The following is a 113,303-nucleotide window of genomic DNA, read 5'->3' as shown; positions in this document are numbered from 1 at the left end:
CATCGAGTAGGCCACCCGCTCGTGGACACCTGTCGCCGCGCCCAGGGCGGCAGGTTCAGGGCTTTCTCAGCACCGTGGGCTGCAACACCAGCCACAACGCCGCGCCAATCAGCGCCCCGCCATAGAGGTGGGCCATGGACAGCGGTTCATCCAGCAGCAACGCCCCCCACAACACCCCGAACAGCGGAATCATGAAGGTCACGGTCATCGACTTGACCGGCCCCACCGAACTCAGCAGGCGGAAGTAAAGAATGTAGGCCAGCGCCGTGCACACCAGGCCCAGGCCCAGCAGCGACAGCCACACGCTCCAGCCGCCCCAGCTGGCGGGCGGTTGGGTAAAGGTGCTGTAGGCGAACAACGGCAGCAGCAACAAGGTGGCGCCGAGCATGCTGCCCAGGGCGGCAAGGCGGCTGTCGAGGCCACCGGCCTGGTCCAGCCAGCGCCGTGCCAGAAAGCCGGCAAAACCGTAGCAGGTGGTGGCCAGCAGGCAGGACAGGGCGCCCAGCAACAGTTGCAGGTCAAAGGCCATGGGCCCGGCGCGGGTCAGGATGCCGACCCCGAACAGTCCCAGGCAGACCCCGGCGATCTTCGCCAGGCTGAGTTTCTCATGGAAGAACAGGCCACCGATCAACACGCCCATCAGCGGCGTGGTGGCGTTGAAAATGGCCGAGTAACCGGCCGGCAGCACCTGGGCGGCCACTGAATACATGGTGGCGGGGATGCCCGAGTTGATCATCCCGAGCAGTAGGACGATTTTGAACTTGCCGCGAAAATCCCAGCTGATGCGCATCAGCGTCAGGATTACCAGCAACCCGCCGGCGGCGATCGAGACCCGAAAAAACGCGGTGGGCACCGTGCCCAGCACGGGCGCGATGATTCGCATAAACAGGAAGCTCGCGCCCCAGATGGCAGCTAATGACAGCAGGCGCAGGATATCGACAGGGCTCACGGCAAACTTCTCACCTAATGGGGGCGAGAGTGTGCCGAGAGGCCCCTGGCCTTGCAAACCCTAATCGGTCTTTTACAGCACGAAACGCGTCACCAGGCCGTTGAGGTCGATGGCCAGGCGCGACAGCTCCTGGCTGGCGGCGGAGGTCTGGGTGGCGCCGGCGGCGGTCTGGGTCGAGAGGTCGCGGATGTTCACCAGGCTGCGGTCGACGTCGCGGGCCACCAGGGCCTGCTGCTCGGCGGCGCTGGCGATCACCAGGTTGCGCTGGCTGATCTGAGAGATCGCGCTGGTGATTTTCTCCAGGGCACTGCCCGCGCTATTGGCCCGTTGCAGGGTGTGCCCGGCCTGCTCTGCGCTGCTTTGCAGGGCGCCGACCGTGGCGTCGGTGCCTTGCTGGATGCGGGTGATCATCTGTTCGATTTCTTCGGTGGAGTCCTGGGTGCGCTGGGCCAGCGAGCGTACCTCGTCGGCCACGACCGCAAAGCCGCGCCCGGCTTCCCCGGCCCGCGCCGCTTCGATGGCGGCGTTGAGTGCCAGCAGGTTGGTCTGTCCGGCGATGCCGCGAATCACCTCCAGCACCTTGCTGATGTCCTGGGCTTGCAACGCCAGGCCCTGGGCCTGGGCCGAGGCACCGAGCACTTCGTCCACCAGTTGCTGGATCGAACTGATGGTTTCACTGACCTGGTAATGGCCGTGCTTGCTGTCCTCGTCCGAGGCTTGCGAGGCCTCGGCGCTGGACACCGCGTTGCCGGCCACTTCATCCACCGCCGCGCTCATTTCGGTGACGGCGGTGGCGGCCTGTTCGATTTCATCGTTCTGCAGTTGCAGGCCCCGGGTGCTCTGCTCCATCACCGAACTCATTTCTTCGGCGGCGGAAGCCAGTTGCTGCGACGATTCGCTGATGCCGTGCAGGGTCGAGCGCAGGTTGGCCTGCATTCCGGCCAGGGCGGTGAGCAATTGCGCGGGTTCATCGGTGCCGTCGCTGCCGATGGGTTGGCTCAAGTCGCCGGCGGCGATGGTCTGCGCCACCGCCAGGGCCTGGGCCAGCGGGGTGGTGATGCTGCGGGTCAGCATCCACGCCAGTAGCAGGGTGCCAACCAGGGCGATGCCAATGATCAGGCTGACAATCCACAGCGAACGGTCGTACATCGCGGCGGCGTTGTCGGCGGCCAGGTCGGCGCCCTCCTGGTTGAAGGTGATCAAGTCCTCCAGGCCTTGGTCGAGCACTGTGCCCTGGGGCGCCAGTTCGCTATTGAGGCGTTTATAAGCCTGCTCGGATTGGCCGGCGTCGATCTCGGCGATGATCTGGTCGAGGATCTGCAGGTAGCGACCGACCAGGGTCTTGAGTGCATTGAGCTTGGCCTGCTCCTGGTCGTTGCTGAGCAGGGCCTGGTGGTCGACGAGGCGTTTTTGCAGTTCCTGGCGCTCGCTGGCGATGATGCCTTTGCTTTTGTCGTGGCTGGCCGCCTGGGCGTTGGCGATCAGGCGCACCGCTTCAAGGCGGATAGCGGCGATGTTGGCCGCGCTGTCGTGGATGTTTTCGATGCTTGGCATCCACGACTCCTCGATGACTTTTGCGCTTTCGCGCAGGGCGGCCATCTGGCCCAGGCAAAACATCCCGACCACGATCAACAGGCTGGCCAGCACCCCGAAACTCAAACTGGCGCGCAGGCCGATGCGGATGTTCCTGATAGACATAACGTGCTCCTTGGTCATTGAAAAAACAGTGTTCCCTTGTCGGTTCGGATCTTGTTGTTAGAGGTTCAAGGCGCGCTGTATATTAAAGTGCCATCATTCTGGTAAGGCCGGCGCAGAGCGCTCCAGGCGGCAAAAAGGGCAAGGCTGGAAGTCGGTGAAAAGTGTGCTCGAATAATTTGACGTCACTTTTTTGCCGCGCAGGGCAGGTGGCAGGCGGGCTGTAGATGAATCGATTAATCACGAGAGGGGTGACTGATCGGTGCTTTTATTGACCGAACGGTCGATTAAAAAAACTTCGGCGCAGGTTGCCGATTACCGACCGATGCCGGCCTCGGCGCGCAAAAATTGCGCTTCTCTGCACCGGCTTCACTGGCTAAGCTCAGGCTTCGAAAATTCCCGCAGAGGTCTCCTTTATGCCGCAGTCATGGCCCGCCGCCGATATCGCTCGAATGATCCTTGAGGGCTTCGACGATTACCGCGAGCATTTTCGCCAGATCACCGACGGCGCCCGTGCCCGCTTCGAGCGTGCGCAATGGCAGGAGGCACAGACGGCCTCGGCGGCACGGATCAACCTGTACGAGGAAAAGGTCGCCGAAACCGTCGCCCGGCTGCACGCGGCCTTCGCGGACAAGGCCTTGCTCGACGTCAGCCAGTGGCCCCTGGTCAAAAGCGCCTACATCAGCCTGATTGACCTGCGCTTTGACGATGAGCTGTCCGAGACCTGGTACAACTCGACCTTCTGCGGGCTGTTCAGCCATGACCTGATCAGCGACGGCTGCATGTTCATCCACACCACCCGGCCCACCCTGCGCCGGGCCCGGGCCGCGCAAACCCGTATCTACAAGCCCGATGGCGAGCTGTCGGCGATGCTCGAGCAGATCTTCGTCGACTACAGCTTCAGCGAGCCCTACGCCGACCTGGCGGGGGACCTCAACCGCCTGCAAGCGCAACTGCGCGAAAACCTGCCGGACTGGGTGTGCAAGGACCCGCAGCTGGCGGTCGAGCTGTTTTCATCGGTGCTGTACCGCAATAAAGGCGCGTACCTGGTGGGCCGCATCTACACCCAGGATGAGCAGTGGCCGCTGGTGATTCCACTGCTGCACCGCGAAGGGCGGGGGATTCAGATCGACGCGCTGATCACCGACGAAGCCGATGTGTCGATCATCTTTTCCTTCACCCGTTCCTACTTCATGGTCGACGTGCCGGTGCCGGCAGAGTTCATCGGCTTTCTCAAGCGCATCCTGCCGGGCAAGCACATCGCCGAGCTCTACACTTCGATCGGCTTCTACAAGCACGGCAAGTCGGAGTTCTACCGGGCGCTGATCAACCACCTGGCCAACACCGACGACCAATTCATCATGGCCCCCGGCGTGCGCGGCATGGTCATGAGCGTGTTCACCCTGCCGGGTTTCAACACGGTGTTCAAAATCATCAAGGACCGTTTTTCGCCGTCGAAGAACGTCGACCGCGCTACGGTGATCGAGAAGTACCGGCTGGTGAAAAGCGTCGACCGCGTGGGGCGCATGGCCGACACCCAGGAGTTCGCCGATTTCCGCTTCCCCCTGAGCAAGTTCGACCCGGCGTGCCTCGCCGAACTGCTGGAAGTGGCAGCGTCGACGGTGGCGGTGGAGGGCGATACGGTGCTGATTCGCCACTGCTGGACCGAGCGGCGCATGACCCCGCTCAACCTCTACCTGGAAAACGCCAACGAAGCCCAGGTGCACGAGGCCCTGGAAGATTACGGGCTGGCGATCAAGCAACTGGCGGCGGCCAATATCTTCCCCGGCGACATGCTGCTGAAAAACTTTGGCGTGACCCGCCATGGCCGGGTGGTGTTCTACGACTACGACGAGATCTGCTTTCTCACCGAAGCCAACTTCCGCCACATCCCGGCCCCGCGCACCCCGGAAGACGAGATGGCCTCCGAGCCCTGGTACTCCATCGGCCCGCTGGACGTGTTCCCCGAGGAGTTCCCGCCGTTCCTGTTCGCCGACTTCGCGCAGCGCAAGCTGTTCGATCAGTTGCACGGCGAGCTGTACAACGCCGATTACTGGAAAGGCCTGCAAGAGGCGATTCGTGCCGGAAAAATCATCGATGTCTTTCCTTACCGGCGCAAAGGCGCGGAGGAATAGAGTCAGCGACACGCTGCAAGCGGCAAGCTAAAAGTGGGCCGTTGCGTTAATCTTGCAGCTTTTCGCTTGAAGCTAGCCGCTGCTCTATGACTATTGACCACCTGCTGAAAAACCTCGACCACGCCATGCTCGCCGACCGCCAACGGCTGCGGCGGCAATTGCTCGAGCTGCGCAAGAAGCCCGACGAGGCCAAGCTCGCGCAGTGGGTCGAGCGCATGCAGGCGTCTTGCGCCCAGGTCACGGCGCGGCGCGCCAGCCTGCCGGTGATTCGCTATGACGACAGCCTGCCGATTGCCGCCAAGCGCGATGAAATCAAGGCGGCGCTGCTCAAGCACCAGGTGTTGATCATCGCCGGCGAAACCGGCTCGGGCAAAACCACCCAGTTGCCGAAAATCTGCCTGGAAATCGGCCGCGGCCAGCACGGCATGATCGGCCACACCCAGCCGCGGCGGATCGCGGCGCGCAGTGTTGCCAGCCGGGTCGCCGAAGAACTGGCCACGCCCCTGGGGTCGCTGGTGGGTTATCAGGTGCGGTTCGAGGACCAGAGTGATTCCAACACCCTGATCAAGCTGATGACCGACGGCATCCTGCTCGCGGAAACCCAGAACGACCGCTACCTGGAACGCTACGACACGATCATCGTCGACGAAGCCCACGAACGCAGCCTGAACATCGACTTCCTGCTGGGCTACCTGAAGACCCTGCTGCCGCGTCGTCCCGACCTGAAAGTCATCATCACCTCGGCCACCATCGACCTGGAGCGCTTCTCCGAGCATTTCGACAAGGCGCCGATTGTCGAGGTGTCCGGGCGCACGTTCCCGGTGGACACCTGGTACCGCCCCCTGACCCTGGAGCAGGACGAAGAGGGCAACCGGGTCGAAGACGACCTGACGGTGGATCAGGCAATTCTCGCCACCCTTGATGAAATTGCCGCCTATGAGCGCAGCGAGCGCCGCAGCCCCGGGGATGTGCTGGTGTTCCTGCCCGGCGAACGGGAGATCCGCGACGCCGCCGAAATGCTGCGCAAGGCCCAGCTCAAGCACACTGAAATCCTGCCCTTGTATGCGCGGCTGTCACCGGCCGAGCAGCAGCGGATTTTCCAGTCGCACCCGGGGCGGCGTGTGGTGCTGGCGACCAACGTTGCCGAGACCTCGCTGACGGTGCCCGGCATCCGCTATGTGATCGACAGCGGCACCGCACGCATCAGCCGCTACAGCTATCGGGCCAAGGTCCAGCGCCTGCCGATCGAAGCTATTTCCCAGGCCAGCGCCAACCAGCGCAAAGGCCGTTGCGGTCGAGTCGAGCCGGGTATCTGCATCCGCTTGTACAGCGAAGAAGACTTTATCGGGCGTCCGGAATTTACCGACCCCGAGATCCTGCGCACCAACCTCGCGGCGGTGATCCTGCAGATGCTGCACCTGCGCCTGGGGGAAATCACCGACTTCCCGTTTATCGAGCCGCCGGATGGCAAGGCCATCAGCGATGGTTTCAACCTGCTGCAAGAACTCTCGGCCGTCGACCGCAACAGCCAGCTGACGCCGTTGGGCCGGCAACTGGCGCGCTTGCCGGTGGACCCGCGCATGGGCCGCATGCTGCTGGAAGCGGCCAAGCTCGGCAGCTTGCAGGAAGTGCTGATCGTTGCCAGCGCCATGTCGATCCAGGACCCGCGCGAGCGGCCGCCGGAGCGTCAGCAAGCGGCCGACCAGGCCCATGCGCAATGGAAGGACGTGGACTCGGACTTCGCCGGGCTGGTCAATCTGTGGCGCGGTTTCGAAGAGCAGCGCCAGGCCCTGACCGCCAGCCCGCTGCGCAACTGGTGCCGCAAGAACTTCCTCAACTACTTGCGCCTGCGCGAGTGGCGCGACTCCCATCGGCAACTGAGCCTGATCTGTCGCGACCTGCAACTGAGCCTCAATAAAGAGCCGGCCGATTACCCGAAACTGCACAAGGCAGTATTGGTCGGCCTGCTGAGCCAGATCGGCCAGAAGACCGAGGACGGCGATTACCTCGGCGCCCGTCAGCGCCGGTTCTGGATTCACCCTTCGTCGGGCCTGGGCAAGAAGCGTCCGCAATGGCTGATGACCGCCGAGCTGGTGGAAACCACCAAGTTGTACGCGCGCATGGTGGCCAAGATCGACCCCGACTGGATCGAGCCCCTGGCCGGGCACCTGATCAAGAAAAACCACTTCGAACCCCATTGGGAGAAGAAGCGCGGGCAGGTGGTGGCCTACGAGCAAATCACCCTGTTCGGGCTGATTGTGGTGGGCCGACGTCCGGTGCATTACGGCCCGGTGGACCCGGTGGTGTCGCGCGAGCTGTTTATCCGTGAAGGCCTGGTGCGGGGTGAAATCCAGTCCCGGGCCAAGTGCCTGGCGGCCAACACCCGCCTGCTGGAGCAGCTCGACGAACTGGAAGCCAAGGCCCGGCGCCGCGACATCCTGGCCGACGAAGAAACCCTGTTTGCCTTCTACGATGCGCGGCTGCCGGCGGAAATCCACCAGACCGCGACCTTCGACAGCTGGTACCGGGTCAACAGCCAGAAAGACCCGCAGTTGCTGATCATGCGCGAAGAGGACGTGCTGGCCCGCGAGGCCAGTGAAGTCACTGCCTTGCAGTACCCGGACACCTTGCACATCGGTGATCTGGAGCTGGCCCTGAGTTACCACTTTGAACCCAATCACCCGCGTGATGGGGTGACCCTGCGCGTGCCGGCGCCGCTGTTGCCGGCACTGCCGGTGGAGCGCCTGGAGTGGCTGGTGCCGGGGCTGATCGAGGCCAAGTGCATTGCCCTGGTGCGTAACCTGCCCAAGGCCTTGCGCAAGAACTTCGTGCCGGTGCCGGACTTTATCAAGGCCGCCCTGCAGCGCATCGACTTTGGCCAGGGCTCGCTGCCCCAGGCCCTGGGTCGTGAATTGCTGCGCATGACCGGCGCCCGGGTCAGCGACGAAGCCTGGGCCGAGGCCGCGCAACAGGTGGAAAACCACCTGAAGATGAACCTGGAAATCGTCGACGGCCAGGGCCAGTTCCTGGGTGAAGGGCGCGACCTGGCTGAGCTCACGGCGCGTTTTGCCCAGGCCAGCCAAGCGGCCCTGGCCGTACCGCAGACCGCGAAAAGCCAGCAGCCGGTAGAGGCCAAGGTCTTTGCCGCAGTGGCAGAAAAGACCCAGCAAAAGATCGCCGGGCTGTCGATGACGGTGTACCCGGCGCTGGTGGAGGAGGGCGGCACTGTCAAGGAAGGGCGCTTCTCCACGGCCGCCGAGGCCGAGTTCCAGCACCGGCGTGCCTTGCAGCGCCTGCTGTTGCAGCAACTGGCCGAACCGGCGAAGTTCCTGCGCGGCAAACTGCCCGGGCTTACCGAATTGGGCTTGCTGTACCGCGAACTGGGGCGTGTCGAGTCGTTGGTGGAAGACATTCTGCTGGCCAGCCTCGACAGCTGCGTGCTTGAAGGCGAGGCCAGCCTGCCGCGTGACGGCGCTGGCCTCGCGTCCCTGGCCGAGCGCAAGCGTGGCGGCTGGACCGAGCATGCCGAGCGTCTGGCCAGGCTGACCCTGGAGATTCTCAAGCTGTGGCACGGCCTGCAAAAACGCTTCAAGGGCAAGATCGACCTGGCCCAGGCGGTGGCGCTCAATGACATCAAGCAGCAGCTGGGCAATCTGGTGTACCCGGGGTTCGTCCGCGAAACCCCGAGCCAGTGGCTCAAGGAGTTGCCGCGCTACCTCAAGGCCATCGAGCTGCGCTTCGAGAAGCTCGGCAGCCAGGTGCAGAAGGATCGGGTGTGGAGTGGCGAGTTGAGCGGCCTGTGGGCGCAATACCAGGCCCGGGCTGGCAAGCACGCCCAGGAAGGCAAGCGTGACCCGCAATTGGAGCTCTACCGCTGGTGGCTGGAGGAGTATCGGGTATCGCTGTTTGCCCAGCAGTTGGGGACCAAGGTGCCGATCTCCGACAAGCGCCTGAGCAAGCAATGGAGCCAGGTCGAGGCCTGACTGGGGGAGGGCGCCTGCTTGCCGCAAGTGCCCCGTCGATCTCGCAGTTGCGGCGAAATGCCATTGGATATGGCAAACTCCGCCGTCATAAATGCCGGCCCCGGGTTCAGGCGTCACCGCCAGCCCGGGCGGATCGGAATAAAGCGATGCCAGGCTCTGCCCCGTCGATTGCGGGATGGACCATTTACGGTTTGGTACGTCGGTGCCAATACCTTCTGCCTGAACAGAATAGAGGAACGACCGTGCATAACGTCGTCATCAGCGGCACCGGCCTGTACACCCCGGCCAACAGCATCTCCAACGAAGAGCTGGTGCAGTCTTTCAACACCTACGTGCACCAATTCAATACCGACAACGCCGCCGCCATCGAGCGCGGCGAGGTCCAGGCGCTGACCGAGTCCAGCGCCGCCTTCATCGAAAAAGCCTCCGGCATCAAAAGCCGCTTTGTCATGGACAAGGACGGCATCCTCGACCCGCAACGCATGGCCCCGCGCCTGCCCGAGCGCAGCAATGACGAATGGTCGGTGCTGTGCCAGATGGCTATCGGCGCTGCCGAACAGGCCCTGCAGCGCGCCGGCAAGACCGCCGCCGACATCGACGGGGTGATCGTTGCCTGCTCCAACCTGCAACGGGCCTACCCGGCCATCGCCATCGAAGTCCAGGAAGCGCTGGGTATCCAGGGTTTCGGTTTTGACATGAACGTGGCGTGTTCGTCGGCGACCTTCGGCATTCAGGCCGCCAGCAACAGCGTACAGCTGGGCCAGGCGCGGGCGATTCTGATGGTCAACCCGGAAGTCTGCACCGGGCACCTGAACTTCCGTGACCGCGACAGCCACTTCATCTTCGGCGACGCCGCCACCGCGGTGATTATCGAACGTGCGGACCTTGCGACCTCGCCGTACCAGTTCGACATCGTCAGCACCAAGCTGCTGACCAAGTTCTCCAACAACATCCGCAACAACTTCGGCTTCCTCAACCGCGCGGCGGAAGAGGGCATCGGTGCCCCGGACAAACTGTTCGTGCAGGAAGGCCGCAAGGTGTTCCGCGATGTGTGCCCGATGGTCGCCGAGCTGATCGGTGTGCACTTGGAAGAGAACCAGCTCAACGTCAGCGACGTGAAGCGTTTCTGGCTGCACCAGGCCAACCTCAGCATGAACCACCTGATCGTGAAAAAACTCCTTGGCCGCGAAGCCTCGGTGGAAGAAGCCCCAGTGATTCTCGACACCTACGCCAACACCAGTTCGGCCGGTTCGGTGATTGCATTCCACACCTACCAGGACGACCTGCCGAGCGGCTCGCTGGCAGTGCTCAGCTCCTTTGGCGCCGGCTACTCGATCGGTAGCGTGCTGCTGCGCAAACGCTGATCCCACGCTAATGGGGGGGTGAGACATGGCGCTCGCCCCATCCGCGCAGCCATCCCCCTGTAGCCGCTGCCGATAGGCTTGGGCCGCGCTGGGACGCTGGCCCTAAGCCCCACCGCGATTTTCCCGAATGTACTCCGGCGCCCATGCCGGCCAGCGCAGCCTGGCGGCAGCGGCTACCGCTATTCCCTCTGTACGCCCCCCCCGAGCCTATCGGCACTGCTTACGTCCGAGCCCGCGCAAGGCGTCTGATACAGGCTTTTTGCCTTATTTCAATTCGAAGTAAAAAAGTTCCCCTGTCATAAAATCTTTATCTATCAGCAACTCCCCTGAAATAACCGGTCGCCAAGATTCCCTCCCAACACGAGCGGGCCTGAACCGCGTGTTTTCAACGCAACAGACCACCAATTAGGGGAACTCTTCGATGATCCGTAAGCACTTCGCCGGTTTTGCTGCCAGCGCCCTGGCCATGGCAGTAACCGCCCAGGCTTTCGCTGGCACCGTCACCACTGATGGCGCCGATATCGTAGTCAAAACCAAAGGCGGCCTTGAGGTCGCGACCACCGACAAAGAGTTCAGCTTCAAGCTGGGCGGTCGCTTGCAGGCCGACTACAGCCAGTTCGACGGTGTCTACACCAAGAACGGTGACACCGCGGACGCCGCTTACTTCCGTCGCGCGTTCCTCGAACTGTCCGGCGTGCTGTACACCGACTGGGCCTACACCATCAACTACGACTTCTCCCACAACACGGGTGACTCGGATAACGGCTACTTCGACGAAGCGTCGCTGGCCTACAACGGCTTCAAGCCGGTGTCGATCAAAGTCGGTCGTTTCGACCCCGACTTCGGCCTGGAAAAAGCCACCAGCTCGAAGTGGGTTACCGCTCCGGAACGTAACATCGCCTACGACATGGTCGACTGGGCCAACAGCCACCAGAACGGCCTGGGCTTGCAGGCTTCCGGTGTCTTCGCCGAGTCGTTCTACGCGTCTGCTGGCGTGTTCAGCAAAGACACCGACGACACCGACGGCAACAGCATCAAGCAGGTCAACGGCCGCTTCGTATTCGCCCCAATGCATGATGCGGGCAACGTGCTGCACTTCGGTGTGAACGTCGCGTCCCGTGACGTTTCCGACACCGCGTTCGACTCTCGCTACCGCACCCGCATGGGCATGCGTGGCGTTGAAACCCTGGGCGGCAACGATGCCGGCACCAACGGCAACCGTCCGGTACTGGGTGGCGCTTCGGCATCGCCTGCCGGTTCCTACGACCGTGATACTGCCCTGGGCCTGGAAGCCGCGTTCGCCATGGGCCCGGCCTCGATCCAGGGTGAGTACGTCACTCGCAAGACCAAGGCCGATGCCAGCAACGTTGAAGACCTCAAGGGTCACGGCTTCTATGTACAGGGTGCCTACACCCTGACCGGCGAATCCCGTGGCTATAAAGTCGGCAAGTTCGATGCGATCAAGCCGGCGAACAAGGCCTTCGGTGCCTGGGAACTGTTCTACCGCTACGACAGCCTGACCGTGGAAGACGACAACGTGACCACCGCCAGCCTGACCCGTGATGTCGGCGACGCTTCGGTCAAGGTCCACAACCTGGGTGTGAACTGGTACGCCAACGAAGCGGTGAAAATCTCCGCCACGTACCTCAAGGCCAAGACCGATAAGGTCACCAACGCTACCGCGGCTGCCGGCGCCATCCCTGCTGCCCGCACTGGCGACGACAGCGGTGACGGTTTCGTCCTGCGCGCGCAGTACGTGTTCTAAGGTGCTGTAAAACCGATACAGAGCTCTTTCTCATCCGTTAAAGCTCCTCTCGTTTTAACCCCGCCCCGGCGGGGTTTTTTTTGGCCTCAGAACGGCGTTTCAGGCAACGGCGGGCAAGAGGTTTCGTGCAGGTACAGCCATTGGGCCGAGCCTTGGTCCAGGCCGATGATGGCCAGGGACAGGCGCGAGGTGAGGCTGTTTCCCAGGCGATGGGTTTCGCGGTAGCGGATTGCCGCGACCTGGGGTTGCTGCCACACACACCGCCACTCGCTGAGGTGGATCTGCAGGCCGGCACGGGCACCCACGGCGCCACGGAACATCTGTTCGACCTGGGCCCGACCCACCGAGGCGCCCGTGGTGGTGACCATGCTGAAGTCTTCGGCAAATACCGGCATCAGTTGCTCGATGGCGGCCAGGCCCTGGCCGTGATGGTCGGTGAATACCTGGTGGATCAGGTCATGCACCTGACGAATGCTGTGGATGGCCTGTTCAGCGCTGGAGGTGTGCATAAGTGTCCTGTTTGGCGGGTTGGAGGCGATGCAGATAAAGAAGAGGCAGCAGGCCGAGCAGGGCGGCGATGGCCCAGCTCAGGTGGTAGGCCGAGTGGGTCGGCAGGGTGCGCAGCAGCAGGTTGCAGATCATCAGCAACAGCGCGGCGCCGAGGCTGAAGGACATCTGCCGGTTGATGTTCCAGATCACGCTGCCCTTGTGTGTCAGGGCGCCGTCGAAATCCAGCAACGCCGTGGTTTGTGCGGTGTTGGCGCCGATGCCGCCGCCCACCCCCATCAGCCCATAGGCCGCGATGATCAGCGGCAGGTCGGCCGCTGTATCGACCCCGCACAGCAGACCGATGCCGGCGCTGTGCAGCAGCAGGGCCAGGCCGAACAGGCGCCTGGCGCCCATGCGCTGGTAGACCCGGCCGCAGACCAGCATGGCGATGAAGGCGCCGCCGGCGTAGAGCACCATAAAGCTTCCGGTCAGGCCGGCGCTGAAATGCAGGGTGTCTTGCAGGAAGAACATGCTCAGCAGGTTGGCCCCGGTGAACAGGCCGGGGATCGCGTAATAAATGCCGATCGAGCCGCTGAGGCGGACGCTGCGCAGCAGCCTCAGGTCGACGATGGGGTGAGTACTGCGCCGGCAATGCCTTATGTACAGCAGGCTGAAACCGACCCCGGCCAACAGGCACGACGCCGCAGCCAGGGGCGGGTAATCGGTGCCGTACAGCGACAACCCCAGGAGCAGCGTGGCCAGCGCCGCGCTGACCAGCAGCAGGCCGCGCAGGTCCGGCCGGGGCCCGGGCGGAGCGCGGCGCTCGCGGATCCAGCACCAGGCCAGGCCGGCGGCCAGCAGGGAAAACGGCAGGTTGCTGGAGAACACCCAGCGCCACGAACTGTGGTCGACGATCAGCCCGCCAAGGGGCGGTGACAAGGCGGGGGCGATCAGCGCCACGGCCATGATCAGGGTCGAGACCTTTGCCCGTTGCTCGCCCTGGAACAGATTGAACGTCAGGGCCTGCCCGACCGGAATCAGCAGGCCGCCACCGATCCCCTGGAGCAGGCGCCAGAACAGCAGCTCGGGAAAACTGCCGGCCAGGGCACAGAGCCCGGCCGTGATGCTGAACAGCAGCATCGACAGGGTGAGGATCTCGCGGCTGCCATAGCGCCCGGCCAGCCAGGTACTGATGGGCATGATCAGGGTCAGGCCGAGGATGTAGGCGTTGGCGACCCAGGCCACGGCAGTACCGGACACCTGCAGGTCGGTGGCGATGCTGGGCAGCGCCACGGCCGACATGAAGATATTGACGCAGTCGATAAAGAACCCGAGCAGGAATACCAGCGCCACTTGGTAGCGATAAGTCATGTCATCTCCCTTTTGCCGGGGAGCTTAGGGGCGATAGGCCGACCGGGTCCATGCCCCTATACTTGAAACATTGTTTGATGAGGCTTGACAGTGAATAACCCTTTGCACGCCCACCTGAACCGGGTGCAGACCTTTCTCGCGGTGGTGGATTTCGCCTCCTATACCAAGGCCGCCCATTACCTGGGCATGAGCAAAGCCATGGCCAGCCTGCATGTGAAGGCCCTGGAGCAGGCACTGGGCAGCACCTTGCTGATCCGCAGCACGCGCCGTGTTTCCCTGACTGAAACCGGCCAGGACTTCTATCAGGAGTTCAAGGGCATCGTCGCCAGTATCGACAATGCATTTGACAATGTTCTGAACGGTCACGGCCGGGTCGCGGGCACGTTGCGCTTCAGTTCCACCGGCGAATACGCCGAGAAATTTGTCTTGCCGCTGTTACCCCTGTTTGCCGCGCGCCATCCCGAGGTGCGCCTGAGTTACCACTTCAACTCATCCTTGAATGACCTGGTGGCGGAAAAACTCGACCTGGTGATTCGCCTGGGCAACCTCGGCGACTCGGCGTTCAAGAGCCGCAAGCTCGACGAATACGAGATTGTGCTGGTGGCCAGTCCGGCATTCGCCCAGGGGGTTGCGGTGCACGTTCCCCAGGACTTGAGCCGGCTGCCGTGGATCACCCATAACACGCTGCAGGGGCCGCCCAGCTGGACCTTCAGCCACCCGGTGCGGGGCGATGTCGAGGTCACGCTCAACAGCCAGCATGAGTCCAACGCGTCGACGGCGATTCGCGCGCTGACCCTGGCCGGCCTCGGGGTGGCGGTGCTGCCGGCCTGGATGGTGGACGACGATCTGGCCCAGGGGCGCCTGGTGCGCTTGCTGCCCGAGTACGGCCTGCCGAGGCAGTCGGTGCAGGTGGTGTTTCCCAACAGCGCGCACCTGCCGGCGAAATCCCGGGCTTTTATCGATTTTCTGGCGCTGCACCTGGGCCGTTGAGCCTGCCCCGGCGGTTTTTATTTCGGCGCGCCGGACGATGGGGGATACTCGGCCGGTGCTTGGGCCATCAATACCGGGGAACGCAATGCCGCTTCAATCCTTGAACAGTCTCTCTGCCGTCGACCCGCAACAGTGGGATGCCCTGGTGGCCGATGCGCAGCCGTTTTTACGGCATGCCTTTCTCAGCGCCCTGGAAGACAGCGGCAGTCTCGGCCCGCGCTCCGGCTGGCAGCCCGAGCACCTGTTGCACGTGGAAGACGGGCGTTTGCTGGCGGCGCTGCCCAGTTATCGCAAATGGCATTCCTATGGCGAGTACGTGTTCGATCACGGCTGGGCCGAGGCTTGCGAGCGTGCCGGGATCGACTACTACCCCAAGCTCCTGACCGCCGTGCCCTTCAGCCCGGTCAGTGGCCCGCGGGTGCTGGCGGCCAGCCAGGAGGACGCCTTCGAACTGCTTAAAAGCCTGCCCGGCTACCTGGAGATCGAGCAGCTTTCCAGCGCCCATATCAATTTCACCGACCCCTTTGCCGACGCCGCCCTGGCCGGGCAGGCGGGTTGGCTGCAGCGCCTGGGGTGCCAGTTTCATTGGCAGAATCGCGGGTACCGGGACTTCCAGGATTTCCTCGACACCCTGGCTTCGCGCAAGCGCAAACAGATGCGCAAGGAGCGCGAGCAGGTGGCGGGGCAGGGCATCGAGTTCCAGTGGCTGGGCGGGCATGAGCTGGATGAGGCGCAGTGGGATTTTGTCTACGCCTGCTACGCCAACACTTACGCCGTGCGGCGCCAGACGCCCTACCTGACCCGGGCCTTCTTCAGCTTGCTCGCCGAGCGCATGCCCGAGGCCATTCGCGTGGTCCTGGCCAAGCAGGGCCCGCGGCCGGTGGCCATGGCTTTCAGTCTGGTGGGTGGCGACAGTTTCTATGGACGCTACTGGGGCTGCCTGGCGGAGTTCGATCGGCTGCATTTCGAAACCTGTTTCTACCAGGGCATGGATTACGCCATCGCCCACGGTCTGCAACGCTTCGACGCCGGGGCCCAGGGTGAGCACAAGCTGATTCGCGGTTTCGAGCCGGTGATTACCCATTCCTGGCACTACCTGCGCCATCCCGGGCTGAATGCGGCGGTGAAGGATTTCCTGCAGCAGGAACGGCTCGGCATCCTGGCCTATGCCGAGGAAGCGAGGGCCGCCTTGCCTTATCGGCAAGCCTGACCCTCGCGGTCAGCGCGCTAGCGGTCTTCCCGGCCCAGCCAGCGATAAAGCCCGCCACCGATCACCGCACCCAAGATCGGTGCGACCCAGAACATCCACAGCTGCTGGATCGCCCAGCCGCCGACGATCAGCGCCGGGCCGGTACTGCGCGCCGGGTTGACCGAGGTGTTGGTGACCGGGATCGAGATCAGGTGGATCAGGGTCAGCGCGAGGCCGATGGCGATCGGCGCAAAGCCCGCCGGGACCCGTTTATCGGTGGCGCCGAGGATGATCACCACAAACATCAGGGTCATCACCACCTCGCAGACAAAGCCCGCCGCCATCGAGTAACCGCCCGGCGAGTGCGCGCCGTAGCCGTTGGACGCCAGGCCGCTGGACAGCTCGAAGCCGGGTTTGCCGCTGGCGATGTAGTAGATCAGGGCCGCCGCGACAATCCCGCCTATCACTTGCGCCACCACATAGGCTGGCAACTCCCTGGCCGGAAACCTGCCACCCACCACCAGCCCCACCGACACGGCAGGGTTGAGGTGACAACCGGAGATATGGCCGATGGCGAACGCCATCGTCAGAACAGTGAGGCCAAACGCCAGGGCCACACCCAATACACCGATCCCCAGGGGGGAAGACGCGGCCAGCACTGCGCTGCCACACCCACCCAGAACCAGCCAGAACGTACCCAGCAACTCAGTGACTGAACGCTTGAACAGAGACATGAGGTGAATCCTTGATAGGACGACCTATCGATTCGATAACGCCATGATGCGTCCCTGCAGATGAACTACAGGTTCTGCGCCAGAACCTAGGCTGAGTACAGCAGGATTCTGGCCGAATTCCAGCGCCCATAAAAAAGCCAGAGCCCTCTACACACAAGGGCTCTGGCTGGTTTTGCAAGGCTGTTAGTCGATGCCGACAAAACCCCCGGTCTGGTGCTGCCACAGGCGTGCGTACAAGCCGCCATGGGCCAGCAATTGGGCATGGCTGCCGCTTTCGGCGATGCGGCCTTTTTCCAGGACCACCAGGCGGTCCATACGGGCGATGGTCGAGAGCCGGTGGGCGATGGCGATTACGGTCTTGCCCTGCATCAGGGTTTCCAGGCTCTCCTGGATCGCCGCTTCGACTTCCGAATCCAGGGCCGAGGTGGCCTCGTCCATGATCAGGATCGGCGCGTCCTTGAGCAGCACCCGGGCAATGGCGATGCGCTGGCGCTGGCCACCGGACAACTTGACCCCGCGCTCGCCGACATGGGCGTCAAAACCGCTGCGGCCTTCGGAATCCACCAGTTGCGGAATGAACTCGTCGGCCCGGGCCTTGCGCACGGCCTCCCACAGTTCCTCGTCGGTGGCGTCGGGCTTGCCGTACAGCAGGTTGTCGCGGATCGAGCGGTGCAGCAGCGAAGTGTCCTGGGTGATCATGCCGATGTGTTCGCGCAGGCTCTCCTGGGTGACTTCGGCGATATCCTGGCCATCGATCAGGATGCGCCCGCCCTGCAGGTCATAGAGCCGCAGCAGCAGGTTGACCAGGGTCGACTTGCCCGCCCCGGACGGGCCGATCAGGCCGATCTTCTCGCCAGGCCGGATCACCAGTTCGAGACCACCGATGACCCCCGATTGCTTGCCGTAGTGAAAGTCCACCTGCTCGAAGCGCACTTCGCCCTGGGTCACGGCCAGGCGTGGCGCCTGTTCGCGGTCGGTGACACTCAGGGGCTGGGCGATGGTCTGCAAGCCGTCCTGGACCATGCCGATGTTTTCGAAGATGCCGTTGACCACCCACATGATCCAGCCCGACATGTTGACGATGCGGATCACCAGGCCGGTGGCCAGGGCAATGGCGCCGACCGAAATCAGCGACTGGGTCCAGAGCCACAGGGCCAGGCCCGTGGTGCCGACGATCAGCAGGCCGTTCATGCTGGTGATGACCACGTCCATGCTGGTGATGACGCGGCTGGCCAGCTGGGTTTTTTCGGTCTGCTCGGCAATCGCTTCGCGGGCGTAGTTCTGTTCGAACTGGGTGTGGGCGAACAGCTTGAGGGTGGTGATGTTGGTGTAGCCGTCGACGATGCGCCCCATCAGTTTGGAGCGTGCATCGGAGGACACCACCGAACGGTCCTTGACCCGAGGCACGAAGTAGCGCAGCGCACCGATGTAGCAGGCGATCCACGCCAGGAGTGGGATCATCAGGCGCCAGTCGGCCTCGGCGAACAGCACCAGGGCGCTGACCGCATAGATCAGCACGTGCCACAGGGCGTCGACGGCTTGCACCGCCGAGTCGCGCAGGGAGTTGCCGGTCTGCATGATGCGCTGGGCGATGCGCCCGGCAAAATCGTTCTGGAAGAAATTCAGGCTCTGCTTGAGCACGTAACTGTGGTTCTGCCAGCGGATCATGCTGGTCATGCCGGGGCTGATGGTCTGGTGCACCAGCAGGTCATGCAGGCCGACGAACAGCGGCCGCAACAGGAGCGCGACCACGGCCATCCAGATCAGCTCGGTGCCGTGGATCTTGAAGAAGTCCACATTGGGCGTGCCCTGGGCCAGATCGATCAGGCGGCTCAGATAGCTGAACAGCGAAACCTCGATCAGGGCCACGAACAGGCCCACTACCAGCAGGGCGGCAAAGCTCGGCCAGACTTGCTTGATGTAGTACAGGTAGAACGCCAGGACCCGGTTTGGCGGTGCAGCCGTGGGGGCGTCGCGGAAGATGTCGATCAGTTGTTCGAAACGGCGATAGAACATTGGGTTTGGTGCCCGCAGGGCGGGCTCTCCTGGTCAAGATATGAGCGGCCGCACGGCACGGTACGACCGCTCCTGACGCCTTGCCTCTTTAGTCGATGCGCTTGGCCGACTTGATCAGCACAGGGTCGATCGGCACATTCTGCATGCCTTGTTTGGTGGTGGTCTGGGAGTTGACGATCTGGTCGACCACGTCCATGCCATTCACCACTTTGGCGAATACCGCGTAGCCGGCATCGCGGCCCGGGTCGAGGAAGGCGTTGTCGGCCACGTTGATAAAGAACTGGCTGGTGGCCGAGTTCGGGTTCGAGGTGCGGGCCATCGACAGGGTGCCACGCACGTTGTGCAGGCCGTTGCTGGCTTCGTTCTTGATCGGGTCGCGGGTGTCTTTCTGATTCATCTGTGCAGTGAATCCACCGCCCTGGACCATGAACCCCGGGATCACCCGGTGAAAGATGGTGTTGCTGTAGAAGCCGCTGTCGACGTATTCAAGAAAGTTCTTGCTGGAGATCGGTGCCTTGACCGGGTCCAGTTCGATTTCGATCTTGCCGAAGCTGGTGTCCAGCACGACGTGGGGAGCCTTGGCCGGTTGTGCGGCCATCAGGTTGGCGGCGAACAGAACGGAGCCGGCGACGAGGGCGATTTTTTTCAGCATGGGTCAGTGATCCTGGGTGGTGGTGTCGACTGTGGTTAAAAACTCGAGCAGGGTTTGATTGAAACGGTGTGGCTGGTCCAGCGGGGTGGCGTGGCGTGAATCGTCGATCACCACCAGTCGTGCGTGGGGCAGCAATTTCACGTAGGCCTCTTTCTGCGCCACCGGGGTGTAGTCGTGGTCGGCGCTGACGATCAGGGTTGGACAGGGAATGCGGGAAAGTCGTTCCTTTACCCCCCAGCCAACAATGGCGTCGAAGCTGGCGAGATAAGCACGTTTGTCGTTTTTTGCCCAGCGTTCGGCCATCTTTTGCCGCAGCTCGGCCTGCTCCGGCTTGGGGAACAGGTTGCGGCCCAGGGCCTGGCCGATGGTCGCCAGGCCCAGTACTCGGGCCAAGCTCCAGCGCTTGAACCATTGCCAGTAATCGGCGCGACTGCGCAGCTTGACCTCAGGCCCGCTGTTGACGATGCACAGGCTCCTGAGCAGTTGTGGGTGATCGACTGCCAGTTGGAAGCCGATCATGCCGCCCATGGAAAGCCCGACCAGGTGCGCGGGCGCAAGGTTCAGGTGCTCGATCAGGGCGACCAGGTCGGCACTGAACCCGGCAATGCTGTAGCGCTCGTGGGGTTTGTCGGAGCGGCCGTGGCCACGCACATCGGGCACGATCACCCGGTAACGGGCCGCGAGATCGGCGATCTGCATTTCCCAGTCCAGGGTGCTGGAGCCCAGGCCATGCATCAGGATCAGCGGTGTGCCCTGGCCGTATTCCTCAAAGTGCAGGGTGCATCCTTCATGTTCGAAATAGGCCACGGCACAACTCCTGTTCGGGCGGGTGGGGGTCAGGCTTGTTCGGGGGCAGCGAAGGGCGCATCCAGCGGCGCTGTGTCAAAGGTGCGCAGCAGCTCCACCAGAATCTGAGTGGCCGGGCCCAGGGGCTTGTCCTTGTTCGAGTACAGGTAAAAGGTCGGGTGCCGGCTGCCGCCTTGTTCCATCGGCAGCACCTTGAGCACGCCTTCGCGGATTTCCCGTTCGATCAGGTGCCGGGGCAGCCAGGCAAAACCCAGGCCGCTGCCGACGAAGGTGGCGGCGGTGGCCAGGCTGCCCACGGTCCAGCGCTGTTCGGCGCCGAGCCAGCCGACATCCCGGGGTTGCTGGCGGCCGGAGTCGCGGATCACCACTTGCAGCTGGCTTTCCAGGTCCTGGAAATTCAGCTCGCGTTGCAGGCGATGCAGGGGGTGTTCCGGGTGCGCCACGGCGACGAATTCCACTGAGCTCATTTCCGTGCCCAGGTAGCCGGGGATGCTGAAGCTGCTGATGGCCAGGTCGGCGACGCCTTCGAGCAGCACCTCCTCGACCCCGGACAACACTTCCTCGCGCAGTCGTACCCGGCAACCGCGGCTCTGGGGCATAAAGGCGGTCAGGGCCCGCACCAGGCGCGCATTGGGGTAGGCGGCGTCGACCACCAGCCGTACTTCGGCCTCCCAGCCTTGCTCCATGTGATGGGCCAGGTCTTCCAGCTGGCTGGCCTGCTTCACCAGTTGCCGGGAACGCCGCAGCAAGACGCCGCCGGCTTCGGTCAAGACCGCCTTGCGGCCGTCGATGCGCAACAGTGGCACGCCCAGTTGATCCTGCATGCGGGCCACGGTGTAACTGACGGAGGATTGCGAGCGATGCAGCGCCTCGGCAGCCTGGGCAAAGCCGCCATGGTCGACCACGGCCTGCAGGGTTCGCCATTGATCGAGGGTAACGCGGGGCGCTTTCATGAGGGGCTCCTCTTGTCCTAAGCTGGCGCTCCACATTGGAGACTGCCGAATGAAAAAATTCTGTTGTGCGCTGTTGGCCCTGCTGCCACTCAGCGCCTTTGCCTACCCGATCGATGTCGAGAAACAGCTCAACGGCCTGAGCGTCGACTACACCGCCTTCGACACCGACCAGGACATCGGCTCCATCCAGTTGAACAACTTCGGCAAGACCGATGTGCTGTGTTCGGTGGTGTTTCGCAACGGCCCCGAAGCACCGCGTACGCGCAAGGTGGAAGTCGCCGCGGGGCAGAGCAAAAACGTCACCGCCAAGTTCAACCGCAAAATTATCAAGCTGCGGCTGGACCTGAACTGTTCCGCCAAGTGATCCCGGTGTGCCCGGCCTGTAGGGCTTATGCCGGGTACGCTGCGCTTATAAACGAATTTGTTGATTGGTTATAGCAGTTATTTGCGCTTTTTCATCGATATCACTCTGTTTAGTCTCCCCTCCATCGACTTACGCACCCCCCGATGGAGGCTTCAGCCCATGTCCCGCGTCCTGATCATCGAAAGCAGCGCCCGCCAGCAAGATTCCGTGTCTCGCCAACTGACCCAGACCTTTATCAGCCAGTGGCAAGCCGCCCACCCAGGCGACGAAGTCACCGTGCGTGACCTGGCGCGCCAGCCGGTGCCGCACCTGGACGCCGACCTGCTGGGCGGCTGGATGAAGCCTGCGGAACAGCGCAACGCCGGCGAACACGCTTCCCTGGAGCGCTCCAACCAATTGACCGACGAACTGCTGGCTGCCGATGTACTGGTACTGGCAGCGCCGATGTACAACTTCGCCATCCCCAGCACCCTGAAGGCCTGGCTCGACCATGTGCTGCGTGCCGGCGTGACCTTCAAATACACTGCCACTGGCCCCCAGGGCCTGCTGACCGGCAAGCGTGCCTACGTGCTGACCGCCCGCGGCGGGATCTATGCCGGCAGCCCGGCCGACCATCAGGAACCCTACTTGCGCCAGGTGCTGGGGTTCATCGGCATCCACGATGTCGAGTTCATCCATGCCGAGGGCATGAACCTGGGCGGCGACTTCCAGGAGAAGGGCCTGAACCAGGCCAACGCCAAGCTGGCCCAGGTCGCCTGATCCGTTAATCGTCAGATAATCGCGCAGTGCTTAAGTAACGCCTGCGCTCCCCCTTCAAGCGGTTCGCGCATCGAACCTCCCTTTGCACTTGTTGCTCCTGAGTGCTCCTGCCCGATCGAACGCATGGCGAGATCGGGTTTTTTTTGCCTGCGAATCGGCAAACCGCTATCGTCGCCGCCATTCCAGACGAGGCGACCATGGGCTATCTACTTTTTGTCACGCTGATCCAGGCGTTTTCCTTCAGCTTGATTGGCGAGTACCTGGCCGGTCACGTCGACAGCTATTTCGCGGTGCTGGTGCGGGTGGTGCTGGCGGGGCTGGTGTTCATTCCCCTGACTCGCTGGCGCCAGGTCGAGCCCAAGTTTATGCGCGGCATGCTGGTGATCGGTGCCTTGCAGTTCGGCGTGACCTACGTCTGTCTGTACCTGAGCTTTCGTGTGCTGACGGTGCCGGAGGTGTTGCTGTTCACCATCCTTACGCCGCTGCACGTGACCCTGATCGAAGACGCCTTGAACCGACGTTTCAACCCCTGGGGCCTGCTGGCGGCACTGGTGGCGGTGGCGGGTGCGGCGGTGATCCGCTACGACCGCATCAGCCCGGATTTCTTCTTCGGCTTCCTGTTGCTGCAACTGGCCAACTTCACCTATGCCGCCGGGCAGGTGCTGTACAAGCACCTGGTGGCGCGTCACCCCACGGATCTGCCGCATTACCGGCGTTTTGGCTATTTCTACCTGGGGGCGCTGGCGGTAGCGTTGCCGGCGTTTCTGTTGTTCGGCAAATCCAACTTCCTGCCCGAAGCGCCGCTGCAATGGGCCGTGCTGCTGTTTCTCGGTCTGGTATCCACGGCGCTGGGCCTGTACTGGTGGAACAAGGGCGCATGCCTGGTGAACGGTGCGACCCTGGCAGTGATGAACAACCTGCACGTGCCGGTGGGGTTGCTGATCAACCTGTTGATCTGGAACCAGCATGAAGAACTGGGGCGGTTGTTTTTCGGGGCTTTGGTGATCCTGGCGGCGGTATGGATCAGCCGACGTGGCAACACCTCACAGCCTCGATCCACCTGAAACCCAGCGGCGCTCCCGCGGCCGGCTACGGACCTGTAGCCGCTGCCGAAGGCTTCGACACCATCAATCCACCTGACACCCCACGGCGGTCTCCCGGGCCAGCGCAGCCTGGCGGCAGCGGCTAAGGGGCACATCAGATTGCGCGTTTTTCCGCTTCGGGAATTGCGCTGGCTCCGAGCACCGCGGGCAGCAGGCCGGCGCGCAGGTCGTTGCCGCTGGGTTGCTGGTACAGGCTCAGGCCGAATTCCGGCATCACCGCCAGCAGGTAATCGAAGATATCGCCCTGGATCCGCTCGTAATCGGCCCAGGCCGTGGTGCGGGTGAAGCAGTAGATTTCCAAAGGGATGCCCTGGGCGGTGGTCTGCATCTGCCGGACCATGCAGGTCATGTTCGGCTGGATCTCGGCGTGGCTCTTCAGGTACGCCAGGGCGTAGGCGCGAAAGGTGCCGATGTTGGTCATGCGCCGACGATTGGCCGACATGGCGGCGACGTTGCCCTGGGCTTCATTCCAGCTTTTGAGCTCGGCCTGCTTGCGGCTGATGTAGTCGGTCAGCAGGCGGACCTTGCTCAGCCGCTGCTCTTCATCGTCATGCAGGAAGCGCACGCCGCTGGCGTCGATAAACAGGCTGCGCTTGATCCGCCGCCCACCTGATTGCTGCATGCCGCGCCAGTTCTTGAACGACTCGGACATCAGGCGCCAGGTCGGGATCGAGACAATGGTCTTGTCGAAGTTCTGCACCTTGACCGTGTGCAGGGTGATGTCCACCACGTCGCCATCGGCGCCGACCTGGGGCATTTCGATCCAGTCGCCGACCCGCAGCATGTCGTTGCTGGTCAACTGCACGCTGGCCACGAACGACAGCAGGGTGTCCTTGTAGACCAGCAGGATCACCGCCGACATCGCCCCCAGGCCAGACAGCAGCAACAGCGGCGATCGGTCGATCAGGGTGGCGACAATGATGATCGCGCCAAACACATACAGCACCATCTTCGCCAACTGCACATAGCCCTTGATCGAGCGGGTGCGGGCGTGTTCGGTGCGGGCGTAGATGTCCAGCAGGGCATTGAGCAGGGCGCTCAGGGCCAGGACCTGGAACAGAATGGTGAAGGCCATCGCCACGTTGCCCAGGAACACCAGGCTGGCCTTGCTCAGTTCCGGCACCAGGTGCAGGCCGAACTGCACCACCAGCGACGGAGTCATCTGTGCCAAACGGTGAAACACCTTGTTGTGGCGCAGGTCGTTGATCCAGTGCAGGGCCGGTTGGCGCCCCAGCAGTTTGGTGACGTGCAGCACCACATAGCGCGCCACTCGTCCGAGAACCAGGGCTACCGCCAGCAGCAGGGCCAGGGCCAGGCCGGAAAGCAGGAACGGGTGCTGATCAAGGGCGCCCCAGAGGTCTTGGGTGTTGAGCCAGAGCTGTTTGAAATCCATAAGCTAAAACGATTCTTCTGTAAGACAAGTTCGGTCGATTAGAGCATTTAAGCCGTAAAAAGTGACGGTTGCCGACAAACCCGCTGACAAAAAACCATCGGTTTAGCGCCGTTCGCGCAAAGAAACTCGGCCTCGGCGCTCGAAACCGGTAACCTATGCAGCTGTTTTTTTGCATATCTTCGAGGTAGCACCCGTGTTTTCCCAATTCGCCCTGCACGAACGCCTGCTCAAAGCCGTGGCCGAGCTTAAATTTGTCGAGCCTACGCCTGTGCAAGCAGCGGCTATCCCGCTCGCGCTCCAAGGGCGTGACCTGCGGGTGACAGCTCAAACCGGCAGCGGCAAGACTGCTGCTTTTGTCTTGCCGATCCTCAATCGCCTGATCGGCCCGGCCAAGGTCCGCGTCAGCATCAAGACCCTGATCCTGCTGCCGACCCGCGAACTGGCCCAGCAGACCCTGAAGGAAGTCGAGCGTTTCTCCCAGTTCACCTTCATCAAGTCCGGCCTGATCACCGGCGGTGAAGACTTCAAGGTCCAGGCCGCCATGCTGCGCAAGGTGCCGGACATCCTGATCGGCACCCCGGGCCGCATGATCGAGCAACTCAACGCCGGCAACCTCGATTTGAAAGAAGTCGAAGTACTGGTACTCGACGAAGCCGACCGCATGCTCGACATGGGGTTTGCCGAAGACGTGCAGCGCCTGGTGGACGAGTGCACCAACCGCCAGCAGACCATGCTGTTCTCGGCCACCACCGGCGGTTCGGGCCTGCGCGAAATGATCGCCAAGGTCCTGAACAACCCGGAGCACCTGCAGCTCAACGCCGTCAGCCAGCTGAACGCTACCACCCGTCAGCAAATCATTACCGCTGACCACAACCAGCACAAAGAACAGATCGTCAACTGGCTGTTGGCCAACGAGACCTACCAGAAGGCCATCGTGTTCACCAACACCCGGGCCATGGCCGACCGCATTTACGGCCGCCTGGTGGCGCAGGACTACAAAGCGTTCGTCCTGCACGGCGAGAAAGACCAGAAGGACCGCAAGCTGGCCATCGACCGCCTGAAGCAGGGCGGGGTCAAGATCCTGGTGGCCACCGACGTAGCCGCACGCGGCCTCGATGTGGACGGCCTGGACCTGGTGATCAACTTCGACATGCCACGCAGCGGCGACGAATACGTGCACCGTATCGGTCGTACCGGCCGCGCCGGCAATGATGGCCTGGCCATCTCGCTGATCTGCCACGGCGACTGGAACCTGATGTCGAGCGTCGAGCGCTACCTCAAGCAGAGCTTCGAGCGCCGCACCATCAAGGAAGTCAAAGGCACCTACGGCGGACCGAAAAAGGTCAAGGCTTCGGGCAAGGCCGTGGGCGTGAAGAAGAAAAAGGTCGACGCCAAGGGCGACAAGAAGAAGACCGGGGCCAAGGCTCCAACCAAGCGCAAGATCGCCAATCGGCCAAAAACCGACGCCCTGTCGCTGGTCAGCAAGGACGGCATGGCGCCGCTCAAGCGCCGCAAGCCGGAAGCTCCAGCCGCTGAATAAGCGCCTGGCGTGACCCTGAAAAAAGCCCGGACCTGTTCCGGGCTTTTTGCATCCGGGGTATCAGCTGTCGGCTTTCTTGCCGGCGGTGTCGAGTTCCTTGAGGCGCTGATCGATCAGCTGGCACTTGTCGGGCAGGTCCTTGCTCGCAGTTTCCAGGTTCATCTTTTGCAACTCATCATTGATCTCCTTGGCCTTGGTCGGGTTCTGCTGGGTGAGTTTCGTCACTTCCTGGGCCAGCTGTTCGCGCTTGGCGGTGGCCTCTTCGAGGGTGCAGGCCCAGGCGGGCAGGGCGCAGAGCAGGGTGCTGGCGATGACAAGGTTACGCAGGGTTTTCATGGCAGTGGCCTCGGGGTCCGATAAGGCAGTTACCCGGTTGAGGCCGAGGGGCGGATAAAAGTTCAGAGTTTCAGGCGCTGCGCAGCGCCAGGAAATGACTTTGTTTCCGCTGGCCGGCTGTTATCGTGAGCGCCCCGAAGCCCCGTGCGGCCGGGAAAGCAGTTATCAGCAATGAGATGAGCAATGGATGCCCAATTGAACCAGCAGTGCGCCACCCTGCGTGCCATGAGCTCCGCCGAGGCCGCGCAGTGGCTGCTGCGCGAATACCCCGCTGCCAGCCCTGCAAGCGCAGTCGCCCTGCAACTGATCCCCCATCGTTCCTGGCAGCGCAGCGAGCAACGTTTGCTGGCCGAGCACTACCTGACGTTGTCCTTCGCCAGCGCCCGGCCTTATCAGGCGTTTTGTTCGATCATGCCCACCCGAGTGCTGGCCGACTGGGTCGCCCAGCGCCTTCCCCAATCCCCACGCGACCGCAGCCTGTTGGCGTACCTGTTATTGCCGACCCTGAAGCAGCACATCCGTACCGAGCGCGACGCCGAGGCCATGGAACGCCTGGCCCAGGCTCTGCGCGACAAGGCAGAATCCGACCCGGAGCACACCGCAGATGAGTAACTACTTTGACCAGGAACTGCTGCAGGACCTGCGCCAGCCGCTCGCCAGCGGCCAACTGCGGATCGAACCGCAAGTCGATGCTTACTTTGACCTGATGAAGGGTTGGTTCGAGATCCGCAACCTGCGCCCACACTGGCCGAGCCTGCCGTTCGCGGTGACCGAGGTGGCGCTGGATCGCCAGCAGCAGACCCAGGCCTTCAGCGACTTCTTTGCCCGGATGGCCCAGCAATTTCGCCTCGCCGGAGACGCCGTGTACGTCGGTGACAGCGCCACCAGCCTCGCAGTAGTGGGCGATGTCTCGGCCTTGCTAGAGGTGCCGGAGTGTCTGTTTTCCATTCCCCAGCACCACTACCTGCTGGCCGCGGATCATGGGTGGTTCATGTGTTTCAGCTTCGAGGGGGATATGGGGTTTGGGTTTGTGCCGGCATAAAAGACAACGTATGGATTAAGAAATGCCGGGTGAGCTCGTCTACAACAGTGGCTTCTCTGTCGACGGTAGATACTCTCGCTCCACCGGCATCAACTCCCTTGCCTTAACCAAATCCCCCTCCTGAACCAGTTTGCAGATCGAATGGGCTAAGGGTGTGACGTCAGTAATACGTTGTATCCACTGATGCACATACAACTGCACCGCGTCTTTACTCAATCCAATTTGAATCGCGCGGTGTTTCTGTGGCTGCAAGTGCAGATCCCGCTCCGGGTCCCATTGAATACGCACCGGTGAGTTGTTTTTCAGTGTGAGCCATTGTTCTTGGCTGACGGACTCATCGGCATGGCTTAAACAACCATTGGCCAGTGCCCATTCGAAGCCTTCCCGGCTGATGTCGATGGCGAGGATGCGTTTTTGCCCGGCGTCTTTAAACCCCCAGCCGGCGCGGTACATCATCCACAGGAAGGACGGTTTTACCCAGGTCATGCGTTCCATTTTGAACGGTGGGGAGATGAATGTGCCGTGGGCCAGGGCGGAGTCGGCGATGGTGTCGCAATAGGCTTGGTAGACGCGAATGGTGTGGGCGTCGTAGACCGCTCTGATTTGGCGGTGAGGTATGTTCGATGGTGTTACGGGCATATTTTCCTTGATGGCATTAAGCGGGCGACTCTCAGGTCGCCCGTTTTGTTTTAGAGCGTGAGTTGTTCTTGCAGGCGTCGCGTCGTCACGTCCAGTAAATCACAGCCGTCGCGCAGCAGGATGGTACAGGCCAGGGTCAGTTCCTGAAGCACGACCGGCGCGTGGTCTGGTTTCTCGGGGCCGGCGAAATTTTCCAGCAGTTGGGTGGCGGCACGAATGCGGTAGGCGGCTGCGTCGTGCAGCACGTCGATGGGCGCATGGGTGTCGATCAGCAGGGAAGGCAGAGTGCTGTCGTGTCCGGTAATGGGCATGTATCGGTTCATGAGTAAATCTCTGGTAGTGGGCTTTTATGCTGTTCCCATCGTCGCCAAACAACGGGTGGCAGCTGTACGCAGGTTGGCGAGCCGGCACCAGATAAGCCGGCAGACCCGAAGGTCTCCCACGCACAGCCGCCATAGAGCGATTGTGCGGGTGCAAAAGTACCTGCAAGCAGCGGCTTTTGCATCAGTTCTGGTGTTAGGTCGCCAAACCCAGCCGTCGTTATCGACGGCTTGCCGACTATAGCCAATCCGTTGATTGCCTTTAAAGGGCTGGCCGGGTTGGGGTTTCTGATGTTGTTGTAAGGCCTTTCCTATTTTATCGAGGACCCCGCTCAGCCAACTTAACCGCTGACGACCTCGGGTTGCTTTCAAATCACTGCCTGTATTCGGCGTAGGTGAATTCTCAGCCAGCAGAAGGTGGTGTTATTCTCGCGCACGTTTGCCAGTTGCTCTTGAGCAACACTCTATGCGCTAAAAGGAACGCATTTCAGGCGGACGCAGAGCTTGAAAGCACCTCGAAGAACGCCTCGAAAAACGTCCTGTCGATGTTTTCCTGGCTTGATGTAAATACCATGCACTTTACGGCCTCCGACCCCCGCGTCGGAATCTGTTCCGGGGCCCAACCCCTTCGCCTATTCACCTATCAAAGGATGATGGAGCCGTTGCTCAATGGCTCCACAACGGGAATACGCCCATGCTCATTAATTACCTCGAACGCTCCATGTCGGCCTTGCGCTCCATCGGCATCACTTTCCCCCAGCAGGAGATGCCAGTGCTGGCGCTGTTGGACAAGGTGGCGGTGTATGACGTTGACCGCGTGACCAATATCGCCGCCACCTTGCAGCAGTCCACCGCGTTTAACGCTGCGGTGCGCGACAAGTTGCAGGGCATGGACATCAGCACCCGCTATGCGGATATCGCCACCAGTTTCGATTCGATTCGCAACGATGCGCAGCAGATGATGGAGTGGATGGCCGACGGCAAGTTGCAGTTCTCCGAGCGCATTCAGTTGGCGTGGTTGAACATGCGTCGCGGCTCGATCCCGGATCGTTTTGAGAGCATCCGCGAGAATTACCTCGCCGTGGCCAAGTCGGCGAATGAGCAGATCCAGCTGGAAACGCTGATCCTCGAGGCCTATCAGGACTATCGCTTGGCGATGAAGTCGGCCGAGGTGGATGCCTGTGAAGTCCAGAAAATCGCTCAGACGCAAATGGATGCCCGACGCCAGGCCTTGGCGGACGCCAGCGCTGCACTTGAGGTGGTGGGGGCGGCCGCGCCGGATCAGGCCAAGCTGGAGTTGGAGCGGGATGTGGCGCTGCGTGATTTGCAGGATGAAGACAAACGCTTCCAGATCATTACCGACATCGCCGATCAACTGAAGGCCGCCTATGGTGCGGCGGAGTTGGTATTCGCGCGACTCAATCAGTATCACGCGGTCAAGGAGCGGCTGTATCAGCGGGCAGTCAGTTTCTTCGCCACCAACGAGATTGTCCTGACAGGGTTGGCGGCGGGTTTCACTTCCTCCGGCGGCCTGGCAGAAACCACCCAGACTCTGAATGCCATGACCGACGGTATCAATACCAGTCTTGAAGTGCAGGCCCGTGTTGGAGGCGACCAGCTTAATGCGGCGCTCAAGGCCGGTTACGGTTCGAGCCTCAAGGCCAGTTCGGTCAAGGCGCTGGCGGATGCGGTGCTGGAGTTCCAGGCCAGTAGCCTGAGCCTGATTCAGGAGCTGCGTAAGGAGTCGGCGTCGGCCGCTGCGGAAATCGAGTCGGTCACTGAGGACAGCAAGCGCCGCTTCACCGCGCTCCTGCAGAAGGGGATGTGAGGTGAGCGAGGTTTCTCTTACCGAACAGATGGGCGCCATGGCGCTGATTGATGAGCTGCGCCACAGCCAGACGGAGATCCAGAAACACCTGAATCTGCCCCTGCATCGCAAGGCGGTGGCTGAGCGGATTCGTGAGTTCTACAAAGCCAAGGGTATTGACGTCGAGGATGGGCTAGTGGAGCAGGGGGTGCGTAACTACTTTGCTACACGTCTTGTTTATGAAGCACCGAAGCTGCGTTGGTGGGAGCAGCGTGTAGCGGATACTTACCTGCGTCGCCGCTTTTGGCAGAAATGGGTACTGATATGGACGCCCATTGTTTTGTATTCGCTGTATGCCTGGACCCACGTGTTTATCGACCTCAAGGAACAAGGCCGCTATACCCAGGCTGATTTGGTCAGCCTGCAGAATGAGGCGCACACCCGCACGCAGCAGGTGTTCTTGGTGCAAGAACAGTTGGGCAAGCTGGAGCCCGAAGTTCAGGCGGGGCAGGTCGCGGCGGCGACGCGTTTAATGTATACGGCCAAGAACGGGTTGGCGAAAGCCCGTGAGCAGGCGTCGATCAAGTTGCCGCAGTTTGCCCTGCCTCAAGAACAGCGCAGTTTCAGCGATGGGGTCATGGTCTCCAATGCCAGGGACAACTTGAAAGCAAGCGTCACATCGCTAAAGGACGTGCAGGCTCAACTGGACAAGATCAAGAACCTGTTGGTCGCGGCGCAAAAACTCAAGCGTTTGACTGCCAGTCGCGAGTTTCTTATTGCCAGCAAGGCTGTCCCCGAGGTTGCAGCGGCAGCCAAGGAGGCCCAATGGGCGTTGGATGATGCTGACACCAAGGGTGTGACGGCGGCTATTGCCAAGGTGGACCGGGCGGTAAGACTGACCGATCGGCAAAGTTTGAACCCCAATTACCTCGCCTCCCTTGAGGCGGCCCGGGCAAGTGTGCAGCAGATGGGGTTGAGCCAGGGGGATGCGGCGCAATTCCAGCCGTTGTTGAATAAGGTAGACCAAGCGATCAAGGCCCTGGATGTCTCCGGCACCACCAGTGGGCTCAAGGAGATAGAGCAGTTACTGGCGTTTGCCAAGACCCCTTTGAAGCTGGATGTGGTGAGCCGTGTGGGCGAAAAATCAATGGTCGAGCGTAACTACGACCCGACCGGGGGCAAGAGTTGGTACCTGTTGACCGAGGCGACCGACGCTGCCGGCAATGTGGTACCGGTGCCGATTACCAGTATCGAGACCGGGGAGAAGCGTTACGCCAGAATATTCGGTGTTCGGGTTAATCAGGCCACCTATCAGGAGGTCAAGAATGACAAGTTGGCCGATGGTCATGTGGATAATCGGCGTCTGGGCAGCAAGGATGCCAATTCCTTGAGCTTCAAGTTCGTCAAAGGGCGTACAACCGCCAAACCTGCTTACATTTTGGAGTGGTGATGAGCGCGAACAGCATGATGGCGACCCTCAGTGAAAACTCCCGACGCTATGAATATGAACTGCGCAAGCTGCAGCGAGAGCTGTCCAAGGCCCATGAGCGCGAGTTGCGACTGGAACAGGAAATCACTGATGCGTTGGCGCAGATCGCCGGTTATCAACTCAAGAACGTTGGCCAGCAGTCGGTTGAAGTCAAGCGTTTGCTGAAGCAGCGCAATGAGGGCGAGGCACAGTTGCGCGAGCGCCTGACCGCAGCTGAGGCCAGTGTGGAACACCATCTGCGAGCGGCTATGGAGGTTTCGGGTGGGCTTCAGGCTCAGGTCGCGGGCATCGATCGGCAGTTGGCGGATGACCCAGGCTATCAGCGTCAGGTACTCGCATTGCGTGAGGCGGAGATGGCTCGGGTTGCAGCGTCTGAGTCCTATGAGGAGCTGCGTGATGAATGCCGGAGCAAGCTTCAGAGCTTCCAGGTCGACCGGTTATATCTGTACTTGAAGTCGCGCAAGTTCGGGACCGCGGGCTACCCACGCTGGACCCCTTGGCGGCAGGCTGACCGCTGGGTCGCCAAACTGTGCAACTTTACTGAAAACTGGCGCACCGAGCAGACGCTGCTGGCGCTTCAGGAAGCCAATCAAAGTGCTGCCAGCCGCTTGGAGAAAGAAGAGGCTGCCCAACAGGCCAAGCTGACGCAGCTGTATCAAGCGGCGTCCACAGGCGGTGAATTTGCCGAGCTTCAGCAGCGCTTGCAGACTGCGCTGCAGGCGGTGGAGGTGGCTAAAGGCCAAGCCAATGAAGTGCATGCCAGTCTGGATGCCTACAGCGCGAAGCGGGACGAGTATCTGGCGCAGGCTTCAGTACTGTTGGCCGAGCAACTGGCCGAGATGAGTGACCAGAAGCTTGCACGCCTGGCGGCGCAAACCCCCGGTTCCGAGGATGATAAGCAGGTGGTGGAAGTACGTGATCTGCGCGCCGAACTTGAAGCGTTGCAGAAGCAGGTACCGTTTCTGCAGGGTAAGTGCGAAGAGGCTCAGGGCGAATATGAACGAGCCAAACAGCTTGAACGAAGTCTGTTGGCCAGCGAGGCGGGTCGAGCCAGCCAGAGCGTTTCCAGCAGTGGCAACGTCAACTCGCTGATGGTTGGTTTCATGAAGGGCGCGCTATCGGTGGCGCAGGCTCCGAGTCGAGCCAGTAGTAGTCGCAGTTCCGGATCTTCCAACTCAAACAGTTCATTCAGTAGTTCCCGTCCTCGTGATGGGGGTGGGTTTTCTACCAGCGACAGTCTCTAGGTCAATCAGGCCTGTTGGAGGGAAAGTAGAGTAGGGCGAGTACCAATTCATGCTGGTCAGTTAAAGAAAGCGCTGTTTTCTCATGCAGAGGAAACGGCGTTTTTTGCCTCTGGTCTGAGGGGGGGATATTTGCTGGTAGAGCTGTGCTGATTCGAAGCTTTTGGGGGTGTGCTCAATACCTTGTGTGACGCTAGCTTGATGACTGCTATGAGGTTCTACCCGGGATAATCGGGGCTCAGGTTTTGCCACCGCTGTGCGGTCGAGCGGGAGCACGCTCCCTCGCCACGGGGAGCCCTTTGGTTAAAGCGCCTTCACCGGAATGCAGATCTCACATTCCAACTCACCGGTTTGCGCGTCGTAGTGGGCATCGACCGGGTAGCGTTCGAAGGCCGGCCGGGCGTCGAGTTGCAGGCCGCTGCGCGGGAGCCAGTCGCGGCAGAGTTCGAGCCAGGCATCGGCGATGTCCGGGCCTTTGCCTGTGTAGGGCGCGACGGCGTAGAGGCCGCCGGGCAGGAGGCTGAGGGTAGCGGGTGCGGCGCTGATGAAGTCGGCGGGGACTTCGATGCAGGCGTCGTAGCGGCATTGGTGGGCCGGGGTGATGCTCGGGTCGTCGTGGCCGATGCCATAGCGCACGCGGTTGAACAGCTGGTTGTCGATCATCCAGCGCGCTGCGGTCTCGCGCCAGAACAGGCCGATGCCGGTGCCATAGGGGCCGGTGTAGCGCAGGCAGGCCACGCGCACCGGTGGCAGGTGTTTGAGGGTGACGTTCATCAGCGGCTCCTTGAGGTGAATGAAGGCGTCAGGGTCGTCGAATCCCGGGATATGGGTCTGATCGGGGTTGGGTAACTCGCGCAGGCGGCGCTCACGCACGTCGCTGAGGCGACGGTGCCAGCGTTTGGGTTCGCTGCTGCGCCAGCTGCTTGGGGTGACTGAGTAATGTTGCTTGAAGGCCCGGGAAAACGCCTCGCCCGAACTGAAGCCAGCCGTCAACGCGACCTCAAGGATGCTTGCCTGAGGTTCACTGGCCAGTTGATAGGCGGCGTGGGCCAGGCGCCTGCGGCGCAGGTAATCGCCCAGGGGGGCCCCGACCCAGGCGTTGAACAGGCGATGAAAATGCCGTGGGGTGAAATGCGCGATTTGCGCCAGGTCCGCCAGCTCCAGGGGCTGGTCCAGGTGATGGTCGATATGCTCCAGCACCCGGTTCATGCGCAGGGTGTATTGGTGCAGGCTGAGGTCGGCGGGGGTCATATTTGCAGCTTAGCCGGGGCTTGGCGGTATGCGGGCTAGCCGTTGCCGCGTTCGACCCGGTGCCCAGCGGTTTCCGATCAAGGGTCGGATCAGGCGCAGGAAATCCTGAACGGCTGAAAACCACACCGGTCACAACCTATGAAAGGCATTTCACTCTTATGTGTGGAGGTTGAATCAGGATGACGACTTATAACTGGGATTTGATTGAACGGCTGTTGCACGAAGTGCAGAACAGCGCCGGCCATAGCTTTACCCCGCGGCCCTACGCCGAGCAGCATGCGGCGGCCAAGGAAGCCGAGGGCGAGTCGACGGGCAATCTTGATGAGCTGAAGGTAACGGCCACCGAGTACGAAAAGCTGCTGTTGGATCGGGGCTTTATCGAGTCGCGGCCGGAGGACGAGGGCGGCAACGGTGAGAATTTCATTCTGACGCCGCGGGGCTCCAGCCTGTTGTGCATGATCGACAGCAGTATCCCCGGCAACGATCACCCGCGTCAGGTACTGGACGAACAGGCCGATGCCCTGGATCCGGCGACCTTCGACGAAGTGGCGAGCAAGGCCCAGATTGCCTGAGCCTTGAGCCCCGCGTCGCCAGTTGCCAGTGAAAGCTTCAGCTCTGGCGCGCGGCTTTTAGACACTTAAGGGCTTCGAAGTCGTTGCGTACGCCATCGATCTTCTTCAGCAGGCGTTGGCGTTGCTCCACCGTGCTTTGGGCCATCAGGTCCACCAAAAGGCTGCGCGCCGCCTGTTCAGTGGCGGCGTAGGCCTGGCGATATTCTGGCGTCCACAAGCTCTCGCGATTGACCAGCAGTTGCTCGATGCGTTGCGGGAAATCATTGGCATGGCGCTGCTCCACGGCGGCGCTGAACTGCGTCTGCCAATGGGCGCGGTTGGCGATCCATTGTTGATTCTGATCGCCGAGGTCGGCTGACCACTGTTCGACCCGCTGCTGCTGTTGCGGGCTGAGCGGGCCCAGCCAGGCGTTGAGGCGTTTAGTCATGCGCTCGCTGCGTTGCTTGATCTGTTCCTGCAAGGTCGGCTTGAGGTACTGCGCCTGACGCTCGCGCTGATCCTTGGCAAAGGCGTTGTTCATGTCCTTGACCTGTTGATCGTCCAGGCCCTGCAGCAATTGGATGGCCGATGGGGTGATCTCGCGGGCGGTCTGGGCGATCGCCTGCTTGGCTTCCTGGGTTCGCACTTGCAGGGCCGCGTCGTCGACTTGGTTGCTTTCAACCATTTGCTGCAGGCGGTCGAGCCAGTCGAGGTAGCCCGGTAGCTGGGTGCTGCAATGCCAGCTCAGGTGTTCCTTGAGGCGTTGGTTGAACCAGCCCTTTTGCTCGCTGTTCATGTCCAGGTAGTCGTTGAGCGTCCAGGGGATGATCACGTCGAGGTTGCGATAGGCCAGGCCAACGCGGTTACAGGCGCTGGAGGCGAAGCACAGCACTAACAGCAATGCGAAATGGATTAACCGGCGCGACATGGGCGAGTCCTTGCGAATGCGGGTTTGTGTATCTGAACCCGAAAGGCGCCCCGCAGTTCAGCCTTTTAATAGAAGGAGCGTTCGGCCTTGAACGTCAGCAGGCCGTCGCATTCGGCGTTTTGCCCAGAATAGGCCGAGCAGTCGCCGCCGTTGAGGTTGGAGTCGCTGTAGATCAGGTTGAGGTCGATCCCCATCCACGGCCGTGAGAGCTTCACCGACCAGTCATTGAAGCTGTTGACGTAGCCACCGCTGGTGATCGACACCGGGTTGCCCAGCTGGTGGTTGGTGTATTTGACGCTGACGCCGATACCAAATGGCGCATTCCCGCCGAGGTCGGCGAACAGGGTGCTGTTGCGTTTGTCCGGGTTGTTGCTGAAGGCCGCGCCAAAGCGGCTGCCGAGCAGGGTCAGGCCGCCGAAAAATTCATGGCTGTCGAGGGTTTCGAGCTTCGGGTAGCTGTAATGGATCATCCCCAGTTCATAGCCCAGGGTCTGATCGAAGGGCAGCTTGTAGCCGAGGTAAGAGTCCACTTCCAGCTTGCTGGAAGGGCTCAGGCCGGCGCTCGGTGACCACTGGCCGGCGTACCAGCCGCTGTCGTGGCTCAGGTCCAGGCCGCCGTGGAATGAGCCGGAGCTGGTCGGCTTGACCAGCCCCTGGGCCATGCTGCGCGTCGGAGTGGTGCCCAGCTTGAGGTCGAAGTCGCCCAATTCACGCTGGAAAACCTGGGCATGACTGACGGGGCTGGCCAGCAGTGCGCTGATCAGCAGGAAAGAGGGTTTGAGCATGCTGCACTCCATGGGTAGCGAGGAGCAGAAACCAAGAGCCCTTGGCAAAGGCCCGTTCTAGACGTGTGCAAGCATACCGGCGAAACCTCGAGGCTGAGGGCCGTTCGTCGATTTATGCAAGGAGAGGGGGTTCAGGCTCTAGTCCTAGCGCTTTGAGGTTCAAAGCGCTTAGGGACCAGGATGTGCTGCGGGGGTATTACTTTTTGCCGAGGGTAATCTGCTTCGACGGGCCGAAAGTCTGGCCGCTGACGCCTTTGGCAATTTGCTGGATCTCGCCGCCAGACTTGAGGAATGCAGCGATCTGGTTGTTGATCGATTCGCTGGTTTCAACGGCTGGAGCTGGCTTTGCTTTGCTGTTGGATGCTTTTACACGCATGGCGGCCATTAACCTGTAGAAAATTAACTTGGCCACGCATAATACATGAAATGCTTGACAATTGCTTGGTAAATATCCTTCGGAATAATTGGGTGATAAAGAGTTGAGCATCGGACAGTGCTCGCTGTATTTACCTAAGCTGCTGTTTTAACTAAAACTTTGGCTTGATTATGGCGTTTTTTAGCGGTCAGGTCGGGGAGTTCGGGACGGCCTTTGCCTGACGAGCGGAGGCCTATGGCTGTGGAAATCGAGAAAAATCAATGTCTTCAAGGAAATTTCGTCCACCGCCCGCCTGCGCATCAAACCAACCGGGTAAAACCCCTGTAGAATGCCGCCCACGCAATGAGGGTATTGGAAATGGCTTTAGTCGGGCGCTACAACAGTTTGCAAGTGGTTAAACACACTAACTTTGGTTTGTATCTGGACGGTGGGGCGGACGGCGAGATATTGCTGCCTAATCGTTATATTCCCAAAGATATTCCCAGTGAAGACGAAGACTGGCTCAATGTTTTTGTTTATCTGGACAGTGCAGACAAACTCATCGCAACTACTGAAAAACCGAAAGTTCAAGTCGGTGAGTTCGCCAGTCTTAAAGTCGTTGAAGTTAACAGCATCGGTGTATTCCTCGATTGGGGTTTGCCCAAGGATCTGTTGCTGCCGTACTCCGAAGAAAAGCGCCAGATGACCGCCGGCGAGTACTGCGTGGTGCACGTCTATCTCGACAAGCACACCCGCCGTATCACCGCCACCGCGCGTCTTGACCGCTACCTGGACAAGACCCCGGCCAACTACCAGCCGGGTCAGGAAGTCGACTTGCTGGTGGCCGAAGCCACCGACATGGGCTTCAAGGCGATCATCAACAACAAGCACTGGGGGCTGATCCACAAGAACGAAGTGTTCAAGTTCCTGCGCCCGGGCAAAGAAGAAAAAGGCTTTATCAAAGAAGTTCGTGGTGACGGCAAGATCAGCCTGAGCCTGCAACCGGTGGGCGAAGAAGCTTCCACCAGCCTGAACTCGAAGATCCTCGCCAAGTTGCGTGAAAACAACGGCACCTTGCCGGTCAGCGACAAGAGCGACCCGACCGTGATCAGCAGTTTGTTCGGTGTCAGCAAAGGCAACTTCAAGAAGGCCATCGGCGCGCTTTATAAGCAGGGTCAGATCGTGATCCATGCCGACCGCATTGAACTAAGCTGAGCGGGACCCCACTGAACAGGCCATTCGACATGCGACTCCGGCTGATTGCCTATTTCGGCACATTGCTCGCGTTTCTGCTGCTCGACGGCCTTTGGCTGGGCCTGTTGATGGGGTCGACCTACAAGGCGCTGCTGGGTTCGCTGATGCTCGACCAGCCGCTGCTGGCCCCCGCAGCGCTGTTTTATCTGCTGTATGTCCTGGGTTGCCTGGTGTTTGCGGTACAGCCGGCGCTGGCTCGGGGCAGTTGGCTGCACAGTACGCGGCTCGGTGCTTTGCTCGGGCTGGTGGCCTACGGCACCTATGACCTGAGCAACTGGTCGACCCTGCACGGCTGGTCGGCGCAGTTGGCCTTGCTGGACATGGCCTGGGGCACCTTCGCCAGCGCTGTCGCCTGCAGTATCGGCTATGCCTGTGCGCGGCGCTTTGGCGATCTTCGCGCTTAGCCGGTCTTGCCTTGTGCCGCCACGGATGTGGATGGCCGGCGATGTCCTGGCAATGCCTTTTTGTACACCCACCTGATTCTGTTTCGCCACGCAGCCATCGCGAGGCTTTTTCGTTTTTGTCGAGTAACTGTCATGTCGTTGATTAACGTTGAGTGTTTGCGGTGAGCACAGAGCGGCGTAGCGCCGATGGCTTTGCCTTGCAAGTGATGCTGGGGCTGTGCCTGATCTGGGGCGTGCAGCAGGTGATGATCAAGTGGGCGGCGGCGGATATTGCACCGGTGATGCAGGCTGCGGCGCGCTCCGGGATTTCCGCGCTGCTGGTGGCCTTGTTGATGTGCTGGAAGGGCGGCTGGTCGCAGATCGGCAGCACCTGGCGTGGCGGCTTGCTGGCCGGCAGCCTGTTCGGCCTGGAGTTTCTGTTTATCGCCGAAGGCCTGCAGCTGACCAGCGCCGCCCATATGTCGGTGTTTCTGTACACCGCGCCGATCTTTACCGCGCTGGGGGTGAACTGGCTGTTGCCCAGTGAGCGCCTGCGGCCCCTGCAGTGGCTGGGGATTCTGCTGGCGTTTATCGGCATCAGCATTGCCTTTGCCGGCGGCATATCCCTGGAGAACCTGGACCGGCGCATGTTGCTGGGCGACACCTTGGGCCTGCTGGCCGGCATGGCCTGGGGCGCGACCACTGTGGTCGTGCGTGCCTCGCGGCTGTCCGAGGCGCCGGCGACCCTGACCCTGTTCTATCAATTGATCGTCGGCTTTGTCGGCCTGCTGCTGATTGCTGCGCTGAGCGGGCAGATCAGCCATGTCAGCCTGACCCCGGTGGCGGTCGCCAGTGTGTTGTTCCAGGGGCTGGTGGTGTCGTTTTTCAGCTACCTGACCTGGTTCTGGCTGCTGCGGCGTTATCTGGCGGCCAACCTGGCGGTGTTCTCCTTCATGACCCCGCTGTTCGGCGTGACCTTTGGCGTTGTGCTGCTCGGTGAACCCCTGAGCTTCAACTTCGTGATGGGCGCGGTGCTGGTGCTGTTGGGCATTACGTTCGTCAGCGCCGAACAGTGGTTGCGCCGACGTATTCGCCGCTTTCTGTAAGGGTTGCGCAGGCTTTCGGGCTCTTGCCGGCAAGCCGCTGGCGGCTTAACAGCAACGCCCCCGCCAGCAGCAGGCCCCCGCCGGCGATGATCAGCGCCGGGTGCAGGTCGCCGCTGTAATGGCTGCTCAGGGCCGCGAGCAGCGGCCCGCTCAACTGGCCAATGGCGAAGCAGGCGGTCAACAGCCCGGCGTTGCGCTGGGTGGCATGGGGCGCGATCTCCCGTGAGCGCTGCATCACCAATTGCATGCAGGCCAGGAACGAAGTCCCGCACAGGATCACCCCCAGTACCAGCCCGGTGCCATCGCCCAGCAGGCAGGCGAAGACCCCGGCAGCTTGCATCCACAGCGTTGCCATCAGCCAATAGCGGGTTGCCCCGGGGCTGGCGCGGCGCAGGCTGACCAGCAATACCCCGAGCGCCGCGGTCAGGCCGAAACAGGGCCAGAACAGGTCTGCCTGCCACTGGCCTTGGAAATGCGCGCTGGCCATCTGCGAAAGAAAGGTCGCCGGGATGATGTAGCCCAGGCCGTACAGGCCGTAGATCAGCCCCAGGCGGGGGATTTCCCGGCCCTCGGCAGTAGCAGGCGCGGGCGCGGTGAGCGGCATGGATTCGGGCTGCGGGAGGATCGGCAGGATCACCAGCAGCATCAGCAAACCGACCGCGGCATACACCAGCCAGAGCATGGCCGAACTTTGCCCGAGCAGGTTCGAGCCCAGCGCCAGCAACCCGGTCAGAAAGATACCCAGGCCCGGCCCGGCAAATACCAGGGCGCCGAGCCGTGGCCGACCGGCTGCCTGGGCCAGGGGCTGGCTCAGGGCGGTGATCATCACCAGCACCCAGGCGCTGGCTACCCCGGTGCCGAAGCGCAGCAGCAAGTGTGCCCAGAAGCCCTGGGCCCAGAACGAGGCCAGGGTCAGCAGCACGCACAACCACAGGCCGCCGAGCAGGCGCTGGCGAACCTGGCGAGGGCGTCGGGCAAACATTGCATCCAGGGCGCCCAACAGGTAGCCCAGGTAATTGGCGGCGGCGATCAGGCCGGCGGCGGTCAGGTCTATCTGGCCTTCGCTGAGCAGATGGGGCAACTGCGGGGTGAGGGCAAAACGGCCAATGCCCATTGCCATCATCAAGGCGATAAAGCTGGCGAGCAGGCGAATCAGCGGGGACATGGTCAGGGTTCCATCAGTGGAGCAGTGACCGTCAGGCTAGGATCGATTGACTTTCTTTAAAAATGAATAATATTAAGCAACTTGTTCACTTTTGGAGAGTGTCGTGGAATTCAGCCAGCTCCGCATCTTCCAGGCTGTGGCCGAGGAGGGTTCCATTACCCGCGCGGCCGAGCGTCTGCATCGGGTGCCGTCCAACCTCTCTACCCGGCTCAAGCAGTTGGAGGAGCAATTGGGCGTCGAGCTGTTTCTGCGGGAGCGGCAGCGGCTGTTGCTCTCGCCGGCGGGCAAGGTGCTGCTCGATTACAGCCTGCGCCTGTTCGCTCTGCACGATGAAGCCCAGGCCGCGCTGCAAGGAGGGCAGCCTGCGGGCGTCTTCGTACTGGGCACCATGCACAGCTCGGCAGCCATCCAGTTGCCGCCGCTGCTGGCGCGTTATCACCGCACCTATCCGATGGTGAACCTTCAGGTGCAGTCGGCCCCCAGCGGCGAGTTGCTGGAGGGCCTGCTGACCGGGCGCCTGGATGCGGCCCTGGTCGACGGTCCGCTGCAGTTGGCGGGGCTGGACGGTGTACCCCTGTGCGATGAAACCCTGGTGCTGATCAGTGAAGCGGGCCACCCACCGGTGCGCAGCGCCCGCGACGTCGAGGGCCGGGCGGTATTTACCTTTCGTCGGGGCTGCTCCTATCGCATGCGCCTTGAGTCCTGGTTTGCCCATGACCACGCGACCATGGGCCGGGCCATGGAGATCGAGTCCTACCAGGGCATGCTCGCCTGTGTGATTGCCGGTTCCGGGGTGGCGATGATGACGCAGTCGATGCTGGCCAGCCTGCCGGGGCGGGAGAGTGTCGCGGTCCATGCCCTGGCCGAGCCGTTCGCCAGTGCCACCACCTGGTTGATGTGGCGCAAGGGCATGCTCGGCGCCAACCTCACGGCCTGGATCGAACTGCAGGAAGCCGCCAAGGCCGAAGCGGCGGTGGATGGCTGCTCTTTAAGAAAAGTCCGCGGATGATTCAGATTAATCCGGTAACAGATCATTGCGATCTAGGGCGAGCAATGCGTAGGACTTAGGACTATTATCAGTGCGAAGCGGCCAAAGAATCCCGTCGCTCGGCATGACCCTTAAGGGGGGCGCTATGAAAGACAAACTGCAAAACTGGCTTCACGACCTTGGCGTCGCATTGGGCCTGATCGAGCCACCGTTGCAGCCGGTGCCGATTCGTACGGACGACGACCAACGACGTCGGCAGCAAAAACGCCGCTGATCGGGTCGATGTGGAGCAAGCGCAAGGCTTGCTCCTCTACTTTTCAACCCGCGCCGAGGATGTGGCTACGTCCCCATAGGCGCACTCCCAGTATTCCCACCTTGATGTTCAATGCCTGGAAATCTTCAGCAAAAACTGGCTGAGGTCATTGGCCGTTTTCGCGGCCTTGAGCAGTTGATCTTCCTCGTGGGTAAACGCTGTCAGTCCGAACTCATCTTCCAGATGGAAAATCAATTCCTCCAGGTCCTGCTTGTCCAGGCCCAGCGTTTGCAGGTCGAGATGGTCGTCGAACGGCTGGTTGCGCTCCAGCAGGCGGTGGATGTAGTCGTGCACGACTTGGCGCACATGGGCGCGTTTCATGACCGGGGCTCCGGCAGACAATCCAATGGGGCGCTTGCGCAGCAGGGGGGATGGCATGGGGGGATGGTGCCGAGTGGCAAGTCAAAGGCGTTCATGAGCACCTCGGGTCTTATTGTTATTTACCCTTGGCCGCGACCGGCGGAGCTGGTGCGGTGCTAGTCGCAGTACAGCACAGGTTGCTCGGGCTTGCCGCGAGCCTGGGTGTGTCTGTGTCCTTGACGGGTAGGCGTACGGCGCTTTTCCCCAGGCAAAAAAAACGGGTGCAGCCTCCGACGCTGCACCCGCTGAAGAAACTCCCAAAAATGTCCGAATTCAGCTTAAACCGCGTTGGCCAGGGGAGCCGGGCGGCGGGACAGCAGGCTTATCACCACGAAGCTGATCAGGCCGACAGCCAGGCTGTAGTAGATCGGTGTGTTGGCGTCCAGGCCGTCCTTGATCATGAACACCAGAGCCGTGGCGAAACCCAGGCCCATGCTGGCGATGGCGCCGGAGGTGGTTGCGCGCTTCCAGAAAATCGCCCCGATCAGCGGAATCAGCATGCCGCCCACCAACAGGTTGTAGGCTAGGGTCAGGGCGCTGATCACGTCATTGACCACCAGGGCGATGCCCAGCACCACGATCCCGGTGAGGAAGGTGAACAGGCGGTTGATGCCCAGGCTCGACTGTTTGCCGCCACGCAGTTTCGGCAGCAGGTCTTCGGTCAGTGTGGTGGAGGCGGCGAGCAGGCCGGCGCTGGCGGTGGACATCATGGCGGCCAGTGCGGCAGCGATCACCAGGCCACGGATACCGTCCGGCAGCGAGGCTTTGACGATGGCGGCAAAGGCGTTGTTGACGTTGTCCAGGTCCGGCAGCAGCACGTGGGCGGCCATGCCGATCAGGGCGCAGGCCAGGCCGTAGATGATGCAGTAGACGCCGGCGACGGTGCCTGCGTACTGGGCCACTTTATCGGTCTTGGCGGTGAACACCCGTTGCCAGATGTCCTGGCCGATCAGGATGCCGAAGAAGTAGATCATGAAGTAGGTAATGATCGTGTCCCAGCCGATGGTGGTGAAGCTGAAGCTCGAGGCCGGCAGCTTGCTCACCAGTTCGTCCCAGCCGCCGACGCGGTACAGGCAGATCGGCAACAGGATAAACATCAGGCCCACGGTCTTGATCACGAACTGCACGATGTCGGTCAGGGTCAGCGACCACATGCCGCCGATCGCCGAATACACCACCACCACGCCACCGCCGAGCAGGACCGAGATCCAGAACGGCAGGCCGAACAGCACTTGCAGCACGGTGCCGATGGCCAGGATCGAGGTCACGCCGATCATCAGCGCGTACGCCAGCATGATCACCGCGCTGGCCTGGCGGGCCATGGGGTTGTAGCGCTTTTCCAGGACCTGGGTCACGGTGAAGATCCGCAGCTTGAGCAGCGGTTTGGCCAGGAACAGGTTCAGCGCAATGATGCCCAGGCCCAGTGCGGCGCACAGCCAGAACCCGGAGATGCCATGCACATAACCCAGGCGCACGGTGCCAACGGTCGAGGCGCCACCCAGCACGGTCGCGGCCATGGTGCCCATGTACAGCGTCGGGCCCAGGTTGCGGCCGGCCACCAGGTAGTCCTCGTGGGTCTTGGCCTTGCGCATGCCGTAGTAGCCGAGCACCAGCATTGCGGCAGCGTAGATAAGTACGACAAATAGATCTAAAGCCATGATGGCGTTTCTCCGATTATCTTTTTTATGGTGAAACTATTAGGTCAGGCAAGCGCCGGCCAGCCGGCGCCTTGAACTCAGACGGTTTGGCCGAGGGCCGGTTTGGTGAGCGAATCCATGCCCTTGCTGCGTGGGTCGCCTGGACCGAACACCGCTGCCGGTTCCGGGAACAGGCCGAGTAGCACCAGGTACACCAGGGAGGCCAGGCCGAGGGTGACCGGCAGGCTGATGTCGATGCCGCCGGCCAGTTCGCCAAGCACCCCGACGAACTGCCCCGGCAGGTTGACGAAGCACAGGCCCACCAGCGCGCTGGGGATCCAGGCGCCGAGGCCGCGCCAGTTCCAGCCGTGCTGGAACCAGTAGCGGCCGCCTTGTTCGCCACGGGTGAAAACTTGCAGGTCATCCGGGCAGTAGAAGCCGCGCCGCACCAGCAGTCCGATGATCATGATCACCATCCATGGCGTGGTGCAGGTGATGATCAGCACGGCGAAGGTCGACACGCTCTGTACCAGATTCGCCGCAAAGCGCCCGATAAAGATGAAGGCAATCGACAGCACGCCGATCAGCAGGGTCGCCTTGACCCGCGACAGCAGGCGCGGGAACACGCTGGACATGTCCAGCCCGGTGCCATACAGCGACGTGGTGCCGGTGGACATGCCGCCGATCACCGCAATCAGGCACACCGGCAGGAAAAACCAGCTCGGCGAGACCGCCAGCAGCCCGCCGACGTAGTTGTTGGCGGCGATGTAGTCCGGCGCCTTGATCGCAACGATGGTCGCGGTGGCCAGGCCGAACAGGAAAGGGATCAGGGTTGCCAGTTGCGCCGCGATCACGGCCAGCATGATGCGTGCTTTCGGGGTTTCCCGCGGGATATAGCGCGACCAGTCGCCTAGGAAGGCGCCGAAGGAGATCGGGTTGCTCATGGCCACCAGCGCGGCGCCGATAAAGGCCGCCCAGAACCCGGCCTGGCCCATGGCGACGGTTCCGGCGAACTGGCTGTCGAAGGTCGGCGCGAAGGCGAAGATCCCCAGCAGGAACAACAGGCTCGCGGCCCACACCGCAATACGGTTGACCCAGAGCATGAAGCGGAAGCCGTAGATGCACACCGTCAGCACCAGGATCGCGAACAGGCCGTAGGCCAGGCCCAGGCTCAGGTCGGTTTCCGGCAGGCCGATCAGGCGCTTGGCGCCACCGATCAGCGCATCCCCCGAGCTCCAGACCGAGAGCGAGAAGAAGGCGATGGCGGTCAGCAATGACAGGAACGAGCCGACGATCCGTCCGTGCACGCCAAAGTGCGCGCCGGAGGAGACGGCGTTGTTGGTGCCGTTGAGCGGGCCGAACAGGCCCATGGGCGCCAGGATCAGCGCCCCGAGCACCACGCCGAGGACGATGGCCCAGACTCCGGCCTGGAACGACAGGCCGAACAACACCGGGAAGCTGCCGAGCACGGCGGTGGCAAAGGTATTGGCGCCGCCGAAGATCAGACGAAACAGGTCGCCGGGGCCGGCGCTGCGTTCGTGATCGGGGATCTGTTCGACCCCGTTGGTTTCAATGCTGCTAAGGCTGTGTTCTTTGTTGTTGTTATTCATGATCTGCTCCGATCATCGAGGCGCGCCCATCGTGTGCGGGCGTCACCTGTATTGGCTAAGGGGGTGGCAGCCCTTCCGGCATGGCGGATAAATGTTCGTGGCAGGCCAGCCAATGGCCTTGTTGTTGTCGGCGAAACACGATGGTTTCGCGCTCCTGGCTGAAGTGTTGCTCCCCTTGCATGCGCAGCTCGGTGGCCACGTCATGAATAAACAGCGCCACGTCGCCTTGCAGGCTGACGAAGGCATTGCTCGAGGTGCACGCGAGCACCTCGAAGCCATCCTCAGCGCGCCATTGGTCCCACAACACCTGATAGGCATCGCGGGACAACAGCGGCTGGGGAAGGGTGTAGAACACAAAACTGGCATCGCGGCTGAACGCCGCGAAGTAGGCTTCGCGGTCGTTGCGGGCGAAGGCCGCGACCAATACGGCAGCGGCGTTGAGGACGTTCTCCTGATCGCTCATGGCCGTGACTCAGCGGTGGGCCACGCCAGGCAGTACGCAGAGCATCTCGTACAGCAGGTTGGCGCCCAGCAGCGAGGTATTGCCGGTGGTGTCGTAGGGTGGCGAGACTTCTACCAGGTCGCAGCCGATCAGGTCCAGGCCCTGGCAGCCACGGACGATTTCGATGGCCTGGATGGTGGTCAGGCCGCCAATTTCCGGGGTGCCGGTGCCAGGGGCCCAGGCCGGGTCGATGCCGTCGATGTCAAAGCTCAGGTACACCGGGCCGCCGCCGACTTTTTCGCGGACTTCGGCCATCAGCGGGGCCAGGGATTTGTGCCAGCACTCTTCGGCCTGGACCACGCGGAACCCTTGTTTGCGGCTCCAGTTGAAGTCTTCAGCGGTGTAGCCCTGGGCACGCAGGCCGATCTGTACCACGCGGTCGCAGTCCAGCAGGCCTTCTTCCACTGCACGGCGGAAGGTGGTGCCGTGGGCGATTTTCTCGCCGAACATATGGTCGTTCACATCCGCGTGGGCGTCGATGTGCACCAGGCCGACCTTGCCGTGCTTCTTATGGATCGCGCGCAAAATCGGCAGGGTGATGGTGTGGTCGCCGCCCAGGGTCAGGGGAATCACGTTGTGTTCGAGGATGCCGTCGTAGGCTTCTTCGATGATGCGAACCGCGTCCAGCAGGTTGAAGGTGTTGATCGCCACGTCGCCGATGTCGGCAACTGACAGTGAGTCGAAGGGCGCGGCGCCGGTGGCCATGTTGTACGGGCGAATCATCACCGATTCAGCGCGGATTTCTCGCGGGCCGAAGCGGGTGCCGGCGCGCAGCGAGGTACCGATATCCAGCGGGATGCCGATGAACGCGGCATCGAGGCCGGCGGCGGTGGGCAAATGGGGAAGACGCATCATGGTGGCGATGCCGCCGAAGCGCGGCATTTCGTTGCCGCCCAGTGGTTGGTGAAGGATCTTGTCCACGGGATTGGCCTCATCGTTGTTTTATTTTTGGGCTGGGCGGCGCAGAAGGCTCTGCCCGCACAACCGAGTGAGGCCGATTCTGCGAAATGCGCTGCGGGGAAAGAATCGCTGTGAACAAATACTTAGTTTAGATTTTTCTGAACTAATGCCGAGCTTGGCGCTAGACTCTCGCCCAGCCGCCACGCCCCCTGTGGCGAGGATGCTCGCTCCCGCTCGGTGATGCAGCCGGCGTAATCCGGGTGTGTGCTGGGTCGGTTCAAGCCGGCGGCAGGTATTTTTCTCAGCCATGGATGGTGTTTTTTCGCTGGTTATCGGAGCCCGTCATGGCCAACGCTTTACCTGATCTGAAACTATTGCGCATCTTTGTCAGCGTGGTGCGGCATCAGGGGTTCGCCAATGCCCAGCACGAACTCAATCTGTCGACCTCGGCTATCAGCACCTACATGAGCCAGCTGGAAGCGGCGCTGGGGCTGGTGCTGTGCCATCGCGGGCGCGGCGGTTTCAGCCTCACCAGCAAGGGCGAGCTGTTCCATCAGGAAACCCTGCGCCTGCTCGGCGAACTCGAAGGCTTCGAGCAATACGCCGCGGCGCTCAAGGGCGAGTTGCGCGGCACCCTGAACCTGGGGGTGATCGACTCCACCGTCAGCGACAAGGCCCTGCCTTTCGCCGAAGCCATTGGCGCCTACAGCCAGGAGCACCCGGCGGTGCATTTGCACTTGTCGGTCATGAGCCCTTACGAGTTGCAGCTGGGGGTGCAGGACAACCGCCTGGACCTGGCCATCGGCGCGTTCTCCACGCGCATGAGCGGCCTGGTGTACATGCCGTTGTACCGCGAGCAGCACTGGCTGTATTGCAGCAGTCGGCATCCACTGTTTACCGAGCGGCGGATTCCCGAACAACTGATCACCCAGCAGCGCATGGTGGGCCGGGGCTATTGGAGCCAGGCAGAGCTGGCCCGGCATGGTTTCAAGCACAGCGCGGCGACCGTGGAAAGTATGGAGGCGCAGTTGATCCTGGTGCTGTCCGGTGCCTACATCGGCTACCTGCCGGAGCACTACGCCCAGGCCTGGGCCGACAAGGGCGACCTGAGGGTGTTGCTGCCGGCGACCTTTGGCTACCAGGCGCCGTTCTCGATGATCATGCGCCGTGGGCGCAGCCGCGAGCCTTTGATCCAGACCTTCCGCGACCTGCTCAAGGCGCAGCTCAACCAGGCTTGAGGAGGCCGCCATGTCACGAAGTCAATGCCCGCGCTGCCTGCGCCCCGAAAGCCATTGCCTGTGCGCGCTGATACCGCAGCTGGACAGCCGCACCCGGGTGCTGTTGCTGCAGCATCCCAGTGAGGTCAACCATGCGTTGAACACCGCCCGCCTGGCGGCCCTGGGCCTGACCAATGCCGAGCTGATCGTCGGCGAAGTGTTCGCGGACTTGCCGCAGTTGCTGAATCGCCCTGGCTATCAGGCCAGGTTGCTGTTCCCGGCTGATGACGCACAGACGTTGCAGGCCTATGGCCCAGCGGCGCAGCCGTTGTTGCTGGTGGTGCCCGACGGCACCTGGCGCAAGGCGCGAAAGCTGCTGCACCTCAACCCGCTGCTGGCAGCGTTGCCGCGAGTCAGCCTGGGGCAGGGCGGGGTGTCGCGCTATCGCCTGCGCAAGGCGCCCGGGCCAGGAGCGTTATCGACCTTGGAGGCCATCGTCCAGGCCTTGCAAACCCTGGAAGCGCCGGCCTCGTTCGAACCTTTGCTCAAGCCGTTCGAAGCCTTGATCGAGGGGCAGATTGCGGCCATGGGCGAGGACACCTATCAGCGCAACCATGGTGGCCACTGATAGCTCAGGGTTTGTGCAGGGTTTTTTGCCGCAGGATGTAAATCGTCACCAGCACCGCGCTGGTCAGCATGAAACCACGCGCCCAGGGCAGCGGCACCAGGTAGCAGGACAGGCCGATGCTCAGCCACATCAGGCCGATCGCATAGACCTTGCCCTTGAGCGGAATGCCGTTGCCATCGAGGTAGTCGCGAATCCACGGACCGAGCCGTGGATGTTCCACCAGCCAGTGGTAGAAGCGCGGCGAACTGCGGGCAAAGCAGGCGGCAGCCAGCAGCAGGAAGGGAGTGGTGGGCAGCACCGGCAGGAAAATCCCGATCACCCCCAGCACCACGCTCAACCAGCCAATGGCCAGCAGGGCGTAGCGCAGAAGCAGCGGGCGATTGCCTATGGGTGGGGTCATAGGCGACGACTCAGAGTCTGTTCACGATGTGCTGTGCTTGGGGATGCTGCGTTGAAAATGGCCTCGGAATGCTCATTTAGGTCTCTAAACTCCGCTTCCTCAGCCATGTTTGCCGTGCCTGACCCTTTGCTCGCGAGATCGTGGGCAGTTGCTTAGTGGTGGCGTGGCTTGAGGATCGCCGGCTTTTCATCCGGGGCGTTGCACAGCAGGTACAGCGCGGTCAGGGCTTCCGGGATTTGTACGATCATGTCGTCCATCAGGTTGGCATCGCTGGCGATGTCGGAGAATTCAGGCTGTTCGTCGAACAGGCCGGAACCGACCATGATCGGCAGGAGCATTTCGCTGACTTCTTCCTCGGCGGTTTCGAACCAGGCCGCTTCACGCAGGAACACCCCTTCCATGAAGCCGATGCACCAGCCGCGCAGGTCGGAGTCGTCCGGGTCTTCGCCCAGGTCGAGTTCGCACGGCAGCTCGAACTCTTCGTCGGACGCCAGTTGGCGGGCGATGTGGGCCTTGAGGGCAATCAGGGTGGATTCGATCACTTCGCGTTCGGTGTCGTCGCTGTAGTGCGGCTCCTCGGCGAACAGGGCGTCGATCCACTCGCGATCGGGAACGCTCTCGGAACAGATCGACAACGCAGTCAGGTAGCCGTGAGCGGCCACGTAGTCCAGCGCCTCGTCGTGCAGCTCATCGGCGTCGAGGAAGACTTGCAGGCGGGTTAGTTGCTCGGCGAAGGACATTGAGGGGCTACCTTGGGGAATAAACGATGCTGAATTCTAGGCCTTCTTGAGCGCCCAGGCCAGCCGCAGCGCAGATTTGAACGCTTCCAAAGGTTACCGGTGGCTGATTGTCGGCACCCTTTGTCGGGGAGGGCTCGGGTATACTCGCGCGTTTTGTGATGCCCTGCAGGCGTTGCGGCGGTTGCGGAAAAGTCCGCTAACGGATTTGTCCGTGAAGCCCGGCGTGTTTTCAGTCAGCCTGCGCTCAGGGATTTCAGCAATTTTTGGAGTTTTTCATGCTCGAACAGGCTCAACGCGTCCTCAAGGACATCTTCGGCTACGACAGTTTCCGTGGTCGCCAAGGTGCGATCATTGAGCGCGTGGCCAGTGGCGGCGATGCCCTGGTGCTGATGCCCACCGGCGGCGGCAAGTCCCTGTGTTTCCAGGTTCCGGCGCTGCTGCGCGAAGGCCTGGCGGTGGTGGTATCGCCGCTGATCGCGCTGATGGACGACCAGGTCGCCACCCTTGAAGAACTCGGCGTCGCCGCCGCCGCGCTGAACTCCACACTCAGCGCCGAGCAGCAGCGCGACCTGGCGGCGCGCATCCGTCGCGGCGAGGTGAAAATGCTCTACCTGGCCCCTGAGCGCCTGGTGCAGCCACGCATGCTGTCGTTCCTGCAGGGGCTGGATATCGCCCTGTTCGCCATCGACGAAGCGCACTGTGTCTCGCAATGGGGTCACGACTTCCGCCCGGAATACCTGCAACTGGGGCAGTTGGCGGAAATGTTCCCCGATGTGCCGCGCATTGCCCTGACCGCCACCGCCGACAAGCGCACCCGCGAAGAAATCGTCACCCGCCTGCATTTGCAGGAGGCCGAGCGTTTCCTGTCGAGCTTTGACCGGCCGAACATTTTCTACCGCATCGTACCCAAGGAGCAGCCGCGCAAGCAGTTGCTGGCGTTCCTCAACGAGCGGCGCAGTGATGCGGGCATCGTTTATTGCCTGTCGCGCAAGAAGGTCGATGAAGTCGCCGCGTTTCTCTGCGAGCAGGGCTTCCCGGCGCTGCCGTACCACGCTGGGCTGCCCAGCGATCTGCGGGCTCACAACCAGAAGCGCTTCCTCAATGAGGAAGGCCTGATCATGGTGGCGACCATTGCCTTCGGCATGGGCATCGACAAATCCAACGTGCGGTTCGTCGCCCACATGGATTTGCCCAAGTCCCTCGAGGCCTATTACCAGGAAACCGGGCGCGCCGGCCGTGATGGCCTGCCAGCCGATGCCTGGATGGTCTACGGCCTGCAGGACGTGGTGATGCTCAAGCAGATGCTGCAGAACTCAGAAGGTGACGAGCGCCACAAGCGTCTGGAACAGCACAAGCTCGACGCGATGCTGGCGCTGTGCGAAGAAACCCGCTGCCGCCGGCAAACCCTGCTGGCCTACTTCGATGAGGACATGCCGCAACCCTGCGGGCATTGCGACAACTGTGTCGACGGCGTGCAAACCTGGGATGCCACCGAGCCTGCCCGGCAGGCCTTGTCGGCGATCTATCGCACCGGCCAGCGTTATGGCGTCGGCCACCTGGTGGACGTGTTGCTGGGCAAGGATAACGAGAAGGTGCGCAGCTTCGGTCATCAGCACCTGTCGGTGTTCGGTGTCGGCAAGGCCCGTAGCGAGGGCGAATGGCGTTCGCTGTTTCGCCAGTTGGTGGCGCGCGGCCTGGCCGATATCGATCTTGAAGGGTATGGCGGCCTGCGCCTGAGCGACAGCTGCCGGCCGCTGCTCAAGGGCGAAGTGACCCTTGAATTGCGCCGCGAGCTCAAGCCGCAGACCACCACCAAGACCAGCACCAGCCAGGCCAGCCAACTGGTGCGTGGCGAAGAGCGCGAACAGTGGGAAGCCCTGCGTGCCCTGCGGCGCAAACTGGCGGAAGAGCACGGTGTGCCGCCGTACGTCATCTTCCCCGATTCGACCTTGCTCGAAATGCTGCGCAGCCAACCCACGTCCCTGGCGGAAATGGCCAAGGTCAGCGGTGTCGGCGCGCGCAAGCTCGAGCGTTACGGCGAGGCCTTCCTCGAAGTGCTGGGGGGCGAGGTCGAGGCGCCAAAAGTGGTGGCCGATATTCGCCACGAGCTGATAACCCTGGCGCGCGCCGGCATGACCCCGGTGCAGATCGCCGGGCAGCTGCAATGTTCGGAAAAGAACGTCTACACCCTGCTGGCCGAGGCTGTCGGCAAGCAGGAGTTGTCGCTGGAACAGGCGTTGGATCTGCCGGAAGACCTGCTGGGTGAGATTCAGGATGCCTTCCTGGACGGCGAGGGTGAGCTGCCGCCGGTGGCCGAAATTGCCGAGTTGTTCGCCGGACGGGTGCCTGAAGGCGTTCTGTACTGCGTGAGGGCGGCGCTGCAATCGGAATTCGAAATGTGAGTCGCTGCGTCAACGAAGTAACGATTCAGTACATGTCGGGCCTTGCCTCCGGGCAAGGCGCATGCTTAGCTGACTAATTATTAGTTTTCACTACTTCAGTCTAATCATGAGTTTTTTATGCCGTTAACCGATCAACACCGTTTTGGCATGCAGTTGGCGCAGATGTCCCGTGGCTGGCGTGCTGAACTGGACCGGCGTCTGGCCGGGCTGGGCCTGTCCCAGGCGCGCTGGCTGGTATTGCTGCACCTGGCCCGCTTCGAAGAAGCCCCGACCCAGCGCGAACTGGCCCAGAGTGTGGGCGTTGAAGGCCCGACCCTGGCCCGTTTGCTCGACAGCCTGGAAACCCAGGGGCTGGTGCAGCGCCAGTCGGTGCTGGAAGATCGCCGGGCGAAAAAGATCGTACTGTGCGCCCCGGCCCGCCCACTGATCGACCAGATCGAAACCATCGCCAATGCCCTGCGCCAAGAGCTGTTTGTGGGTGTTGAAGAAGAGGACCTGCGGGTCTGCATGCGCGTCCATGGCCACATCCTGGCCAACCTGGAAAAGTCCTGATCCCGGGCCTTTCCCTCCGTCCCTGATTTCAGTCGCCCCCGTGGACCTCCCGCTCTTGCGGGGTCCACGGGTGTTGGCGTGTGCCTGCATTCGGGGGACTTCGGTCTATTTGACCTCCAGTACCAGCCGCGCCCGGACCTGGGCCTGCGGATTGACTTCAAGGTTCGCCGAACTCACCTCCACCCCTTGCTCGCCCAGGTGCTGCAGCCAGGGCAAGAGGTCGGCCAATGCGCCATCGAGGCTGAGGTCGACCCGGCCCTGCTGCTCGTTATCCAGACGCTCCAGGTTCAGCTTGGTCTCGGCGCTGGTGCGCGCCAGCAAACCCGGCAAGGCGTCTGCATTGATCGCCACTCCCGGCTGGCTGCCGCCGCTGGCCGGCAGGCGTTGCAAGTCGGCGGCCAGTTGCAGCTCGTCCCGGTAGTTACGTTCGGCGTTCTGCAAGGCCAGGCGCTGTGGCTGCCACAGCAACGTCCAGATCAATACCGCGCCGAGGAACAGGGCCAACAGCGCCAGGGCTCGGCGTTCACGTGGGGGCAAATTGCGAAAGAGCATATTCATTCCTTGATCTGCAAGCGGGCGCTGACCACTTGGCCGTCGCGGGCGGTGGAATCGGCCTGCACTGCAAGTCCGGCCCGGGTCAGCCCCTCGCGCAGGCGCTCGAGGTCGGCGAAGGCCGGGGCGATCACGCGCAAGGTCCAGCCTTCGCCCTGTAGATAGTCGAGCCGGTCGACCCGGGCCAGGGCGCCGCCGCTGTTGCCCCAGTGTCGGGCCAGAGTGTCCAGGCGCCGCGCCAGGTCCTGTTGCGGCGCCTGGTCTTGTTGCAGTCGAGCCTGGACCTGGCGCTTGAGGTCGATGACCCGCGGCTCGTCAGGCACCCGCCGCTGCCAGGTGTCGAGGTTGGCCAGATGCAACTCGGCACTGCGCTGCTCAAGCACCAGCCGGTGGCCGATATCCTGTGCCAGGCTGGCGCCACAGCCCAGCACCAGCAGCATGGTCAGGGCTCGCCAGGGCAGGCGGTGCTGGCTGCCGAGGGCAAATTCGCCTTGACGCAGGTCGATGGCCTGTTGCGCGCCCTCGGCCAGCAGTGGCCAGGGCGAGTCTGTGCAGCGTTGCAGGTCCTCTGGCAACAGTGCGGCCAGGGTTTGCAGTTCCTCTTCGACCAGGGCCGAGGGATGCTCCGCCGCGCCGCCCAGCAGCCAGCGATCGGCGCAGTACACGGCCCGTGGCTGCTCGCCCGGGATACAGTCGGCATCGATATGAATTCGCGTCGGCACCAGGCCTTTGTCGGCCAGTCGCGCCAACAGCGACTGCAGCCAGTCGCGGCGCAGCACCCATAGCCGGCAATGACGCCGCTGGCGCAACGGCCCCTGGGCCAGGTGCAGTGAGTCGAGGTCATCCAGCAGTTTTTCTTCCAGTGCCGAATGGATCGCCTGGCGCAGCCAGCGGCCGCTGCGGGGCGGGACGTCGATGTGGTGATGGCTGGCGGCTTCGGCGGGCAACAGCAGGAGCAGCGGCTGGCCAGCCAGAGCCTGGGCCGCCTGATCCAGGTCGCCCTGGACCACGGGGCCATAGCCGCGCCACCAGGTCAGGGGCGCGTCATCGGCCAGGGAAGAAAGATGGAGCAAGGCGTGCACGGGGGTTACTCCGAAAGGGGGCGGTCGGGGGCGACCAGTTGGCGACGCAGCACCTGGACCTGGCCGTCGCTGGCGGTGCGCAGGTCGCTCACCAGGCGCAGGCGGCGTTCGCCCAGGGCTACATCGAGGGTCGCGCGAAAGTTGTGACTGCTGACGGCCAGCCCCGCGCCATTGACCTGTCGGCCTTGCAACTGCGGCTGATCAAGAAACGCCTGCACGCTCTTGTAGCCGTTCGCTGGACGTTGTTGCACCAGGCTGCGGGCGATGCGGCTGTCCAGGCTTTCGAGGGTGGCCAGCAGTTCGGCGCTGGCGGTATTGATGTTCAACGGCGCCTTGCCGGTGGTCGCGACCCAGGGTTGCAGGCGCTGCCAGCCCGCCGCGTCCAGTGCCGGCAGGCGCCGCAACTCGCTGCTGTCGGCAAAGGGCTGGAGCTTGTGGTCGTAGCCCAGGGGCGCGGGCAGGTTTGCCGGGTCATGGGGCGTCAGGCCGAGCTGGACCAGCAGGCGCTGGTAACGGGCACGATTCAGGTCGTCGTCGCGATTGCGCAGGCGATCGAGGTTGAAGCGCGCGCCCAGGTCTTCGAAGCGGATGCGGATGCGCCCGTCCTCGATCTCGAATTCGCCGACGCTCTTGGCCCAGTGCTGGCCCAGATGCACCCGGAGCTTGCCGTCTTCAGTGCCCAGGTCGCGACGCAATTGCTCGCGGGCCCAGGCCTCGCCGCTCAGGGCCAACTGCCAGAGTTGCTGCTGTTGCAACTGGTTGGCGCTGCTGGCCACGCTCAGGCGCTGGCGGGCGAGCATGTCGCTGATGATCAGGGTCACCAGGGCGGTGATCAGCAATACGCTGATCAGCGCCACGCCCCGTTGCCGGCGCGGGCTATGCACCGGCGTTGCCCTGGAAGCCCGGAAGCAGGATGACCCGGCGCATATCCGGGTAGCCGGGGGCGTCGAGTTCGATCTCTATCGCCTGCGGCAGGCTCAGCGGCAGGCCCAGGGCCGGCCAGGCCGAGTGCGCGGCACCGCTGGCATCGATGTAGCGCAGATGCTTGAGCTGCACGCCGTCGAGCAGGCGCTGCTGGCGCACCTCCCCGGGCCGTGGTGCTTGCCCGGTAGGGCTGTGGTAGTCGCGCAGCCACTGGCCATTTTCCCAGCGATGGCTGACTTGCAGCACATCGCTGCGGGCCTGGTCCAGCGGGTTGCTCCAGCCACCCCGAACCAGGCGCAGGTTGTCGGCGCGACCGATCAGCGCCTGGCGGCGACTGAGGTCATCGTCGAGCGGATGGACGATGGCTTGCGTCAGGTCGCGCTCGAAGATCCCCAGGGCCCGTTGCAGGCTGCGCAATTGCTGTTCGTGCTGCTCGATGCGCCGCTCACTGTGCAGCACCCGCTCCAGCAGTTGGTAACAGGCCAGGCCCAGCAGGCTGAACAGGGCCATGGCGATCAGGACTTCGAGCAGGGTAAAGCCGCGCTGATTCATGGTCGTGCCTCGATAAACCCGCTGAGCAGGGCTCGGCGCACGGGCTTGGAGCCGACCACCGACACTTCCAGGCTGACCTTGCGCAAGCTCGGGTCCGGCGCGCTGGCCACCCGGCTGTCGAGCAGCCATTGGCGGCCGCCGAAGTCCAGCCGATCCTGCTCCTGGCCGGTGGCGAGCGAGCGCATGCCGGCGCGCAGCTCATTCATCCGGTTGTCCGCCAGCCAATGGGCCAGGCTGCGTTCGGCAAGGCCGGCACTGTTGCCGGCGATGTGCTGGGCAGCGCTGTAGAGGGCCACCGACAGGGTGGCGAAAATGCTCAGGGCGACCATCACTTCCAGCAAGGTAAAACCTTCACAGCGTTTCAATGCGCACCTCTTCCAGGCCGTCGCTGTGCAGCGAGAGCACCGGGGTCAGGCGCTGTTCCAGGCGCAGGGTGAAAGGCGAGATTTCATCGTTGGACAGCACCAGCAACTGCGGCACTGCCCCGCTGGGCGCAGAGGCGGGATCGAGCAGCTCGACCTCCACTTGCAGTTGCAGGCGGAGGTCGGCCGGTAGCTGTTGCTCGCGGTACTGCAAGGCGGGCTGCCAGCGGCCGTCGTTGGCACGCAGCAGCACCGAGTAGCGGTCTTCGTCCAGGCGCAGCCCGTAGTCGCGGTGGTTGAGCAGGGCATCGGCGCGTAGCAGCCCGATCAGGCTGCGCAGGCGCTCGGCTTCGCGCCGTGCCTGCTGGCCGCTGTCGACCTGGGCCAGCCCGGTAAGGCCGGCCAGCAGGCCGACGATCAGGATCACCACCAGCACCTCGAGCAGGGTGAAGCCCCGGGCTGCGCGTTGCACGTCAGAGGTCCCAGTTGCCGATGTCGGCGTTCAGGCCTTCGCCACCGGCACGGCCGTCGGCACCGAAGGAGAACAGGTCATAGGCATTCGCCCGGCTGCCCGGGGCCAGGTACTGGTAGGGGTTGCCCCAGGGGTCGACCGGCAGGCGCTTGAGGTAGCCGTCGGCATTCCAGTTGCGCGCTGGCGGGGTGCCCGAGGGTTTGCTGACCAGCGCTTCGAGGCCTTGCTGGGTGCTGGGGTAGTTGTGGTTGTCGAGCTTGTAGATGTCCAGGGCCATGGCGATGGCCTTGATGTCGCTCTGCGCCGCGGTGGCCTTGGCCTGGTCCGGGCGGCTCATGATCTGCGGCACCACCAGGGCGGCGAGGACCCCGAGGATCACCACCACCACCATGATTTCGATCAGGGTAAAACCCCGTTGCTTGTGTCGCTTGTGCATGCGCGTTCCTGTGTATCAGGTGATGAGTTGGTTGAGGCTGAGGATCGGCATCAGGATCGCCAGCACGATCAGCAGCACGCTGGCGCCCATGAACACCAGCATCACCGGCTCGAACAGGCCCACCAGCATGGCAATGCGGTTGGCCAGCTGCGCTTCCTGCTGGTGCGCGGCGCGGTCGAGCATGGCGTCCAGCTCGCCGGAGCGTTCGCCGCTGGCGATCATGTACAGCATCATCGGCGGGAAATGGCCGCTGTGTTCCAGGGCTCGAGTCAGGCCGCTACCTTCGCGCACGGCTTGGGCGACGTCTTTCAGACAGGTACGAATCTGCTGGTTGGCCACCACCTCGGCGGCGATCTCCAGGGCGTCCACCAGGGGCACGCCGCTGCGTCCGAGAATCGCCAGGGTGCTGACAAAGCGCGTGCAGTTGCTGGCGCGGATTACCCGGCCGATCAATGGCAGGCGCAGTTGCACCTGGTGCCAGCGCAGGCGCGCTGCCGGTTTTTGCAGGGCCAGGCGCGCCAAGCCAAGCCCGCCGGCCAGCACCAGCAACATCAACAGGCCGTAGTCGCGCAGCACGCCGCTGGCAGCGATCAGGCCCCGGGTCAGCACCGGCAGTTGCTGGCCGCTGTCGATAAACACCTTGACCACGTCCGGCACCACGAACCCCAGGAGGAAACCGACGATGCTGAAGGCCGCCACCATCAGGATGCTCGGGTACAGCATGGCCAGCTGGATCTGCTGCTGCGCGGCCTGGCGCGCCTCGGTGTAGTCGGCCAGTTGCAACAGCACCTGGCCCAGGTGCCCGGCGCGCTCGCCGGCGGCCACCGTGGCTCGGTACAGCGCCGTGAACGCCCGGGGGAATTCGCCCATGGCGCGGGCCAGGCTGTGGCCTTCGAGGACCCGCGCGCGAATCGCCAGGACCATGCTCTGCTGGGCGCTTTTTTCGCACTGGGCGGCCACGGCGGCCAGCACTTCTTCCAGTGGCAGGGAGGCTTGCACCAGGGTTGCGAACTGGCGCGTCAGCAAGGCCAGTTGCGCCGGGCTCAGGCTGCGCCGGGAGGCTGCCGTCGAGCCCGGGCCGCGTTCCTGGTTGCCGCGCGCCGGCTTGATCTGCAGCGGGATCAGGTTGCGTTCGCGCAGCAACTGGCGAGCCTGGCGCAGGCTCTCGGCCTCCTGCACGCCGCGGGTCTTGCGCCCGGCATTGCACATGGCGAGGTATTCGAAGGCGGCCATGGTCAATCCTCTTGGGTCACGCGCAGCAGTTCTTCAAGGCTGGTGCTGCCTTGCAGCACCTTGTCGCGGCCATCGGCGAACAGGCTTGGGCCGTGGGCGCGGGCGTGGCGGCTGAGTTCGGCTTCGCCGGCGCCCTGGTGCACCAACTGGCGCAATTCATCGTCGAACAGCACCAGTTCGTAGATGCCCTGGCGCCCGCGATAACCGCTGTGCTGGCAGGCCGCGCAGCCGGGGGCGTGATACAGCAGGGGCGGGGCCAGGGGATCGAGTTCGAGCCGGGCGCAGGCGCTGGCATCGGCCGGCGCGGCGACTTTGCATTCGACGCACAGCACCCGCACCAGGCGCTGGGCCAGCACCCCGAGCAGGGAAGTGCAGAGCAGGAACGGCTCGACGCCCATGTCCACCAGGCGCGTCACCGCGCCCACCGCGCTGTTGGTGTGCAGAGTCGACAGCACCAGGTGCCCGGTGAGGGAGGCCTGTACGGCGATTTCCGCGGTCTCGCGGTCGCGGATTTCGCCGACCATCACCACGTCCGGGTCCTGGCGCAAAATCGCCCGCAGGCCACGGGCGAAGGTCATGTCGACCTTGGTGTTGACCTGGGTCTGGCCGATGCCCGGCAGGTGGTACTCCACCGGGTCTTCGATGGTCAGGATATTGCGCGACAAGGTGTTGAGACTGGCCAGGCCGGCGTACAGCGTGGTGGTCTTGCCCGAGCCGGTGGGCCCGGTCACCAGCAGGATGCCGTGGGGCCGCGACAGTGCGCCTTCCAGGCGTCGGCGGCTGGCATCGGCCATGCCCAGGCGCCCGAGGTCGAGGCGCCCGGCCTGTTTATCCAGCAAGCGCATCACCACCCGTTCGCCATAGGCCGAGGGCAGGGTCGAGACCCGCACATCGACTTCATGGCCACCGATCCGCAGGGCGATCCGGCCGTCCTGGGGGATGCGTTTTTCGGCGATGTCCAGGCGCGCCATGACCTTGATCCGCGACACCAGCAGCCCCGCCAGTTCGCGCCGTGGGCGCAGTACTTCACGCAGCAGGCCATCGACCCGCAGGCGCACCGACAGGTGTTGCTCGAAGGTTTCCAGGTGGATGTCCGAGGCCTTGGCCTTGACCGCCTCGCCGAGGATGGCGTTGATCAGGCGGATGATCGGCGCATCGTCTTCCTGCTCCAGCAGGTCGGTGGTTTGCGGCAGGTGTTCGGCCAGGCTGGCGAGGTCGTCCTGGTCGGCGATCTGGTCGCCCAGGCCCTCGGCCATTTGCATCGCATCGTCCTGGCCATCGCGGTAGTGCTCGGCCAGGCGCAGGGCGAAGGCCTCGGCGCCGAGTACCTGGCTGCGCGGCGGTGCGCCGTGACGGCGGCGTACTTCGGCCAGCACCGACAGCGGGGTATCGCTGCGGCACAACAGTTGGCCGGCCTCCAGCAGCACGCCGTGGCGCCGGGCAAAACTGAAGGGCAGGCGTGGGGCCTGGGTCATCGTTGCGGCTCGCTGCGCATGTCGATCACGGTGCCTTGCGGGGCGGCCTCGAACATCTGCCGTGGGTCATTGGGCAGGCGCAGGCTATTGGTGCTGCCGTCCAGCGCCCGCAGTTGGCGCAGGTTCTCGTACTTGCGCTGGCCGAGGTGGGTGTTGTCATTGCTGGTGCGCAGCAGGGTCGGGCGCAGGAACACCATCAGGTTGGTCTTTTCAGTGACCTCGCGGCTGCTGCTGAACAGCCGGCCAATCAGCGGGATGCTGCCCAGTACCGGAACCTTGCTGACCTGGGTCTTGACGTTGTCCTTGATCAGGCCGCCGAGCACGATGATTTGCCCATCGTCGGCGAGGATGGTGCTTTTCACCGAGCGCTTGTTGGTGATCACGTCACTGGTGCTGATGCCGGCGGGGGCGGCGGCCAGCTCGGAGCTTTCCTGCTCGACCTGCAGGCGCAGGGTGTTGCCCTCGTTGATATGGGGCGTGACCTTGAGGGTGATGCCCACGTCCTTGCGCTCCACGGTGGTGAAAGGGTTACTCGCGCCAGCGCTGTCGGTGGTGTAGGAGCCGGTCTGGAATGGCACGTTCTGCCCCACCAGGATCTCCGCGGCTTCGTTGTCCAGGGTCAGCAGGCTGGGGGTCGACAGCAGGTTGTTGTTGGAGTCGCTGGACAGCGCGGTGACCAGAGCCCCGAAGTTGCGGCTGCCCAGGCCGATGATCGCGCCGTCGGGCAGGGGCGGGCGCTTGTCGCCTTCGAGGTTGCCCAGCAGGCTGCCGATGGCCAGGCCGCTGGCGGGGAAGTTGGTGCCGCCGGTGACGTTGCCGGCACGTGCGGCCCACTGCACGCCGAGGGCCTCGCTGATGTCGCCGCTGACTTCGACGATGGCCGCTTCCACCAGGACTTGAGCGCGCGGGCGGTCGAGCTCGGCGATGACTTTGTCGAGCATGTTCAGTTGCGCCGGCTCCGCCATCAGCACCAGGGCGTTCTGACTCTGGTCGGCGCTGACCAGGATCGATTTGCCCTGGGTGCCGCCGTCCTTGCCGCCACGGCCGCCTTCGATGCGCTTGCCGACGTCATTGAGCAGCTCGGCCAGTTTCGTCGCATCGCTGTGGCGCAGGCGCACCACGCGGGTGCCATCGTCAGCGTTGCCGGCGACGTCCAGGGTCTTGGCCAGGCGTTCCATCTGCTGGCGAGCGGGCAACGGGCCGATCAGGATCAGGCGGTTGCTGCGGGCGTCGCCAATGGCCTTGGCGGTGTTATTGCCGCTGTTGTTCTGCGCCACGCTTTCGCTCAGGACCTTGGCCACGTCGACTGCCCAGGCGTGTTTCAGGTTGAGGGTGGTCACCGCCTTGTGCCCGGCGGCGTCGAGGTCACGCACTACCTGGCGGATGCGCTCGACGTTGTTGGCGCTGTCGGTGATGACCAGGGCATTGGAGCTGGCCGAGGGCGCCAGATACGCGTCTGGCGCCACCAGCGGCCGGACCACGGTCGCCACTTCACTGGCGGTGGCGTTGTACAGCGGCAGCACCTGGGTGATGAACATATCGCCGACCGCGATTTTGCTGCCGACGGCCTTGGTCTTGGCTTCGCTGACCGGCACGATCAACACCCGGTCGCCCTGGTCGAGGGCGGCAAACCCCTGGCTGCGCAGCACGGTGAGGAACAGCGAGTAGATGCCCTCGCGGTCCATGGCCGAGGCCGACTGTACCGTGACCTTGCCGCTCATGCGCGGGTCCAGGACCATGGTCTTGCCGGTGATTTCGCCGACTTCGCTGACCAGGTCCTGCAGCTCGGCGTCCTTCATGTTCAAGGTCCACTGGCGCTTGGCCTCGGCGGCGGCCAGAGTCGGCAAGGGTGAAAGCAGGGTGCCGAGCATCAGCACGGCACCGGTGATCTGGGACAGTTTCATGGTTGTATCTCTGCAAGGGGGGGTAAAGCGGGCTCTGCTGTGGGGGTCAGCAGGCGCGCGGAATGACTGGGGAAAGCAAGGGTTTGCAGGCGACCGCCCTGGAGCACCACGACGTGGTCCGGGCTGATCGCGCTGAGGCTGGCGCCGCCGGGCAGGCGGTCGCCGATGCTGTAGAACGCGGCGCCACCAGGGGCGCGGATCAGCGCCCGCGAATCTTCGCTGTGCGGTGCGGCAAGGCTGGCCAGCAGCGTCAGCGGCACGGCGTAGGCGCTGGCCTGGGTCTCGGGCGGGACGGCGCCGAACAGGCTGGCGATGCCGTTCGGGTCCAGCGCTGGCAGCGGCTGGGCGGTCGGTGCCGGGGCCGCGTCGCCGGCGGTCTGCGCGGGCAACTGCTGGATGAAGTCCCAACTGCCCAGGGCAAGCCAGGCACACAATGCACAGGCGCTGGCGGGCAGCAGGCCTTGGCTCAGTGGCAGCCGGGCCAGCAGGGCATGCACCGCGTTGAGGCTGATCAAGGCAGCATCCGCTGCAGCACGCCGTGGCCACGCCACTGGTGCAGCACCACTGCGCCGACATGCCCCAGTACCAACAGGGCCAGGACCACGCAGCAAGCGCGGTGCACCTGGTTGAAAAACTCCAGCAGCAGCGGTTCTTCAAGGGGCTGGGGCAAGGTCAGCAGACCAAAGAAATCGATGGGCCGGTTCATCATCAAGACGCCGGTCACCAGCACCAAGGCGGTGGCGATGTACAGCGCCAGGTGGCCGAGTTTGGCCAGCACCTGGCTGGCGGCGCCGATCATGGACGGCTCCGGTGGCGCCGGGTGGGCCACGGAAAAAAACAGACGCAGCGCAAACAGCGGTATCAGCAACGCAGTCAGCGAGACGTTGATAAAGGTGATGCCGCTCTCGATCGCGTGCGGCATCTCCAGCAACGCGACGGCAAAGCCACTGACCGAGGCCCAGATAATGATCAGGGCCGAGCACCAGTGCAGCAGCCGACGCGGCTGGGAATAGTTATGAGCGGACATGGGGGTATTCCTGAACGAAAAGAGCGTGACGCCAGGCGTCACGCTCGTGTTGCAGCCTTATGAATTACTTGACCAGGTCCCAGGCTTGACCCCATGCCCAGCCCTTGCCAGGTGCGTAGGCATTGCCGGACGAGTTCTTGCACCAGCCGGAGAATGGATGCGGTTTGCACTGGTAAATCTTGCCGTCAGAGGCCAGTACTTTGGTGCCGGCTTTGTAGTCGTTCTCGCCATCCGGGAATACGAAGTCATAGCCCCCACCGACCGCTGGGTCCTTGAGTTTGAAGCTGTGGGTCTTCTGCAGCAGCTCGCCTTTGTCGGCCTTGGCCACGACCACCAGGTCGTAGTCACCGGCAGTGACGTCCTTCAGTGCCATGGTGAAATGCGCAGTGTTTTCCCCGACAGCGGCCTGCTGGTAAGCGATGTTCTCGCCCTTGGCATTGAACACGGAAGCGTCAATGGTGTACTTGCCACCTTGAGCGATAGCGTTGAAGTGCAGGTCGGCGGCGCCGTTATTCAAGGTGTAGTCAGCAGCCAGGCCGGTCAGGTTCAGGGTGCCTGGCAGAGCCGGTTGATCTTTATCGATCATGACCGTTGTCACGTCGCTCTTGGCAGTGATGTAGATGCCGTTGGCGTCGTAGCTAGGCACGACTTTATCGCCGGCACCAATCTTGCCCATCTGGTAGCCAGCGTTGGCTTTGTTGGCTTTTTCGGCCAGCAGGAATGGCCAGGTTTTGGCCTGAGCCTGTTCGACGGTGTTGATTTCCAGCACGGTCTGACGGCTGGTCTGTTCACCAGCAGCGGTGAACACGCGGGTCATGACTTTGTCGCCAATTTGCAGCTGTTCAGGCTGCACGGAGCCGATCTGGCTCCATTGGGAAACAGGAGCGCCGTCGTTATCGATATTGACGTCGACCGCCTGGTAGAAGGTAGCGCTGGTGTCACCGACACGCCAGGTGGCGAGGATGACGTGATAGCCCGAGCGGTCAGCCGGAATGTTGACTTGGTGCTTGGTCGGCTCGGAGAGGGACGGAATCTTGTTGTAGCCTTCTTCGTGCAGCAGCGGGGTCAGCTCGAAGGAATCGCGGGTCAGTGGCTCGTTCGGGTTCCAGTTTTTCTTGGTGATGTAGAACTGGCGATAGGCGGCCGGGTGCACAGCGGTGTACCTCCAGCGGAACTCGTTCATGCCCGGCTTGATGGTGGTCTTGGCCCAGCGATCGGCTTTCTGCTCATTCAATCGATCGAAGGATTGCAGGCCGCCGCTAGGGATTTTACCGTCAGCTGGGCCGCATTTGCTGAAGTCTTCAGCGCAGTACGTGCCAGTGTGATGATACTGAGCACCATTGGCTGAGTACTCCATGCTCTGTGGTTCAAATGCGGCGGCGCCGCAGTTTTTGTTGATGCTGTTGTCGCCGCCAACGCACATGAATGCGCGGGATTTCGGGCTTTCAATGTAGCCGTGGGCGAAGGCTTGCTGCGAAGCCAGGGTGGCCAGGCCAATGGCCATGGCCAGGGGTAGTTTGCGCAGGGCGCTTGCACGTTTGCTATGAATCATGGTGAATCCTTGATGGCTTTCTAATTGGTTATAGAGCCGTCAAGGGCGGGTACGTATGGGGTGCTGAGCCCGCCTTTGAAGGCCTGAGCAGGATGCCCGCGGGGGTGAGAGGCGCCCATGGGACGAGTACGAGAGTCGGGTGCGGGGGACTTTTACGGGAGCCATCCAATGGGGCGGCAGCCCCGAGGGTGCGCGCCGGAGCATGACGTGAATGGCCAGGTCGAACAGGCCCGCGTCGAGGCGGGCGCAATGGGCGAGCCCCTACCCTCGGGGCGGTCGGTCCGGATGCCGATGCCGGATATCGTCCAACAGGCCGAGCAGCACCGCCACTAACTGCGCCTGGGCAGGATCCAGGTCGACGCCCTGGCTGGCAGCCTGGCGCACCCCTTCGCACGCACGCAGCAGCCCGGGCGCATCGATGGTGCAGGCCAGGCCCTCAAGGCGGTGCATGAATTGGCCGATGGCTTCGTCGTCGTTGTTGTCGGCCAGCGGCTGCTGCAGGCGCTGGCATTCCTCCTTCAGGTTGCTGTGCAACTCCTCCAGCAAACGCCTGATCAGGCTCGGATCGGCGCCGGCCAGGCCCTCCAGATGGCTCAGGTCAAAGCCCGGGGTGGTGCCGGGCCGCAGTCGTTGGGGCTGTGCCGCTTGCCCGGCGAGGGCTTCGCGCAGGCGGGCCAGGGTCACGGGTTTGATCATCAGCTCGTTCATGCCGGCGTCGTGGCAACGTTGGTTTTCCCCGGTTAGGGCGCTGGCGGTGTAGCCGATGATCGGGCGCGGCACCAGGCCCAGGACCTGCTCGCGCTGGCGAATGGTCCGGGCCAGGGTGTAGCCGTCCATGCCGGGCATGTTGCAGTCGCTGATCAGCAGGTCGAAGGGCTCGCGCTCCCAGGCCTCCAGGGCCGCCGCGCCGCTGCAGACGAAGGTCGCGCGGTGGCCAAGACTGGCCAGTTGCTGCTGCAACACCAGGCCGTTGGTCGAGACATCGTCCACGATCAGCACCTTCAGCGCCTGGCTCAAGGCTTGCGGCAGATGGTGCTGTGGATCGCTACCCAGCGCCGGCGCCGGCTGCCAGGTCAGGGGCAGTTCGACACTGACCTGGCAGCCCTGGTTGGGCTGGCTGTCGAGCCAGATCCGGCCCCCCATCAATTGCACCAGCTGGCTGCAAATGTTCAGCCCCAGCCCGGAGCCGCCATACAGGTGCGCGACCTCGGCATGGGCCTGCATGTAGGGTTCGAAGATCCGTGGCTGGATGGCCTTGGAGATACCGATGCCAGTGTCGCTGACCTGCAGGGTCAACAAACTCTTGTCGCCCCCCAGGTCCAGCTCTTCGACGCTGAGCCGGACCTGGCCGCGGGCGGTGAACTTCAACGCGTTGCCCAACAGGTTTTGCAGCACCTGGCGCAGGCGCATGGGGTCCAGCCAGTAGTGGCGCTGGGGCGTCAGGCCGGAGCAGTCGAGGCTCAGGGCCAGGCCGCTCTGCCGGGCCTGGGCGGCAAACAGATCGAGGCAGTCTTGCAGCAGCGGCGCCAGGGCCACCGGCTGCGGCGCCAATTGCATCTGTCCGCTCTCGATCTTGTCGAGGTCGAGGATATTGCCGATCAGGTCGATCATCGAATGGGCCGACTGCTGGGCGATCCGCAGGTTTTCCGACGGTGCCCGTTCGCTCCGGCTTTCCAGTTCCAGCAGGCCGACCAGGGCATTGAGCGGGGTGCGCAGTTCGTGGCTCATGGTGGCCAGGAACTCGCCCTTGGCGGCGCTGGCATCGACCGCGGTCTGTTGCGCCTCGCGCAGTTTGAGTTCCAGGCCCTTGCGTTCACTGATGTCGATCCAGCCGCCGAGCAGGCCCTGCAACTTGCCGCGCGCGCTGTAGAACGGCACCAACCAATGGTAGATATGCCGCCGCTCGCCGTTGACCTCGATGCAACCGTCGAAAAACTGCGGCTGACGGTTGTCCAGCAGCAGCCGGTACTGCTCTTCCAGATTCAGCGCCAGGCTGTGGGGCGCCATGCCCTGCTGCTGCGGGGTGGTGCCTTGCAGCTGTTCCAGGGCGCTGCCGAAGAAGCTTTCGTAGGCGCGGTTGCAGGTGCTCAGGCGCAACTCCAGGTCGCGCACGTACAGCGGCGTCGGCAAGCCGTTGAGCAGGGAGAACTGGAAGGCCAACTGGTCGCTCAGCTGATGCTGGGCGGCACGCCGTTGGCGCACCTGGACCTTGAGCCGCCAGTTCCACAGTAGCGACAGCAGGACCACCACCAGCGCCAGGACCACGGCGTGCCAGAAGCCATCCGGCAGTTGCTCCCAAGGTGCGTGATCGGCCTGGGGGCTGGTCAGCAGCTTGACCCGGCCATTGAGCTCGCCGGCCACCGACCCGAGCAACTTATCGAGAATGCCGCGCAGCTCGGGGGCGCTGGGGCTGATGGCGAACACCTGGGGCAGGGACATGGCCTGGACAGTCTGCCCGGCCCGCAGGTCGCGTCCGTTCAGCCACGGCTGGCGTCCACGGGTGCAGAGCGCGGTGTACAGGGTGGCGTCGACCTTGCCGCTTTCCACCAGGGCCAGAGCCTGCTCGGTGGTTTGGGTGCGCACCACCTGGACGCGCGGGTAGCGGGTCTGCAACCAGCTGTCCAGGGGGTGATTGAACGGCAAGGCCAGGCGGCGGCCGACCATGGCCTCCAGGGAGCTGGGCGAACTGGCGTCGCGGCGAATCACGAAGGTCCAGGCCTGGGCGCCGAAGGGTTCGCTGAAGGCCAGGGTCTGCCGGCGTTCGGCGGTGGCTGGCAAGCTGGTGGCCAACTGCGCGCGGCCGCCTTGCAGCAGTTGCTGGTCGGCGGCGGGCGACTGGCTGGCGAGCACTTCCAGTTGCAGGGGGTAGACGTCGCCCAGGCCCCGCAGAATCTCCATGCCCAGGCCGATCCATTGGCCCTCGTTATCGCGATAGAAGTAGGGCGGTTGCTCGCTGGCAATCAGGGTCAGGGTTGGATGCTGGTGCAGCCACTCACGCTCTTTGGGGGTCAGGGCAAAGGCGTCCGCCGGGGCGAACAGCCGGGTGGACTGGGTACGCTGCTCGATGATCTCGCGATTGCGCGCCTCGGAGATGCTTTCCAGGGTCACGTTGATCAGGGTGATCAGGTCGTGCTCGTTTTCCCGGGCGGCGAAGGAGAAACCTTCGCTGCTCAGGTGCGCGGCGAACTTGTTTTGCAGCTTCATCTCGGGCAGGGCAAGCATGTGGAAATTGGCCCGTACCTTGTCGCCGATAAACGCATCGACTTCGCCCTCCGCCAGGCGCCGCAGGCCTTCGGCGGTGTTCGCAACCGTGCTCAGCTTGGCGTGCGGGTAGGCCTGGAGCACGGTGGCCAAGTCCATGTAGTCGGCGAGCAGCAGGACCCGCTTGCCTTCCAGGTCGGGAGGCAGGCTGTTGTCGGCACTGCGGCCGACGATGATCGGTGCATTGGTCAGGTACGGGCGGCTGAGTATCAGCCTGGCATGTTGGCGTTCAAAGTCGGTGACCCGGGTCAGCAGGTCGATTTCCCCGGATTTGAGCCCGTCTATGGCTGCCGCCACGCTGGGGTAGGACACCTCCTCGATCGACAGGTCGAGAAAGTCCCCGACCAGTTGCAGGTAGTCCTCGGTGATGGCGCGCAGGGCCAGGTTGGCGCTGCCTTCGCGCACATTCTCGGGTGGCGTGATGCGCGCCACGCGCAGGGTTTTGCTCGGCAGTGACTGACGCATGGCGTTGAGCTGAGCCAGGCTGGCCGGGGTCGGCTCGGGCGCGTCGGCCAGGGCGTTGCTGGGGCCTGTCAGAGCACACAGGCCAAGCAGGCACAGGGCGATCAGGGACCGCAGCAAACGATGCATGGCAGTCGCCTTCACGTCAGGCCGTTTTCCTGGATGTAGAGGTAGAGCGCGGCGTTGGTGTCCAGCCCCAGCTTGCGCATGGCGCTGATCTTCTGGGTGCTGATGGTTTGCTTGCTGCGGTTCAGGTGCAGGGCGATTTCGCCGATGGTCAGGCCGCTGCCATACAGGCGCAGGACCTCGACTTCCCGTGGCGAGAGTTCTTCCAATTGCAGCAGCGGTTTGCCGTGCTCGGCCTCGCCCAGGTCCAGCAGTTGCCTGAACACGGGCGAAAGAAAGGGCGCCGAGGCACTGGCGCCAATAGCCTTGGGCAAGTCATTGAGCAGCCCGCGCTTGCTCACCAGGCCCTGGATCCCGAGCTTGAGCACCGAGCCGATCAGGGCCGGGTTGTTGAGCATGGTGACCACCACTATCGCCAGCTGCGGGTAGCGACGGCGCAGTTGCTGGATCAGGCGCAGGCCATCGACCTGCTCGCTGCCGGGCATCATCAGGTCGGTGATCAGCAGGTCGCAGGATTGCCGACCGAGGAGTTCGAAAAGCCCGCCGACGTCCTGCGCCTCGCCCACGATCGACAGCTTGGGGTTATCGCTCAACAGGGCGCGCATGCCGATCAGTGTGATGGGGTGATCATCGACGATCACGGTTTGGATTGGCATCGGGTCGGGTCTCTTTTGATTCAGGGGAGAGGGGAGGCTTGCTGGCCTGGCAATAGGGCTCCGTTCACCGCTTGTCAGGGGGTGTGTTGTCTGGGGGGGTAGCGAGGGGCGGCGATTCTATAGAGAAAAACCTGTCATCTGCCTGAACGCGGGGTGCCTTTTTTGTAAAGAAGTGTTGGTTTCCGATGGCCGGATATGCAGCTCGAAGCGTGAGCGGGGCTGAGGTTTTAGTACTTGGCCGATAGGCCTCGGACCGTTGTTTTTGCACCATGGCGCCCTTAATCCGGTGCGCCCGGTCGCCGATTCGACCTGGCGTGCCCCGAGCCCGTCGCGGGGTCTTTTGCAGCGCCCCGCGTCTTCAGGAAAGCCCGTCATGAACCATCTCCCGGCCCGCCGTCGTTACGCTGCGCTACTGTGCGCCACCCTGTGTTCCCCAGCCTTGGCCGAAGAGGCGCTGGTCCTGCCCGATCAGGTCGTCAGCGCCGATGAGGCGCCCCTCAGCCCGGGGCTGGAACTGGACCGCCTGAGCAGCACCGGTTCGCGGCTGGGCCTTGACCTGCGCTCGACCCCGGCCTCAGTCAGCGTGGTCACCCGCGAGCAGATCGAGCGCCGCGGCGCCCGCACCACCGGTGAGATGCTCGACAGCGTGCCCGGGCTCAATGCGTCGGCACCGCCAGGCATGGGCAATGCCGTGAGCTGGCGCGGCTTTGGCGGCGGCCAGGTGAGCCAGTTGTTCAACGGCATCGGCCTGCATTACGACAGCATCACCGCGCGCCCGGTGGACGGCTGGATCTACGACCGGGTCGAAGCCATTGGCGGGGCCTCGGGTTTTCTCAATGGCGCCGGGGCGGTGGGTGGCTCGCTCAATTACATCTCCAAACAACCGCTGCGCGGCCACGACTTCAACCAGGCTCGGCTGCGCCAGGGCTCGGATCACAGCGGTGAAACCGCCCTGGGCTTCAACCACGGCCTGGGAGAAAACCACGTCGCGCGCCTGGACTTCAGCCACAGCCAGGGCCGGGGCTATGCCGACCGCGAGCGGCGCGAGGCCTTTACCAGCGCCTTCTCCCTGCTCAGCGATATCAGCGCGCAGTTCAGCCACACCCTGGCCCTGGAGTATCAGGAAGAACGGGTCGACAACCCCTACTGGGGCACGCCGGTGCTCAATGGCACTGGCCGCACGATGAAGATCGACCGCCGCGACCGCCTGCGCAATTTCAATGTCGACGACAGCCTGTACCAGCAGCGCGTGCAGTGGTTGCGCTCGCTCAGCGAATACCGCTTCGACGAGGCCACCGAGCTGCGCAACACCCTCTACCGCTACCAGGCCACGCGGCAGTTTCAGAACCTGGAAAACTACCGCTACAACGCCGACAACAGCGCGGTGATCCGTTCCGGCGCGCTGTTGCAGCGCCATGAGCAACAGGTCATCGGCAACCGTTTTGAGCTGCACCGCGAACAGCCGTTGTTCGACCTCGACAGCCGCTGGCTGCTGGGGCTGGACTACAGCCATAACGTACAGATGCGCCTGCCGCGTTCGCTGCCCGGCGTGGTGGACCAGGTGGATCCGGGGGATTTCGACCCGGGCAGTTTCTGGGACATCCCCGGCATGCAGCGTGGATTCCACAAGGACCGGCGCAACCAGGTGGACACCCGGGGGCTGTTTTTCGAGCACCACCTGCAACTGACCGAGCGTCTGTCGCTGCTCACCGGCCTGCGCCATGAGCGCATCGAGTTGCAGGTCGACAACTACCGCGCGGTGAGCGCGAGCAACCCGGCCTATTTCAGCCGTGATTACGCTGCCAGTACCGGTCGCGCCGGGTTGGTCTACCAGCTGACCCCGCACGCCAACGTCTATGTGCAATACAGCACTGCCGCCGATCCGCCGGCCGGCATGCTCGCCACCGCGACCCTGGGTCAGGTCGAGGATTTCGACCTGACCCGTGGCCGGCAGCTGGAGGTGGGCGCCAAGTTCGACTTTCTTCAGGGGCGCGGCGCCGGCACCGTGGCCCTGTACCAGATCGAGCGCAAGAACCTGGCCACCGCCGACCCGCTCAATCCCGGGCAAAGCCTGGCAGTCGGCCAGCAATCGAGCCGTGGCCTGGAACTGGCCGGCTCGCTGCGCGTGACCCCGCAATGGCTGGTGGAAGGCAACCTGGCCTACACCGAGGCCTGGTACGACGATTTCAGCGAGCGGGTCGATGGCGTGAGTGTGTCGCGCAAGGGGCACACACCGGGCAACACCCCGCGTCAGGTGGCCAACCTGTGGCTGACCTGGGACCTGGACCCGGCCTGGCAACTCGGTTTCGACGGCCGCCATGTGGCCCAGGTGTATGCCGATACGGCCAACGAGCGGCGGGTCCCGGGTTACCAGGTGTTCGGGGCATTTGCCGGTTACCGCCTGAGCGCCGATACCCGCCTGACGGCACGGGTGCGCAACCTGACAGACGCAATTTATGCTGAGCGCGCCAATGGCACGCTGCTGTACCTGGGAGCCCCGCGCAGCGTTGAGCTGGCGTTGGACACGCGGTTCTGAGGCGCGAATGAAACGTTATCTGTACCTGTGGCACCGTTGGTTGGGGATTGGCCTGTGCCTGCTGCTGGCGCTGTGGTTTTTCTCCGGGGTGGTGATGCTCTATGTCGGTTACCCCAAACTCACCCCCGCCGAGCACCTGGCGCGGCTGCCGCCTTTGTCGGCTCAAGGCTGCTGCGTCGACTTGGGCGTGGCGTTGCAGGCGGCGCAGCGCGAGCAGGCACCGAGCAGTATTCGCCTCAGCAGCCTGGCCGGCCGCCCGCATTACCTGCTGGGCTACCGTGATGCCGGTAGCGTCGCGGTGGATGGCCGAACCGGCCAGCGGGTCGTGCCGAACCTGGGGCTGCTGGTCGCCAGTGCCGGGCAATTCGACCCGGCGCCGGCGCTGTATCTGGGCGCGGTCTGGGAGGACGCCTGGAGCCACTCCCGAGCCCTGGACTCCGAGCGACCGCTGCACCGCATCCAGTTGCAGAACCGCGACGCCAGCCTGCTGTACCTCTCCGGGCAGACGGGGGCGGTGGTGCGCGTGGCCACCGGGGACCAACGCCTGTGGAATTGGGTCGGGGCCTGGCTGCATTGGCTTTATCCATTGCGCGGCGGGGTGCTGGATGGGGCCTGGGGTTGGGCAGTGACGTCCCTGGCATTTGCCGCCAGTTTGATGTGCCTGTGCGGGATGCTGGTCGGCCTGTTGCGCTGGCGCTTTGCCAAGCCTTACCGCAGCGGTGCGCGCACCCCCTACAAGGGCATCGCCCGCTGGCACCATGTGCTTGGCCTGGTGTTTGGCAGCCTGGCCTTGACCTGGGTCTTCAGCGGCTGGTTGTCGATGAACCCGTGGCGGGTGTTCGAGCATCCGCAAGCCTTGTCGGGTGCGGCTTATCAAGGCGGTCCGCTGTTGCCCGAGGCGTTTGCGCCGGACACCGCCCAAGCCCTGGCGCGCTTCAAGGCCGACGGTTTTGCGCCGAGGGAGATCGAGTGGCGCCGGATCGGCGGCCAGGGTTATCTACTGGCCCGCGACGGCGCCGGCGGGGTACGTCTGCTCGATGGCAGCGGCCGCTTGCGCCTGTCGATGGAGCCGCAGGAACTGGCCCGCGCCGCCTCGGCGATGTGGCCGGCCGGCAGCGTGCAGGTCGAGACCCTGCACGGCTACGACGCCTACTACTACGGCCGCGCCGAGCACAGCATGCTCGGTCACCTGGACAAACCCTTGCCGGCCCTGCGCCTGCGTTTCGACGACCCGGCCAGCACCTGGCTGCACCTGGCTGCACCTGGACCCGCGCAGCGGCGCGGTGATCGAACAGCTGGACGAGCGTCGCCGGGTCTATCGCTGGCTGTTCAACCTGCTGCACAGCTGGGACTGGTTGCCGCTGCTGGAGCGTCGGCCGCTGTGGGACGGCGTGCTGATCAGCGCCAGCCTCGGCGGCCTGTTGCTCAGCCTGAGCGGCACCTGGCTCGGTTGGCGTCGATTGCGACCGCGCAAACCTTCGGCCAGGCGCCTGGCGGCGAAGCGCCAATAAGGGGATGCCCGTTACTCAAGCAGGGGCGCTGTGCCGTGGCGAGGACGCTTGCTCTCGTATGGCCGGGCACAGCGCCAGTGCGAAGCGGCCCCCAAAACAGGACTGCTATGCAGTCCGGCGCGAGCAAGCTCCCTCGCCACAGTATCTAAGCGCCTGAGGGACTAGAACGTCTGCCCCAGGTTCAGGTACAGCGCCTTCTGCTCGTCGTCGTTGACGCCGTAGCTGAAATTCAAAGGCCCCAGGGGGGTATCGAAGCCGAGGAAAATACTCGCCGCATTGATGTAGCCGCTGTCGAATTGATTGTCATTGTTCCAGGCCCGGCCTCGTTCCAGGGAGCCACCGATGTACAGCGGAAAGTCCAGCGGCAGGTAGGCCCGAGGCGTCAGGCGGCGGTAATAGACGGCCCGCGCCAGGCTGATGTTCTGTCCGGAAAGGGCGTCCTGGCGAAAGCCTGAAAGCTGGCGCGCGCCGCCCAGCACAAAGCTCGACGACACCACGTCGGCCCGGTCCAGGGTCCGGCCATAGCGGCCGCCGAGGATGAAGGTGTTGGGGCCGCTGCTGAGTGCCTTGTCCAGTTTGAATTCCCATTGCCGGTAGCGTTTGTCCGAGCCCAGGTTGGGTTCGAACTGGCGCAGCGAGAGGCCGATGTCTTCGCCGCTGTGGGGGAAGTAGACGTTGTCCAGGGAGTCGAAAGAGTACTTGAGCTGGTAGTAGCCCTCGCTGAAGTTTTCGCTGGGCAGGTCCTGCTCGCCGATGCGCACCTTGGCCTTGCCCCAGGCCTCGCCGACACCGAAGCGGATCTCGCCGCTGTTGCCGATCTGCCGCCCCAGGTTGAGGCCGAAGCCGTAGCGTTCCAGGCGGTATTCGGCGATCGGGTCGTTGTCCAGCACCGACTCGATGTTCTGTGATTCGGCGGCGATGTACGGGGCGACGAAGTAGCGCGAACCCACGTCCAGCGGTTGGTAGAACTCGCTGTACAGCTCTTGTTGATCGCCGAACTGCAAGCGCGTCAGCCACTCCGCCCCGAGGCTGTTGATGCCGTTGACCCGGTAGCTGGCGCCGATATTGAAGGCGCTGTCGCCGCGCAGGTCATCGGACAGGTTCAGCCCCAGGCGCAGGTAATCGGTGCCGTTGCGTTTGCCGCGAGCAGTGATCACCAGGGTGTTGTCCGCGTCCTTGTGCACCACCCGGTAATGCACCTGCTCGAAGTAGTCCAGGCCGTACAGGGTGCCCATGTCGGTTTGCAGGCGGCCCAGGTCCAGGGGCTCGCCAATGTGCTGGCGAATGTAATAGCGGATCACGTCATCGCTGACCTTGGAGTCGTTCTCGACCTTGATCGCGCTGATGATCGGTGTGCGCTGGCTCGGCGCCCGGGCCGCGGTCAGTTCGGCATCCACGGTCGTGGTCGGGCGCAGGCGGGCCAGGCGCGCATCGAGGATGCGGGTGGCGCGGTAGCCGGCATCGATCATGTCCTGGGCGCGGCCGAAATCGGTCACGCCATAGCTCGACAGGGGCGGCTGGATCAGGATGTCGTCCGGGTGCAGGGCGGCCAGCTGTTCTTCGGAGTTGCGCCGGGTCATCAGGGTGATCGACTGGGTCAGCACGTCGACCACGGTGGTCAATTGCTTGCGCGAGCGCAGCGGCGAGCCGATGTCGACCACGATGGCGATGTCGACCCCCATGTCCCGGGCCACGTCCAGCGGGATGTTGTCGGTCATGCCGCCGTCTACCAGCAGGCGGCCGTCGATCTCCACCGGAGCGAACACCGCCGGGATCGACATGCTGGCGCGAATCACCTGGGGCAGGTGGCCTTTGCTGAACACCACTTTCTCGCCACTGGCGATATCGGTGGCCACCGCGCGAAACGGAATCGGCAGTTTGTCGAAGTCGCGGGTGTCGCTGACGTGGGCGAACTTGCTCTCCAGCAGCAAGGCCAGGTTCTGGCCCTGAATCACCCCCAGGGGCAGGCCGAGGCTGCCGTCGTCACGGAAGCTGAGCTTCTGCTTGACCAGGAAGTCGCGGTCATCCTGCTTGCGGCGAAAGGGCACGTCCTCGCGCGGCGGGGCATCGGACAGGGCTTGCTGCCAGTCGATGCCCAGGGCAAGTTTTTCCAGCTCGTCGATCTTGTAGCCCGAGGCGTACAGCCCGCCGATCACCGCCCCCATGCTGGTGCCGGCAATCGCGTCGATGCGGATGCCTTGCTCCTCCAATGCCTTGAGCACGCCGATATGGGCCAGGCCCCGGGCGGCGCCCCCCGACAGCACCAGGCCGATGGTGGGACGGGGGATTTCTGCGGCCTGGGCCATTAATGGCAACAGGCACAGCAACAGGCAGGACAACAGGCGGCGCATCACGGCTCTCGGGGCAGCGGAAAAAGGCGGCTATTATAGCGGCCGAAACCCAGGAGTCCGCCGAACCATGACTGAACGTAAACCCGAAGTGGTCATCACCTATTGCACCCAATGCCAGTGGCTGTTGCGCGCCGCCTGGCTGGCCCAGGAACTGCTGAGCACGTTCAGCGACGACCTGGGGCGCGTGGCCCTGGAACCGGCCACCGGCGGCGCCTTTCGCATCACCTGCGATGGCGTGCAGATCTGGGAGCGCAAGGCCGATGGCGGCTTCCCCGAGGCCAAGGTGCTCAAGCAGCGGCTGCGGGACCAGATCGACCCGCAGCGCGACCTGGGCCATAACGACCGCACTCAGAACCCGCCTACGGTCTAGTTCCTGTACCAAAAACAGCGGCGCGTCGAGCATGGGGCGTCAGTGAGAGGGGGCATGCTCGTTACTAGCCTTGCGAGTTGAAGCAGCGCCCAGTTGGCTGGAGACCACGATGGCGACAATGATCAAGGCCCCGCCGAGCAACATGCGCAGGGTCGGGGTTTCGCCGAACAGCAACCAGGCCACGCTGATCCCGTAGACCGGCTCCAGGGCGAATACCACCGCCGCTGTGCGAGCCTTGATCACCGCCAGGCTGGCGACGAACAGGCTGTGGGCCAGGCCGGTGCAGAACACCCCGAGCAGGGCCAGCCACAGCCAGTCCAGTGGCCGCACCTCGCCCAGTCCCGGCGCCGCCACCGGCAGCAGGCAGGCGGCGACCACCAGGTTCTGGCACAGGGCGGCCTGGACCGCCGGAATACGCCCGGAACTGACCCGGTTGTTCAACGACAGCAGGGCGAACAACAGCCCCGAGGCCACAGCCCACAGCAGGCCGGTGGTGGCCTCGCTGGCCAGGTCGAAGTCCGGCGTGACCAGCACCAGGCCGATGCTCACCAGCAGCACCAGCACCATCTCGTTGAGGCGGATGCGCTCGCGAAAGATCAGGCCTTCGAGGATCACGGTGAACGCCGGAAAGCTGGCGAAACCCAGGGTCGCGATGGCCACCCCGGCCACCTTTACCGCGATGAAGAAACTCACCCAGTGCCCGGCCAGCAGCAGGCCGCTGAGCAGTAGGCGCGAGCAGTCGCCGCGGGTCAATGGCTGCCAGCGGGTGTTGCTGACCAGGCGTGCAAAACAGGCCAGGGCCAGGACGGCGAAGGCGGCGCGGCCAAACACGATAATCGCCGGCGAGGCGGCGGCCAGTTTGCCGAACACCCCGGTCAGGCCGAACATCAGGGCGCCGATATGCAGGGCACCGAGGGCGGTACGCGGAGTCATCTCAATCCTTAAACAATAGAGCCGGGCCCTCTGGCGGGCGCTGCGGCAGGGCAGCAGTTTACGGGCGTGGCCGATGCGCTGTCTGTCGCGGGGCTCGCGTCTTTTGTCGAGGAACTAGCGCGGCTCGTTGGCGCGCCGCAGCTTGCCGGGGCTGGTGCCGTATTCGCGCAGGATGGCGGCGGCAAATGCGCTCTGGGAGCTGTAGCCCACCCGCTGGGCGATTTCACCGATGGCCAGGGGCGAGTCGCGCAACAGGTTGACCGCCATGTGCAGGCGGCGGCTGCGGATGTAGTCCATGGGCGTCTGCCCGCATTCGGCAATGAATCGCGCATGCAGGCGTGCGCTGGACAGGCCGGCGAGCCGTGCCAGATCGGCGACTTGCAGCGGGTGGGCGGCGTGCTGGTCGATGTGGGCATTCAAGGCGGCATAGGGCAGGCGCCGACCGCCACCGACCGGCAGCGCGCTGTTGAGGCTGGCCAGCAACAGCACCGCCCCTTGCTGGGCAATCAGCGGATCGGCCACCGGGCTGGCGGCCAGCCAGTCGACCAGTTGGCTCTGGGCCGGGGCCAGCAGCAGACGCCCAGGGGTGTCGAGCAAGCGCCGGCTGGCCTCGGCGTGTTCCCCCAGCGATTGCATGACCCAGTGCTCGCTTGGCACGTCGAGCACCAGGCAGTGGCTGCCGTCGGGGCTGCCGCAGGCATGGTGGGCGCCGGCCGGCACCACCACGAAACTCTGCTGGCCGACCCGGCTGCCCTGGCCGTCGACTTCGAAGTCGAGCCGGCCCGACAGGCCGAACACCAGTTGGGCATGGTCATGGCTGTGGACGATCAGGTCGTGGCTGTAGTGGCGCAGGGTGAGGATCGGTCGCATCCCGGTCTCCTTGGCAGAGGCGGCAGTCTACACCGGGGGGCGTTGCGCGCGGGCTGTCATCGGACGGTCGTATTTGTGTCATGGGCTATTAATCGCCACGGAGCAAGCTCGCAAAAACAGCAGGAGAGTGCCCATGACCAGCGCCGAACTCGTCAAACCCAGTCGTAAGCAGCGGGTACGAACTTTATGGATCTCCGATGTGCACCTGGGCACCCGGGATTGCCAGGCCGAGCATCTGTCGCAGTTTCTCAAGGGCTATCAGGCCGACCGCATCTACCTGGTGGGCGACATCATCGACGGCTGGAAAATGCGCGGCGGCATGTATTGGCCCCAGGCCCACACCAATGTGATCCGCCGGCTGCTGACCATGAGCAAACGCGGGACCGAGGTGATCTACGTCACCGGCAACCACGATGAATTCCTGCGCCGCTACTCCAAGCTGATCCTGGGCAATATCCAACTGGTGGACGAGGCGCTGCACACCACCGCCGATGGTCGGCGCCTGCTGGTGATCCACGGTGACCAGTTCGATGTGATCACCCGCTACCACCGCTGGCTGGCCTTTCTCGGCGACTCGGCCTACGAATTTACCCTGACCCTCAACCGCTGGCTCAACCACTGGCGCGCCCGTTACGGCTACGGCTACTGGTCGCTGTCGGCCTACCTCAAGCACAAGGTGAAGACCGCGGTCAGCTTTATCAGCGACTTTGAACAAGCCATCGCCCATGAATGCGTCAAGCGCGGCTTGCAGGGCGTGGTCTGCGGGCACATTCACCATGCCGAGATCCGCAAGGTCGGCGAGGTGGACTACCTCAACTGCGGCGATTGGGTGGAGTCATGCACGGCGCTGATCGAGCATTGGGACGGCACCATCGAGCTGTATCGCCTGGCCGATGCCCAGGCGCGCGAAGCCCAGCTCAAGGCCGAACGGCAGAAGGTGGCGGAGCCGGCATGAGCTCCGCTGGCGCGGTTCAGGCCGCGTGGTGTTCTTGCATGGCGGCCTTGTAGATCGAGTTTTTCGGCTGGGCGAACAGGCGCTCGAGCATGGGTTCGAAGAAGCTCAGGGGCAGGCTGTCGTAGTCCGGGTCGAAGGCCGCGGCATCGTACTTGGCGCAGAACTCGGCGGTGCGCTGGTACTGCGGGTGGTCCTTGAATTGTTCCCGCAGGTGCCGGTCCATGCCCAGGTGATGGAAGAAGTAGTAGCCCTGGAAAATCCCGTGCTGCTGCACCATCCACAGGTTTTCCGGGCTGACGAAGGGCTTGAGGATGGCGGCGGCGATATCCGGGTGGTTGTAGCTGCCCAGGGTGTCGCCGATATCGTGGAGCAGAGCGCAGACCACGTACTCCTCATCCTGGCCATCGCGCCAGGCGCGGCTGGCGGTCTGCAGGGAGTGGCTCAGGCGATCCACCGGGAAGCCGCCGAAGTCGCCTTCGAGCAGCCGCAGGTGGGTGACGATGCGCGATGCCAGCTGCCGGGCATAGGCGCTGAAGTCGGCGGCGATGATCGCCCAGTCCTGCTCGGTTCCATCCTGCATATGGGTAAAACGGGCGTGATCGCTCATGGGCCATCTTCTTGTTGTGGATGATGGTTCGAGTCTATGCCCTGTGATTGCCCGCGCAGTGGCTGTGGGAGACGGCTTGCTGACCAGGCGAGCCGCGTGGCCCGCAGGAGTGTCTGGACTAGAAGGGCACCTTGCCGAGGATCATGTCGCGGTACATGACGAAATCCCCCAGCAGACTGTAGAAGGGGTGCTGGAAGGTGGCGGGACGGTTGTTTTCGAAGAAGAAGTGCCCGATCCAGGCAAAGCTGTAGCCCGCCACCGGCAGCGCCAGAAGCAGCAGCCAGGCACCTTTGCCAATGGCCAGGGCCAGGATGAAGATCACCAGGCTGGTGCCGATAAAATGCAGGCGACGGCAGGTACTGTTGCCGTGTTCGCTCAGGTAGTACGGATAGAATTCGGCAAAGCTGTTGAATCGCTTGATGTTTTCCACGCCTACGGCCTCGCTGGTAGTTGTTCTGATAATGGGATGTGCCGCGGGGAGTTTATTTGAGTCTAGAGTCATCAATGGATGTAGCCAGTGACAATGGGCGCCACTTTAGTATCCTTGCAAATCTGGCCGTAGCATGCGGCTCACCATGTAAGAAAACGCCATGAGCGAACGAACGACTTCTGCAAGCTGGGCGATGGGAATTGTCAAAGCGCTGGAGATGGACGGCCTCGACTGCCGTGCATTGTTCAAGCAGCTGGGCCTCGACTATGGATCGCTGGACGACCCTGATGCACGTTTCCCCCAGGACTCGATGACCCGCCTGTGGCAGCGCGCGGTCGAGCTGTCGGGCAACCCGGCGATCGGCCTGAACATGGGCAAGGTGGTGCGCCCGGCGTCGTTTCATGTGGCCGGTTATGCCTTGATGTCCAGTCGCACCCTGGCCGAGGGTTTCGAGCGATTGGTGCGCTATCAACGCATCATTGCCGAAAGCGCTGATTTGAGTTTTCGACTTTTACCTGAAGGCTATGCACTGATTCTGACCGTGCATGGCGATCATCTGCCGCCGACCCGGCAAAGTGCCGAAGCCTCCCTGGCCTGCGCCCTGGCCCTGTGCGGCTGGCTGACCGGACGCACCTTGCAGCCGCGCAAGGTGTTGGTCCAGGGCGCTCCGCCTGCGGACCTGGAGCCCTATAAACACGCTTTTCATGCACCGCTGGTGTTCAACGCGCCCTACGATGCGCTGATATTCGAGCGGGGCGACATGGAAGCGCCGCTGCCGACGGCCAATGAGGCCATGGCCCTGTTGCACGATCGCTTTGCCGGCGAATACCTGGCGCGGTTTTCCGAAAGCCGGGTAACCCACAAGGCGCGCCAGGTGTTGTGCCGACTGCTGCCCCAGGGCGAACCGAAGCGCGAGATGGTGGCCCAGACCCTGCACCTGTCCCAGCGCACCCTGCAACGGCGGCTGCAGGAAGAGGGCACCAGCTTCCAGACCCTGCTCGATGACACCCGCCGTGAGTTGGCCGAGCAGTACCTGGCCCAGCCAAGCATGACTTTGCTGGAGATCGCCTATTTGCTGGGGTTTGCCGATCCGAGCAACTTCTTCCGCGCGTTCCGCCGCTGGTTCGATGCCACGCCCGGCGAATATCGGGCGCGGCTGTTGCAGGATTCAGCTCTGGTCAGTGACGCCAGAACGCCGGAATACACAGCACGAACACCGTAATGATTTCCAGGCGCCCGAGCAGCATGCCCAGGGACAGGATCCACTTCGCTGCGTCTGGCAGGGTCGAGAAGTTGCCGGCCGGGCCGATGGTCTCGCCCAGCCCCGGGCCGACGCCGGACACCGTACTGGCGGCACCGGTCAGGGCCGTCATCCAGTCCACCCCGAGCAGGGATAGGGCCAGGGCGATCATGCAGATGGTGATGGCGAAGAAAAACGAGAAGGTCAGGATCGAACGCACGATCTCCTCGTCGAGGCGATGGCCGTTGTATTTCTGCTTGATCACCGCGCGCGGGTGAATCAGCTGGTTAAGGTTGGCCTTGAGCAGGATATAGGCCACCTGGAAGCGGAAGATCTTGATCCCGCCTGCCGTTGAGCCGGAGCAGCCGCCGACAAACCCCAGGTAAAAGAACAGCATCAGCGAGAAGTTGCCCCACAGGCTGTAGTCGCCCAGGGCAAAACCGGTAGTGGTGACCACCGAGGTCACGTTCAACGCCACGTGGCGCAGGGCATCCAGCCAGTGCAGGTTGGTGGTCCACCAGTACCAGGTGCCGAGTACCAGCCAGGTGACCAGCAGCAGGCCGAGCAGGCCTTGCACTTGCTGGTCCTTGAGCAGCGCCCGGCGGTTGCCACGCAAAGTGGCGACATACAGGGTGAACGGCAGGCTGCCCAGAATCATCACCACCACCGCCACCCAATGCACCGCCGGTTGTTTCCAGTGGGCCAGGGATTCGTCGGACGTGGAGAAACCACCGGTGGAAATAGCCGACATCGCGTGATTGATGGCGTCGAACGGGGTCATCCCGGCCCACCAGAAGGCCAAGCTGCCGAGGATAGTGATACCGACATAAGCCGCCACAATCAGCCGCGCCACCATGTGCGAGCGGGGCATGACTTTCTCCGAGCGGTCCGAAGACTCGGTCTGGAACAGGCGCATGCCCCCGATGCGCAGCAGTGGCAGGATCGCCACCGCCATGCCGATAAAGCCGATGCCGCCAAGCCAGTGCAGCAGCGAGCGCCACATCAGAATGCCCGGGGACATGGTGTCCAGGCCGCTGAGCACCGTGGAACCGGTGGCAGTGATGCCGGACATGCTTTCAAAAAACGAATCGGTATAGCTGATGTGCTGGGTCAGCAGAAACGGCAGGGCGGCGAAGATGCACACCACCAGCCAGCTCGATACGGTCAGCAGGTACATGTCGCGCGGACGCAGGTGCACATGCTCCGGGCGCCCGGGGATCACCAGCGCCAGGCCGGCGATAAAGGTGATCATGCTGGCCCAGAGGAACGACGGCAGATCGCCCGTGCGCTCGAAAATCACCAGGGTTGCCATCGGGATGACCATGGCGATGGCCAGGGTGATCAGGAAGATGCCGATGATGAAACCAATGATCCGTAAGGTCGGCAACGCCATGAAGTCCGCTCGGGCTGATAACTGAAGGGCGCCCATTCTACCTGCGGGGCGGGGCATGTAAACCGGGGCCCCCTCGGCGTTTGGCCGTGGGGCGCGGTTGCGGCCTGTCGCCAAACGTCAACTGCCCCTAGAATGGCCGGACATTTTTTGCAGGAGGTGGCCGATGGAGGCTCTCGACGTTTTGCTCAACCGTGTTTCCGTACCGCGCCTGCTCGACCCGGCGCCGGATGCCGCCCAGCGTGAAGCGCTGTTCGCCGCGGCTCTGCGTGCTCCGGATCATGGCCAATTGCGGCCGTGGCGGTTTCTGACGGTCGAAGGCGCGGCTCGCGAGCAGATGGGCGAGTTGCTGGCCGAAGCCGTGCAATTGCAGGGCGGCGAGGTGACCCAGGCGGCGCTGGACAAGGCCCGTGCCATGCCGTTGCGTGCGCCGCTGGTGGTTGTGGTGGTGGCCCGTTTGCAGGAGCACTTCAAAGTGCCCAAGAGCGAGCAACTGCTGGCTGCCGGTTGTGCCGCCCACGGTATTTTGCTGGCGGCCTACGCTCAGGGCATCGGTGCCGTATGGCGTACCGGAGAGCTGTCCTATTCGGCCCATGTCGCCAAGGGCCTGGGCCTGGGTGAAGGCGAGGAGATCATTGCCTTCCTGTACCTGGGCACGCCGCAGAACGAACCCCGCGTGGCGCCCCAGGTCGACACGGCGGAGTTTGTCAGCGCCTGGTCGGGCCAGGGCTGACTCAAGCAATGGGGCTAAATGCCGCTGATCGCTGAACGGGCCCCTGCCACTCCAGGCAGGGGCCCGTTGCATTCAGTACTAGGCCACCGCCCCCGGTTCCAGTGGCAACTCCAGGCTGGCAATAAAACCGCCTTCCGGGTGATTGGCCAGGATCAGGCTGCCGCCGTGGCGCTCCGCCGCGCGACGCGCAATCGCCAAGCCCAGCCCATGGCCCGCCGCCGTTTGCCCGGGGGCGCGATAGAACGGCTCGCCCAGTTGCCCCAGGTGTTCGGCCTCCACGCCAGGGCCATGATCACGCACGCTGAGTACGATCTTTTCTCCCTGGCGCAACGCCAATACCTCGATCGATTGGCCGTCCGGGTTGAACCGCTGGGCATTGCGCAGCAGGTTGTCCATGGCGCGCTCGATCATGGTCGGCCAGCCTTTGAGCAGCAGGCCGGGTTCGGCTTCGATGCGCACGCTTTGCTCGGGGCAGGCAAGTTGCGCATCTTTCTGCAAGTTGCCGAGCAAGGCGTTGAGGTCCACGTCTTCAGCACTGGCGTTGTCGGCGTCGACCCGCGCCAGGACCAGGATTTCACTGATCAGGGCTTCCAGGCGGTCGCATTCCCGGGTCAATCGCGGCCACAGCCGTTCGCGTTCCGCAGGCTCGGCGCGTTCGGCCAGGGCCAGGGCGATGCGCAGCCGGGCCAGGGGCGAGCGCAGTTCGTGGGAGACATCCCGCAGCAACTGGCGCTGGCTGCCGATCAGGCTTTGCAGGCGCGAACCCATGCGGTTGAAATCGTTGGCCAGCACGCCGAACTCGTCACGCCTGGCAGCCAGCCGGGCCAGGCTGTTCTGCTGGTAGGTGGCCTGGCCCAGGTCATGCACCGCAACCCGCAGGCGGCTCAGGGGGCGGGTGATGGACAGGGTCACCAACAGGCTGAACAACGTCAGTACCACCAGGGCGATGGCCAGGGCGCTCAAGGGCCACATCAGGCTGTCGCGGTGCCAGGCGTCGAGCTCAGGGTGCGGGATACGGTAAATCAGCAGGTAGGTGTCGCCAGTCTTGGGGCTGGTGTATTCGTCGGTCAGGCGGCGCCACGGCAGATGCCGATCATCGCTGTTCTGGCGCGCCTCGAAGGCGGCTGCACGCTTGGGGAAGGTGCCGCGTACCACCGGATCACCGCTGTCATTGAGCACCTGCACGTCGATATGGTACTGGCGCTTGCGCTGCTGCAGGATCTCCTGGGCGGCATCCTCGCCCTGGGCTTCGTAGCTTTGCGTCCACTCCTGGGCCAGGGTGTTGAGGCCCGGATGACGGCTGAGAATCCAGGCGTCCTGATTCAACATGTGCCCAAGCAGGATCGACAGCCCTGCAACCAGGGCGATGGCCAGCCAGAAGCTGGCCAGGATGCGCCAGAACAATGAACGCACAGGAAATCCTCAAACAGGAAAAGCCCAGTGGGGGGGCCACTGGGCTGGGGAAACGCTAACGCATTATTGCGCTTTTTGCGGTTGCTGCGCTTTCCAGGCCTTGAACTCGGCCCATTCGGCACGACGCTCAGCCTGTTTCTTCTGGATCGCGTCGAACTCTTTCTGCTGATCCGGCTTGAGCACCGCCCGGATGTCCGCTTCGGTTTTCTGTTTCTTGGCGGCGATCTCGTCCTTCATGGCCTTCTGGTCGGCTGGGGACAGTTTTTCCAGATACTTCTCGACCAGTTGCTTGCGTTCGTGCATCTGCTCACCCATCAGCTTGCCAATCTGCTGGCGCTGTTCACGGCTCAGATCCAGTTGGCTGAAAGGGCCTTTGCCGCGCATGTGCTCGCTGTGGCGTGGGCCGTCCATCGGCCCCATCGGGCCTGCGCCTTCAGGCATGGCCATGGCCACGGTCGGCAGGGCAGCGGCGAACATCAGAGCGATAAGGGTCTTGCGCATGGTGTGTCTCCTTGTCTCATTCCCGGTCAGTTCCGGATGAGTTCAGGTTACGCAGATCAAGGTCAGCGGCAGTCAGCGAAGGGTAAAGCTTGGGTAAAGACGAAAATCCCCCGGCCTGACAATTCTCCACCGGAGATGAACGCCTGTGGCCGCTGCCGATAGGCTCGGGCCGGGTTCGGCCGGGGCCTTCATGGGTGCCCCGGCGGACGATGGGAGTGGGGGGAACGGGCCTATCGGCTGCAGCGCCTGTGCGACATCGTCCGCCAGCGCACGGTCTTACAGGCTGTAGTAGTAGCCGCGGCTGCGCAGGGCGACGATCCGCGGCCGGCCGTCGGGGTAGGGGCCGATCTTTTTACGCAGGTTGCTGACGTGCATGTCCAGGCTGCGGTCGTACAGGGTCAGCTTGCGGCCCAGGGCGATCTGCGCCAGTTCCTGTTTATCCAGCGGTTCGCCGGGCTGCTTGAGCAGGGCTTCGAGCAGGCGGCTTTCGGAGACAGTGAGGGTGATGTCCTGCTGATCGATGCTGACCACGCCCCGGATCGGGCTGAAGCACAGGTCGCCCAGTTCCATCTGGCTCGACCCCGCGGCCGGATGGCTGCGACGCAACACGGCGCGCAGGCGGGCGGTGAGCTCGCGCGGGTCGCACGGTTTGGCCAGATAGTCGTCGGCGCCCAGTTCCAGGCCGAGGATGCGATCCAGCGGTTCGCCGCGAGCCGACAGCATCAGCACCGGCAGGTCAGGGTGATCGTTGCGCAGTTGCTTGAGCAATTCCAGGCCGCTGCCGTCGGGCAGCATCACGTCCAGCACCACGGCAGCCGGTGCACTGTCGGCCAGGGCGCGGCGGGCGCTCTGGCCATCGTGGCAGGCCCGAACCTGGAAACCTTCCTGGCTCAGCCAACTGGTCAGGAGTTCGCACAGCTCCTGGTCGTCATCAATCAGTAACAGGTCGCTCATTCATCACTCAATTTAGCCATTGTCGACGCTTTCGATGCCCACCACTGGCGAAGATACCGCAGAGCAGGGCCAATAGTGCCACTCCTGCGCCTGTCACGAACCATTGCTGCTGATCGGTCAGCAGGCGTGGTACCGGGCTGGCCTGGGCTTCCTTGAGTTGCAGCTTGAGGCGCTGGTTCTCCTGGCGCAAGCGGGCGAGCTGGGCACTTTCGCGTTCGGCATCGGCATTTTGCAGTTGTTTGCTCAACTCATCACGCAGCCGCTCGCTTTCTTTCAAGCGTTGCTGCAACTCGGTGATCTGGCTGCCGGCACTCAGGGACAGAGGCGTGGAGCGGCCCGAGTCCTGGGTTTCTTCGGCATGGGCAACGGCCCCGATCGATAACATGACCAACAGCAGACACAACGTACCTTGGCGCATCGGAACTCCTGATTCCAATCGAGTGTTGGGCAGGTTGTCGGCCGTTAAACGAGAATAATGAGCGATTGAGAACGCGATGAACCGACAAGGTTCATCGCGTGGAAGAGGATTTACGGCAGGACTTGCTTGAACGGCTTGACCGAAACACTGGCGTAGACGCCTGCCGCGATGTACGGGTCGGCATCGGCCCAGGCCTGGGCGGCGCTCAACGAGTCGAATTGAGCGACGATCAGGCTGCCGGTGAAACCGGCGGCACCCGGGTCATTGCTGTCGACGGCCGGGTGCGGCCCGGCCAGGATCACGCGACCTTCAGCCTTGAGCTGCTGCAGCCGCTCCAGATGCGCCGGGCGGGCGGCCAGGCGGTTCTCCAGGGAGTTTGCGACGTCTGTGGCAATGATTGCGTAAAGCATGTCAGTCCTCGGTTTTCGGCGTGGTGGGTTCGGTGTCATGCATATGGCGCGACAGGTAGATGCCCTGGGCGACCAGGAACAGCAGGGTCATGCCCAGGCTGCCGAACACCTTGAAATCGACCCAGATGCTCTGGAAGGTGAAGGCGACGAACAGGTTGGCGGCGCCGCAGAACAGGAAAAAGCCGATCCAGGCGATGTTCAGTCGGGTCCAGACCGGGTCCGGCAGGGTCAGCGCGTGGCCCATGATGCGTTTGATCAGCAGGCGGTCACCGATGAAATGGCTGCCGATAAAGGCCAGTGCGAACAGCCAGTTGACCACCGGGGCTTTCCACTTGAGGAAGGTTTCGCTGTGGAAGGCCAGGGTCAGGCTGCCGAAGACCAGGCAGGCTACCAGGGTCAGCCATTGGCTTTTTTCCAGTTTGCGCTGGGAGATGAACAAGGCTCCGTAGACCACCAGGGAGCTGATGATCAGCATCGCCGTGGCGCTGTAGATGCCGCCCAGGGTCACTTGTTGACCGGCAATGTCGACCACGCGGGGATCGATTTTGTAGACGATGAAAAACAGGAACAGCGGGATGAAGTCGATGAATTGTTTCACAATGGCAGCCAGAAGCAGGATGTGGCGGCATAATAACAAACATCCATGGTAGCGAAAGCGCCAGCTGACTTGAGGTTTAACAGTCCCGTGAATGTTGATTTGCACTGCCACAGCACGGCCTCCGACGGCGCTCTTGCGCCTGCGGTACTGGTTGCGCGTGCGTTTGAAAAAGGCGTGCGAGTCCTGGCCCTGACCGACCACGACACCCTGGAAGGGCTCGATGAGGCCCGTCGCGCGGCGGTCGAACTGGGTATGCAACTGGTCAACGGCGTTGAATTGTCCTGCACCTGGGGCGGCGCGACCATCCATGTCCTGGGTTACGGCTTTGATGTCAACGCCCCCGCGCTGGTCGAGGCCATTGCCAAATTGCACGATGGGCGCTGGCTGCGGTCAGAAGAAATAAGCCGAAAACTCGCGCTCAAAGGCATGCCGGACGCCCTGGAAGGGGCCCGGGCCATCCAGCAGGAGTTGGGTGATAGCGGCAATGCCCCGGCGCGGCCGCACTTTGCCGACTACCTGGTGCGTGCCGGCTACGTCAAGGACCGCGCCGAAGCGTTTCGCAAGTGGCTGGGGGCCGGCAAGCTGGGGGACGTCAAGCAGCATTGGCCGACCCTGGAAGACACCGTCGGCACCCTGCGTGCAGCGGGTGCCTGGGTTAGCCTGGCGCACCCCTGGCATTACGATTTCACCCGCAGCAAGCGTCGTCGCCTGATTGCCGACTATATTCAAGCGGGTGGCCACGCTATCGAAGTGGTCAATGGCCATCAGCCTGCGGAACAAGTGGGCAGCCTGGCGATTCTTGCGCGTGAGTTCGGTCTGCTGGTCAGTGCCGGCAGTGATTTCCATGGTCCTGGAGGCTGGTCCGAAATAGGCGAATACCGCCCGGTTCCGGAGGATCTGCCGCCGCTTTGGTGTCGATTCAAACATGACCCAATTATTGCCGCCTGAACAGGTAGAGACAGTGAGTCAATTTTTCCAGATACATCCGGAGAACCCACAACCGCGCCTGATCAAACAGGCGGTTGAAATCATCCGTGCCGGCGGGGTGGTGATCTACCCCACCGATTCGTCGTATGCCGTCGGTTGCCAGATGGGCGACAAGGGCGCCATCGAGCGGGTGCGACGCTTGCGTCAATTGGACGATAAGCACAACTTCGCGCTGATCTGCAGCGACCTGTCGCAATTGGGTCTGTTCGCCAAGATCGACACCGGCACGTTCCGCCTGCTCAAGGCCTATGTGCCGGGGCCTTACACCTTCATTCTCAACGCCACTCGCGAAGTACCGCGGCTGTTGCTGCACCCCAAGCGGCGCACCATCGGCCTGCGGGTGCCGCGCAACCCGATTGCCCTGGCCCTGCTGGCCGAGCTCGGCGAGCCGCTGATGAGCGTCAGCCTGATCATGCCCGGCGAAAGCGAGGCGTTGAACGATCCTTATGAAATGCGCCAGTTGCTCGAACATCAGGTGGACCTGATCATCGATGGCGGTTTCGGCAGCACCGAATCGTCGACGGTGATCAACCTGGCCGATGGCGAGCCGGAAGTGATCCGCATCGGTTGCGGCGACCCTGCGCCGTTCATGGCCGAGGCCTAGATGTCCGCAGTACAAACCGTCGACGACCAGGCAGGCGCCCAGCAAGAACTGCCCTTCGCCATGGTCTATGGCCAGGCGGTGCTGGAAATGCCCCTGGACCTGTACATCCCGCCGGACGCCCTGGAGGTCTTTCTCGAGGCCTTTGAGGGACCGCTGGACCTGCTGCTGTACCTGATCCGTAAACAGAACATCAACATCCTCGATATCCCGGTGGCGGAAATTACCCGTCAGTACATGGGTTATGTCGAGCTGATGCAGTCGGTGCGCCTGGAGTTGGCAGCCGAGTACCTGGTGATGGCGGCCATGCTGGCCGAGATCAAGTCGCGGATGCTGCTGCCGCGCTCTGCCGAGATCGAAGAGGAAGAAGACGATCCGCGCGCCGAGCTGATCCGTCGCCTGCAGGAGTACGAGCGCTTCAAGGCTGCCGCCGAAGGCATCGATAACCTGAGCCGGGTCGGTCGCGACGTGGTCGTGCCCAAGCTGGACGCCCCCGAGGCCCGGGCCCGCAAGCTGCTGCCGGACGTGAGCCTGGAAGAGTTGCTGATGTCCATGGCCGAGGTGCTGCGCCGGGGCGACATGTTCGAGAGCCACCAGGTCAGCCGCGAAGCGCTGTCGACCCGCGAGCGCATGAGTGATGTGCTGGAGCGGCTCAAGGGCGGCGGTTTCGTGCCCTTCGTCGAGCTGTTCACCGCCGAGGAAGGGCGCCTGGGGGTCGTGGTGACCTTTATGGCGATTCTCGAGCTGGTCAAGGAATCCCTGGTCGAGCTGGTGCAGAATGAGCCCTTTGCGGCGATCCATGTGCGGGCGCGAGCCGAATAACGAGCTGAAACAATGAATCTGACTGAACCCCGCGAGCTGGCGCCGCTGCTTGAAGCCTTTCTGTTGGCCTCGGGAAAGCCCCAATCCCTGGATCGCCTGTTCGAACTCTTCGAAGAGGGTGAGCGGCCGGAGCCGGCCGTGTTCAAAAAAGCGCTGACGCTGCTGGCCAAGTCCTGCGACGGCCGGGCCTTTGAACTCAAGGAAGTGGCCTCCGGTTATCGGTTGCAGATCCGCGAGAAATTCAGCCCCTGGGTCGGGCGACTTTGGGAGGAGCGCCCGCAGCGTTACTCGCGGGCCATGCTCGAAACCATGGCACTGATCGCCTACCGCCAGCCGATTACCCGGGGCGAAATCGAGGATGTGCGTGGGGTTGCGGTCAACAGCCATATCGTCAAGACCTTGCTTGAACGTGAGTGGATCCGAGTCGTCGGCTACCGTGATGTACCGGGCAAGCCGGCGATGTTTGCCACCACCAAGGTGTTTCTCGACCACTTCAACCTGAAAAACCTCGACGACCTGCCACCCCTGGCGGAGTTGCGCGAGATGGAAGTCGAGCCGGTGCTCGAGTTCGACGACGCCCCGGTGCCGGAAAATCTGCAGGCCCTGGCCGATGCCAGTGCCGAGCCGGAGGAGCCCAAGGAAGAAACCAGTTTCCACACTTTGCTGCTGGAGCTGGATTCGATGGAGGAAGGGATCAAGACCGACTTCGATGACCTGCTGCGCGATGGCGCCCCGGATTCCTCCGAGTTCAGCGTCGAGAGCGGGCTTGCGCCCGAGCCCGATGTGCCGGTCGAGGTGGCTGTTGAAGTTGTCGTCGAGGTCGAGGCGGTGCTTGAGGTCGAACCTGACGCCAGACTGGAAGTCGAAACCGATGACGATGTGCTGGGCGTGGCAGAGGCGCGCGCCAAGTTGCTGGCTGCCGTGGCTGCCCTGGAGCCACCGGCCCCCAGCCTGAGTGATGAAGAAGCCGAGGCCCTGGCCTTGGCCGAAGCCATCGAGAATGAAAGACGCTTGCTGGAAGACTGATCCTTTTCTGGGGTCGGGCTGCCGGCCATCGCGATTACTGGAGAAGGCCCATGAGCTCCACCAAAGACCCCTGTATCAGTGTCTGCAAGTTCAGCGACGATATCTGCATCGGTTGTGGGCGCAGCAAGCGCGAGATCAAGGCCTGGAAGAAGCTCGACAAGGTCGACAAGCGCAGCGTCCTGGCCGAGGCCGAATTGCGCCTGTTGGCCCTGGGCGCCACCGGTCGGCGGAAAAAGTAGCCCCTCGCGACATATCAACTAGTCTGTGATGCGCAACCGGCGCCATGAGCGTATGATTCGCGACCCTTTGGCGATCCCTTCGCCACAAGACCTGTTTTTACACGTTTCAGGCCACTCACCGCCTGAATCGACACACCGGGAGGTGCCCAGATGAGTGACAACGACCAGAAAGACAGCCAGGAAATCGGCCCAGCAGGCGAAAAACTGCAGAAAGTCCTCGCCCGTATCGGCGTTGGCTCGCGCCGCGACGTAGAGTCCTGGATCAGCCAGGGCCGGATCAAGGTCAATGGCAAAGACGCCACCCTTGGCCTGCGCGTCGACCTGCATGACGCCATTTCCATCGATGGCAAGGTGATCAAGCGCGAAGAGGCCGCCGAATCGGTGCGCCGCGTGATCATGTACAACAAACCCGACGGCGAGATCTGCACCCGTGACGACCCTGAAGGCCGTCCAACCGTGTTCGACAAGCTGCCGCGCCCGAAAGAGGGTCGCTGGATCAACATCGGTCGCCTGGACATCAACACCACGGGCTTGCTGATGTTCACCACCGACGGTGAGTTGGCCAACCGCCTGATGCACCCTTCCTACGAAATGGACCGTGAATACGCGGTACGTGTGCGTGGCGAAGTCGACGACGAGATGATCGAACGCCTGAAAGCCGGTGTTGTGCTCGAAGACGGCCCGGCCAAGTTCACCGACATCAAGCAGGCGCCAGGGGGTGAAGGGTTCAACCACTGGTACCACTGCGTGGTGATGGAAGGCCGTAACCGTGAAGTGCGTCGCCTGTGGGAATCCCAGGGCCTGGTGGTCAGCCGCCTGAAACGTGTGCGTTTCGGTCCGGTGTTCCTCAATTCCGATCTGCCGATGGGCCGCTGGCGTGAAATGACTCAGTACGAGGTGGATATCCTCAGTGCCGAGGTTGGCCTGACGCCGGTGGCTATGCCGCAGTTGAACGCCAAGAGCAAGGACAAGCTGGAACGCATGCAGCGTAAATCCTCGCGCCCGGTGGGCAAGAGCGAGCGCGTGCGCACCCTGCGTCCTGCTGCCGGTGCTCCAGCCGCAGGCGGCGCCCGTCCCGCGCGTGAGCCGCACATCGAAGGCGAGCGCCCAGGGCGCAAGCCGGCAGCGCGTCAGGATGGCGAGCGCGGACCACGCACTCCACGTCCGGCGGCCGGTCGTGGTGAGTCGGGTCGTGGCACGCCCGTGGCCGACCGTCCAAGCGACACCAAGCGTCCGGCCAAGCCGGCGCCGAAGTCCAAGCGTCCGGGCATTGTCCTGGTCGACCGCGATGCGCCATCGGGCAAGCGTCGTGGCGCACCAGCCGGTTCCGGCCAGCGTCCGGGCTTTGGTCGTCGCAAGCCGGAGTGAGGCAGGCCTAAGCCGCAAGTGAAAAGCGCCAACCTCAGGGTTGGCGTTTTTTTTTGCCTGGCAGTGCAGAGGGGCGCTGATGTCGCAGTGTCTGGCAGCAGGGGATCAGGGGTGTACAATGCGCGGCGTTTTAACTGTGACCCAACTGCGTATCCGCGCATTTTGCGTCTGATCTACTGGTGCCGACGCGGTTCGAAGGCTTGTCTTCCGCCGCTGGCTACCAGCTCGACGAGCAATACATTCAGGGCTATCCGCCTTGTTCATTCCGCCGCGTCACAAGCGTGGTGGGTTCGATTTCGTCACAGATAAAAACAAACAGGTGACGTATGACCGTTAAACAAACGCTGAACTCCTGGTGCCTGCGCTGGGGTTTGATCTGCGCTGCTTAGCCAACGCCTTGCAGCAACGCCTATCGAACATCATCAAACCTTGCGTGAGACCTTTTCAATGAGTGGACAGAACTCGCATTCAGGCGAGCTGAAACGCGGCCTGAAAAATCGCCATATTCAACTGATCGCCCTGGGTGGCGCGATCGGTACCGGCTTGTTCCTCGGATCCGCCGGCGTGCTCAAATCCGCCGGCCCGTCGATGATCCTCGGCTACGCCATCTGCGGCTTTATCGCCTTCATGATCATGCGCCAGTTGGGCGAGATGATCGTCGAGGAGCCGGTTGCCGGCTCTTTCAGCCACTTCGCCCATAAATACTGGGGCGGCTTCGCCGGTTTCCTGTCGGGCTGGAACTGCTGGATCCTGTACATCCTGGTGGGCATGTCGGAGCTGACCGCGGTCGGCAAGTACGTGCACTACTGGTGGCCGCACGTGCCGACCTGGGCTTCGGCCGCGGTGTTCTTCGTGCTGATCAACGCGATCAACCTGGCCAACGTCAAAGTCTTCGGCGAGGCCGAGTTCTGGTTCGCCATTATCAAAGTGGTGGCGATTGTCGGCATGATCGCCCTGGGCAGCTACCTGCTGGTCAGCGGCCACGGTGGCCCGCAAGCCTCGGTGAGCAACCTGTGGGAACACGGCGGCTTTTTCCCCAATGGCGTCAGCGGCCTGGTCATGGCCATGGCGATCATCATGTTTTCCTTTGGTGGCCTGGAGATGCTCGGCTTTACCGCAGCGGAAGCCGACCAGCCGAAAACCGTGATTCCCAAGGCAATCAATCAGGTGATCTACCGGATCCTGATTTTCTACATCGGTGCCCTGGTGGTGCTGCTGTCCCTGACCCCTTGGGACAGCCTGCTGGTGAGCCTCAATGCCTCCGGCGATGCCTACAGTGGCAGCCCGTTCGTCCAGGTGTTCTCGATGCTGGGCAGCGATACGGCGGCGCACATCCTCAACTTTGTGGTCCTGACTGCGGCCTTGTCGGTGTACAACAGCGGCACCTACTGCAACAGCCGCATGTTGTTGGGCATGGCCGAGCAGGGCGATGCGCCCAAGGCTCTGGCCAAGATCGACAAGCGCGGCGTACCGGTGCGTTCGATCCTGGCCTCGGCCCTGGTGACTTTCGTCGCCGTGGTGCTCAACTACCTGATTCCGCAGCACGCGCTGGAGCTGTTGATGTCGCTGGTGGTCGCGACCCTGGTGATCAATTGGGCGATGATCAGCTACTCGCACTTCAAGTTCCGCCAGCACATGAACCGCACCGGGCAGATCTCACTGTTCAAGGCGCTGTGGTACCCCTACGGCAACTTTGTCTGCCTGGCGTTCGTGGTGTTTATCCTCGGCATCATGCTGCTGATTCCGGGAATCCAGATCTCGGTGTACGCGATTCCGGTGTGGCTGGTCTTTATGTGGGTCTGCTACCTGATCAAAGGCAAGCGCAGTGAGCAACCAGCTGTGCAAACCCTGAGTTCGTCGATCAAGTAAGCCCTTGAATGGCTCTGAAAAACCCGGCCCTGGCCGGGTTTTTCGTTTCTGGGAGTGGGCTTGCGGACGCCCGGCGATCTTGGCCGGCGTTTGCCGGCGAGCCTGCGGCGATACAAATGGGTATCCTGTGGGCCCTGAACGCGGATGGTTTTTCATGCTGGTGATTTCCAACAACGTGCATCTGCCGGATGCCGAGATCGAGTTGACGGCGATTCGTGCCCAGGGCGCGGGTGGGCAGAACGTCAACAAGGTCTCCAGTGCCGTGCACCTGCGCTTTGATATTCCGGCCTCGTCCCTGCCGCCGTTCTACAAGGAGCGGCTGCTGGCGCTGCGTGACAGTCGCATCACCAGTGACGGTGTGATCGTGATCAAGGCCCAGCAGTACCGAACCCAGGAGCAGAACCGCGCCGATGCCCTGGAGCGCTTGACCGAGTTGATCCTCAGCGCGACCAAGGTGGAAAAGAAGCGCCGCCCGACCAAGCCGACCCTGGGCTCGAAAAAGCGCCGCCTGGAATCCAAGTCCAAGCGCGGCGACATCAAGGCCGGCCGCGGCCGGGTGGACTTCTAGCGGCCCGCGCGTTCCTGGCGGTACTTCGGCGCCTGACGGTACAGATAGACGCTGAGGATCAGGCCGCTGCAGGCAGCAATGGCGGCGAACAGAAAGATCGAGGCAAAACCGAAACCGGCGGCAATCGCCCCGGCCAGCGGCCCGGTGATGCCCAGGGACAGGTCGATGAACAGCGAGTAGGCACCCACCGCCGCCCCGCGACTGGAGGCCGGCACCAGGTTGACCGCCTCGACCCCCAGCGCCGGGAATACCAGAGAGAAGCCAAAACCGCTCAGCGCCGCTCCGGCCAGGGCCCAGTGGGCATCCGGTGCCAGCCACAGCAGCAAGAGCCCCAGGGTTTCCACCGACAGGCAGGCAATCGCCACCCTAAAGCCCCCCAGGCGGTTGATCAGGTTGCCGAACAACAGGCGCGCACCGATAAAGCTGGCGCCGAACAGGCTCAGGCACAGCACCGCGTTCGACCAGTGCTGAGTGGCGTAGTAAAGGGTGATAAAGGTGGCGATGGTGCCAAAGCCGATCGAGCCCAGGGCCAGGCCGCACCCGTGGGGCAATACCCGGCCCAGCACATGCATGAACGGCAGGCGTTCGCCGACCACGATCGGCGCCGCGACTTTCGGCCAGGCCAGGGCCAGGCCGAGCAGGGCCAGGAGAATGATGCTGACCCCCATGCTCCACAAGCCCAGCTGACCCACCAGAAACACGCCGAACGGTGCACCGATAGCCAGGGCGCCATAGCTGGCAATGCCGTTCCAGGAAATGACCTTGGCCGTGTTCTGCGCGCCGACCCGACCGATGCCCCAGCCAATGGCGCCGGAACCCACCAGGCTCTCCGCGCTGCCCAGCACCAGACGGCCCACCAGCAGGCAGGCCAGGCTCAGGCCCGGCAGTGTGTGCAGCCAGGCCGAAAGCAGCATGAACACGCCGCTCAGGCCACAGCCGGCCAGGCCGACCATCACTGCGCGTTTGCTGCCGAGGTTGTCGATCATGCGTCCGGCATAGGGCCGGCTGAGGAGGGTGGCCAGGTATTGCACGCTGATCACCAGCCCGGCGATCACGGCGCCAAAGCCCAGGTCGCTGTGCACGTAACCGGGCAAGACGGCCAGGGGGATGCCGATGTTGAGGTAACCGATAAAGGTGAAAAGGACGATGGAAACGACTTGCAGCGTGACCGCCATGGGTCGCTGGGTATCTGGCATGGGTAAAGGTCCACTGGCACGGCAGGATAGATAGGCTGCTTATGATACCGATGCTTGCAGGGATGCAGGGGGAGAAATCGACGTGGCGTCGCGATGTTTCTATGGCAGGGGCGGTATCAACGTGTTGCCGGGGCCAGCAATTGAGTGGTCACCAGGGCCGCGAGGGCGTTTTCCTGGGTGCCGAAGCGCGCCAACAGGGCGGCCTGTTTTTCCGGGGAGAGGCGGTTCCAGACATCGATCATCTTCTCGGTGGTGCCGAGCAGCACGCTGGCCTGGGTGTCGCTGAAGGAGTCGGTCATGGTTCGGGGCTCGCGGGGCGGGGGATTCAGGCTGTGTGGAAAGCGCATCAGTTTGCGCTTTCCACACGGTCTGGGCAGTGCTCTTTAGTCTTTGCTGTCGGCCTTACGGCTTTCGGCTTCTTTCACTTCAGGTTTTTGCGCACTGGCTTGTTGCGGGGTTGTCTGCTCAGTTTCGTGCAGGCTTGGGAAGGGGAGATTAGGAATCTCATGCATGTTCGTTGCTCCTCGCAAGGTCTGTTTTTTAAATCGCTGGGTAGATCCGCGCTTTTAAAAAGCTTGGGCAGGATACAGCAGTGCAAATGACAAAAAGATGTTTATTGCGCCTATGGAGATGAAAGGGATTTCATCAAGGCTCGATTCCGGCTTGGGGCGGGAGCTGTCGGTGGCCTTTGGGAAAGGTCATTCCGCCAGCACCTGCCGGTTCGGGGCAGGCACTGGAGGGTGACGAGGATCAGGCCTTGCAGACCTTGGCGATGGCGTCGGCCAGCAGGTCGAGACGGGTGGCATCGATGCCAGCGACGTTGGCCCGGCCGGAGCTGACCATGTACACGCTGTGGTGGTCGCGCAGTTCCTTGACCTGGGCTGGCGACAGCCCGGTGTAGGAAAACATCCCGCGCTGCACGCCGATATGAGCAAAGCGCTCGGCCAACCCGTGGGGTTGCAGGGCTTCTACCAGTCCGGCACGCAACTGGGCGATGCGTTGGCGCATGGCTTCCACTTCGTCGGCCCACAGGCTTTTCAGCTCGGGGTCGCCGAGGATGGTCGCCACCACCGCCGCGCCGTGATCCGGTGGGGTGGACCACAGGTTGCGCGCGATATTGGCCAGCTGGCTGCGAATGTCCGTGAGTTTTTCCGCATTCTTGGCACAGACGATCAGCGCGCCGGTGCGGTCGGAGTACAGGCCGAAGTTCTTTGAGCAGGAACTGGTAATCAGCAGTTCCGGCAGCTCGGAGGCCATCAGCCGTACAGCCCAGGCATCCTGTTCCAGGCCGTCGCCAAAACCCTGGTAGGCGAAGTCGATCAGGGGTAGCAGCTCGCGAGCGCGTACCACTTCCAGCACCCGGCGCCAGTCGTCATGGGAAAGGTCGAAGCCGGTCGGGTTGTGGCAGCAGGCATGCAGCAGTACCACGTCGCCCTTGGGAGCCTGCTTCAGGGTGGCGAGCATCGCCTCCACGTCCAGGCGGTTGTCGCTGCCGACATAGGGGTAATGACTGACCTTGAGTCCGGCGGTGGCGTAGATGGTTTCGTGGATCGGCCAGGTCGGGTTGCTCAGCCAGATGCCGCGGCCGGGCAGGCATTGGGCGATAAAATCGGCCGACAGCCGCAGGGCACCCGTGCCGCCCGGGGTCTGGGTAACACCCGCGCGTTGCTCGGCGATCAGCTTGGAATCGGCACCCAGCACCAGTTCATTGACCAGCTTGCCGAAGGCCGCGTTGCCGTGGCCGCCGATGTAGGTCTTGGTGGTCTGGCGCTCGACCAGGCGCTGCTCGGCCAGTTTTACCGACTGCGGGATCGGCGTCAGGCCCTGGGAGTCCTTGTAGACCCCCACGCCGAGGTCGAACTTGCGCGGGTTGCTGTCCGAGGCGTAGGCCTCCATCAGGCCGAGAATCGGGTCGCCGGGTACGCGGCCGATGGCGTCGAAGTGCATTACTTGCGTCCTTCTGCGGTCTGGGCCACTTCGTCGGTGCGTGCGGCCATGATGAAGTCGTTGCGGTGCAGGCCCTTAATGGAATGGCTCCACCAGGTCACGGTGACTTTGCCCCACTCGGTGAGCAGGCCTGGGTGGTGACCTTCGGCTTCGGAAATTTCACCCATGGCATTAGTGAAAGCCAGGGCAAATTTGAAGTTTTTGAACAGGAAGACTTTTTCCAGCTGCATCACGCCGTCGCGTACTTCGATGTTCCAGTCGGGGATCTGCTTGATCAGTACCGGCAGTTCTTCGTCACTGACTTGGGGGGCATCGGCACGGCAGGCTTCGCAATGGGCTTGGTTCAGAGCGGTCATGGTGTGTTCCTGAAATCGATTCTTGTTGGAAATTACTATCTTTCGCGGCACGTCGCGAGTGTGATCTGCTCAGGCCGCCTTGGGCTTGGGCGTGAACTTGGGTGGATGCAGGCCCAACTGCATGCCCTGGTGGACCATGGCCATGATGTCTTCATGGGCCAGGTCGAACAGGCGCTCAAGGCTTGGCAGGACGAAATACAAGGGCTGCAGGATATCGATGCGATAAGGCGTGCGCATCGCTTCCAGGGGATTGAAGGCCTGGTGTTCGGGCTCGTTGGAGAGGCTGTAGACAGTTTCCTTGGGCGACGAAAGAATCCCGCCGCCATAGATGCGTTTGCCGTGGGGGGTGTCGACCAGGCCGAACTCGATGGTCATCCAGTACAGACGCGCCAGGTATACCCGTTCTTCCTTGGTCGCCTGCAGGCCGAGCTTGCCGTAGGTGTGGGTGAATTCGGCGAACCAGGGGTTGGTCAGCAAGGGGCAGTGGCCAAAGATCTCGTGGAAGATATCCGGCTCTTGCAGGTAGTCCAGTTCTTCGCGGGTGCGAATAAACGTGGCTACGGGAAACTGCTTGCTGGCGAGCAATTCAAAAAAGGTCTGGAAGGGGATCAGCGCCGGAACCCGGGCCACCTGCCAACCGGTGGTTTCACCGAGTACCTTGTTGATTTCGCCCAGCTGCGGGATGCGGTCGTGGGGCAGGCCGAGCTTTTCGATGCCGTCCAGGTATTCCTGGCACGCGCGACCTTCAAGCACTTTGAGTTGGCGAGTGATCAGGGTGTTCCACACCGCATGTTCTTCGGCCGGGTAGTCGATAAAACCGTGCGCGTCGGGCTCGCGGGCCACGTACTGCGTCTGCTTCATGCTGCTCTCCTGCAAGGGGCTGCGTTCTTGTTATGTATGACGCTAGAGATACTCCAAGGTGCCGGAGCATGCAGCAGGTCGCCGGCGCCTCGCAGGCGCTTTTTAATCAAGAATCGTAAAGTATTCGTTACGAATTGACCTATGTGGCGTAATCATGGCGTTTTCTTGAGTTGATAACGGCGATCGCTGTCACATAATCTTTACGTCTATTTGCGCCACGTCTGAAAAAGTCGGCGCTGCGGGCCGCTGGTTTTGGCGCTCATGCCTCTCTTTACCTGTTTCGGGTCTTTTATATGCGGATCAAAGTCCACTGCCAAAATCGCATCGGCATCCTGCGCGACATTCTCAACCTGCTGGTGGAGTACGGGATCAACGTGGCCCGGGGCGAGGTGGGCGGGGAGCACGGCAATGCGATCTACCTGCACTGCCCGAACCTGATCAATCTGCAGTTCCAGGCCTTGCGCCCCAAGTTCGAGTCCATTACCGGGGTGTTCGGGGTCAAGCGGGTGGGGCTGATGCCCAGCGAGCGCCGGCATATGGAGCTCAACGCCTTGCTTGGTGCCTTGGAGTTCCCGGTGCTGTCGATTGATATGGGCGGTTCGATCGTGGCCGCCAACCGCGCGGCGGCGCAGTTGCTCGGGGTGCGGGTGGACGAGGTGCCGGGGATCCCGCTGTCGCGGTACGCCGAGGATTTTGATTTGCCGGAGCTGGTACGGGCCAGCAAGTCGCGAATCAACGGCCTGCGGGTCAAGGTCAAGGGGGATGTGTTTCTGGCGGATATCGCGCCCCTGCAATCGGAGCATGACGACAGCGAGGCGCTGGCGGGCGCGGTCCTGACCCTGCACCGCGCGGACCGGGTCGGTGAGCGCATCTATAACGTGCGCAAGCAGGAGCTGCGAGGCTTTGACAGTATCTTCCAGAGCTCCAAGGTCATGGCGGCGGTGGTGCGCGAGGCGCGGCGCATGGCGCCGCTGGATGCGCCACTGTTGATCGAAGGCGAGACCGGCACCGGCAAGGAGTTGCTGGCCCGAGCCTGCCACCTGGCCAGCCCCCGTGGGCAGTCGCCGCTGATGGCGCTCAATTGCGCCGGGTTGCCGGAGTCGATGGCCGAGACCGAGCTGTTCGGTTACGGCCCGGGTGCGTTTGAGGGCGCGCGGGCTGAAGGCAAGCTCGGGCTGCTGGAACTGACCGCCGGTGGCACGCTGTTTCTGGATGGGGTCGGGGAGATGAGCCCGCGGCTGCAGGTCAAGCTGTTGCGCTTTTTGCAGGATGGCTGCTTCCGCCGAGTAGGCAGTGATGAGGAGGTGTACCTGGATGTGCGGGTGATCTGCGCGACCCAGGTCGATCTTTCGGAGCTCTGCGCGCGCGGCGAGTTTCGCCAGGACCTTTACCATCGGCTCAATGTGTTGTCCCTGCATATCCCTCCATTGCGCGAATGCCTCGACGGTCTGGCACCGCTGGTGGAGCACTTTCTTGACCAGGCCAGCCGGCAGATCGGCTGCCCGTTGCCGACCCTGGCCCCGCCCGCCATGGAGCGGCTCAGCCACTACCATTGGCCGGGCAATGTGCGGCAGTTGGAGAACGTGTTGTTCCAGGCGGTTTCGTTATGTGATGGGGCGTTGGTCAAGGCCGAGCATATTCGCTTGCCGGACTATGGCGTGCGTCAGCCGCTTGGCGATTTTTCCCTGGAGGGCAGCTTGGAGGATATCGTTGGGCGTTTTGAAAAGACGGTGCTTGAGCGCCTGTATGCCGAGCATCCGAGCAGCCGCCTGCTGGGCAAGCGCCTGGGGGTTTCCCACACCACCATCGCCAATAAATTGCGTGATCATCAGCTCGGCAAAACCCCTGTCGACCGGTAGCCGATGTGGATAGGTTTGGGACGAGTTCGGATGCTGGGCTCGGGCGGGTTCTGGAGTGATGCCTGGAGAGCTGCGGCGTTGCGCATGGCAGCGGCTACACGTGTAGCGGTGAGTGCCGTAATACCTCGGGTGCAACTGTGTATCCAGGCCGTTACTTGCCGTTAGCGGCATAAGACCGCCGTTTTTCCGTCTCTCGCCGCGCTCCGAATTTCCTCCCCGCCCCGCCAAAGCCTTGCTCCGCCTGGGGATTGATCGCTCTAAAAAAAGTTGGTGCGCTTATTGCTTAAGGCTCATCAGTACAGCGGTGGGCGGCAAACGTCCGGCAGACAGAGGAAAGACTGTGGACAAGTACCTTTACGTGGCAATGACCGGCGCCAGCCAGAATGCTCTGGCGCAAAAGGCTCATGCCAACAATCTGGCGAACATCTCCACCAACGGTTTTCAGCGCGACCTGGAGCAGGCGCGTTCGATGCCGGTGTTCGGTGACAGCTTTCCGGCGCGCGCCTTTGCCATGTCGGAACGTCCTGGCACCGACTTCACGCCTGGCTCCCTGGTGGAAACCGGTCGCGAGCTGGATGTGGCCGTCAGCGGCAAGGGTTGGATTGCCGTGCAGAACCCCGATGGGGGGGAAAGCTACGTGCGCACCGGCAGCCTGAATGTTGACGCCCTGGGTGTGTTGCGGGCGGGCAACGGCATGGCGGTGATGGGCAATGGCGGTCCGATCGCCGTGCCGCCCGAGCAGAAGATCGAAATCGGCCAGGACGGCACCATCAGCATCCGCGCCATGGGCGAAGGCCCGCGGGTGATGGCTGAAGTCGACCGCATCAAGCTGGTCAACCCGGATTTGAAAAGCATGACCAAGGGCCTCGACGGTTCTATCCAGACCAAGGACGGCCAGGCCGCACCGGCTGATGCCAATGTGCAGTTGGTGTCGGGTTTCCTGGAGTCGAGCAACGTCAATGCCGTTGAAGAAATGACCGCGGTCCTGGCTTTGTCCAAGCAGTTTGAATTGCACATCAAGATGATGAGCACCGCGAAAGAAGACGACCAGGCCATGGCTCGGGTCTTGCAGATCAGCTAATCACCAGTACGTAGCGCCGTAAAACAGGCGCACGAGGAGAATCGAATGCTTCCGGCTCTATGGGTTGCCAAAACCGGTCTGTCCGCCCAGGACACCAACCTGACCGTTATTTCCAACAACCTGGCGAACGTCTCGACCACGGGTTTCAAACGTGATCGCGCCGAGTTCCAGGACCTGCTGTATCAGATCAAGCGTCAGCCTGGTTCGCAGTCGACCCAGGACAGCGAGCTGCCATCGGGCCTGCAAGTCGGTACCGGTGTGCGCATCGTCGGCACCCAGAAGAACTTCACTGCCGGCAGCCTGCAGACCACCGAGCAGCCGCTCGACCTGGCGGTCAACGGTCGTGGTTTCTTCCAGATCCTGCAGCCGGACGGCACCACGTCCTACACCCGTGACGGTACCTTTCACCTGGACTCCAATGGCCAGATCGTCACCGCCAACGGCTTCACCCTGGAGCCTGCGGTTGTGGTTCCCAACGATGCCCAGACCTTCACCGTAGGCCAGGACGGCACGGTTTCCATCACTGTGGCCGGCAACCCGGCTTCGCAAGTGATCGGCAACCTGCAAACCGCCGACTTCATCAACCCGGCCGGTCTGCAAGCCGTGGGCAACAATCTGTTCCTGGAAACCGCCGCCAGCGGCGCGCCGCAGATCGGTACCCCGGGCCTCAACGGTTTCGGCACCACGCTGCAGAACACCCTGGAAACATCCAACGTCAGCACCGTTGAAGAGATGGTCAACATGATCACCACTCAACGTGCCTACGAGATGAACTCCAAGGTGATTTCCACCGCCGACCAGATGCTCTCGTTCGTAACGCAGAATCTGTAATCAAGTCTTCGAGGCGGCCTTGAACGGCGCGCCTGCAACACCGTGAGGTAGGGTCATGAATCGGTTTGTGTGTGTTCTAACGCTGAGTGGGATCACTGTGCTCGCGGGCTGTGTCAGCCCGCCGCCGAAACCCAATGACCCGTACTACGCGCCGGTGTTGCCGCGCACGCCGTTGCCTGCAGCTGCCAATAACGGCTCGATCTACCAGGCCGGCTTCGAGCAGAACCTTTATGGCGACCGCAAGGCGTTCCGGGTCGGTGACATCATCACCATCACCCTCAACGAGCGGACCCAGGCCAGCAAAGGGGCCAACTCGGCGCTGACCAAGACCAGCAACAACAGCATCGGCCTGAGTTCACTGTTCGGCGCCGTGCCCAATACCAACAACCCGCTGGGCGATGGCGACCTGACCTTGAATGCCGGATACAGCGGCAACCGTGCCACCAAGGGCGACAGCAAGGCCGCCCAGAGCAACAGCCTGACCGGTTCGATCACGGTCACCGTGGCCGACGTGCTGCCCAACGGCATCATCGCCGTGCGCGGTGAGAAGTGGATGACCCTCAATACCGGCGATGAGCTGGTACGGATTGCCGGGTTGGTGCGGGCCGACGATATCGCCACCGACAACACCGTGTCCTCGACCCGGGTCGCCGATGCGCGCATTACCTATTCGGGCACCGGTTCGTTTGCCGATGCGAACCAGCCGGGCTGGTTCGACCGTTTTTTCCTAAGCCCGCTGTTCCCTTTCTAGGTGATGAAAAATCAAATGCTGAATTTCAAGCACCTGATGGCGGCCGTGTTGTTGCTGTCCACATCCCTTGGCGTACAGGCCGAGCGGTTGAAGGACATCGCCAGTATTTCCGGCGTGCGTTCCAACCAATTGATCGGCTACGGCCTGGTGGTCGGGCTTAACGGTACGGGCGACCAGACCACCCAAACACCGTTCACCCTGCAGACCTTCAACAACATGCTGTCGCAGTTCGGCATCAAGGTGCCGGCCGGTTCCGGCAACGTGCAGTTGAAAAACGTCGCGGCGGTCTCGATCAGCGCTGACCTGCCGGCGTTCGCCAAGCCGGGGCAGGTGGTGGACATCACCGTGTCCTCCATCGGCAACTCCAAGAGCCTGCGCGGCGGCACCTTGCTGCTGACGCCGCTCAAGGGTATCGACGGCAACGTCTACGCCATCGCCCAGGGCAACCTGGTAGTGGGCGGTTTTGATGCCGAGGGGCGCGACGGTTCGAAGATCACCGTCAACGTTCCGTCGGCCGGTCGCATCCCCGGCGGGGCCTCGGTCGAGCGTGCGGTGCCGAGCGGTTTCAATCAGGGCAACAGCCTGACCTTGAACCTCAACCGCTCCGACTTCACCACCGCCAAGCGCATCGTCGACAAGATCAATGACATGCTCGGCCCTGGCGTGGCCCAGGCCATCGATGGCGGTTCGATCCGGGTGACCGCGCCGCTCGATCCAAGCCAGCGCGTGGACTACCTGTCGATTCTCGAGAACCTGGAAGTCGATCCGGGGCAGGCGGTGGCCAAGGTCATCATCAACTCCCGCACCGGCACCATCGTGATCGGCCAGAACGTCAAGGTTTCGCCGGCCGCCGTGACCCACGGCAGCCTCACCGTGACCATCACCGAAGACCCGATCGTCAGCCAGCCGGGCCCGCTGTCCAATGGGCAGACGGCCGTCGTGCCGCGCTCGCGGGTCAACGCCCAGCAAGAAGCCAAGCCGATGTTCAAATTCGGCCCGGGCACCACCCTGGACGAGATCGTGCGGGCGGTGAATCAGGTCGGCGCAGCGCCGGGTGACTTGATGGCGATCCTTGAAGCGTTGAAACAGGCTGGCGCGTTGCAAGCCGACCTGATTGTGATTTGAGGTAGGCGAGCATGGATATTCGCAAGAGCGGCCTGGTGGGCAGCGGTGATTCGGGGTCGTACTCGGACCTCAACCGGCTTAACCAATTCAAGGTCGGCGACAAGAACAGTGACGCCAACATGCGCAAGGTGGCGCAGGAGTTCGAGTCGTTGTTCCTCGGGGAGATGCTCAAGTCCATGCGCTCGGCCACCGAAGCCCTGGGCAAGGACAACCCGCTCAATACGCCAGCGGCCAAGCAGTATCAGGAAATGTACGACCAGCAGTTGGCGGTTTCCCTGTCGCGCAATGGCGGCGGTATCGGCCTGGCCGATGTGCTGATGCGCCAGATGTCGAAGAATAAACCGGTGGTTCCGGGCACAGCGGCTGCCGTGCCGGGGGCCACTGCCGACGCCAAGGCGACGCCCACCGCCATTGCCGCGGGCACCACCGCCATCGGCGGGCCGCTGACCCGGGTCAACGGCCAGCGTCCGCTGTGGGCCTCGCGCGCCGTCGATCCGCACACCTCGGGGACCGTGCACAACGATATGGCCTTGCTCAATCAGCGGCGGATCTCGCTGCCGAGCAAGCTGACCGATCGCTTGTTGGCGGGCATCGTGCCTTCTGCTACCGGCACCGATGCCTCCGGCAAAAACGCCGCGCCAGGGCGCACTACAGCCGCCACTGACGCTGTGATCAAGGGTGACTGGCAAAGTGCGCAGACCTTCGCCGCGCCCCGTGGACGGATGCAGATCTACGGTCGCGCCGTGGCCCAGCCGCCCTTGGCGCCGGCCAAGAGCGCCTTCAGTTCATCCGATGATTTCGTCGCCACCATGCTGCCAATGGCAGAGCAGGCGGCCAAGCGCATTGGTGTCGATCCGCGCTACCTGGTGGCCCAGGCCGCGCTGGAAACTGGCTGGGGCAAGTCGGTCATGCGCCAGCAGGATGGCTCCAGCAGCCACAACCTGTTCGGCATCAAGGCCGGCAGCAGTTGGAAGGGTGATCAGGCACGAGCGATCACCAGCGAATTCAGAAATGGCGAGATGGTCAAGGAGACGGCAGCGTTCCGTTCCTACGATTCCTATCAGGACAGTTTCCATGACCTGGTGACCTTGTTGCAGAGCAACAATCGCTATCAAGAAGTGCTGAAGTCGGCCGATAAGCCTGAACAGTTTGTACGCGAGTTGCAAAAAGCCGGGTATGCAACCGACCCGGATTACGCAAGCAAGATTTCGCAGATTGCCAAGCAGATGAAGAGCTACGAGAACTACGCTGCGGCGGGCGCTTCCACGAATTTATAAGGTCTGAACCATGAGTTTGCTCAATATCGGGATGTCGGGGCTGTCAGCCAGCCAATCGTCGTTGATGACTACGGGTAACAACATCGCCAACGCCGATACCGCCGGCTATTCGCGCCAGCAAACCGTGCAGGGCACCAAGGCCTCGCAGCAGTTCGGCAACGTGTTTATCGGCACCGGCACGACGCTGGCCGATGTGCGTCGGGTATATAACAGTTACCTTGATGCGCAGCTGCAGACCTCCACCTCGTTGAACAGCGATTCGGCCGCCTACTTGAATCAGGTCACGCCGCTGGACAAGTTGCTCTCCGATACCGGCACCGGCCTGAATGGCGCACTAACCAAATTTTTCGCCTCGGTGCAGAACGTCAATGCCAAGCCAGGTGACGACGCCTCCCGCCAATTGCTGCTCAGCGATACCCAGGCCTTGAGTAATCGTTTCAACTCGATTTCCACGCAACTGACGCAACAGAATGCCAACATCAACGGCAATCTGACGAACATGGCGGATCAGGTGAACAAACTGGCCGCTACCGTGGCGCAGTTGAACAAGAAAATTACCGAGATTTCCAGCGCTGGCGGCATGCCGAACGAGCTGCTCGACGCTCGCAATGAAACCGTGCGCCAACTCTCGACCTTCACCAGTGCGCAAGTGGTGGAGCGTGAAGGCAACCTTGATATTTACCTGGGCAGCGGCCAACCGCTGGTCATGGGTAGCACCACCAGCAAAATCGAAGTGGTCCCGGGCAAAGACGATCCGGGGCGCTTGTCGCTGCAACTCGATCGCGGTGCGAGCACCATCGATATCACATCGCTCATGACCGGTGGCGAGATTGGCGGTCTGCTGCGTTATCGCAGCACCGTGCTGGATCCGGCCATGAACGAACTGGGTCGTGTCGCGCTGGTTGTCGCTGATCAGATGAACAGCCTTCAGGCCCAGGGTATCGACAAGAACGGTGCCTTCGGTTCCAACCTGTTCAACAGCATCAACTCGGCGACTCAAATTTCTCAGCGCAGCGTCGCCAGCACCAGTAACGTGGGTAACGGCAACTTTGATGTGAGCATCAAGGACACCGGCAAGCTGACCATCAACGATTACAAGGTCACGTTCACCAGCGCTACCGATTACATCGTTCAGCGTCTGCCGGACAACACGTCCATGGGCTCCTTCAGCACTGCACCACCGGCAACGCCAGCGGTCATCGAAGGCGTCGAGATGAAGTTCACTGCAGCTTCAGCCTCCCCTGGCGATAGCTTCAGGATCACTCCGACTCGCAACGCGGCAGCGAATATCAAAACCGAGATGACCGACTCCAAGCGTCTGGCTATCGCGGCGCCGTTGGGTGCCGCTATCGCATCGGGTTCCAGCGGCACTCTGACAATTCCGGCCAGCGGTCAACCGACTCTGACTACCAAGTTCGATATCTACGACACGGCCACCAGCACCGCGATGCAGACCGGGCTGAAAAACTCCACGCCGGCCAAGGTTGTATTTGGAGCGGTGTCCGCCGACGGCACCAGCCAGACCTATCAGTTCCTCGATGCCAAGGGTGGACTGATCAGCAGCGGAACGATCAAGCCGGGTGAGAGCAACACGCTCAACCTGAGCATTCCGCTCAAGGACGCCACGGGTGCGCCAATGCCGCCCGCCCCAGCGACTCAATACACCGCTGACTTCAGCATGACCATCGCCGGCGCCCCAAGCGACGGCGCCGGGATCAACGTCTCGCTCAGTCAGCCGGGCACCCTGGATAACCGCAATGGCACCGCACTGGCCGGTTTGCAGACTGCGCAGACCGTGGACACGGGTTCGGCCAGCAAGGGTATTTCTCTGAACGACGCTTACGGCAAACTGGTCGAGGGCGTAGGTTCCAAGGCCGCACAGGGTAAGCTCGACAGTGCCGCGACCGATGCCATCCTGGCGAACGCCAAGGGCGCGCGCGACTCGCTTTCCGGGGTCGACCTCGATGAGGAAACCGGCAACCTGGTCAAGTATCAGCAGTACTACACCGCGTCTTCGCAGATCATCAAAGCTGCGCAGGAAATCTTCAGCACACTGATCAACAGTCTTTAAGGAGTCGTAGCCCATGCGCATTTCTACCGCCCAGTTTTACGAGTCCTCGGCTGCAAACTATCAGAAGAATTTCTCGAACGTGGTCAAGAGCAGCGAAGAGGCGAGCAGCCTGGTTCGCGTCAATACCGCCGCCGATGATCCTGTCGGGGCTTCGCGCCTGCTGCAATTGGGTCAGCAGGCTTCGATGCTCGATCAATATAAGACCAACACCAGCACCATCAAGGCGACACTGGCCCAGACCGAGTCAGTGATGACCAGCATCAGCAACGTGCTGCAACGTGCAAAAGAGCTGGCCATCGGCGCCAATAACGCCGGTTATACCGACGCCGACCGTCAGTCCAATGCCTCGGAGCTGGGACAGATCGAAGAGCAGCTGTTGAGCCTGATGAACAGCCAGGATGAAAATGGCAAATACATTTTTTCCGGCTCCAAGGGCGATACCGTTCCGTTCACCCGCAACTCCGATGGTACTTACAGCTATAACGGCGACCAGGTGACGTTGAACCTGCCCGTTGGCGACAGCATGTCGATGGCCACCAACAGCACTGGCTGGGAGGTGTTCCAGCAAGCGATCAACACCAGTCGCACTCAGGTCACCGGCTCAATGAATGACGGTCTTGTGACGTTGTCCGATGGGCACGTGAACTCGAATGTGACCTATAACGACAAGTTCCGCGCCGGCGAGCCGTACGTGGTGGATTTTGTCAGCGGCACCCAGTTGCGGATCACTGACCGATTCGGTACCGACCGGACCAATGAAGCCACTCAGGGCGGCGTCATCACCTCTGACAAGAATCAGAACGTCAACTTTCGTGGTGTCGATCTGACCTTGAACTTCAACGACCCCAACGCGGCGCTGACCGGTCGTACGTTCTCCCTGGCAGCCAAGCCGGATACATTCAACGTTTCTCGTGGCCCAGGCAATCCGAGCGTGGTACAGGCGACCAGTACCAAGATTACAAATCCAAGTGCTTACCATGCCAGCTTTCCAAATGGTTCTGCGGTGCTGAAATTCACCAGCGACACCGCGTTTGATTTGTACGCTGCGCCGATCACCTCCGACAGCAAGCCGGTCTCCAGCGGCACGATGGTGGGCAATACTGCGACCGCGTCTGGTGTGGAATTCACGCTGAACAATACGGCGGCTGACCCTTTGGCTGCCGGCGACCAGTTCAATGTGGCGGTCAATACCCACGAGACCCAGAACATTCTGGACACCGTGAGCCAGCTGAAAACAGCGCTGAACACACCGACTAACGGTGATGTTGTCGCCATCCAGAAGCAACAGGCGGCGATGACGTCAGGCATGGGCAACCTCGCCAGCGGCCTCGATCAATTGTCTTCCGGTGTCAGTTCGGTCGGCGGCCGTGGTTCGGCGTTGAATACCCAGAGCGATACCAACGAGGCGTTGGTGCTGGCGAACGCTCAGACGCAATCGGGCATCCGTGACTCGGACCCTGCCGAAGTCATGACGCGGTTAACCTTGCAGCAAACCATGTTGCAAGCCTCTCAGTTGGCGTTCAGCAAAATCGCGCAGTTGGGTCTTTTCAATAAGGTCTGATTTAGCCAAGAGATCGCGGCTGTGCGCGCGATCTCTATCCTTTCCCTTTTGTGGTTCAGGACGTTCTGCTCTCACATGAGTCGACGCCAACCGGTCGAGAGTTACGCGTGTGAAACCTACCCCTCTTGTCAGCATTGCCATCCCTGCCTTTAATCCTGAGTTCTTTCAATCAACGCTACTCAGTGCGATTGCGCAGGATTATGCGAATCTGGAGATCGTCATTTGCGATGACAGCCTGGGAGATGAGATCAGCGCGATTGTCGATGAGGTGCAACGGCAATCTCCGATAGCCTTGCGCTACGTGCGAAACAGTAGAAATCTGGGCTTTGCTCGTAACTTGCAGGCTTGCCTTGAGCATTCTCGAGGAGTGTTCATCAAGTTCCTGTGTGATGACGACACCTTGTTTTCGACCTGTATCACCGAGCAGGCCGGGGTGCTCTCCACCTGTGAGCGCGTCAGTATCGTGATCAACCAGAGGTTGTTGTTCGATGCCGGCGACAACCTGCTTCCTTCCAGGCCCATAAACTGTGTGATGTCCCCAGGCACTGCCGTGCTTAATGGCGGTGACGTGTTGGAGCTCATGGAGGGCTCGGCGGTCAATATGCTTGGCGGCATCAGCCATGCCTTGTTTCGCAGGGAGCAGGTCGAGGCATGTCTGGCCACGCTGGTGCAGGAGGGGCAGGGGTTTGTCGCACGTCTGGACTCGGCGCTTTATATCTGTCTGATGCGGCGTGGATTCCTGGCCTGCCTCAGCAATGTGCTGAGCCTGGAACGCATCCATCCCGGACGTCTCAGTTACCGTGCGGCCATGACGTTGGCGTTCAAAAACGAGACCCAATGGCTCCTCCAGATGCTGGCTGCGAGAGTGGGAGAGCCAGCGCCGGCCAAGGGTTGGGTGCGTTACTTGCCATTGGATGGCTATCGAGATGGTGAAGATAAGGTCTGGGACGAGTTTGAAATGGGCCGCCTGTTCACTGCCCAGACGGCCGACTACCTGCAACAGGTGGGCACCAACAGCCTGAGCTTCGCCGAGCTGTACGATGAATGGTTGACTTGCCGATCGTTGTCCGCCGGACAGTTGCGCGTGTTGCCAAAACGTATTGGGCAATGGCCGAGCCAGCCCCGAATCGCCCCTGTGATCCTGGCTTCTGAGGGCGATGAACTGGCCTTGCGCACGACCTTGGAAAGCCTGGCTGCACAATCCTATGCCGCCACTCAGGTCTGGTTGCTGGCACCCGTTGATTTTCACGTGCCACCGGTAGCAGGTGTGCAGGTGCAGCACATTACGCTGCGGGGCAATGGTTTTGGGCAGCTCAATCAACGCTTGGCGGATGAGCTGGGTATTGACTGGATTTTCCTGCTGAAAGCAGGTGATCGACTGCATCCTGCTGCGTTGGTCATCATGGCTGAGCGGATGGCGTTGCTGCCCAATCGCCTATGCCTTTATACCGATGAAGGTGGGCTCGACAACCTTGAAGCGAGCGCGCCGGTGTTCAAGCCGGATTTCAACTTCGATCTGATGCGCAGCTTTCCGTATGTGGGACGCTTGTTGGCATTCCAGTGCGTTGCATTGCGTGACCTGGGCGGTTTTACCGAAGAGTTTGAGGTGCTGGCGCCTCATGATTTGCTGTGGCGCATGGTGGAAGCCAAGGGCCCGCATGTGGTGGAGCACATCGCCGAGGTGCTGGTCCAGTGCCTTTCCGGGTATGGCGTATTCCTGAACGATCCGATCGGGCATCAACAGTCATCTAGAGTGGTTGCCGCCCATTTGCAGCGTTTGGGGGTGGACGCACAGGTACAGAGCACTGAAGGCGCGTTGATCTCTCATGTGCACTACCGGCATGACGCGACGCCTCTGGTGTCGATTTTGATGTGTGCAGGCAGTGATTTGCAGTCATTGGTACGTTGCGTCGAGTCAATCGTCGAGCACACGGCCTACGAAAACTATGAAGTACTCGTGATCACGGCAGGGGACGAGTCACCTGCCGTCCAGTCTTGGCTGATGGCGATGAGGCAGTTGGGCGACAGTCGATTGCGCATTGTTTCGGTTGACGCGCAGGGCACGGCGCAGCGGCTGAATGAAGTCGGTCTACACGCTCACGGCGATTATTTGTTGTTGCTCGACGCCCGGTGTGTTGTTTTCGAAAAGCACTGGTTGAGCGAACTGGTCAGTCAGGGCCAGCGTTCAGAGGTAGGCGTAGTCGGGCCGATGATATGCAAAGAAGACGGCAAGATTCACAGCGCTGGTTTGGTCCTTGGTTTGCGTGGCCCGGCTGGCACGCCTTATCTGGATAACCCGCTCGACACAACTGGCTATATGAACCGCATGCAGTTGGTACAGAACTGGAGTGCCGTCAGTCTCGAATGCTTGTTGGTTCGCCGGGATATCTTCGTTGCGGTTAATGGGTTGGATGCAGCGCATCTGGATGCGGGCCTATTTGACGCTGATTTATGCCTGCGGGTGGCTGAGCAGGGCTACCTGGTGGTATGGACGCCTTTTTCGAGGGTTGTCCGTATGGCGACGGCCGCAGATCTTGCCCCTGCGAACCACATCCTTGCTCATGATAAAGACCGCTTCTATCAACGATGGCTGCCCAAGGTGGCTCAGGATCCTGCCTACAACCGCAACTTCAGTCTCAAACTGAGTGGCTTTGGTTTTGAGTCAGGCAAGCGTGGTGGTTGGGACCCTTTCATCAGTCGTACGCTGCCTAGCGTTCTAGGGTTGCCTATCAACGTCGGTGCTGTGGGGCACTACCGTGTCACTCAACCCTTCAATGAGTTGGAACGCGCTGGCTGGATTCAGGGGCGGATCACTTACGGGGTGCCGGATACGATCGAGCTGCAGCGCCTGCAGCCGGATACAGTGATTTTTCAGTGTCGTTATAGCGCCGATTCGGTCCCCGAATTCCAAGGCGTCAAGCGTTTCTCCAATGCGCGTCGAATCTATGAGCTGGATGATTACATCATCGAGGTTCCTGAAAAGAACGCCCACGCGCGAAACATGCCGACCAATATGCGCGAACGGGTCAGCCAGGGCATCGCCCTGTGCGACCGGGTAGTGGTATCCACCGAGCCTTTGGCCGACGCCCTATCCAGCATGCACTCGGATATTCGTGTAGTCCCCAACATGTTGGCGGCGTCTTTGTGGGCTGGGTTGCAGGGGCAGCGTCAAACCTCTGCACGACCACGGGTTGGTTGGGCGGGGGGCACCAGTCACCGCGGAGACCTCGAATTGATACTTGATGTGGTCAAGACGCTGGCTGATGAAGTGGACTGGGTGTTCTTTGGCATGTGCCCGGAGTTGCTCAGGCCTTATGTCAAAGAGTTTCATCCGTCGGTTCCTTTGCAGATGTATCCGCGAAAACTGGCCAGTCTTAATCTTGACCTTGCGCTGGCGCCGCTGGAGATCAATCTGTTCAATGATTGCAAGAGCAATCTGCGTTTGCTCGAGTATGGCGC

The 113,303-nt window shown here is 62.6% G+C and carries 106 protein-coding genes and 1 pseudogene (2 of these 107 running past the window's edge); 49 read left to right on the top strand and 58 right to left on the bottom strand.

Annotated elements, in window-relative coordinates; all coding sequences use genetic code 11:
• Positions 1-10: the 3' portion of an L-rhamnonate dehydratase gene (locus AC19YX_RS09255; RefSeq protein ID WP_078473236.1), read on the top strand. It extends 1,166 nt beyond the left edge of the window; only the last 10 of its 1,176 coding nucleotides appear in the window; its start codon lies off the left edge, out of view; it ends in the stop codon at positions 8-10.
• A gap of 45 nt (positions 11-55) precedes the next feature.
• Here AC19YX_RS09255 and AC19YX_RS09250 read toward each other — a convergent pair whose 3' ends face one another.
• Together AC19YX_RS09250 and AC19YX_RS09245 are read right to left on the bottom strand one after the other, a co-directional pair.
• Positions 56-949 carry a DMT family transporter gene (locus AC19YX_RS09250; RefSeq protein ID WP_078473237.1) on the bottom strand — a complete coding sequence of 298 codons (894 nt, stop codon included), beginning with the start codon at positions 947-949 and terminating at the stop codon, positions 56-58.
• A gap of 72 nt (positions 950-1,021) precedes the next feature.
• Positions 1,022-2,647, bottom strand: a complete 1,626-nt coding sequence (locus AC19YX_RS09245; protein ID WP_500606093.1) for a methyl-accepting chemotaxis protein — start codon at positions 2,645-2,647, stop codon at positions 1,022-1,024.
• A gap of 413 nt (positions 2,648-3,060) precedes the next feature.
• Here AC19YX_RS09245 and aceK point away from each other — a divergent pair, with 413 nt between their 5' ends.
• From aceK to AC19YX_RS09225, 4 genes are all read left to right on the top strand, one after another.
• Positions 3,061-4,779: a bifunctional isocitrate dehydrogenase kinase/phosphatase gene (gene aceK, locus AC19YX_RS09240; protein ID WP_201129932.1), complete on the top strand. Its 1,719-nt coding sequence runs from the start codon at positions 3,061-3,063 to the stop codon at positions 4,777-4,779.
• Positions 4,780-4,865: 86 nt separating this feature from the next.
• Entirely contained in the window at positions 4,866-8,762 is a 3,897-nt protein-coding gene (gene hrpA / locus AC19YX_RS09235) for an ATP-dependent RNA helicase HrpA (RefSeq protein WP_078473240.1), read from the top strand.
• A 242-nt stretch (positions 8,763-9,004) separates the two neighbouring features.
• The gene (locus tag AC19YX_RS09230) at positions 9,005-10,126 is read left to right on the top strand and encodes a beta-ketoacyl-ACP synthase III (RefSeq protein WP_078473241.1); all 1,122 of its coding nucleotides are present in this window, start codon (positions 9,005-9,007) and stop codon (positions 10,124-10,126) included.
• A 421-nt stretch (positions 10,127-10,547) separates the two neighbouring features.
• A complete protein-coding gene (locus tag AC19YX_RS09225; RefSeq protein WP_078473242.1) occupies positions 10,548-11,891 on the top strand; it encodes an OprO/OprP family phosphate-selective porin in 1,344 nt (447 codons plus the stop codon).
• An 86-nt stretch (positions 11,892-11,977) separates the two neighbouring features.
• Here AC19YX_RS09225 and AC19YX_RS09220 read toward each other — a convergent pair whose 3' ends face one another.
• Positions 11,978-12,400, bottom strand: a complete 423-nt coding sequence (locus tag AC19YX_RS09220) for a DUF4440 domain-containing protein (RefSeq protein ID WP_078473243.1) — start codon at positions 12,398-12,400, stop codon at positions 11,978-11,980.
• Positions 12,381-13,751, bottom strand: coding sequence for an MFS transporter (locus tag AC19YX_RS09215; RefSeq protein WP_421547785.1), 1,371 nt, complete (start codon positions 13,749-13,751; stop codon positions 12,381-12,383). Before AC19YX_RS09215 ends, AC19YX_RS09220 begins: the two co-directional genes overlap by 20 nt.
• A 102-nt stretch (positions 13,752-13,853) precedes the next feature.
• Here AC19YX_RS09215 and AC19YX_RS09210 point away from each other — a divergent pair, with 102 nt between their 5' ends.
• On the top strand, positions 13,854-14,741 hold the full coding sequence (locus AC19YX_RS09210) for a LysR family transcriptional regulator (protein WP_078473245.1): 888 nt from the start codon (positions 13,854-13,856) through the stop codon (positions 14,739-14,741).
• 85 nt (positions 14,742-14,826) lie between these two features.
• On the top strand, positions 14,827-15,951 hold the full coding sequence (locus tag AC19YX_RS09205; protein WP_421547784.1) for a GNAT family N-acetyltransferase: 1,125 nt from the start codon (positions 14,827-14,829) through the stop codon (positions 15,949-15,951).
• Between the two features lie 17 nt (positions 15,952-15,968).
• Here AC19YX_RS09205 and aqpZ read toward each other — a convergent pair whose 3' ends face one another.
• The 5 genes from aqpZ to AC19YX_RS09180 form a co-directional block, all read right to left on the bottom strand.
• On the bottom strand, positions 15,969-16,664 hold the full coding sequence (gene aqpZ, locus AC19YX_RS09200; protein WP_201129938.1) for an aquaporin Z: 696 nt from the start codon (positions 16,662-16,664) through the stop codon (positions 15,969-15,971).
• 183 nt (positions 16,665-16,847) lie between these two features.
• On the bottom strand, positions 16,848-18,680 hold the full coding sequence (locus AC19YX_RS09195; RefSeq protein WP_078473248.1) for an ABC transporter ATP-binding protein: 1,833 nt from the start codon (positions 18,678-18,680) through the stop codon (positions 16,848-16,850).
• 88 nt (positions 18,681-18,768) lie between these two features.
• Entirely contained in the window at positions 18,769-19,332 is a 564-nt protein-coding gene (locus tag AC19YX_RS09190; RefSeq protein ID WP_020297750.1) for a peptidylprolyl isomerase A, read from the bottom strand.
• Positions 19,333-19,335: 3 nt separating this feature from the next.
• On the bottom strand, positions 19,336-20,139 hold the full coding sequence (locus tag AC19YX_RS09185) for an alpha/beta fold hydrolase (protein ID WP_078473249.1): 804 nt from the start codon (positions 20,137-20,139) through the stop codon (positions 19,336-19,338).
• Positions 20,140-20,168: 29 nt separating this feature from the next.
• On the bottom strand, positions 20,169-21,092 hold the full coding sequence (locus AC19YX_RS09180; RefSeq protein WP_421547783.1) for a PA3225 family LysR-type transcriptional regulator: 924 nt from the start codon (positions 21,090-21,092) through the stop codon (positions 20,169-20,171).
• 49 nt (positions 21,093-21,141) lie between these two features.
• Between AC19YX_RS09180 and AC19YX_RS09175 the strand changes: the two genes are divergently transcribed.
• From AC19YX_RS09175 to AC19YX_RS09165, 3 genes are all read left to right on the top strand, one after another.
• Entirely contained in the window at positions 21,142-21,456 is a 315-nt protein-coding gene (locus AC19YX_RS09175; protein WP_078473889.1) for a 3-phosphoglycerate kinase, read from the top strand.
• Between the two features lie 159 nt (positions 21,457-21,615).
• Positions 21,616-22,215: an FMN-dependent NADH-azoreductase gene (locus AC19YX_RS09170; RefSeq protein ID WP_078473890.1), complete on the top strand. Its 600-nt coding sequence runs from the start codon at positions 21,616-21,618 to the stop codon at positions 22,213-22,215.
• Between the two features lie 197 nt (positions 22,216-22,412).
• Positions 22,413-23,279 carry a carboxylate/amino acid/amine transporter gene (locus AC19YX_RS09165; RefSeq protein WP_078473891.1) on the top strand — a complete coding sequence of 289 codons (867 nt, stop codon included), beginning with the start codon at positions 22,413-22,415 and terminating at the stop codon, positions 23,277-23,279.
• A gap of 133 nt (positions 23,280-23,412) precedes the next feature.
• Here AC19YX_RS09165 and AC19YX_RS09160 read toward each other — a convergent pair whose 3' ends face one another.
• Positions 23,413-24,711, bottom strand: a complete 1,299-nt coding sequence (locus AC19YX_RS09160) for a mechanosensitive ion channel family protein (RefSeq protein ID WP_078473892.1) — start codon at positions 24,709-24,711, stop codon at positions 23,413-23,415.
• A 193-nt stretch (positions 24,712-24,904) separates the two neighbouring features.
• Between AC19YX_RS09160 and AC19YX_RS09155 the strand changes: the two genes are divergently transcribed.
• Positions 24,905-26,251 (top strand): DEAD/DEAH box helicase, encoded by a 1,347-nt coding sequence (locus tag AC19YX_RS09155; protein WP_500606092.1) that lies wholly within the window; start codon positions 24,905-24,907, stop codon positions 26,249-26,251.
• A gap of 60 nt (positions 26,252-26,311) precedes the next feature.
• Here AC19YX_RS09155 and AC19YX_RS09150 read toward each other — a convergent pair whose 3' ends face one another.
• Positions 26,312-26,587: a hypothetical protein gene (locus AC19YX_RS09150; protein ID WP_078473894.1), complete on the bottom strand. Its 276-nt coding sequence runs from the start codon at positions 26,585-26,587 to the stop codon at positions 26,312-26,314.
• A 183-nt stretch (positions 26,588-26,770) separates the two neighbouring features.
• Between AC19YX_RS09150 and AC19YX_RS09145 the strand changes: the two genes are divergently transcribed.
• Positions 26,771-27,199, top strand: coding sequence for a hypothetical protein (locus tag AC19YX_RS09145; protein ID WP_421547779.1), 429 nt, complete (start codon positions 26,771-26,773; stop codon positions 27,197-27,199).
• Positions 27,192-27,629, top strand: a complete 438-nt coding sequence (locus AC19YX_RS09140) for a hypothetical protein (RefSeq protein ID WP_500606091.1) — start codon at positions 27,192-27,194, stop codon at positions 27,627-27,629. The genes AC19YX_RS09145 and AC19YX_RS09140 overlap by 8 nt, the downstream gene beginning before the upstream one ends.
• 39 nt (positions 27,630-27,668) lie before the next feature.
• Here the strand turns inward: AC19YX_RS09140 and AC19YX_RS09135 are convergent, their stop codons facing one another.
• Both AC19YX_RS09135 and AC19YX_RS09130 read right to left on the bottom strand, forming a co-directional pair.
• Positions 27,669-28,268, bottom strand: a complete 600-nt coding sequence (locus tag AC19YX_RS09135) for a DUF4291 domain-containing protein (protein WP_500606090.1) — start codon at positions 28,266-28,268, stop codon at positions 27,669-27,671.
• Between the two features lie 50 nt (positions 28,269-28,318).
• Positions 28,319-28,591, bottom strand: a complete 273-nt coding sequence (locus AC19YX_RS09130) for a hypothetical protein (protein WP_421547776.1) — start codon at positions 28,589-28,591, stop codon at positions 28,319-28,321.
• 697 nt (positions 28,592-29,288) lie between these two features.
• Here AC19YX_RS09130 and AC19YX_RS09125 point away from each other — a divergent pair.
• From AC19YX_RS09125 to AC19YX_RS09115, 3 genes are read left to right on the top strand one after another with little or no spacing between them, the layout of a single operon-like run.
• On the top strand, positions 29,289-30,416 hold the full coding sequence (locus AC19YX_RS09125; RefSeq protein ID WP_078473935.1) for a merozoite surface protein 3b: 1,128 nt from the start codon (positions 29,289-29,291) through the stop codon (positions 30,414-30,416).
• 1 nt (position 30,417) lies between these two features.
• Positions 30,418-31,845 (top strand): DUF6384 family protein, encoded by a 1,428-nt coding sequence (locus AC19YX_RS09120; RefSeq protein WP_102047969.1) that lies wholly within the window; start codon positions 30,418-30,420, stop codon positions 31,843-31,845.
• The gene (locus tag AC19YX_RS09115; RefSeq protein WP_500606089.1) at positions 31,845-33,128 is read left to right on the top strand and encodes a hypothetical protein; all 1,284 of its coding nucleotides are present in this window, start codon (positions 31,845-31,847) and stop codon (positions 33,126-33,128) included. The genes AC19YX_RS09120 and AC19YX_RS09115 overlap by 1 nt, the downstream gene beginning before the upstream one ends.
• 300 nt (positions 33,129-33,428) lie before the next feature.
• On the opposite strand, the gene AC19YX_RS09110 is transcribed toward AC19YX_RS09115, so the two are convergent.
• On the bottom strand, positions 33,429-34,376 hold the full coding sequence (locus AC19YX_RS09110) for an AraC family transcriptional regulator (RefSeq protein ID WP_500606088.1): 948 nt from the start codon (positions 34,374-34,376) through the stop codon (positions 33,429-33,431).
• 179 nt (positions 34,377-34,555) lie between these two features.
• Here AC19YX_RS09110 and AC19YX_RS09105 point away from each other — a divergent pair, with 179 nt between their 5' ends.
• Positions 34,556-34,948, top strand: a complete 393-nt coding sequence (locus AC19YX_RS09105; protein WP_078473901.1) for a transcriptional regulator — start codon at positions 34,556-34,558, stop codon at positions 34,946-34,948.
• 37 nt (positions 34,949-34,985) lie between these two features.
• On the opposite strand, the gene AC19YX_RS09100 is transcribed toward AC19YX_RS09105, so the two are convergent.
• The 3 genes from AC19YX_RS09100 to AC19YX_RS09090 all read right to left on the bottom strand — a co-directional run bounded on the left by AC19YX_RS09100 (position 34,986) and on the right by AC19YX_RS09090 (position 37,025).
• Entirely contained in the window at positions 34,986-35,855 is an 870-nt protein-coding gene (locus AC19YX_RS09100) for a DUF6279 family lipoprotein (protein ID WP_500606087.1), read from the bottom strand.
• 65 nt (positions 35,856-35,920) lie between these two features.
• A complete protein-coding gene (locus AC19YX_RS09095; RefSeq protein ID WP_500606086.1) occupies positions 35,921-36,640 on the bottom strand; it encodes a TorF family putative porin in 720 nt (239 codons plus the stop codon).
• A 196-nt stretch (positions 36,641-36,836) separates the two neighbouring features.
• Positions 36,837-37,025, bottom strand: a complete 189-nt coding sequence (locus AC19YX_RS09090; RefSeq protein WP_017337097.1) for a PFL_1563 family small protein — start codon at positions 37,023-37,025, stop codon at positions 36,837-36,839.
• Positions 37,026-37,373: 348 nt separating this feature from the next.
• On the opposite strand from AC19YX_RS09090, the gene AC19YX_RS09085 reads away from it, so the two are divergent.
• The 3 genes from AC19YX_RS09085 to AC19YX_RS09075 all read left to right on the top strand — a co-directional run bounded on the left by AC19YX_RS09085 (position 37,374) and on the right by AC19YX_RS09075 (position 39,738).
• Positions 37,374-38,210 (top strand): CvfB family protein, encoded by an 837-nt coding sequence (locus AC19YX_RS09085; RefSeq protein WP_020297769.1) that lies wholly within the window; start codon positions 37,374-37,376, stop codon positions 38,208-38,210.
• A 29-nt stretch (positions 38,211-38,239) separates the two neighbouring features.
• Positions 38,240-38,653 (top strand): DUF2177 family protein, encoded by a 414-nt coding sequence (locus AC19YX_RS09080; RefSeq protein ID WP_421547772.1) that lies wholly within the window; start codon positions 38,240-38,242, stop codon positions 38,651-38,653.
• A gap of 161 nt (positions 38,654-38,814) precedes the next feature.
• Positions 38,815-39,738 (top strand): DMT family transporter, encoded by a 924-nt coding sequence (locus tag AC19YX_RS09075; RefSeq protein WP_078473905.1) that lies wholly within the window; start codon positions 38,815-38,817, stop codon positions 39,736-39,738.
• Here AC19YX_RS09075 and AC19YX_RS09070 read toward each other — a convergent pair.
• Positions 39,692-40,903, bottom strand: a complete 1,212-nt coding sequence (locus AC19YX_RS09070; RefSeq protein ID WP_500602697.1) for an MFS transporter — start codon at positions 40,901-40,903, stop codon at positions 39,692-39,694. The genes AC19YX_RS09075 and AC19YX_RS09070 overlap by 47 nt on opposite strands.
• A 103-nt stretch (positions 40,904-41,006) precedes the next feature.
• On the opposite strand from AC19YX_RS09070, the gene ptrR reads away from it, so the two are divergent.
• Entirely contained in the window at positions 41,007-41,912 is a 906-nt protein-coding gene (gene ptrR / locus AC19YX_RS09065; protein WP_421547770.1) for a putrescine utilization regulator PtrR, read from the top strand.
• A gap of 124 nt (positions 41,913-42,036) precedes the next feature.
• On the top strand, positions 42,037-42,165 hold the full coding sequence (locus AC19YX_RS09060; RefSeq protein ID WP_274522656.1) for a PA1414 family protein: 129 nt from the start codon (positions 42,037-42,039) through the stop codon (positions 42,163-42,165).
• Between the two features lie 108 nt (positions 42,166-42,273).
• Here AC19YX_RS09060 and AC19YX_RS09055 read toward each other — a convergent pair whose 3' ends face one another.
• The 5 genes from AC19YX_RS09055 to speB all read right to left on the bottom strand — a co-directional run bounded on the left by AC19YX_RS09055 (position 42,274) and on the right by speB (position 47,234).
• Positions 42,274-42,525, bottom strand: coding sequence for an acyl carrier protein (locus tag AC19YX_RS09055; protein ID WP_500606085.1), 252 nt, complete (start codon positions 42,523-42,525; stop codon positions 42,274-42,276).
• A 317-nt stretch (positions 42,526-42,842) separates the two neighbouring features.
• Positions 42,843-44,222, bottom strand: coding sequence for a sodium:solute symporter family protein (locus AC19YX_RS09050; protein ID WP_500606084.1), 1,380 nt, complete (start codon positions 44,220-44,222; stop codon positions 42,843-42,845).
• Between the two features lie 77 nt (positions 44,223-44,299).
• Positions 44,300-45,811 carry a purine-cytosine permease family protein gene (locus AC19YX_RS09045; protein ID WP_078473910.1) on the bottom strand — a complete coding sequence of 504 codons (1,512 nt, stop codon included), beginning with the start codon at positions 45,809-45,811 and terminating at the stop codon, positions 44,300-44,302.
• A 55-nt stretch (positions 45,812-45,866) separates the two neighbouring features.
• The gene (locus AC19YX_RS09040) at positions 45,867-46,274 is read right to left on the bottom strand and encodes a YybH family protein (RefSeq protein WP_500606083.1); all 408 of its coding nucleotides are present in this window, start codon (positions 46,272-46,274) and stop codon (positions 45,867-45,869) included.
• Positions 46,275-46,283: 9 nt separating this feature from the next.
• The gene (gene speB, locus AC19YX_RS09035; RefSeq protein WP_020297779.1) at positions 46,284-47,234 is read right to left on the bottom strand and encodes an agmatinase; all 951 of its coding nucleotides are present in this window, start codon (positions 47,232-47,234) and stop codon (positions 46,284-46,286) included.
• A gap of 323 nt (positions 47,235-47,557) precedes the next feature.
• Between speB and AC19YX_RS09030 the strand changes: the two genes are divergently transcribed.
• Positions 47,558-48,451 carry a LysR family transcriptional regulator gene (locus AC19YX_RS09030; protein ID WP_020297780.1) on the top strand — a complete coding sequence of 298 codons (894 nt, stop codon included), beginning with the start codon at positions 47,558-47,560 and terminating at the stop codon, positions 48,449-48,451.
• Positions 48,452-48,461: 10 nt separating this feature from the next.
• Positions 48,462-49,058, top strand: a complete 597-nt coding sequence (locus tag AC19YX_RS09025; RefSeq protein ID WP_078473913.1) for a tRNA-uridine aminocarboxypropyltransferase — start codon at positions 48,462-48,464, stop codon at positions 49,056-49,058.
• 4 nt (positions 49,059-49,062) lie between these two features.
• Here the strand turns inward: AC19YX_RS09025 and AC19YX_RS09020 are convergent, their stop codons facing one another.
• Positions 49,063-49,458, bottom strand: coding sequence for a YbaN family protein (locus tag AC19YX_RS09020; protein WP_020297782.1), 396 nt, complete (start codon positions 49,456-49,458; stop codon positions 49,063-49,065).
• Between the two features lie 152 nt (positions 49,459-49,610).
• Positions 49,611-50,198 carry a UPF0149 family protein gene (locus tag AC19YX_RS09015; RefSeq protein WP_078473914.1) on the bottom strand — a complete coding sequence of 196 codons (588 nt, stop codon included), beginning with the start codon at positions 50,196-50,198 and terminating at the stop codon, positions 49,611-49,613.
• Positions 50,199-50,473: 275 nt separating this feature from the next.
• Here AC19YX_RS09015 and recQ point away from each other — a divergent pair, with 275 nt between their 5' ends.
• Both recQ and AC19YX_RS09005 read left to right on the top strand, forming a co-directional pair.
• Positions 50,474-52,600: a DNA helicase RecQ gene (recQ, locus tag AC19YX_RS09010; protein WP_020297784.1), complete on the top strand. Its 2,127-nt coding sequence runs from the start codon at positions 50,474-50,476 to the stop codon at positions 52,598-52,600.
• 117 nt (positions 52,601-52,717) lie between these two features.
• Positions 52,718-53,152 (top strand): MarR family transcriptional regulator, encoded by a 435-nt coding sequence (locus AC19YX_RS09005; protein ID WP_078473915.1) that lies wholly within the window; start codon positions 52,718-52,720, stop codon positions 53,150-53,152.
• A 105-nt stretch (positions 53,153-53,257) separates the two neighbouring features.
• Here the strand turns inward: AC19YX_RS09005 and gspM are convergent, their stop codons facing one another.
• The 15 genes from gspM to AC19YX_RS08930 all read right to left on the bottom strand — a co-directional run bounded on the left by gspM (position 53,258) and on the right by AC19YX_RS08930 (position 69,228).
• A complete protein-coding gene (gene gspM / locus AC19YX_RS09000) occupies positions 53,258-53,704 on the bottom strand; it encodes a type II secretion system protein GspM (protein ID WP_078473916.1) in 447 nt (148 codons plus the stop codon).
• A gap of 2 nt (positions 53,705-53,706) precedes the next feature.
• The gene (gene gspL / locus AC19YX_RS08995; RefSeq protein WP_078473917.1) at positions 53,707-54,786 is read right to left on the bottom strand and encodes a type II secretion system protein GspL; all 1,080 of its coding nucleotides are present in this window, start codon (positions 54,784-54,786) and stop codon (positions 53,707-53,709) included.
• 5 nt (positions 54,787-54,791) lie between these two features.
• The gene (gene gspK / locus AC19YX_RS08990) at positions 54,792-55,670 is read right to left on the bottom strand and encodes a type II secretion system minor pseudopilin GspK (protein ID WP_500606082.1); all 879 of its coding nucleotides are present in this window, start codon (positions 55,668-55,670) and stop codon (positions 54,792-54,794) included.
• Positions 55,663-56,262: a type II secretion system minor pseudopilin GspJ gene (gspJ, locus tag AC19YX_RS08985; protein WP_078473919.1), complete on the bottom strand. Its 600-nt coding sequence runs from the start codon at positions 56,260-56,262 to the stop codon at positions 55,663-55,665. Before gspJ ends, gspK begins: the two co-directional genes overlap by 8 nt.
• On the bottom strand, positions 56,259-56,627 hold the full coding sequence (gene gspI, locus AC19YX_RS08980; RefSeq protein ID WP_078473920.1) for a type II secretion system minor pseudopilin GspI: 369 nt from the start codon (positions 56,625-56,627) through the stop codon (positions 56,259-56,261). Before gspI ends, gspJ begins: the two co-directional genes overlap by 4 nt.
• Entirely contained in the window at positions 56,614-57,096 is a 483-nt protein-coding gene (gene gspH, locus AC19YX_RS08975; protein WP_500606081.1) for a type II secretion system minor pseudopilin GspH, read from the bottom strand. The genes gspI and gspH overlap by 14 nt, the downstream gene beginning before the upstream one ends.
• A 1-nt stretch (position 57,097) precedes the next feature.
• On the bottom strand, positions 57,098-57,532 hold the full coding sequence (gene gspG, locus AC19YX_RS08970; protein ID WP_078473922.1) for a type II secretion system major pseudopilin GspG: 435 nt from the start codon (positions 57,530-57,532) through the stop codon (positions 57,098-57,100).
• Between the two features lie 15 nt (positions 57,533-57,547).
• Positions 57,548-58,765 (bottom strand): type II secretion system inner membrane protein GspF, encoded by a 1,218-nt coding sequence (gspF, locus tag AC19YX_RS08965; RefSeq protein WP_500606080.1) that lies wholly within the window; start codon positions 58,763-58,765, stop codon positions 57,548-57,550.
• A gap of 2 nt (positions 58,766-58,767) precedes the next feature.
• Positions 58,768-60,240 (bottom strand): type II secretion system ATPase GspE, encoded by a 1,473-nt coding sequence (gene gspE / locus AC19YX_RS08960; protein WP_500606079.1) that lies wholly within the window; start codon positions 60,238-60,240, stop codon positions 58,768-58,770.
• Positions 60,237-62,144, bottom strand: coding sequence for a type II secretion system secretin GspD (gene gspD / locus AC19YX_RS08955; protein WP_500606078.1), 1,908 nt, complete (start codon positions 62,142-62,144; stop codon positions 60,237-60,239). The genes gspE and gspD overlap by 4 nt, the downstream gene beginning before the upstream one ends.
• Positions 62,141-62,659: a type II secretion system protein N gene (locus tag AC19YX_RS08950; RefSeq protein ID WP_201129985.1), complete on the bottom strand. Its 519-nt coding sequence runs from the start codon at positions 62,657-62,659 to the stop codon at positions 62,141-62,143. The genes gspD and AC19YX_RS08950 overlap by 4 nt, the downstream gene beginning before the upstream one ends.
• Positions 62,656-63,171, bottom strand: a complete 516-nt coding sequence (locus AC19YX_RS08945) for a cytochrome b (RefSeq protein ID WP_201129986.1) — start codon at positions 63,169-63,171, stop codon at positions 62,656-62,658. The genes AC19YX_RS08950 and AC19YX_RS08945 overlap by 4 nt, the downstream gene beginning before the upstream one ends.
• A gap of 64 nt (positions 63,172-63,235) precedes the next feature.
• Positions 63,236-64,723, bottom strand: coding sequence for an N-acetylglucosamine-binding protein GbpA (gbpA, locus tag AC19YX_RS08940; RefSeq protein WP_500606077.1), 1,488 nt, complete (start codon positions 64,721-64,723; stop codon positions 63,236-63,238).
• A gap of 261 nt (positions 64,724-64,984) precedes the next feature.
• Positions 64,985-68,575 carry an ATP-binding protein gene (locus AC19YX_RS08935; RefSeq protein ID WP_500606076.1) on the bottom strand — a complete coding sequence of 1,197 codons (3,591 nt, stop codon included), beginning with the start codon at positions 68,573-68,575 and terminating at the stop codon, positions 64,985-64,987.
• An 11-nt stretch (positions 68,576-68,586) separates the two neighbouring features.
• Positions 68,587-69,228, bottom strand: a complete 642-nt coding sequence (locus AC19YX_RS08930; RefSeq protein WP_078473930.1) for a response regulator — start codon at positions 69,226-69,228, stop codon at positions 68,587-68,589.
• Positions 69,229-69,601: 373 nt separating this feature from the next.
• On the opposite strand from AC19YX_RS08930, the gene AC19YX_RS08925 reads away from it, so the two are divergent.
• Both AC19YX_RS08925 and AC19YX_RS08920 read left to right on the top strand, forming a co-directional pair.
• Positions 69,602-71,764, top strand: coding sequence for a TonB-dependent receptor (locus AC19YX_RS08925; protein WP_500606075.1), 2,163 nt, complete (start codon positions 69,602-69,604; stop codon positions 71,762-71,764).
• A 7-nt stretch (positions 71,765-71,771) separates the two neighbouring features.
• Positions 71,772-73,275 (top strand): annotated as a pseudogene (locus AC19YX_RS08920) (PepSY domain-containing protein).
• Between the two features lie 161 nt (positions 73,276-73,436).
• Here the strand turns inward: AC19YX_RS08920 and AC19YX_RS08915 are convergent.
• Positions 73,437-75,626 carry a patatin-like phospholipase family protein gene (locus AC19YX_RS08915; RefSeq protein WP_078470948.1) on the bottom strand — a complete coding sequence of 730 codons (2,190 nt, stop codon included), beginning with the start codon at positions 75,624-75,626 and terminating at the stop codon, positions 73,437-73,439.
• A gap of 67 nt (positions 75,627-75,693) precedes the next feature.
• Between AC19YX_RS08915 and AC19YX_RS08910 the strand changes: the two genes are divergently transcribed.
• A complete protein-coding gene (locus tag AC19YX_RS08910) occupies positions 75,694-75,996 on the top strand; it encodes an Rdx family protein (protein ID WP_078470949.1) in 303 nt (100 codons plus the stop codon).
• A gap of 39 nt (positions 75,997-76,035) precedes the next feature.
• On the opposite strand, the gene AC19YX_RS08905 is transcribed toward AC19YX_RS08910, so the two are convergent.
• On the bottom strand, positions 76,036-76,929 hold the full coding sequence (locus tag AC19YX_RS08905) for a DMT family transporter (RefSeq protein WP_500606074.1): 894 nt from the start codon (positions 76,927-76,929) through the stop codon (positions 76,036-76,038).
• A 114-nt stretch (positions 76,930-77,043) separates the two neighbouring features.
• Positions 77,044-77,799 (bottom strand): AraC family transcriptional regulator, encoded by a 756-nt coding sequence (locus tag AC19YX_RS08900; RefSeq protein ID WP_500606073.1) that lies wholly within the window; start codon positions 77,797-77,799, stop codon positions 77,044-77,046.
• Positions 77,800-77,932: 133 nt separating this feature from the next.
• Between AC19YX_RS08900 and AC19YX_RS08895 the strand changes: the two genes are divergently transcribed.
• Positions 77,933-78,754 carry a UDP-2,3-diacylglucosamine diphosphatase gene (locus tag AC19YX_RS08895; RefSeq protein WP_078470952.1) on the top strand — a complete coding sequence of 274 codons (822 nt, stop codon included), beginning with the start codon at positions 77,933-77,935 and terminating at the stop codon, positions 78,752-78,754.
• A 16-nt stretch (positions 78,755-78,770) separates the two neighbouring features.
• Here AC19YX_RS08895 and AC19YX_RS08890 read toward each other — a convergent pair whose 3' ends face one another.
• Together AC19YX_RS08890 and AC19YX_RS08885 are read right to left on the bottom strand one after the other, a co-directional pair.
• Positions 78,771-79,361 carry an HD domain-containing protein gene (locus AC19YX_RS08890; RefSeq protein ID WP_078470953.1) on the bottom strand — a complete coding sequence of 197 codons (591 nt, stop codon included), beginning with the start codon at positions 79,359-79,361 and terminating at the stop codon, positions 78,771-78,773.
• A gap of 118 nt (positions 79,362-79,479) precedes the next feature.
• Positions 79,480-79,791, bottom strand: coding sequence for an Mpo1-like protein (locus AC19YX_RS08885; RefSeq protein ID WP_078470954.1), 312 nt, complete (start codon positions 79,789-79,791; stop codon positions 79,480-79,482).
• Positions 79,792-79,951: 160 nt separating this feature from the next.
• Here AC19YX_RS08885 and AC19YX_RS08880 point away from each other — a divergent pair, with 160 nt between their 5' ends.
• Complete coding sequence (locus tag AC19YX_RS08880; RefSeq protein ID WP_078470955.1) at positions 79,952-81,013, top strand: AraC family transcriptional regulator; 1,062 nt, start codon at positions 79,952-79,954, stop codon at positions 81,011-81,013.
• Here the strand turns inward: AC19YX_RS08880 and AC19YX_RS08875 are convergent.
• Positions 80,970-82,424: a TrkH family potassium uptake protein gene (locus tag AC19YX_RS08875; protein ID WP_020299339.1), complete on the bottom strand. Its 1,455-nt coding sequence runs from the start codon at positions 82,422-82,424 to the stop codon at positions 80,970-80,972. The genes AC19YX_RS08880 and AC19YX_RS08875 overlap by 44 nt on opposite strands.
• Positions 82,425-82,587: 163 nt before the next feature.
• Here AC19YX_RS08875 and AC19YX_RS08870 point away from each other — a divergent pair, with 163 nt between their 5' ends.
• On the top strand, positions 82,588-83,154 hold the full coding sequence (locus AC19YX_RS08870) for a nitroreductase family protein (RefSeq protein ID WP_500606072.1): 567 nt from the start codon (positions 82,588-82,590) through the stop codon (positions 83,152-83,154).
• A 78-nt stretch (positions 83,155-83,232) separates the two neighbouring features.
• Here the strand turns inward: AC19YX_RS08870 and AC19YX_RS08865 are convergent, their stop codons facing one another.
• The 6 genes from AC19YX_RS08865 to AC19YX_RS08840 form a co-directional block, all read right to left on the bottom strand.
• Positions 83,233-84,567, bottom strand: coding sequence for a sensor histidine kinase (locus AC19YX_RS08865; RefSeq protein WP_078470957.1), 1,335 nt, complete (start codon positions 84,565-84,567; stop codon positions 83,233-83,235).
• 63 nt (positions 84,568-84,630) lie between these two features.
• Positions 84,631-85,068 (bottom strand): hypothetical protein, encoded by a 438-nt coding sequence (locus AC19YX_RS08860; protein ID WP_020299336.1) that lies wholly within the window; start codon positions 85,066-85,068, stop codon positions 84,631-84,633.
• A 276-nt stretch (positions 85,069-85,344) separates the two neighbouring features.
• Complete coding sequence (locus AC19YX_RS08855) at positions 85,345-86,022, bottom strand: response regulator transcription factor (RefSeq protein ID WP_500606071.1); 678 nt, start codon at positions 86,020-86,022, stop codon at positions 85,345-85,347.
• Positions 86,023-86,029: 7 nt separating this feature from the next.
• Positions 86,030-86,440, bottom strand: a complete 411-nt coding sequence (locus tag AC19YX_RS08850) for an SH3 domain-containing protein (RefSeq protein ID WP_078470958.1) — start codon at positions 86,438-86,440, stop codon at positions 86,030-86,032.
• 110 nt (positions 86,441-86,550) lie between these two features.
• The gene (locus AC19YX_RS08845; RefSeq protein WP_500606070.1) at positions 86,551-86,850 is read right to left on the bottom strand and encodes a YciI family protein; all 300 of its coding nucleotides are present in this window, start codon (positions 86,848-86,850) and stop codon (positions 86,551-86,553) included.
• 1 nt (position 86,851) lies between these two features.
• A complete protein-coding gene (locus tag AC19YX_RS08840) occupies positions 86,852-87,448 on the bottom strand; it encodes a septation protein A (protein ID WP_020299332.1) in 597 nt (198 codons plus the stop codon).
• A gap of 87 nt (positions 87,449-87,535) precedes the next feature.
• On the opposite strand from AC19YX_RS08840, the gene AC19YX_RS08835 reads away from it, so the two are divergent.
• The 8 genes from AC19YX_RS08835 (at position 87,536) to arfB (ending at position 94,928) form a co-directional block, all read left to right on the top strand.
• Complete coding sequence (locus tag AC19YX_RS08835) at positions 87,536-88,396, top strand: PHP domain-containing protein (RefSeq protein ID WP_020299331.1); 861 nt, start codon at positions 87,536-87,538, stop codon at positions 88,394-88,396.
• A 13-nt stretch (positions 88,397-88,409) separates the two neighbouring features.
• Complete coding sequence (locus AC19YX_RS08830; protein WP_020299330.1) at positions 88,410-89,039, top strand: L-threonylcarbamoyladenylate synthase; 630 nt, start codon at positions 88,410-88,412, stop codon at positions 89,037-89,039.
• Entirely contained in the window at positions 89,040-89,858 is an 819-nt protein-coding gene (locus tag AC19YX_RS08825) for a segregation and condensation protein A (protein WP_020299329.1), read from the top strand.
• 12 nt (positions 89,859-89,870) lie between these two features.
• The gene (scpB, locus tag AC19YX_RS08820; protein ID WP_500606069.1) at positions 89,871-90,884 is read left to right on the top strand and encodes an SMC-Scp complex subunit ScpB; all 1,014 of its coding nucleotides are present in this window, start codon (positions 89,871-89,873) and stop codon (positions 90,882-90,884) included.
• Positions 90,885-90,934: 50 nt separating this feature from the next.
• Positions 90,935-91,123: a DUF1289 domain-containing protein gene (locus AC19YX_RS08815; RefSeq protein ID WP_201130003.1), complete on the top strand. Its 189-nt coding sequence runs from the start codon at positions 90,935-90,937 to the stop codon at positions 91,121-91,123.
• A 150-nt stretch (positions 91,124-91,273) separates the two neighbouring features.
• Positions 91,274-92,491, top strand: coding sequence for a 23S rRNA pseudouridine(2605) synthase RluB (rluB, locus tag AC19YX_RS08810; RefSeq protein ID WP_020299326.1), 1,218 nt, complete (start codon positions 91,274-91,276; stop codon positions 92,489-92,491).
• A gap of 447 nt (positions 92,492-92,938) precedes the next feature.
• Positions 92,939-94,360 carry an amino acid permease gene (locus AC19YX_RS08805; protein WP_500606068.1) on the top strand — a complete coding sequence of 474 codons (1,422 nt, stop codon included), beginning with the start codon at positions 92,939-92,941 and terminating at the stop codon, positions 94,358-94,360.
• A 154-nt stretch (positions 94,361-94,514) separates the two neighbouring features.
• On the top strand, positions 94,515-94,928 hold the full coding sequence (gene arfB / locus AC19YX_RS08800) for an alternative ribosome rescue aminoacyl-tRNA hydrolase ArfB (protein WP_078470962.1): 414 nt from the start codon (positions 94,515-94,517) through the stop codon (positions 94,926-94,928).
• Here the strand turns inward: arfB and AC19YX_RS08795 are convergent.
• From AC19YX_RS08795 to phhA, 6 genes are all read right to left on the bottom strand, one after another.
• Complete coding sequence (locus AC19YX_RS08795; RefSeq protein ID WP_078470963.1) at positions 94,925-96,124, bottom strand: MFS transporter; 1,200 nt, start codon at positions 96,122-96,124, stop codon at positions 94,925-94,927. The genes arfB and AC19YX_RS08795 overlap by 4 nt on opposite strands.
• A 116-nt stretch (positions 96,125-96,240) precedes the next feature.
• Complete coding sequence (locus AC19YX_RS08790; protein WP_500606067.1) at positions 96,241-96,471, bottom strand: hypothetical protein; 231 nt, start codon at positions 96,469-96,471, stop codon at positions 96,241-96,243.
• A 36-nt stretch (positions 96,472-96,507) separates the two neighbouring features.
• Positions 96,508-96,636 carry a hypothetical protein gene (locus AC19YX_RS08785; protein ID WP_020299321.1) on the bottom strand — a complete coding sequence of 43 codons (129 nt, stop codon included), beginning with the start codon at positions 96,634-96,636 and terminating at the stop codon, positions 96,508-96,510.
• Positions 96,637-96,874: 238 nt separating this feature from the next.
• On the bottom strand, positions 96,875-98,071 hold the full coding sequence (locus tag AC19YX_RS08780; RefSeq protein ID WP_201130005.1) for an amino acid aminotransferase: 1,197 nt from the start codon (positions 98,069-98,071) through the stop codon (positions 96,875-96,877).
• Positions 98,071-98,427: a 4a-hydroxytetrahydrobiopterin dehydratase gene (locus tag AC19YX_RS08775; RefSeq protein WP_078470965.1), complete on the bottom strand. Its 357-nt coding sequence runs from the start codon at positions 98,425-98,427 to the stop codon at positions 98,071-98,073. Before AC19YX_RS08775 ends, AC19YX_RS08780 begins: the two co-directional genes overlap by 1 nt.
• 69 nt (positions 98,428-98,496) lie before the next feature.
• Positions 98,497-99,288 (bottom strand): phenylalanine 4-monooxygenase, encoded by a 792-nt coding sequence (gene phhA, locus AC19YX_RS08770; protein ID WP_078470966.1) that lies wholly within the window; start codon positions 99,286-99,288, stop codon positions 98,497-98,499.
• 293 nt (positions 99,289-99,581) lie between these two features.
• Here phhA and AC19YX_RS08765 point away from each other — a divergent pair, with 293 nt between their 5' ends.
• The 9 genes from AC19YX_RS08765 to AC19YX_RS08725 form a co-directional block, all read left to right on the top strand.
• Positions 99,582-101,147, top strand: a complete 1,566-nt coding sequence (locus tag AC19YX_RS08765) for a sigma-54-dependent transcriptional regulator (RefSeq protein WP_078470967.1) — start codon at positions 99,582-99,584, stop codon at positions 101,145-101,147.
• A gap of 340 nt (positions 101,148-101,487) precedes the next feature.
• The gene (locus AC19YX_RS08760) at positions 101,488-102,228 is read left to right on the top strand and encodes a flagellar basal body rod protein FlgF (protein ID WP_020299316.1); all 741 of its coding nucleotides are present in this window, start codon (positions 101,488-101,490) and stop codon (positions 102,226-102,228) included.
• Positions 102,229-102,273: 45 nt separating this feature from the next.
• Positions 102,274-103,059: a flagellar basal-body rod protein FlgG gene (gene flgG, locus AC19YX_RS08755; protein WP_020299315.1), complete on the top strand. Its 786-nt coding sequence runs from the start codon at positions 102,274-102,276 to the stop codon at positions 103,057-103,059.
• Positions 103,060-103,114: 55 nt separating this feature from the next.
• The gene (gene flgH / locus AC19YX_RS08750) at positions 103,115-103,810 is read left to right on the top strand and encodes a flagellar basal body L-ring protein FlgH (protein WP_078470969.1); all 696 of its coding nucleotides are present in this window, start codon (positions 103,115-103,117) and stop codon (positions 103,808-103,810) included.
• Between the two features lie 15 nt (positions 103,811-103,825).
• Positions 103,826-104,935: a flagellar basal body P-ring protein FlgI gene (locus tag AC19YX_RS08745; protein ID WP_020299313.1), complete on the top strand. Its 1,110-nt coding sequence runs from the start codon at positions 103,826-103,828 to the stop codon at positions 104,933-104,935.
• Between the two features lie 11 nt (positions 104,936-104,946).
• Entirely contained in the window at positions 104,947-106,212 is a 1,266-nt protein-coding gene (gene flgJ, locus AC19YX_RS08740; protein ID WP_078470971.1) for a flagellar assembly peptidoglycan hydrolase FlgJ, read from the top strand.
• Between the two features lie 10 nt (positions 106,213-106,222).
• Complete coding sequence (flgK, locus tag AC19YX_RS08735; protein WP_500606066.1) at positions 106,223-108,283, top strand: flagellar hook-associated protein FlgK; 2,061 nt, start codon at positions 106,223-106,225, stop codon at positions 108,281-108,283.
• Between the two features lie 13 nt (positions 108,284-108,296).
• Positions 108,297-109,844 carry a flagellar hook-associated protein 3 gene (locus tag AC19YX_RS08730; RefSeq protein WP_500606065.1) on the top strand — a complete coding sequence of 516 codons (1,548 nt, stop codon included), beginning with the start codon at positions 108,297-108,299 and terminating at the stop codon, positions 109,842-109,844.
• 109 nt (positions 109,845-109,953) lie between these two features.
• On the top strand, positions 109,954-113,303 hold the 5' portion of the coding sequence (locus AC19YX_RS08725; protein WP_500606064.1) for a glycosyltransferase. The gene runs 232 nt beyond the window's last position; the window shows 3,350 of its 3,582 coding nt (coding positions 1-3,350); its start codon is at positions 109,954-109,956; its stop codon lies beyond the right edge, outside the window.

Source organism: Pseudomonas sp. MF09150 (assembly GCF_059862355.1).
Note: the sequence above shows the minus strand (reverse complement) of the source record. Positions and strands in the feature narration are given on the sequence as shown.

Coding starts and splice junctions, on each gene's coding strand:
- AC19YX_RS08930 (WP_078473930.1), bottom strand. CDS start 69,228: ATGCCAATCCAAACCGTGATCGTCGATGATCACCCCATCACACTGATC.
- arfB (WP_078470962.1), top strand. CDS start 94,515: ATGCTGGTGATTTCCAACAACGTGCATCTGCCGGATGCCGAGATCGAG.
- gspG (WP_078473922.1), bottom strand. CDS start 57,532: ATGCACAAGCGACACAAGCAACGGGGTTTTACCCTGATCGAAATCATG.
- AC19YX_RS08855 (WP_500606071.1), bottom strand. CDS start 86,022: ATGAGCGACCTGTTACTGATTGATGACGACCAGGAGCTGTGCGAACTC.
- AC19YX_RS08905 (WP_500606074.1), bottom strand. CDS start 76,929: ATGACTCCGCGTACCGCCCTCGGTGCCCTGCATATCGGCGCCCTGATG.
- AC19YX_RS08850 (WP_078470958.1), bottom strand. CDS start 86,440: ATGCGCCAAGGTACGTTGTGTCTGCTGTTGGTCATGTTATCGATCGGG.
- AC19YX_RS08925 (WP_500606075.1), top strand. CDS start 69,602: ATGAACCATCTCCCGGCCCGCCGTCGTTACGCTGCGCTACTGTGCGCC.
- AC19YX_RS08805 (WP_500606068.1), top strand. CDS start 92,939: ATGAGTGGACAGAACTCGCATTCAGGCGAGCTGAAACGCGGCCTGAAA.
- AC19YX_RS08845 (WP_500606070.1), bottom strand. CDS start 86,850: ATGCTTTACGCAATCATTGCCACAGACGTCGCAAACTCCCTGGAGAAC.
- AC19YX_RS09060 (WP_274522656.1), top strand. CDS start 42,037: ATGAAAGACAAACTGCAAAACTGGCTTCACGACCTTGGCGTCGCATTG.
- AC19YX_RS09145 (WP_421547779.1), top strand. CDS start 26,771: ATGGATGCCCAATTGAACCAGCAGTGCGCCACCCTGCGTGCCATGAGC.
- gspM (WP_078473916.1), bottom strand. CDS start 53,704: ATGCTCTTTCGCAATTTGCCCCCACGTGAACGCCGAGCCCTGGCGCTG.
- AC19YX_RS08945 (WP_201129986.1), bottom strand. CDS start 63,171: ATGTCCGCTCATAACTATTCCCAGCCGCGTCGGCTGCTGCACTGGTGC.
- AC19YX_RS08910 (WP_078470949.1), top strand. CDS start 75,694: ATGACTGAACGTAAACCCGAAGTGGTCATCACCTATTGCACCCAATGC.
- gbpA (WP_500606077.1), bottom strand. CDS start 64,723: ATGATTCATAGCAAACGTGCAAGCGCCCTGCGCAAACTACCCCTGGCC.
- AC19YX_RS09105 (WP_078473901.1), top strand. CDS start 34,556: ATGACGACTTATAACTGGGATTTGATTGAACGGCTGTTGCACGAAGTG.
- gspJ (WP_078473919.1), bottom strand. CDS start 56,262: ATGAATCAGCGCGGCTTTACCCTGCTCGAAGTCCTGATCGCCATGGCC.
- flgH (WP_078470969.1), top strand. CDS start 103,115: ATGAATCGGTTTGTGTGTGTTCTAACGCTGAGTGGGATCACTGTGCTC.
- gspD (WP_500606078.1), bottom strand. CDS start 62,144: ATGAAACTGTCCCAGATCACCGGTGCCGTGCTGATGCTCGGCACCCTG.
- hrpA (WP_078473240.1), top strand. CDS start 4,866: ATGACTATTGACCACCTGCTGAAAAACCTCGACCACGCCATGCTCGCC.
- AC19YX_RS09180 (WP_421547783.1), bottom strand. CDS start 21,092: ATGAAAGCGCCCCGCGTTACCCTCGATCAATGGCGAACCCTGCAGGCC.
- AC19YX_RS09205 (WP_421547784.1), top strand. CDS start 14,827: ATGCCGCTTCAATCCTTGAACAGTCTCTCTGCCGTCGACCCGCAACAG.
- AC19YX_RS09090 (WP_017337097.1), bottom strand. CDS start 37,025: ATGGCCGCCATGCGTGTAAAAGCATCCAACAGCAAAGCAAAGCCAGCT.
- AC19YX_RS09045 (WP_078473910.1), bottom strand. CDS start 45,811: ATGAATAACAACAACAAAGAACACAGCCTTAGCAGCATTGAAACCAAC.
- AC19YX_RS09040 (WP_500606083.1), bottom strand. CDS start 46,274: ATGAGCGATCAGGAGAACGTCCTCAACGCCGCTGCCGTATTGGTCGCG.
- AC19YX_RS08775 (WP_078470965.1), bottom strand. CDS start 98,427: ATGACCGCTCTGAACCAAGCCCATTGCGAAGCCTGCCGTGCCGATGCC.
- AC19YX_RS08795 (WP_078470963.1), bottom strand. CDS start 96,124: ATGCCAGATACCCAGCGACCCATGGCGGTCACGCTGCAAGTCGTTTCC.
- AC19YX_RS09160 (WP_078473892.1), bottom strand. CDS start 24,711: ATGGATTTCAAACAGCTCTGGCTCAACACCCAAGACCTCTGGGGCGCC.
- AC19YX_RS09055 (WP_500606085.1), bottom strand. CDS start 42,525: ATGAAACGCGCCCATGTGCGCCAAGTCGTGCACGACTACATCCACCGC.
- gspF (WP_500606080.1), bottom strand. CDS start 58,765: ATGGCCGCCTTCGAATACCTCGCCATGTGCAATGCCGGGCGCAAGACC.
- AC19YX_RS09025 (WP_078473913.1), top strand. CDS start 48,462: ATGTCACGAAGTCAATGCCCGCGCTGCCTGCGCCCCGAAAGCCATTGC.
- AC19YX_RS08780 (WP_201130005.1), bottom strand. CDS start 98,071: ATGCACTTCGACGCCATCGGCCGCGTACCCGGCGACCCGATTCTCGGC.
- gspE (WP_500606079.1), bottom strand. CDS start 60,240: ATGACCCAGGCCCCACGCCTGCCCTTCAGTTTTGCCCGGCGCCACGGC.
- flgK (WP_500606066.1), top strand. CDS start 106,223: ATGAGTTTGCTCAATATCGGGATGTCGGGGCTGTCAGCCAGCCAATCG.
- phhA (WP_078470966.1), bottom strand. CDS start 99,288: ATGAAGCAGACGCAGTACGTGGCCCGCGAGCCCGACGCGCACGGTTTT.
- AC19YX_RS08895 (WP_078470952.1), top strand. CDS start 77,933: ATGACCAGCGCCGAACTCGTCAAACCCAGTCGTAAGCAGCGGGTACGA.
- aqpZ (WP_201129938.1), bottom strand. CDS start 16,664: ATGTCTCTGTTCAAGCGTTCAGTCACTGAGTTGCTGGGTACGTTCTGG.
- AC19YX_RS09030 (WP_020297780.1), top strand. CDS start 47,558: ATGGCCAACGCTTTACCTGATCTGAAACTATTGCGCATCTTTGTCAGC.
- AC19YX_RS09245 (WP_500606093.1), bottom strand. CDS start 2,647: ATGTCTATCAGGAACATCCGCATCGGCCTGCGCGCCAGTTTGAGTTTC.
- AC19YX_RS09020 (WP_020297782.1), bottom strand. CDS start 49,458: ATGACCCCACCCATAGGCAATCGCCCGCTGCTTCTGCGCTACGCCCTG.
- AC19YX_RS09085 (WP_020297769.1), top strand. CDS start 37,374: ATGGCTTTAGTCGGGCGCTACAACAGTTTGCAAGTGGTTAAACACACT.
- AC19YX_RS08825 (WP_020299329.1), top strand. CDS start 89,040: ATGTCCGCAGTACAAACCGTCGACGACCAGGCAGGCGCCCAGCAAGAA.
- AC19YX_RS09095 (WP_500606086.1), bottom strand. CDS start 36,640: ATGCTCAAACCCTCTTTCCTGCTGATCAGCGCACTGCTGGCCAGCCCC.
- AC19YX_RS09005 (WP_078473915.1), top strand. CDS start 52,718: ATGCCGTTAACCGATCAACACCGTTTTGGCATGCAGTTGGCGCAGATG.
- AC19YX_RS09130 (WP_421547776.1), bottom strand. CDS start 28,591: ATGAACCGATACATGCCCATTACCGGACACGACAGCACTCTGCCTTCC.
- AC19YX_RS08900 (WP_500606073.1), bottom strand. CDS start 77,799: ATGCGACCGATCCTCACCCTGCGCCACTACAGCCACGACCTGATCGTC.
- AC19YX_RS09135 (WP_500606090.1), bottom strand. CDS start 28,268: ATGCCCGTAACACCATCGAACATACCTCACCGCCAAATCAGAGCGGTC.
- AC19YX_RS08765 (WP_078470967.1), top strand. CDS start 99,582: ATGCGGATCAAAGTCCACTGCCAAAATCGCATCGGCATCCTGCGCGAC.
- AC19YX_RS09225 (WP_078473242.1), top strand. CDS start 10,548: ATGATCCGTAAGCACTTCGCCGGTTTTGCTGCCAGCGCCCTGGCCATG.
- AC19YX_RS08870 (WP_500606072.1), top strand. CDS start 82,588: ATGGAGGCTCTCGACGTTTTGCTCAACCGTGTTTCCGTACCGCGCCTG.
- AC19YX_RS08730 (WP_500606065.1), top strand. CDS start 108,297: ATGCGCATTTCTACCGCCCAGTTTTACGAGTCCTCGGCTGCAAACTAT.
- AC19YX_RS09195 (WP_078473248.1), bottom strand. CDS start 18,680: ATGTTCTATCGCCGTTTCGAACAACTGATCGACATCTTCCGCGACGCC.
- AC19YX_RS08935 (WP_500606076.1), bottom strand. CDS start 68,575: ATGCATCGTTTGCTGCGGTCCCTGATCGCCCTGTGCCTGCTTGGCCTG.
- flgG (WP_020299315.1), top strand. CDS start 102,274: ATGCTTCCGGCTCTATGGGTTGCCAAAACCGGTCTGTCCGCCCAGGAC.
- AC19YX_RS08790 (WP_500606067.1), bottom strand. CDS start 96,471: ATGCGCTTTCCACACAGCCTGAATCCCCCGCCCCGCGAGCCCCGAACC.
- scpB (WP_500606069.1), top strand. CDS start 89,871: ATGAATCTGACTGAACCCCGCGAGCTGGCGCCGCTGCTTGAAGCCTTT.
- AC19YX_RS09100 (WP_500606087.1), bottom strand. CDS start 35,855: ATGTCGCGCCGGTTAATCCATTTCGCATTGCTGTTAGTGCTGTGCTTC.
- AC19YX_RS09015 (WP_078473914.1), bottom strand. CDS start 50,198: ATGTCCTTCGCCGAGCAACTAACCCGCCTGCAAGTCTTCCTCGACGCC.
- AC19YX_RS08860 (WP_020299336.1), bottom strand. CDS start 85,068: ATGCGCAAGACCCTTATCGCTCTGATGTTCGCCGCTGCCCTGCCGACC.
- AC19YX_RS08785 (WP_020299321.1), bottom strand. CDS start 96,636: ATGCATGAGATTCCTAATCTCCCCTTCCCAAGCCTGCACGAAACTGAG.
- recQ (WP_020297784.1), top strand. CDS start 50,474: ATGCTCGAACAGGCTCAACGCGTCCTCAAGGACATCTTCGGCTACGAC.
- AC19YX_RS09150 (WP_078473894.1), bottom strand. CDS start 26,587: ATGAAAACCCTGCGTAACCTTGTCATCGCCAGCACCCTGCTCTGCGCC.
- flgJ (WP_078470971.1), top strand. CDS start 104,947: ATGGATATTCGCAAGAGCGGCCTGGTGGGCAGCGGTGATTCGGGGTCG.
- AC19YX_RS08915 (WP_078470948.1), bottom strand. CDS start 75,626: ATGCGCCGCCTGTTGTCCTGCCTGTTGCTGTGCCTGTTGCCATTAATG.
- AC19YX_RS09110 (WP_500606088.1), bottom strand. CDS start 34,376: ATGACCCCCGCCGACCTCAGCCTGCACCAATACACCCTGCGCATGAAC.
- AC19YX_RS09050 (WP_500606084.1), bottom strand. CDS start 44,222: ATGGCTTTAGATCTATTTGTCGTACTTATCTACGCTGCCGCAATGCTG.
- AC19YX_RS09115 (WP_500606089.1), top strand. CDS start 31,845: ATGAGCGCGAACAGCATGATGGCGACCCTCAGTGAAAACTCCCGACGC.
- AC19YX_RS09070 (WP_500602697.1), bottom strand. CDS start 40,903: ATGTCCCCGCTGATTCGCCTGCTCGCCAGCTTTATCGCCTTGATGATG.
- AC19YX_RS08890 (WP_078470953.1), bottom strand. CDS start 79,361: ATGAGCGATCACGCCCGTTTTACCCATATGCAGGATGGAACCGAGCAG.
- AC19YX_RS08880 (WP_078470955.1), top strand. CDS start 79,952: ATGAGCGAACGAACGACTTCTGCAAGCTGGGCGATGGGAATTGTCAAA.
- AC19YX_RS09190 (WP_020297750.1), bottom strand. CDS start 19,332: ATGCTGAAAAAAATCGCCCTCGTCGCCGGCTCCGTTCTGTTCGCCGCC.
- AC19YX_RS08815 (WP_201130003.1), top strand. CDS start 90,935: ATGAGCTCCACCAAAGACCCCTGTATCAGTGTCTGCAAGTTCAGCGAC.
- AC19YX_RS09175 (WP_078473889.1), top strand. CDS start 21,142: ATGAAAAAATTCTGTTGTGCGCTGTTGGCCCTGCTGCCACTCAGCGCC.
- AC19YX_RS08875 (WP_020299339.1), bottom strand. CDS start 82,424: ATGGCGTTGCCGACCTTACGGATCATTGGTTTCATCATCGGCATCTTC.
- rluB (WP_020299326.1), top strand. CDS start 91,274: ATGAGTGACAACGACCAGAAAGACAGCCAGGAAATCGGCCCAGCAGGC.
- AC19YX_RS09220 (WP_078473243.1), bottom strand. CDS start 12,400: ATGCACACCTCCAGCGCTGAACAGGCCATCCACAGCATTCGTCAGGTG.
- aceK (WP_201129932.1), top strand. CDS start 3,061: ATGCCGCAGTCATGGCCCGCCGCCGATATCGCTCGAATGATCCTTGAG.
- AC19YX_RS08745 (WP_020299313.1), top strand. CDS start 103,826: ATGCTGAATTTCAAGCACCTGATGGCGGCCGTGTTGTTGCTGTCCACA.
- AC19YX_RS09140 (WP_500606091.1), top strand. CDS start 27,192: ATGAGTAACTACTTTGACCAGGAACTGCTGCAGGACCTGCGCCAGCCG.
- AC19YX_RS09080 (WP_421547772.1), top strand. CDS start 38,240: ATGCGACTCCGGCTGATTGCCTATTTCGGCACATTGCTCGCGTTTCTG.
- AC19YX_RS09165 (WP_078473891.1), top strand. CDS start 22,413: ATGGGCTATCTACTTTTTGTCACGCTGATCCAGGCGTTTTCCTTCAGC.
- AC19YX_RS09170 (WP_078473890.1), top strand. CDS start 21,616: ATGTCCCGCGTCCTGATCATCGAAAGCAGCGCCCGCCAGCAAGATTCC.
- AC19YX_RS09215 (WP_421547785.1), bottom strand. CDS start 13,751: ATGACTTATCGCTACCAAGTGGCGCTGGTATTCCTGCTCGGGTTCTTT.